The organism is Methanoregula sp. UBA64 (assembly GCF_002502735.1).
In the GTDB taxonomy this organism is placed as follows: domain Archaea; phylum Halobacteriota; class Methanomicrobia; order Methanomicrobiales; family Methanospirillaceae; genus Methanoregula.
Genome location: NZ_DAQC01000006.1, coordinates 111199 through 222676 on the forward strand (window position 1 = coordinate 111199; position 111478 = coordinate 222676).

The 111478-nt window shown below is 55.6% G+C and carries 122 protein-coding genes, 2 tRNA genes and 1 pseudogene (2 of these 125 running past the window's edge); 43 read left to right on the forward strand and 82 right to left on the reverse strand.

The window, feature by feature from the left end; genetic code table 11:
* From BP758_RS08945 to cobN, 15 genes are all read right to left on the reverse strand, one after another.
* A protein-coding gene (locus tag BP758_RS08945; RefSeq protein WP_292370532.1) for a cobyrinate a,c-diamide synthase crosses the window boundary here: on the reverse strand, positions 1 to 883 show its 5' portion. It extends 473 nt beyond the left edge of the window; only the first 883 of its 1356 coding nucleotides appear in the window; it begins with the start codon at positions 881 to 883; its stop codon lies off the left edge, out of view.
* A 49-nt stretch (positions 884 to 932) separates the two neighbouring features.
* Positions 933 to 1688, reverse strand: a complete 756-nt coding sequence (locus BP758_RS08950) for a sugar phosphate isomerase/epimerase family protein (RefSeq protein WP_292370533.1) — start codon at positions 1686 to 1688, stop codon at positions 933 to 935.
* A complete protein-coding gene (locus BP758_RS08955) occupies positions 1685 to 2935 on the reverse strand; it encodes an ABC transporter ATP-binding protein (RefSeq protein WP_292370534.1) in 1251 nt (416 codons plus the stop codon). The genes BP758_RS08950 and BP758_RS08955 overlap by 4 nt, the downstream gene beginning before the upstream one ends.
* On the reverse strand, positions 2932 to 3879 hold the full coding sequence (locus BP758_RS08960; RefSeq protein ID WP_292370535.1) for a FecCD family ABC transporter permease: 948 nt from the start codon (positions 3877 to 3879) through the stop codon (positions 2932 to 2934). The genes BP758_RS08955 and BP758_RS08960 overlap by 4 nt, the downstream gene beginning before the upstream one ends.
* 140 nt (positions 3880 to 4019) lie before the next feature.
* The gene (locus tag BP758_RS08965; RefSeq protein WP_292370536.1) at positions 4020 to 4691 is read right to left on the reverse strand and encodes a MarC family protein; all 672 of its coding nucleotides are present in this window, start codon (positions 4689 to 4691) and stop codon (positions 4020 to 4022) included.
* A 164-nt stretch (positions 4692 to 4855) separates the two neighbouring features.
* Positions 4856 to 5884: a cobalamin-binding protein gene (locus BP758_RS08970; protein WP_292370537.1), complete on the reverse strand. Its 1029-nt coding sequence runs from the start codon at positions 5882 to 5884 to the stop codon at positions 4856 to 4858.
* Between the two features lie 205 nt (positions 5885 to 6089).
* Positions 6090 to 6455, reverse strand: coding sequence for a hypothetical protein (locus BP758_RS08975; RefSeq protein WP_292370538.1), 366 nt, complete (start codon positions 6453 to 6455; stop codon positions 6090 to 6092).
* Positions 6456 to 6694: 239 nt separating this feature from the next.
* Entirely contained in the window at positions 6695 to 7189 is a 495-nt protein-coding gene (locus BP758_RS08980; RefSeq protein WP_292370539.1) for a type IV pilin N-terminal domain-containing protein, read from the reverse strand.
* Entirely contained in the window at positions 7186 to 7899 is a 714-nt protein-coding gene (locus BP758_RS08985; RefSeq protein WP_292370540.1) for a type IV pilin N-terminal domain-containing protein, read from the reverse strand. The genes BP758_RS08980 and BP758_RS08985 overlap by 4 nt, the downstream gene beginning before the upstream one ends.
* A 549-nt stretch (positions 7900 to 8448) precedes the next feature.
* On the reverse strand, positions 8449 to 8808 hold the full coding sequence (locus tag BP758_RS08990) for a hypothetical protein (protein ID WP_292370541.1): 360 nt from the start codon (positions 8806 to 8808) through the stop codon (positions 8449 to 8451).
* A gap of 61 nt (positions 8809 to 8869) precedes the next feature.
* Positions 8870 to 9259: a hypothetical protein gene (locus BP758_RS08995; RefSeq protein ID WP_292370542.1), complete on the reverse strand. Its 390-nt coding sequence runs from the start codon at positions 9257 to 9259 to the stop codon at positions 8870 to 8872.
* 503 nt (positions 9260 to 9762) lie between these two features.
* A complete protein-coding gene (locus tag BP758_RS09000; RefSeq protein WP_292370543.1) occupies positions 9763 to 10872 on the reverse strand; it encodes an ABC transporter substrate-binding protein in 1110 nt (369 codons plus the stop codon).
* Complete coding sequence (locus BP758_RS09005) at positions 10869 to 11594, reverse strand: ABC transporter permease (RefSeq protein ID WP_292370544.1); 726 nt, start codon at positions 11592 to 11594, stop codon at positions 10869 to 10871. The genes BP758_RS09000 and BP758_RS09005 overlap by 4 nt, the downstream gene beginning before the upstream one ends.
* Positions 11591 to 12550 carry an ATP-binding cassette domain-containing protein gene (locus BP758_RS09010; RefSeq protein WP_292370545.1) on the reverse strand — a complete coding sequence of 320 codons (960 nt, stop codon included), beginning with the start codon at positions 12548 to 12550 and terminating at the stop codon, positions 11591 to 11593. Before BP758_RS09010 ends, BP758_RS09005 begins: the two co-directional genes overlap by 4 nt.
* 14 nt (positions 12551 to 12564) lie before the next feature.
* Positions 12565 to 16389: a cobaltochelatase subunit CobN gene (gene cobN / locus BP758_RS09015; protein WP_292370546.1), complete on the reverse strand. Its 3825-nt coding sequence runs from the start codon at positions 16387 to 16389 to the stop codon at positions 12565 to 12567.
* A gap of 198 nt (positions 16390 to 16587) precedes the next feature.
* Here cobN and BP758_RS09020 point away from each other — a divergent pair, with 198 nt between their 5' ends.
* From BP758_RS09020 to BP758_RS09040, 5 genes are all read left to right on the forward strand, one after another.
* Complete coding sequence (locus tag BP758_RS09020; protein ID WP_292370547.1) at positions 16588 to 18537, forward strand: putative cobaltochelatase; 1950 nt, start codon at positions 16588 to 16590, stop codon at positions 18535 to 18537.
* A 42-nt stretch (positions 18538 to 18579) separates the two neighbouring features.
* Positions 18580 to 19752, forward strand: a complete 1173-nt coding sequence (locus BP758_RS09025; protein WP_292370548.1) for a FecCD family ABC transporter permease — start codon at positions 18580 to 18582, stop codon at positions 19750 to 19752.
* A gap of 12 nt (positions 19753 to 19764) precedes the next feature.
* Entirely contained in the window at positions 19765 to 20541 is a 777-nt protein-coding gene (locus tag BP758_RS09030) for an ABC transporter ATP-binding protein (protein ID WP_292370549.1), read from the forward strand.
* A 259-nt stretch (positions 20542 to 20800) separates the two neighbouring features.
* Entirely contained in the window at positions 20801 to 21469 is a 669-nt protein-coding gene (locus BP758_RS09035; RefSeq protein ID WP_292370550.1) for a type IV pilin N-terminal domain-containing protein, read from the forward strand.
* Between the two features lie 2 nt (positions 21470 to 21471).
* Entirely contained in the window at positions 21472 to 22014 is a 543-nt protein-coding gene (locus BP758_RS09040) for a type IV pilin N-terminal domain-containing protein (RefSeq protein WP_292370702.1), read from the forward strand.
* A 34-nt stretch (positions 22015 to 22048) separates the two neighbouring features.
* Here the strand turns inward: BP758_RS09040 and BP758_RS09045 are convergent, their stop codons facing one another.
* Positions 22049 to 22435, reverse strand: coding sequence for a winged helix-turn-helix transcriptional regulator (locus BP758_RS09045; protein ID WP_292370551.1), 387 nt, complete (start codon positions 22433 to 22435; stop codon positions 22049 to 22051).
* A 98-nt stretch (positions 22436 to 22533) separates the two neighbouring features.
* On the opposite strand from BP758_RS09045, the gene BP758_RS09050 reads away from it, so the two are divergent.
* The 3 genes from BP758_RS09050 to BP758_RS09060 all read left to right on the forward strand — a co-directional run bounded on the left by BP758_RS09050 (position 22534) and on the right by BP758_RS09060 (position 26519).
* Positions 22534 to 23442 carry a cation diffusion facilitator family transporter gene (locus BP758_RS09050; protein ID WP_292370552.1) on the forward strand — a complete coding sequence of 303 codons (909 nt, stop codon included), beginning with the start codon at positions 22534 to 22536 and terminating at the stop codon, positions 23440 to 23442.
* A 232-nt stretch (positions 23443 to 23674) separates the two neighbouring features.
* Positions 23675 to 25723 carry a response regulator gene (locus tag BP758_RS09055; protein WP_292370553.1) on the forward strand — a complete coding sequence of 683 codons (2049 nt, stop codon included), beginning with the start codon at positions 23675 to 23677 and terminating at the stop codon, positions 25721 to 25723.
* A 454-nt stretch (positions 25724 to 26177) separates the two neighbouring features.
* Complete coding sequence (locus BP758_RS09060; RefSeq protein ID WP_292370554.1) at positions 26178 to 26519, forward strand: hypothetical protein; 342 nt, start codon at positions 26178 to 26180, stop codon at positions 26517 to 26519.
* 90 nt (positions 26520 to 26609) lie between these two features.
* On the opposite strand, the gene BP758_RS09065 is transcribed toward BP758_RS09060, so the two are convergent.
* From BP758_RS09065 to trpE, 8 genes are all read right to left on the reverse strand, one after another.
* Positions 26610 to 27134 (reverse strand): DUF333 domain-containing protein, encoded by a 525-nt coding sequence (locus BP758_RS09065; RefSeq protein WP_292370555.1) that lies wholly within the window; start codon positions 27132 to 27134, stop codon positions 26610 to 26612.
* Positions 27135 to 27200: 66 nt separating this feature from the next.
* On the reverse strand, positions 27201 to 27998 hold the full coding sequence (gene trpA, locus BP758_RS09070) for a tryptophan synthase subunit alpha (RefSeq protein WP_292370556.1): 798 nt from the start codon (positions 27996 to 27998) through the stop codon (positions 27201 to 27203).
* Positions 27995 to 29167, reverse strand: a complete 1173-nt coding sequence (gene trpB / locus BP758_RS09075; RefSeq protein WP_292370557.1) for a tryptophan synthase subunit beta — start codon at positions 29165 to 29167, stop codon at positions 27995 to 27997. Before trpB ends, trpA begins: the two co-directional genes overlap by 4 nt.
* Positions 29164 to 29742 carry a phosphoribosylanthranilate isomerase gene (locus tag BP758_RS09080; protein ID WP_292370558.1) on the reverse strand — a complete coding sequence of 193 codons (579 nt, stop codon included), beginning with the start codon at positions 29740 to 29742 and terminating at the stop codon, positions 29164 to 29166. Before BP758_RS09080 ends, trpB begins: the two co-directional genes overlap by 4 nt.
* The gene (locus BP758_RS09085; protein WP_292370559.1) at positions 29733 to 30488 is read right to left on the reverse strand and encodes an indole-3-glycerol phosphate synthase TrpC; all 756 of its coding nucleotides are present in this window, start codon (positions 30486 to 30488) and stop codon (positions 29733 to 29735) included. Before BP758_RS09085 ends, BP758_RS09080 begins: the two co-directional genes overlap by 10 nt.
* A complete protein-coding gene (trpD, locus tag BP758_RS09090) occupies positions 30485 to 31507 on the reverse strand; it encodes an anthranilate phosphoribosyltransferase (RefSeq protein ID WP_292370560.1) in 1023 nt (340 codons plus the stop codon). The genes BP758_RS09085 and trpD overlap by 4 nt, the downstream gene beginning before the upstream one ends.
* Complete coding sequence (locus BP758_RS09095; protein WP_292370561.1) at positions 31504 to 32097, reverse strand: anthranilate synthase component II; 594 nt, start codon at positions 32095 to 32097, stop codon at positions 31504 to 31506. Before BP758_RS09095 ends, trpD begins: the two co-directional genes overlap by 4 nt.
* Positions 32094 to 33644 (reverse strand): anthranilate synthase component I, encoded by a 1551-nt coding sequence (gene trpE, locus BP758_RS09100; protein ID WP_292370562.1) that lies wholly within the window; start codon positions 33642 to 33644, stop codon positions 32094 to 32096. Before trpE ends, BP758_RS09095 begins: the two co-directional genes overlap by 4 nt.
* A gap of 302 nt (positions 33645 to 33946) precedes the next feature.
* Between trpE and BP758_RS09105 the strand changes: the two genes are divergently transcribed.
* Positions 33947 to 34537 carry a hypothetical protein gene (locus BP758_RS09105; protein WP_292370563.1) on the forward strand — a complete coding sequence of 197 codons (591 nt, stop codon included), beginning with the start codon at positions 33947 to 33949 and terminating at the stop codon, positions 34535 to 34537.
* Here the strand turns inward: BP758_RS09105 and BP758_RS09110 are convergent, their stop codons facing one another.
* From BP758_RS09110 to BP758_RS09120, 3 genes are all read right to left on the reverse strand, one after another.
* Positions 34538 to 34771 (reverse strand): hypothetical protein, encoded by a 234-nt coding sequence (locus BP758_RS09110; RefSeq protein WP_292370564.1) that lies wholly within the window; start codon positions 34769 to 34771, stop codon positions 34538 to 34540. It abuts the gene before it with no gap.
* A gap of 89 nt (positions 34772 to 34860) precedes the next feature.
* Positions 34861 to 35028: a CxxC-x17-CxxC domain-containing protein gene (locus tag BP758_RS09115; protein ID WP_198324438.1), complete on the reverse strand. Its 168-nt coding sequence runs from the start codon at positions 35026 to 35028 to the stop codon at positions 34861 to 34863.
* A 106-nt stretch (positions 35029 to 35134) separates the two neighbouring features.
* Positions 35135 to 36259 (reverse strand): TIGR04084 family radical SAM/SPASM domain-containing protein, encoded by a 1125-nt coding sequence (locus BP758_RS09120; protein ID WP_292370565.1) that lies wholly within the window; start codon positions 36257 to 36259, stop codon positions 35135 to 35137.
* Between the two features lie 103 nt (positions 36260 to 36362).
* Between BP758_RS09120 and ftsA the strand changes: the two genes are divergently transcribed.
* From ftsA to BP758_RS09135, 3 genes are all read left to right on the forward strand, one after another.
* On the forward strand, positions 36363 to 37736 hold the full coding sequence (gene ftsA / locus BP758_RS09125; protein ID WP_292370566.1) for a coenzyme F390 synthetase: 1374 nt from the start codon (positions 36363 to 36365) through the stop codon (positions 37734 to 37736).
* 6 nt (positions 37737 to 37742) lie between these two features.
* The gene (locus BP758_RS09130) at positions 37743 to 38381 is read left to right on the forward strand and encodes a hypothetical protein (RefSeq protein WP_292370567.1); all 639 of its coding nucleotides are present in this window, start codon (positions 37743 to 37745) and stop codon (positions 38379 to 38381) included.
* Between the two features lie 314 nt (positions 38382 to 38695).
* Complete coding sequence (locus tag BP758_RS09135) at positions 38696 to 38911, forward strand: hypothetical protein (RefSeq protein WP_292370568.1); 216 nt, start codon at positions 38696 to 38698, stop codon at positions 38909 to 38911.
* Positions 38912 to 39278: 367 nt separating this feature from the next.
* On the opposite strand, the gene BP758_RS09140 is transcribed toward BP758_RS09135, so the two are convergent.
* From BP758_RS09140 to htpX, 3 genes are all read right to left on the reverse strand, one after another.
* Positions 39279 to 39352, reverse strand: a tRNA-Val gene (locus BP758_RS09140).
* 3 nt (positions 39353 to 39355) lie between these two features.
* Positions 39356 to 39426: transfer RNA gene (locus BP758_RS09145), tRNA-Gly, on the reverse strand.
* Positions 39427 to 39538: 112 nt separating this feature from the next.
* Entirely contained in the window at positions 39539 to 40429 is an 891-nt protein-coding gene (gene htpX, locus BP758_RS09150; RefSeq protein WP_292370569.1) for a zinc metalloprotease HtpX, read from the reverse strand.
* Positions 40430 to 40615: 186 nt separating this feature from the next.
* Here htpX and BP758_RS09155 point away from each other — a divergent pair, with 186 nt between their 5' ends.
* Positions 40616 to 41266, forward strand: a complete 651-nt coding sequence (locus BP758_RS09155; protein ID WP_292370570.1) for a putative phosphothreonine lyase domain-containg protein — start codon at positions 40616 to 40618, stop codon at positions 41264 to 41266.
* Between the two features lie 49 nt (positions 41267 to 41315).
* On the opposite strand, the gene BP758_RS09160 is transcribed toward BP758_RS09155, so the two are convergent.
* From BP758_RS09160 to BP758_RS09265, 22 genes are all read right to left on the reverse strand, one after another.
* Complete coding sequence (locus BP758_RS09160; protein ID WP_292370571.1) at positions 41316 to 41462, reverse strand: 50S ribosomal protein L40e; 147 nt, start codon at positions 41460 to 41462, stop codon at positions 41316 to 41318.
* 70 nt (positions 41463 to 41532) lie between these two features.
* On the reverse strand, positions 41533 to 42093 hold the full coding sequence (gene rdgB, locus BP758_RS09165; protein WP_292370572.1) for an RdgB/HAM1 family non-canonical purine NTP pyrophosphatase: 561 nt from the start codon (positions 42091 to 42093) through the stop codon (positions 41533 to 41535).
* Complete coding sequence (locus BP758_RS09170) at positions 42090 to 43673, reverse strand: bifunctional N(6)-L-threonylcarbamoyladenine synthase/serine/threonine protein kinase (RefSeq protein WP_292370573.1); 1584 nt, start codon at positions 43671 to 43673, stop codon at positions 42090 to 42092. Before BP758_RS09170 ends, rdgB begins: the two co-directional genes overlap by 4 nt.
* Positions 43674 to 43682: 9 nt before the next feature.
* Positions 43683 to 43865 (reverse strand): 30S ribosomal protein S27ae, encoded by a 183-nt coding sequence (locus BP758_RS09175; RefSeq protein WP_292370574.1) that lies wholly within the window; start codon positions 43863 to 43865, stop codon positions 43683 to 43685.
* Between the two features lie 2 nt (positions 43866 to 43867).
* Entirely contained in the window at positions 43868 to 44167 is a 300-nt protein-coding gene (locus BP758_RS09180; RefSeq protein WP_292370575.1) for a 30S ribosomal protein S24e, read from the reverse strand.
* Positions 44168 to 44276: 109 nt separating this feature from the next.
* Complete coding sequence (locus BP758_RS09185) at positions 44277 to 44765, reverse strand: GTP-dependent dephospho-CoA kinase family protein (protein WP_292370576.1); 489 nt, start codon at positions 44763 to 44765, stop codon at positions 44277 to 44279.
* Between the two features lie 4 nt (positions 44766 to 44769).
* Positions 44770 to 44976 (reverse strand): transcription elongation factor subunit Spt4, encoded by a 207-nt coding sequence (spt4, locus tag BP758_RS09190; RefSeq protein WP_292370577.1) that lies wholly within the window; start codon positions 44974 to 44976, stop codon positions 44770 to 44772.
* Positions 44960 to 45598 (reverse strand): DNA-directed RNA polymerase, encoded by a 639-nt coding sequence (locus BP758_RS09195; RefSeq protein ID WP_292370578.1) that lies wholly within the window; start codon positions 45596 to 45598, stop codon positions 44960 to 44962. Before BP758_RS09195 ends, spt4 begins: the two co-directional genes overlap by 17 nt.
* 10 nt (positions 45599 to 45608) lie before the next feature.
* Positions 45609 to 45983 carry a PIN domain-containing protein gene (locus BP758_RS09200; protein WP_292370579.1) on the reverse strand — a complete coding sequence of 125 codons (375 nt, stop codon included), beginning with the start codon at positions 45981 to 45983 and terminating at the stop codon, positions 45609 to 45611.
* 2 nt (positions 45984 to 45985) lie between these two features.
* Positions 45986 to 47221: a translation initiation factor IF-2 subunit gamma gene (locus BP758_RS09205; protein ID WP_292370580.1), complete on the reverse strand. Its 1236-nt coding sequence runs from the start codon at positions 47219 to 47221 to the stop codon at positions 45986 to 45988.
* 149 nt (positions 47222 to 47370) lie between these two features.
* Positions 47371 to 47664, reverse strand: a complete 294-nt coding sequence (locus BP758_RS09210) for a DUF2098 domain-containing protein (RefSeq protein ID WP_292370581.1) — start codon at positions 47662 to 47664, stop codon at positions 47371 to 47373.
* A 100-nt stretch (positions 47665 to 47764) separates the two neighbouring features.
* A complete protein-coding gene (locus BP758_RS09215; protein WP_394339200.1) occupies positions 47765 to 50251 on the reverse strand; it encodes an oligosaccharyl transferase, archaeosortase A system-associated in 2487 nt (828 codons plus the stop codon).
* 143 nt (positions 50252 to 50394) lie between these two features.
* A complete protein-coding gene (locus BP758_RS09220) occupies positions 50395 to 51546 on the reverse strand; it encodes a glycosyltransferase (RefSeq protein ID WP_292370583.1) in 1152 nt (383 codons plus the stop codon).
* A gap of 353 nt (positions 51547 to 51899) precedes the next feature.
* Entirely contained in the window at positions 51900 to 53642 is a 1743-nt protein-coding gene (gene glmS, locus BP758_RS09225; RefSeq protein WP_292370584.1) for a glutamine--fructose-6-phosphate transaminase (isomerizing), read from the reverse strand.
* Position 53643: 1 nt separating this feature from the next.
* A complete protein-coding gene (gene glmU, locus BP758_RS09230; protein WP_292370585.1) occupies positions 53644 to 54798 on the reverse strand; it encodes a bifunctional sugar-1-phosphate nucleotidylyltransferase/acetyltransferase in 1155 nt (384 codons plus the stop codon).
* A gap of 9 nt (positions 54799 to 54807) precedes the next feature.
* A complete protein-coding gene (glmU, locus tag BP758_RS09235) occupies positions 54808 to 56007 on the reverse strand; it encodes a bifunctional sugar-1-phosphate nucleotidylyltransferase/acetyltransferase (RefSeq protein ID WP_292370586.1) in 1200 nt (399 codons plus the stop codon).
* 24 nt (positions 56008 to 56031) lie between these two features.
* Positions 56032 to 57282: a phosphopentomutase/phosphoglucosamine mutase gene (locus tag BP758_RS09240; protein ID WP_292370587.1), complete on the reverse strand. Its 1251-nt coding sequence runs from the start codon at positions 57280 to 57282 to the stop codon at positions 56032 to 56034.
* Positions 57283 to 57325: 43 nt separating this feature from the next.
* The gene (locus BP758_RS09245) at positions 57326 to 57964 is read right to left on the reverse strand and encodes a hypothetical protein (protein ID WP_292370588.1); all 639 of its coding nucleotides are present in this window, start codon (positions 57962 to 57964) and stop codon (positions 57326 to 57328) included.
* A gap of 13 nt (positions 57965 to 57977) precedes the next feature.
* Positions 57978 to 58580: a cyclase family protein gene (locus tag BP758_RS09250; protein WP_292370589.1), complete on the reverse strand. Its 603-nt coding sequence runs from the start codon at positions 58578 to 58580 to the stop codon at positions 57978 to 57980.
* A 2-nt stretch (positions 58581 to 58582) separates the two neighbouring features.
* Positions 58583 to 59239 carry a protein-L-isoaspartate(D-aspartate) O-methyltransferase gene (locus BP758_RS09255; RefSeq protein WP_292370590.1) on the reverse strand — a complete coding sequence of 219 codons (657 nt, stop codon included), beginning with the start codon at positions 59237 to 59239 and terminating at the stop codon, positions 58583 to 58585.
* A gap of 10 nt (positions 59240 to 59249) precedes the next feature.
* A complete protein-coding gene (locus BP758_RS09260; protein WP_292370591.1) occupies positions 59250 to 60365 on the reverse strand; it encodes a SufD family Fe-S cluster assembly protein in 1116 nt (371 codons plus the stop codon).
* A complete protein-coding gene (locus BP758_RS09265) occupies positions 60350 to 61081 on the reverse strand; it encodes an ABC transporter ATP-binding protein (RefSeq protein WP_292370592.1) in 732 nt (243 codons plus the stop codon). The genes BP758_RS09260 and BP758_RS09265 overlap by 16 nt, the downstream gene beginning before the upstream one ends.
* Positions 61082 to 61572: 491 nt before the next feature.
* On the opposite strand from BP758_RS09265, the gene BP758_RS09270 reads away from it, so the two are divergent.
* Complete coding sequence (locus tag BP758_RS09270; RefSeq protein ID WP_292370593.1) at positions 61573 to 62499, forward strand: DNA-methyltransferase; 927 nt, start codon at positions 61573 to 61575, stop codon at positions 62497 to 62499.
* An 11-nt stretch (positions 62500 to 62510) separates the two neighbouring features.
* Here BP758_RS09270 and BP758_RS09275 read toward each other — a convergent pair whose 3' ends face one another.
* The 3 genes from BP758_RS09275 to BP758_RS09285 are packed head-to-tail and all read right to left on the reverse strand — an operon-like array spanning position 62511 to position 65070.
* Positions 62511 to 63617: a hypothetical protein gene (locus tag BP758_RS09275; RefSeq protein ID WP_292370594.1), complete on the reverse strand. Its 1107-nt coding sequence runs from the start codon at positions 63615 to 63617 to the stop codon at positions 62511 to 62513.
* A 12-nt stretch (positions 63618 to 63629) separates the two neighbouring features.
* On the reverse strand, positions 63630 to 64406 hold the full coding sequence (locus tag BP758_RS09280) for a TIGR01458 family HAD-type hydrolase (protein ID WP_292370595.1): 777 nt from the start codon (positions 64404 to 64406) through the stop codon (positions 63630 to 63632).
* A 7-nt stretch (positions 64407 to 64413) separates the two neighbouring features.
* Positions 64414 to 65070 (reverse strand): type 1 glutamine amidotransferase, encoded by a 657-nt coding sequence (locus BP758_RS09285; RefSeq protein ID WP_292370596.1) that lies wholly within the window; start codon positions 65068 to 65070, stop codon positions 64414 to 64416.
* Positions 65071 to 65179: 109 nt separating this feature from the next.
* Between BP758_RS09285 and BP758_RS09290 the strand changes: the two genes are divergently transcribed.
* Together BP758_RS09290 and BP758_RS09295 are read left to right on the forward strand one after the other, a co-directional pair.
* Positions 65180 to 66256, forward strand: coding sequence for a ribonuclease H-like domain-containing protein (locus tag BP758_RS09290; RefSeq protein WP_292370597.1), 1077 nt, complete (start codon positions 65180 to 65182; stop codon positions 66254 to 66256).
* A complete protein-coding gene (locus BP758_RS09295) occupies positions 66243 to 68564 on the forward strand; it encodes a DEAD/DEAH box helicase (protein ID WP_292370598.1) in 2322 nt (773 codons plus the stop codon). The genes BP758_RS09290 and BP758_RS09295 overlap by 14 nt, the downstream gene beginning before the upstream one ends.
* Before the next feature lie 8 nt (positions 68565 to 68572).
* Here the strand turns inward: BP758_RS09295 and BP758_RS09300 are convergent, their stop codons facing one another.
* The gene (locus BP758_RS09300; protein WP_292370599.1) at positions 68573 to 68806 is read right to left on the reverse strand and encodes a helix-turn-helix transcriptional regulator; all 234 of its coding nucleotides are present in this window, start codon (positions 68804 to 68806) and stop codon (positions 68573 to 68575) included.
* A gap of 36 nt (positions 68807 to 68842) precedes the next feature.
* Positions 68843 to 69229: a hypothetical protein gene (locus BP758_RS09305; RefSeq protein ID WP_292370600.1), complete on the reverse strand. Its 387-nt coding sequence runs from the start codon at positions 69227 to 69229 to the stop codon at positions 68843 to 68845.
* 129 nt (positions 69230 to 69358) lie between these two features.
* Between BP758_RS09305 and BP758_RS09310 the strand changes: the two genes are divergently transcribed.
* Both BP758_RS09310 and BP758_RS09315 read left to right on the forward strand, forming a co-directional pair.
* Positions 69359 to 70324 (forward strand): phosphoribulokinase, encoded by a 966-nt coding sequence (locus BP758_RS09310; protein WP_292370601.1) that lies wholly within the window; start codon positions 69359 to 69361, stop codon positions 70322 to 70324.
* Between the two features lie 94 nt (positions 70325 to 70418).
* Positions 70419 to 71858 (forward strand): sensor histidine kinase, encoded by a 1440-nt coding sequence (locus BP758_RS09315; RefSeq protein ID WP_292370602.1) that lies wholly within the window; start codon positions 70419 to 70421, stop codon positions 71856 to 71858.
* Between the two features lie 7 nt (positions 71859 to 71865).
* On the opposite strand, the gene sepS is transcribed toward BP758_RS09315, so the two are convergent.
* From sepS to BP758_RS09360, 9 genes are read right to left on the reverse strand one after another with little or no spacing between them, the layout of a single operon-like run.
* On the reverse strand, positions 71866 to 73449 hold the full coding sequence (gene sepS / locus BP758_RS09320) for an O-phosphoserine--tRNA ligase (protein ID WP_292370603.1): 1584 nt from the start codon (positions 73447 to 73449) through the stop codon (positions 71866 to 71868).
* Positions 73446 to 74357 carry a 4-demethylwyosine synthase TYW1 gene (gene twy1 / locus BP758_RS09325; protein ID WP_292370703.1) on the reverse strand — a complete coding sequence of 304 codons (912 nt, stop codon included), beginning with the start codon at positions 74355 to 74357 and terminating at the stop codon, positions 73446 to 73448. Before twy1 ends, sepS begins: the two co-directional genes overlap by 4 nt.
* Positions 74338 to 76017: an arginine--tRNA ligase gene (gene argS, locus BP758_RS09330; RefSeq protein ID WP_292370604.1), complete on the reverse strand. Its 1680-nt coding sequence runs from the start codon at positions 76015 to 76017 to the stop codon at positions 74338 to 74340. The genes twy1 and argS overlap by 20 nt, the downstream gene beginning before the upstream one ends.
* Positions 76018 to 77292, reverse strand: a complete 1275-nt coding sequence (prf1, locus tag BP758_RS09335) for a peptide chain release factor aRF-1 (RefSeq protein ID WP_292370605.1) — start codon at positions 77290 to 77292, stop codon at positions 76018 to 76020.
* Between the two features lie 39 nt (positions 77293 to 77331).
* Entirely contained in the window at positions 77332 to 78237 is a 906-nt protein-coding gene (locus tag BP758_RS09340; RefSeq protein WP_292370606.1) for an alpha/beta hydrolase, read from the reverse strand.
* Positions 78234 to 78734 (reverse strand): NUDIX hydrolase, encoded by a 501-nt coding sequence (locus BP758_RS09345; protein ID WP_292370607.1) that lies wholly within the window; start codon positions 78732 to 78734, stop codon positions 78234 to 78236. The genes BP758_RS09340 and BP758_RS09345 overlap by 4 nt, the downstream gene beginning before the upstream one ends.
* A 1-nt stretch (position 78735) precedes the next feature.
* A complete protein-coding gene (gene queC, locus BP758_RS09350; RefSeq protein WP_292370704.1) occupies positions 78736 to 79404 on the reverse strand; it encodes a 7-cyano-7-deazaguanine synthase QueC in 669 nt (222 codons plus the stop codon).
* Positions 79404 to 80012, reverse strand: a complete 609-nt coding sequence (locus BP758_RS09355; protein WP_292370608.1) for a 7-carboxy-7-deazaguanine synthase QueE — start codon at positions 80010 to 80012, stop codon at positions 79404 to 79406. The genes queC and BP758_RS09355 overlap by 1 nt, the downstream gene beginning before the upstream one ends.
* A complete protein-coding gene (locus tag BP758_RS09360) occupies positions 80013 to 80414 on the reverse strand; it encodes a 6-carboxytetrahydropterin synthase (protein WP_292370609.1) in 402 nt (133 codons plus the stop codon).
* 169 nt (positions 80415 to 80583) lie between these two features.
* On the opposite strand from BP758_RS09360, the gene BP758_RS09365 reads away from it, so the two are divergent.
* From BP758_RS09365 to BP758_RS09390, 6 genes are all read left to right on the forward strand, one after another.
* Positions 80584 to 81012 (forward strand): 30S ribosomal protein S12, encoded by a 429-nt coding sequence (locus BP758_RS09365; protein ID WP_292370610.1) that lies wholly within the window; start codon positions 80584 to 80586, stop codon positions 81010 to 81012.
* A 5-nt stretch (positions 81013 to 81017) separates the two neighbouring features.
* On the forward strand, positions 81018 to 81632 hold the full coding sequence (locus BP758_RS09370) for a 30S ribosomal protein S7 (protein WP_292370705.1): 615 nt from the start codon (positions 81018 to 81020) through the stop codon (positions 81630 to 81632).
* Between the two features lie 24 nt (positions 81633 to 81656).
* The gene (locus tag BP758_RS09375; RefSeq protein ID WP_292370611.1) at positions 81657 to 83849 is read left to right on the forward strand and encodes an elongation factor EF-2; all 2193 of its coding nucleotides are present in this window, start codon (positions 81657 to 81659) and stop codon (positions 83847 to 83849) included.
* Positions 83850 to 83999: 150 nt separating this feature from the next.
* Complete coding sequence (locus tag BP758_RS09380) at positions 84000 to 84815, forward strand: ion transporter (protein ID WP_292370612.1); 816 nt, start codon at positions 84000 to 84002, stop codon at positions 84813 to 84815.
* 93 nt (positions 84816 to 84908) lie between these two features.
* Positions 84909 to 86273 carry a M20/M25/M40 family metallo-hydrolase gene (locus BP758_RS09385; RefSeq protein ID WP_292370613.1) on the forward strand — a complete coding sequence of 455 codons (1365 nt, stop codon included), beginning with the start codon at positions 84909 to 84911 and terminating at the stop codon, positions 86271 to 86273.
* A 272-nt stretch (positions 86274 to 86545) separates the two neighbouring features.
* A complete protein-coding gene (locus BP758_RS09390) occupies positions 86546 to 86911 on the forward strand; it encodes a hypothetical protein (RefSeq protein WP_292370614.1) in 366 nt (121 codons plus the stop codon).
* A 130-nt stretch (positions 86912 to 87041) separates the two neighbouring features.
* Here the strand turns inward: BP758_RS09390 and BP758_RS09395 are convergent, their stop codons facing one another.
* The 3 genes from BP758_RS09395 to BP758_RS09405 all read right to left on the reverse strand — a co-directional run bounded on the left by BP758_RS09395 (position 87042) and on the right by BP758_RS09405 (position 88824).
* On the reverse strand, positions 87042 to 87440 hold the full coding sequence (locus tag BP758_RS09395) for a pyridoxamine 5'-phosphate oxidase family protein (protein WP_292370615.1): 399 nt from the start codon (positions 87438 to 87440) through the stop codon (positions 87042 to 87044).
* 182 nt (positions 87441 to 87622) lie between these two features.
* Complete coding sequence (locus BP758_RS09400) at positions 87623 to 88063, reverse strand: hypothetical protein (protein WP_292370616.1); 441 nt, start codon at positions 88061 to 88063, stop codon at positions 87623 to 87625.
* Between the two features lie 206 nt (positions 88064 to 88269).
* Positions 88270 to 88824 carry a TATA-box-binding protein gene (locus BP758_RS09405; RefSeq protein ID WP_292370617.1) on the reverse strand — a complete coding sequence of 185 codons (555 nt, stop codon included), beginning with the start codon at positions 88822 to 88824 and terminating at the stop codon, positions 88270 to 88272.
* A 194-nt stretch (positions 88825 to 89018) separates the two neighbouring features.
* Here BP758_RS09405 and BP758_RS09410 point away from each other — a divergent pair, with 194 nt between their 5' ends.
* From BP758_RS09410 to BP758_RS09435, 6 genes are all read left to right on the forward strand, one after another.
* The gene (locus tag BP758_RS09410; protein WP_292370618.1) at positions 89019 to 89210 is read left to right on the forward strand and encodes a 30S ribosomal protein S17e; all 192 of its coding nucleotides are present in this window, start codon (positions 89019 to 89021) and stop codon (positions 89208 to 89210) included.
* Positions 89211 to 89497: 287 nt separating this feature from the next.
* Positions 89498 to 89734: a hypothetical protein gene (locus BP758_RS09415; protein ID WP_292370619.1), complete on the forward strand. Its 237-nt coding sequence runs from the start codon at positions 89498 to 89500 to the stop codon at positions 89732 to 89734.
* Between the two features lie 221 nt (positions 89735 to 89955).
* Positions 89956 to 91008: a Fic family protein gene (locus tag BP758_RS09420; RefSeq protein WP_292370620.1), complete on the forward strand. Its 1053-nt coding sequence runs from the start codon at positions 89956 to 89958 to the stop codon at positions 91006 to 91008.
* Between the two features lie 82 nt (positions 91009 to 91090).
* Positions 91091 to 91636 (forward strand): cysteine hydrolase family protein, encoded by a 546-nt coding sequence (locus BP758_RS09425; protein WP_292370621.1) that lies wholly within the window; start codon positions 91091 to 91093, stop codon positions 91634 to 91636.
* 131 nt (positions 91637 to 91767) lie between these two features.
* Positions 91768 to 92082, forward strand: a complete 315-nt coding sequence (locus BP758_RS09430) for a DUF4258 domain-containing protein (RefSeq protein ID WP_292370622.1) — start codon at positions 91768 to 91770, stop codon at positions 92080 to 92082.
* Entirely contained in the window at positions 92079 to 92321 is a 243-nt protein-coding gene (locus tag BP758_RS09435) for a type II toxin-antitoxin system MqsA family antitoxin (protein ID WP_292370623.1), read from the forward strand. Before BP758_RS09430 ends, BP758_RS09435 begins: the two co-directional genes overlap by 4 nt.
* A gap of 48 nt (positions 92322 to 92369) precedes the next feature.
* Here BP758_RS09435 and BP758_RS12350 read toward each other — a convergent pair.
* A pseudogene (locus BP758_RS12350) lies at positions 92370 to 92465 on the reverse strand (cell filamentation protein Fic); the annotation flags it as partial.
* A gap of 201 nt (positions 92466 to 92666) precedes the next feature.
* Here BP758_RS12350 and BP758_RS09440 point away from each other — a divergent pair.
* Entirely contained in the window at positions 92667 to 92798 is a 132-nt protein-coding gene (locus BP758_RS09440; protein WP_292370624.1) for a hypothetical protein, read from the forward strand.
* Here BP758_RS09440 and BP758_RS09445 read toward each other — a convergent pair.
* On the reverse strand, positions 92793 to 93158 hold the full coding sequence (locus tag BP758_RS09445; RefSeq protein ID WP_292370625.1) for a type II toxin-antitoxin system death-on-curing family toxin: 366 nt from the start codon (positions 93156 to 93158) through the stop codon (positions 92793 to 92795). The two genes, BP758_RS09440 and BP758_RS09445, sit on opposite strands and share 6 nt — an antisense overlap.
* Before the next feature lie 182 nt (positions 93159 to 93340).
* Between BP758_RS09445 and BP758_RS09450 the strand changes: the two genes are divergently transcribed.
* The 3 genes from BP758_RS09450 to BP758_RS09460 all read left to right on the forward strand — a co-directional run bounded on the left by BP758_RS09450 (position 93341) and on the right by BP758_RS09460 (position 94209).
* Positions 93341 to 93532 (forward strand): hypothetical protein, encoded by a 192-nt coding sequence (locus BP758_RS09450; RefSeq protein ID WP_292370626.1) that lies wholly within the window; start codon positions 93341 to 93343, stop codon positions 93530 to 93532.
* Between the two features lie 141 nt (positions 93533 to 93673).
* Positions 93674 to 93832, forward strand: a complete 159-nt coding sequence (locus BP758_RS09455; protein WP_292370627.1) for a hypothetical protein — start codon at positions 93674 to 93676, stop codon at positions 93830 to 93832.
* A 2-nt stretch (positions 93833 to 93834) separates the two neighbouring features.
* Positions 93835 to 94209 carry a PIN domain-containing protein gene (locus BP758_RS09460; protein WP_292370628.1) on the forward strand — a complete coding sequence of 125 codons (375 nt, stop codon included), beginning with the start codon at positions 93835 to 93837 and terminating at the stop codon, positions 94207 to 94209.
* 285 nt (positions 94210 to 94494) lie between these two features.
* Here BP758_RS09460 and BP758_RS09465 read toward each other — a convergent pair whose 3' ends face one another.
* Complete coding sequence (locus tag BP758_RS09465) at positions 94495 to 94761, reverse strand: MarR family transcriptional regulator (RefSeq protein ID WP_292370629.1); 267 nt, start codon at positions 94759 to 94761, stop codon at positions 94495 to 94497.
* Positions 94762 to 94852: 91 nt separating this feature from the next.
* Between BP758_RS09465 and BP758_RS09470 the strand changes: the two genes are divergently transcribed.
* The 7 genes from BP758_RS09470 to BP758_RS09500 all read left to right on the forward strand — a co-directional run bounded on the left by BP758_RS09470 (position 94853) and on the right by BP758_RS09500 (position 103849).
* Positions 94853 to 95884: a tRNA-guanine transglycosylase gene (locus tag BP758_RS09470; protein WP_292370630.1), complete on the forward strand. Its 1032-nt coding sequence runs from the start codon at positions 94853 to 94855 to the stop codon at positions 95882 to 95884.
* Entirely contained in the window at positions 95881 to 96723 is an 843-nt protein-coding gene (locus tag BP758_RS09475; RefSeq protein WP_292370631.1) for a hypothetical protein, read from the forward strand. The genes BP758_RS09470 and BP758_RS09475 overlap by 4 nt, the downstream gene beginning before the upstream one ends.
* Positions 96716 to 97897, forward strand: coding sequence for a BREX system ATP-binding domain-containing protein (locus BP758_RS09480; protein ID WP_292370632.1), 1182 nt, complete (start codon positions 96716 to 96718; stop codon positions 97895 to 97897). The genes BP758_RS09475 and BP758_RS09480 overlap by 8 nt, the downstream gene beginning before the upstream one ends.
* A 129-nt stretch (positions 97898 to 98026) precedes the next feature.
* Positions 98027 to 100303 carry a DEAD/DEAH box helicase gene (locus BP758_RS09485; protein WP_292370633.1) on the forward strand — a complete coding sequence of 759 codons (2277 nt, stop codon included), beginning with the start codon at positions 98027 to 98029 and terminating at the stop codon, positions 100301 to 100303.
* Between the two features lie 10 nt (positions 100304 to 100313).
* Entirely contained in the window at positions 100314 to 101276 is a 963-nt protein-coding gene (locus BP758_RS09490) for a PD-(D/E)XK nuclease family protein (RefSeq protein WP_292370634.1), read from the forward strand.
* Between the two features lie 57 nt (positions 101277 to 101333).
* Positions 101334 to 103052: a tRNA-guanine transglycosylase DpdA gene (dpdA, locus tag BP758_RS09495; protein ID WP_292370635.1), complete on the forward strand. Its 1719-nt coding sequence runs from the start codon at positions 101334 to 101336 to the stop codon at positions 103050 to 103052.
* Between the two features lie 47 nt (positions 103053 to 103099).
* Positions 103100 to 103849: a hypothetical protein gene (locus tag BP758_RS09500; protein WP_292370636.1), complete on the forward strand. Its 750-nt coding sequence runs from the start codon at positions 103100 to 103102 to the stop codon at positions 103847 to 103849.
* A gap of 6 nt (positions 103850 to 103855) precedes the next feature.
* Here the strand turns inward: BP758_RS09500 and BP758_RS09505 are convergent, their stop codons facing one another.
* The 5 genes from BP758_RS09505 to BP758_RS09525 form a co-directional block, all read right to left on the reverse strand.
* The gene (locus BP758_RS09505) at positions 103856 to 103981 is read right to left on the reverse strand and encodes a hypothetical protein (protein ID WP_292370637.1); all 126 of its coding nucleotides are present in this window, start codon (positions 103979 to 103981) and stop codon (positions 103856 to 103858) included.
* Positions 103982 to 104072: 91 nt separating this feature from the next.
* Positions 104073 to 104330: a winged helix-turn-helix domain-containing protein gene (locus tag BP758_RS09510; protein ID WP_292370638.1), complete on the reverse strand. Its 258-nt coding sequence runs from the start codon at positions 104328 to 104330 to the stop codon at positions 104073 to 104075.
* Between the two features lie 299 nt (positions 104331 to 104629).
* Complete coding sequence (locus BP758_RS09515; protein ID WP_292370639.1) at positions 104630 to 105127, reverse strand: hypothetical protein; 498 nt, start codon at positions 105125 to 105127, stop codon at positions 104630 to 104632.
* On the reverse strand, positions 105099 to 106163 hold the full coding sequence (locus BP758_RS09520) for a helix-turn-helix domain-containing protein (protein WP_292370640.1): 1065 nt from the start codon (positions 106161 to 106163) through the stop codon (positions 105099 to 105101). Before BP758_RS09520 ends, BP758_RS09515 begins: the two co-directional genes overlap by 29 nt.
* 136 nt (positions 106164 to 106299) lie before the next feature.
* Positions 106300 to 106458, reverse strand: coding sequence for a hypothetical protein (locus BP758_RS09525; RefSeq protein WP_292370641.1), 159 nt, complete (start codon positions 106456 to 106458; stop codon positions 106300 to 106302).
* A gap of 422 nt (positions 106459 to 106880) precedes the next feature.
* Between BP758_RS09525 and BP758_RS12355 the strand changes: the two genes are divergently transcribed.
* Complete coding sequence (locus BP758_RS12355) at positions 106881 to 107279, forward strand: DUF1016 N-terminal domain-containing protein (protein ID WP_394339201.1); 399 nt, start codon at positions 106881 to 106883, stop codon at positions 107277 to 107279.
* 46 nt (positions 107280 to 107325) lie between these two features.
* Here the strand turns inward: BP758_RS12355 and BP758_RS09530 are convergent, their stop codons facing one another.
* From BP758_RS09530 to BP758_RS09545, 4 genes are all read right to left on the reverse strand, one after another.
* Positions 107326 to 107997: a hypothetical protein gene (locus BP758_RS09530; protein ID WP_292370642.1), complete on the reverse strand. Its 672-nt coding sequence runs from the start codon at positions 107995 to 107997 to the stop codon at positions 107326 to 107328.
* A 50-nt stretch (positions 107998 to 108047) separates the two neighbouring features.
* The gene (locus tag BP758_RS09535; RefSeq protein WP_292370643.1) at positions 108048 to 109034 is read right to left on the reverse strand and encodes a hypothetical protein; all 987 of its coding nucleotides are present in this window, start codon (positions 109032 to 109034) and stop codon (positions 108048 to 108050) included.
* 319 nt (positions 109035 to 109353) lie between these two features.
* A complete protein-coding gene (locus BP758_RS09540) occupies positions 109354 to 109497 on the reverse strand; it encodes a hypothetical protein (RefSeq protein ID WP_292370644.1) in 144 nt (47 codons plus the stop codon).
* A 43-nt stretch (positions 109498 to 109540) separates the two neighbouring features.
* The gene (locus BP758_RS09545) at positions 109541 to 109699 is read right to left on the reverse strand and encodes a hypothetical protein (RefSeq protein WP_292370645.1); all 159 of its coding nucleotides are present in this window, start codon (positions 109697 to 109699) and stop codon (positions 109541 to 109543) included.
* A gap of 356 nt (positions 109700 to 110055) precedes the next feature.
* Between BP758_RS09545 and BP758_RS09550 the strand changes: the two genes are divergently transcribed.
* Positions 110056 to 110703, forward strand: coding sequence for a DUF3800 domain-containing protein (locus BP758_RS09550; protein WP_292370646.1), 648 nt, complete (start codon positions 110056 to 110058; stop codon positions 110701 to 110703).
* A 180-nt stretch (positions 110704 to 110883) separates the two neighbouring features.
* Here BP758_RS09550 and BP758_RS09555 read toward each other — a convergent pair whose 3' ends face one another.
* Positions 110884 to 111478, reverse strand: the 3' portion of a protein-coding gene (locus BP758_RS09555; RefSeq protein WP_292370647.1) for a winged helix-turn-helix transcriptional regulator. The gene runs 197 nt beyond the window's last position; 595 of the gene's 792 nt are visible here — the last part of the coding sequence; its start codon lies beyond the right edge, outside the window; its stop codon occupies positions 110884 to 110886.

Here is a 111478-nt window from a genome sequence, read left to right on the forward strand (position 1 = left end):
CCGGGTATCCTCCACCGAGATAGATCGCATCGGCTTCCGGAATTTCTCCGGCAACCGGGGAAAATTGCCGGATCTCTGCGCCGGCCCGGGCGAGCCGGTCGATGTTGTCCTGGTAATAAAAGCAGAACGCTGCGTCGCGGGCAACGGCGATTACGGGCCGGTCCTTTTTTGGCCGGGCGTCCGGTGCGGCCGTTTTTGGCAGGTCAGGCGCCGGTGCGGCCCGGGCGATCTCAAGGATCCGGTCGAGGTCGCAGGTCTCCTCAATCACCTTCCCGTACTTTGTGAGCGCCGGGGACTCGTCTGCCATGAGCAGGCCCAGGTGCCGGCTCTTTACTTCAGCATCCGGCTGTCGGGGCACCCAGCCGAGCGCCGGGACATACTCCTCTTCTGCGATCATCTGCCGGTGCCGGTCGCTGCCGCCCCGGTTGTAGATGACGCCGGCGATCTTTATCCCGGGGTCGAAGTCCCGGAAACCCTTGATGGTCGCGTGGATGCTGCGCGAGACGGCCTTTACGTCCACGACCAGGATCACCGGGGCGCCGAGCACCCGGGCCACGTGGGCGGCGCTCGCGGTATCGGAACCTTCGCGCCCGTCAAAGAGGCCCATCGCCCCTTCGATCACCGCGATGCCGGCGCCGGCCGAGGCTTCGGCAAATGTCCGTTTTATCCCGGCCTCGCCCATCATGCAGATGTCGAGGTTCCGCGACGGCCGGCCGCAGATGAGCGTGTGGTGCGAGGGGTCGATGAAGTCCGGGCCGGTTTTAAAAGGCTGGACGGTAATGCCCCGGGCCACGAGCGCTGCCATCAGGCCGGTGGCGATCGTGGTCTTGCCGCAGCCGCTGTGGGTGCCGGCGACAAGGACCCGGGGGATTACGGTCTGCATGATCATTTTTTGCCTCGTTCGTGAGTAAAATCTGTTGGATCGTGTTCCTCTAGGTCCGGCGCTTTAGGTTCTGCTCAAGCCCGGTAAGGAATGCAACGCTCTGCTCGTATGCCGCAATATTGGAAACCTCGATCACCCGCGACGCGGTTTCTGGGAGGAGCGGGAGGATGCCTGCAAAGTCGATCGTCCCGGTCCCGCAGGCCGCGTGGTCGTCGTTTGTTCCCCGGTTATCGTGGAAGTGGATATGGCAGGGCCGGCTCGTTTCTGCGAACGCGTCAAGGGCATTGTTGAGCCGGGCGTGGCCGACATCGAGCACGAAGCCGAGGTCGCGGGACGCGAGATCGGGCACGAGGTCCGGCTGCCGGAAATGGAGGCACTCCCACGAACCCATGTTCTCGATCCCGATCCGCACGTCATGCTCCTGCTGGACAATGCAGAGATCGTCGAGCGACCGGACCAGCGATTCCCGTGAGACCGCCCGCATGTTCTCCCACGGGAAGTACCCCGGGTGCACCACGAGCACGGTGGCGTGGATGCTGTCGCAGATCCCGCAGAGATCGTCGATCACCGCAAGGCTTGCCGCCCGGATCCGCTCGTTCGTGCTTGCGAGATTGATGTCCGAAAGGGGAGCGTGCACGGTGTAGTGTGCGGAGACCGACTGGCAGTCCTCGTGGTACCGAAAGAGGTCGTGGAGCCCTTCGGATACGATCTCGATTCGGTCGGTCTTCTCGCGGACAAACGGGAGGGCTTCTTGTAAGGGCAGGTCCATACAGCAGAACGTGGAACAGCCGTACTGTGCGGTCATCTGGATATCTCTCCTTTTGCGGTACAGCGGGAAATAAGATCGGATCCGGTAACGGTGGAGAGCCGGCCGGAGGCTGCCATGCGGTCGAGGTACGCCGTTGCTGCACCCCCGGTAAAGTCCGGCACTGCGGCCGTTTTGTTCTCCGCGACAAAGAGGACCGGGGTGGTTGTCTCTTCTGCAAGGACGCGGAGGTTGTCGAGGTTCCCCTGCCCGACCGGCGCTGCGGTAAGAACAACGAGATCTGCTGCGCCGATCTGGTGTGCCAGCGCAGCGTGCGAGGGGCCGGTGATGGGCGCAAACGGCGGCTCCGTGATGCAGGCGATCCCGAGCTCGGTTGCCGCTGCGTAATCGGAATCGTTCATGGCAAGGACGCCGGTCGTGACCCGGCAGCCGGCCCGGTGCAGGGCCCGGAGGATCGAAGCGCCGGTTCCGCCACCGGAGATCACGTGCACCCGGCGGCCGGTGGGCGCCTTCCCGGGCTCCTGCAGGAGCAGGACGACAAGGGGCTTTCCCGTCCCGGGGTGGATGGTTACCGCGGCCGTGATCCCGAACACATCTGCGAGGAGTGCCGGCGTGATCACCTCGGCCGGCGTGCCGGCCGTTACGATCTTCCCGTCCTTTAAGACAATGATCTCGTCGCAGAAGTACGCGGCGAGGTTGAGGTCGTGGAAGACGCCGATGACTGCGATCCCGGATGAGAGTTTTTTGATGGTCGAAAGGATCTCGACCTGGTGGCTGATGTCGAGGTGCGAGGTCGCCTCGTCAAGGAGGAGGTGGCGGGGTTCCTGCGCGAGCGCCCGGGCAATGATCGCCCGCTGGAGTTCGCCGCCGCTGATCGCGTTGATGGGCCGGGCCGCGAGATGAGTGATGCCGGTGAGTTTCATTGCCCGGTCGCAGGCAGCAAGATCCGCCTCACTCTCGCGGGAAAACCGGCCGAGCCGGGGGTACCGACCCATCAGGACAACGTCCCGGACCGTAAAGTCAAAGCCGGCCGTTGTCTCCTGCGGGACGACCGCAACGGACTGCGCAAGCTCGCGGCTCGTGAGGGCGTCGAGCGGCCGGCCGTCGAGCTTTACGATCCCGGCTGCGGGAGCGATGACCCGGCTGACGGCCTTTAAGAGTGTGGTTTTACCCGAGCCGTTCGGGCCGATGATCCCGGCAAACGTGCCGGTCTTTGCTTCGAAGGTTATCGCGTCGAGCACTTTTCGTGCCCCGTAGTTTACGTCAAGGCCGGCAAGTTCGATCACGCGGCATACCTCCGTTTTAAAAGCCAGATGAAGAACGGTGCGCCCAAAAATGCCGTCACGATCCCGACCGGCATCTCGTTACCGATTGTCCGGGCCACGGTGTCGGAGAGCGCAAGCAGGATCCCGCCGGCAAGCATCGCGGCCGGCAGCAGGACCCGGTGGTCCGGGCCGACCACGAGCCGGACCACATGCGGGGTAATAAGGCCCACAAACCCGATGCAGCCGGCGATTGCCACCGCGATACCGGTGACAAGCGAGCTGATCCCGAGAAGGACGAGCTTGAGCTTCTCGGTGTTGACGCCCAGATGGATCGCGTCCTCCTCGCCCATGGAAAAGATGTTGAGCTCGCGGGAGAAGAAGAGGAGCGCGAGCGCGGCCGGCACGATCACGAGACCGAGCTCCACATCGCTCCATGAAATATTCCAGAACCCGCCCAGCAGCCAGAAGAGGATCTGATGGAGGTTCTGGCCCGAGGAGTACATGACCGCGGAGAGGACGGCGGCAAAGAACATCGAGACCGCGATCCCGGTAAGGAGCAGCTGCTCGACCTGCACCCGGCCCTTGTTCTGCGCTATGCCGTACACGAGAAACGATGCGCCGAGGCAGCCGATAAACGCAAAGAGGCCGTGGAGCGCCCCGCCGAGGCAGACGATGGCGAGGGCCGCCCCGAGCGCCCCGCCCGATGAGGTGCCAAGGAGGTACGGGTCGGCCATGGAATTCCGGAACAGGCCCTGCATCACGACACCGGCCGCGGCAAGCCCGGCCCCGACAAGCATCGCGGCGATCACCCGGGGCAAGCGGACATCGAAGAGGATGAGCGACGCGGTGTCGCTGCCGTTCATGCCAAAGAAGGGCGTTCCCGCCGGGCCAAACCCGGTGCAGAGTACAACGGTTGCAACCGCGGCAACGACTAATACGCCGGTGACCGCGTACCCTTTCTGCATAGGGTATATTTTAGTTGAATTAAGTAAAATATTCTTGTATCCTTTTGGGCAGCATCATGCTCTGTCGTCGGCAGGTGCCGGACCGGGCTGGGGGTTGTCCGGGTACCTGTGCCGGTTCCACCGTTCTCTTTGCGGTCCGCTCAGAAGCTGTGCGCCTGCAAAAACGCTGCCGCCATCTGCCCGGCGCCATCGGCAAACATCTGGACCGATAAGCCGAGGAGAACGATACCAAAAACCCTGACCACGATCTCCAGCCCCTGCCGCCCGAGGACCCTGGCAATGATATCAGACGCAAGGTTGCAGAGGATGATAAGGATGCAGACAATGGCAACGACCGCAATCGCAGCGGCAAAGTGTCCCCCGGTGAGCGCCTCGTTGCCGTAGATGGTCGCGACCGTGATCGTTCCGCCGCCGATGTAGATCGGAAAGATCAGGGGCACGAGGATGGTCGGGATATAGGCCTCGGCCGCTTTCCAGGGCGTGAGCCCTTTTGCGGATGAGGTGGTGGCGTGGACCTGTTCTGTCCGCGTCCCGCTGACCATGGAGAGTGCGATGACGAGAAGCAGGATGGCGCCGGCAATCTCGAATGCCGGGACCGAGATCCCAAAAAACGAGAGGGCCGCGGATCCGAAAAACATGCAGAGCACGATAATGCCGAAGATCACCGGCCCGAGCAGGATGGCAAATGCCTGGCGGGTGCGGGGCGACTCGATATCGGCGGTATACATGAGATAAAACGGGATATTTCCCAGGGGGTTGGTGATGGCAAAGAGCGCTGCAAAAAACGCAACAAAAAACGATGCCTGGTCCATAGTGTCCCATGCATGGGAGATTACAAGTAGTTTACGGTACCGGTCCGGCCGTGACCCGGTGCCGCGATAAAATTACCCGCACCGGAGAATACCCGGGACTGATAAAAAATCGTTGTGGAAAATGGCGGATGGAGGTATATGCCAAAAAAAGCCGGCGCCCCGGGTTATTTTTCCCGCAGTGCGAACAGGGCGAGCGCTGACAGGCAGGCACCAGCGGCCGCAAGGGATCCAAAGCCCGGCGCCGCAGGTTTCGGCGTGCCGGGAGCGGTCGTTTTATCCGATTCCCGGACATCGGCTGCAATGATCTCGAGGGCGTCAACGACCCGCGGCCCGGCCCGGTCCACCGTGTCGGAATCGATCACGTATACCCGGTGGTTTTTGATGGCAGAGATCCCGGCAAACCGGGTCTCGTTCCCGAAATACTGCGCCACAGAGTCCTCGCTGCCGCCCATGCCGGTGCCCGAGTTTACGATCAGGATATCGGGGTTTGCCGCGATGAACTCCTCGGTGCCGATCGTAGCGTACCCGGTTTTACCGGCAAATGCATTCGTGCCGCCGGCCATGCTGATGAGCTCGTCCTGGAACGTCCCGCTGCCGCTCGCGTAGATGGGATCGTTCCAGATGATGTGGGCGACTTTCGGGTGCGCACCGAGGGCCGAGGCGTTTGCTTCGGTTGCCCGGATCCGTGCAGTAAGCGAAGCGACCCGAGCGGAGGCATTGTCCCCGGCGCCGGCAGCTTCACCGACAAGCGTGATGTCCTGTAAGATCCCGGAGACATTTTTCGGGTTTGTTACCATCACGGTCATGTTGAGTTTTCGCAGGTGATCGACCAGCTCCGCACCGTTTCCTTCGGAGGCTACCACAAGGTCCGGGTGCTGTGCGGCAACTTTTTCAACGCTCACCGTGCTGAACCCGCCGATCTTTGGTTTTGTCAAAGCTTCGGGGGGATAGTTGCAGTAATCGGTGACCCCGACAACCTTGTCGCCAAGACCGAGCGCGAAAAGGATCTCGGTGTTCGTGGGCGCGAGCGAGACGATCCGTTCCGGGGTCCCGGTGATCGTGACCGTGGTGCCGTAATCGTCGGTGACGGTCCGGGCCGGTGCGGTAGTATTGGCCGGCGGTGCCGCAAGCGCCGGGGCTGCGGCAAGGCAGAGGACTGCGGCGAAAATGAGGATGAGATAGATCTGTTTCATGGGTATCTTTGTCCGTTCTGATGGGAGATTAAGGATCTTTTTTTACCGGGTGCCGCCCGGCCCGGCGCGAGGCTACCGCTGCCTTTTTGTCCGCCGGTCCGGGCCGGTCTGGTTCCCCGGGAAAGACCGGCTCTTCAAGGCAGTCGCCGGTGCTAATCCCGGTTTTTTAAAAAACGGGAACGGCCGGCACGGCCCTGGTCCCGGTTCAGGCTGCATGGTTTGCAACGGCCCGCTCGTGATCGATGGCATACCGGGCAAAGCTGTCCGGGTCGGCAAACGGCCCGGTGTTCAGGGAAGTAACGGTTCCCGGATCCGAGCGGTACATCTGTGCGGTGTTCCCGGCCCCGGGAGCGTACGAGTACCGCACTTCCAGGGCATTCTCGTGGCCGTGCAGGCCCGGGGCCCGTCCATGGTTGTACGCAACGGCCACCGCCCACGCGTTCTCCTGCATGTCGAGGTACACGGTCCCGACCAGCATCTGGCTGTCCTGCCGGACCATCACTTCGTTCTCGAACTTCTCTATTGCCTGCCGGGTCGGCCCGGCCGGCGTGCATCCGAAAAATTTTGGCATGGTTTGTGAATTCTCCCCTTTTTTTATCCGTCTTTTATGGAACATGCAGTCTCCTGCAGATCCGGGCAGATCGTTTTTGCAAATAACTGGCAGTCCAGCTGGAGCCGGAGGTTGGGTTTGAATTTTCTCTTCCGCGTACGGGGTTCTTTTCCCTGAGGGCGTACGGATAATTTTGGCATTGTTGTTGCACTTCCCTCATTTACGGTAAAAAACAGGGACATGAGGTTCATGTCCGGGATTTACAGGACCACCGTCCCGGTTGCAATCGTGCCTCCGCTGACTTTGTCAATGACACTCCAGGTAATCTTGGAATCGGCATACATTGCAAAGCTGCCATACGTGACACCGGTCCCGTAACCTGCCGCTTTTCCAACGATCTTGAAACTATCGCCGGGTTTTATCATCGTTGAACTTGTACTGCCGACCTTCTGGAACGCAATGCAATTGGTTCCGACATCTGTCGTTGTCAGTGTTGTTTTTGTATCCTGCGACTGGAACATCACTTTAATTTCGTTGAGATCAAGAACATCTCCGCCATTGTTGGCAAAGACCGTCTCGTTTCCTGAAGGGGGCAGAGTTGCCGTTGCGGCAATACTTGTCTGGGGCGTCTTGTGCGTGTTTCCTGCCAGTCCTCCTGCAAATGCAGAGACCACTGCAGCGATGATGATAGTCACCACGAGCATGAGCATGACACCGACAACCGGAGATACTGCCGAATCCTTGCGCATGATCATTCTACAACCACCTTCTGATCAGCGATCATCTTTCCGCTCGGGGTATGGAGAATCTTTACTTCAACAACGGAACCGGGCCCGAACCCACCGACTTTCTCCTGTTCTGTCACATCGAATCCAAGAAGATAGTTCATACCCGGATTGGTATGGGGAGATGAGGGCCCCGTGTTATCATTGTAATTTCCGCAGTATTGCGCCGGTGTTGTCAGGGTATCCCCGGGTTGTAGTACGGCAGACGAATTTCCGAACCATCCTTTGAACCCGTGATCGGTGTTCTGAACGGCCCATCCAAAACGGTTGATATCGCTCAGATACAAAACTCCGGCATACTGGCTGGAGGTATAACTGTTCCAACCGTCATTCCCCGTTACGGCAACTTCACCACTCAAATTTCCGGTAAATGTTGTCCCACTGGAATTCGTAAAGGAGGTTGTGATTTTAAGATCCTTTGTAGGGAGGGCATCTCCGCTGATTTCGGTTATGGTCATAGTCGGGATGTAATATCCGCTTCCATATCCTGGCATTGCACCCTGATTTTCAAGTGAATGGATGTTTATATCCAGCACCGCAGCGGGTGTCTTTTGCTGTGTTCCTCCCAGTCCTCCCGCGAATGCGGAGACGACTGCGGCAATGATGATCGTGACAACGAGCATCAGCATCACGCCGACCACCGGCGAGACTGCACGCTCGTCTGATTCTGTAAACTGCATCTGAAATTCCACCTCTGCGCCGTTGCCCGCATGACTGCCCCCGGCCGCGTGGAAGATTTGCTCTGACACCGGAGACGGGATCCGTACGGGTAACGCTAAACAATTGTACTTGTGTTAATGCTATTTTAATTGATCATTGTTGGGACAAAGCGGATCGTTCCAGTTTTAAAAACCGCTCGCTTCCCGGGAACCCCTGTCCGCAAAATGGCTCCTGCCGGCGTGAATTTTTACCCGTATCGTGCCGTTTGCACGGCTGCCGGTCCGTTCTGTACGACCCGGTTTTTGCCCTGTGCGAGAGGGAAGGGCACCCATTACGACCGCCGCCCAAACAGGCCCAAATACGCTTGGTCCAAAACGGTCAGTATACGGCGTGATCTGTATGAGAGATCCAAAAAACTGACTTGGTTTTTTGCGAAACTAGCTTGTTTTCCTAGAAAAACACGGTAAACGGAGCCCGAAACGGGGAGATTTGGGAGGTACTCCCCTCATGTTCTGCAATATGCGGTAGTACCGCCGGGAAAAGACCTTACGGTGACGGGTATCCGGGTGTCAGGTACTTCCCGGCACATTCCCGTTCCGGTCGAGCTCGACAAGACCGGCATTTGCGATGCGGAAAAACCGGAATGTCCCGTACTGCCCGCAGACCCAGAGCTCGCGGGCCCGGCCGGCGGCATCCGGGACGAGCCGGAGCCGGCCAACGGGTTCAGCGAACTGATCCGCTATCTCCGGCGCCGGGCAGTGAAGGCGACGGCATGGCCGGACCCGGACAAGCACGGTCTGTACCGGTTCGCAGATCACAAAGTCGCAGATACTTGCCCGCCCGGGCGTGCAGCAGGCAACCAGCCCGCGGGCCCGGGCAAGGGGAAGGGCAGTATCGATGGATTTCTGCGGGACCGGGCCCCGGGTCATGATCCCCCCTCTGCGGTTTTCGGTGCACGGCCCGGCCGTCCAGTCCCGCAGCAGAAGGGATTCATCCCTTTTTCTCCGATCGGGTTGCGGGAGGATGGTCTACCAGAATACGCCGGCGGTTTTCCAGCCGGTCCACGCGGTACTGGAGATCGTTAATAAGCGTGAGCAAGGCATCGGCCAGCTCTTCCTGCCGCTCCTGTATTTCCTGCGCAAGCGCCCGGTACGCCGCGGCATCCCTCTCCTCTGCATGTTTTAAAGCTTCGGCTGTCCGGCTCGTTCTTTGTCCGGGCAAACCTGTGCCCTGGACTTTCGGGATATCGTGGAGTGCCGTTATTCGGTCTGCAAGCCGGATCTCCGGTTCATACGGGATATGCTGTTTTCCCCATTCCAGCTCTTCGTTTTCCTGTCCGGGCCCGGCTGCACCGTCCTTGTTCGTTGGTAAAATTTCCATACGATCACCTCGTTTCATACGGGTTTTTCAGAATGCCGCGGCTAAAAGAAGTGAACGGGCAGAACCGGAGAGGGGATTCCCTCGTAAACAGCCGCAATACCAATCCCCCGGATCGTTTCGCGCCTGTTGTTTTCCTGAGAACCGAAAAAAACAGTCCAGTCCCTTATGACCCATAGCGCCTCTTTGTTCCCGGCATTCCGGCGGGAGATCGCGTTATTTTTTTGCGGCTCCCCACTTTGTCCGGATTTACGGTACGTAATTTTGTCTCCAGGGCCCTGTTGACGTACCAGTATGGGGCGTTTATAGAGGATGTGCTTTGATTATGAAATGATTTTTCGGGAAAACAGGGGCTGGAAAAAAGAGTGTTCAGGAATCCGGGTTATTTTCGGGATTTTTTCAAAGGAACAAAAATGTTCCCTGTACTATGTCGGGGTCATTTTGACGGTTGGACCCGGTCACGGAAAATGGTAAAAAAACGGGGGTCTCTTCTCAACAGATCCCCTTTACGGGTACACCGTCACCGATGTATTCGTCCCGCTCACGTACGCTGCCGCGTACTCGTCCTTCATCGCTTTCGGATGCATATCGCGGAACTCGTCCGGGTGGAGGAGCTGGGCCGTGTACACGAGGCCGATGTAGGCCCGCGGCCCGAACTCGATATCGTTTGCAAACGCGTACACCCGGTTGTTCCGGACCGCCGGGATCGTATTCCAGCCGGGCCGGCTCTTTAAGGATGCCACGACCTCGGAGAGCGCCCGGGTATCCGATGACGAGACGACCTTGAACACGTACTGCGGCTGCGCTGAGACCACCCACTCGGGGCTCACCTTCATGGTCGATGTCATTGCATCCCCGGCAATGTTGCGGCCCCCGGCTGATACCAGCATCTCATCGGACCCGGAGCCATTTGCCGCTGCCGTGTAATCCGTATAGGACTCAAAGTACACTCCCGGAAAATCCTGTTTCGGAAGGGTCTTTACCCGGGCATCCACCTCTGCTACCGAATCCTCGACCATGCGTGCATAGACTTCAGCAGCATTTTCCCGGCCGGTGAGTTTTCCGATTGCCCGGGCGTCTGCCGGGAGTGTATCGAGCTTGTAGCAGTCCAGCGAGATGACCGTGATGTTTGCAGCCAGAAGCTGGTCGAGGTTCTTTGGCTGGTAACTCGAATACGCGATCACCACATCCGGGTGGAGCGCGAGGATCTGTTCCACGTTTGGCGTCTGCCAGTTGCCGATGCTCGTGGCGTTCGGGATCTTGTCCATGATGTACGGGACCGAGAGCGTCGAGTCGGTTACGCCCACAATTTTATCGCCGGCGCCGAGTGCAATCACCATTTCAGCGGCATTGGCGTTTGCTACAATCAGCCGCTCCGGCCGGCAGGGAAGCGTCACGGGCGTCCCGTCCGTCTGGGTGATCGTGACCTGCGTACAGCCGGCCTGTGGGGAGGTTGTGTTTGCTGCTGCGGGCATTGCGGGAACAACCGCTGCCGCCACGGCTTTTTCCTGCGGCCCTGATCCGCTCGTCAGTACAACTGCCCCTGCTGCAACACAGCAGAGAAGAATAATTCCTGCAATAATGATCCGCTTGTCCATGAAGTCACCTTTTTTCACACCGACACCCGCCGGAACATCTGCATACAGATCGCGATCACAATCCCGGCGAGCACCGCAAGGATCCCGATCTGGAGGACCGGGACCGCGCCGGTCTCCGTGGCCCGGACCGCATCGATTGCATAACTCAGGGGATTAACGTGTGCAATCGTCCGCAGCCAGGCCGGCATCACATCGTAGGGCATCAGAGCGCTCGATGTGAAAAAGATCGGCATGGCAATCATCGTATTGAACGCCGCGTACGAATCATGGTCGCCGAGGTAGAGCGCAATCGTGGTGGCAAATGCCGACATTAAGAACCCGAAGAGGAGGAGGATCAGGTAGATCATCCCGTACTGGGCCGGCGGGAGGATGGTCGCGCCGATGAGAACCGCGATCACGAGAATAATTGTTGCCTGGATGGCCCCCCGTATCGTGATGAAAAAGATCTTCCCGAAAAGGATGCTCTCCCGGGGTGTGGGCAGGGCAAGGAACTTGTTCAAAAATCCGAGGATCTTGTCAAACATCAACAGCGTCCCGCCGTTGAGCGAGGACGAGAGCATGGTCATCACGAGAATGCCCGGGACAATGAAGTCCAGGTAGTTTCCCGTAAACGTGACCGGCAGGGCAAGGCCGACAAAGATCAGCCACGCCGCCGGCATGACCAGCATGGACACGACCGAGACCGGGCTCCGCAGCCACTTGATCATATCCCGCGAAATGTATTCCTGTATGCCGTTCATTTCCGCCTCCGTAACATTGTCCTGAACTGCTGGAAATCAAATGCCCCGGAATCTTCGGTTGTCCCCACCGCGTGGAGGAAGACATCGTCGAGTGTCGGTTCCCGCATGGAGAGCGAGGTCACCGTGACGCCCGCTCCTTCGAGCGCCCGGGCAATCAGGGGCATTGCCTCCCGGCCGTTCTCTGCGGTAAACGTGATCTCGCTCTCCTGCTGGCCCACGCACCGGACCCCGTCGATCGTGACCGGGCCGGGGAGCGTCCCGGTAACCTGTACCGTGATCACGTCCTTTTCGAGCTCTGCCTTGAGGGCCGCAGGAGTACCGAGCGCAGCGATCTTTCCGTGGCTGATGATCCCGACCCGGTCGCAGAACTGGTCGGCCTCGTCCATGTAATGCGTGGTCACAAAGATCGTCATGCCGTTCTTCCTGAGCTGCCGGATGTGCTCCCAGATCTTTTTCCGTGCCGCGACATCGAGCCCGATCGTGGGTTCGTCTAAAAAGAGCACCTCCGGTTCGTGGACGAGCGCCTGTGCAAGTTCGAGCCGGCGCCGCATCCCTCCCGAGTATGTCCGGATCAGGTCGTCGGCCCGATCCGACAGTTCCATGATCGCGAGCACCTCGTCGGTCTTATCCTTCGGGTCTGCGACCCCGTAGAGCCGGGCAAAGAGGAGGACATTCTCCCGCCCGGTCAGCTTGATGTCCACCGCCATGTCCTGCGGCACGTAGCTGAGCCGTTTCCGGACCGCCTCGCCTTCACGCATAACATCGTGCCCGCATATCGCGGCACTCCCTTGTGTCGGCCGGAGCAGGGTCGTGAGCATCATGACGGTCGTAGTTTTCCCGGAACCGTTCGGGCCGAGAAGCGCGAAGATCTCGTTGTCTACTTCAAGCGAGAGGTGGTCAACCGCACAGAGGCTGTCGTAGTATTTGGTAAGGTCGTGTGTCTCGATTGCGATCATGTGTATCCCCCAGGTTAATGCGGGCCGGGCTCCCGCCGGTGCCGTGCACGGACGTTTGCAAGGATCCCTTCCATGGAATCTCCCCACGAGGCAATATCATCTTTTGTTATGACATCGACACCGCCGCCCTGGAAATCCCCGTCTCCGGTCCGGTCTTCCATCCATGATTCGATCTCAAGGTAATGGTTTTTGAGTTCGTCGAGGATCTCTTCATCTGCGTCCCAGAGCCCCCGTTGTTCGGCCTCAAGGAGCCGGCGGGCAATCTCTTCGAGAGCGTACGGGTTGTTCTCTTCAAAGAACTGCCGCATCTCGTCGTTGTTGACAAAGGTCTCCGCAATGTCGTCAAAGATCCAGTCGTCCACCTCGCGGGTCGCAGCTTCCCAGCCGTACACCCGGGTGATCCGTTTCATCATGTCCGCCGCGCCCTTGTAGCCGTGCTCCTTCATCCCGTCGATCCATTTCGGGTTGAGGAGTTTTGTCCGGACAACGCGCCGGATCTCATCGGCAAGGTCCCGGACCTCGACATGATCCGGCTCGCGGGTGTCGCCATAGTACGGCTTTACCTCGTTTCCCGAGTGCTGCCGGGCGGCGGCGGTCATCCCGCCGAGCGTCCCGAAATAGCAGCAGCAGCCTAAAAGATCGTACTCGTCTGACTGGACCTTGTTGAACGTGACGGCGACCGTGGAGAGGTTGTTTGCAAGCTGGGCATGGGCGGCGGCACCTTGTGTGTCTTTCCCGTATGCGTAGCCGTTCCACGCCACAAAGACCTCCGCGAGATCGGCCTCGGTCTTCCAGGCGCTCGCAAGCACTGCGAGGTTCACGCCGTTCCCGTAGGTGCCGGCTTTTGAGGAGAAGATGCGGTACGTTGCCTCGCGGAAACTCACTCCGTCGGTCTCCATTGCCGTGAGCGCATGTTTGCGCACATAGTTCTGCCCCGGGTCTTCGTTAAGCGCAGTAACGGCCCGGACCGCTTCGTCCACGAGCTCGTAACAGTTCGGGAAGTTGTCGCGGAGGATCCCGGACGATCGGACGGTCACATCGATCCGGGGCCGGCCGAGCTTTTCGAGCGGCGTGATGGCAAATGATTTCACCTGGCCGTTTGCAAGCCAGACCGGTTCGACCCCAAGGAGCCGGAGGATCTCGGCATACATCTCCCCATCCGAGGACATAATGTCCCCGGCCATCCAGTAGAATGCGACATTCTCCGGGAGTTTTCCCTCTTCGCGGCGGTACTTGTCGAGCAGGGCATCCGCGAGCCGGCCGCCCACGCGCCATGCAGCCCGGGTCGGGGCCTGGTACGGGTCGAGCGAGTAAAAGTTCCGGCCGGTCGGGAGCACCTCATCGTGGCCTCTTGTGACAAGGCCCGAGGGGCCCGGCCGGATATACTTTCCGTCAAAGCCAAAAAGGAGGGATTCGATCTCCCTTGATTCGTCCAGCCTCCGCGAGATATCGAGGATCCGTTCGCGGAGCCGGTCGAACGTTTCTGCCTGCCCGGGCTGCACGGCCCGGGAGAAAATTTTGTCCGCCGAAAGTGTTGAACCGTTTACGACAGCACGGACAAACTGCCCGGCCATGCGGTCAGCTGTTTCCAGAATGTCTGCGTACGACATGCCCGTTGCATCATCGAACCGGTCCTTATGTTCGAGGAGTTCGGACATGTCCTGCCCGAGTACCCGGGCGATTTCCCGGCGGAGCGATCCCTCCCCGGTGTCGAACCGGAGGATCGATGAGACAAAGTCCACCCGTTTTTCCCCGGACGGGACCTCGCCGAAGATATGCATCCCGATCGCGATCCGGGTGCTCTTAATCTTTATAAGAGCCTCGTGAGCCCGGCCGACCATCTCCTCAAGCGGCGTGTCGTGCGAGAACGGCAGTTCCTTTTCGAGCCGGGCCGCGTGAACTGCATCCAGGATCAGGTGCTGGAGGGCATGGGCCCGGGCCGGGTCGTTCTTTGCTGTGCCGTACTGCCCGAGCAGGCGTTCGAGTTCTTCGAGTTCGCCATAGAGCCCGCTCTCTGCATGCACGGCCTGCATATAATCGCAGAGGACCGCGTACCCTCTTCGTTTCGCAATGGTTCCCTCGGGAGGGTTGTCCGCATTGTACACGTACAGGAACGGGGTTGCGCCTGCTGCAATATCCGGGAAACATTCCTCCGAGAGGCCAACTCCTTTGCCGGGCAGAAATTCCAGGTTCCCGTGCGTCCCTACCTGCACGACCACGTCGGCGCCAAAGATATCTTCGATCCAGTGGTAGGTGGCGAGGTACTGGTGCGTAGGCGGACAGTCCGGGTCGTGGAGCATCTTGCAGACCGAGCCGTCGCACCGGGCGCCGAAGCACCCGCGCTTGGGCTGGACATGCACGGTAGCGTTTCCGAGCGAAATGCCCGTGACGAGGATCTTCCCGCCATATACCATCCCCGCCCCCGGGGGCCGGCCCCACGTTGCACAGACTTTTTTTCGGGCGCGCTCGGGAATCCTCGCAAACCATGCCTCGTACGTGGCGGTGTCCATCTGTAGAAGGGCCCCGCCCTTTGCCACGATATCCTCGACCGTCGTCCACCGGAACTCCGAGACCGCCTTCTTTTCGAGGATCCTTTCGATGAGGTCTTTACCCGAGGCCGGGGTTTCGACACGGTAACCGGCCTCTTTCATGCGCGAGAGAATTCGGGCAACGCTTTCGAGCGAATCGAGGTGGGTGGCGGCCCCGATATTGGCGTCGGCGTTCGCGCAGGGGTTGTTGTTGAGGATGAACGCAACCTTCCGGTCCGCAACCGGTTTTTGTGCAAGGGCGATCCATTTTTTCACCCGCGCCGCGACTTTCCTGCACCGCTCTTCGAGCGGCACGCGGTTCTTCTCGCCATCGGCACTGCTCGCCCCGGCCCCGATGTACACCGGTTCGATGACACCCTCGAACTCGGGCATTGCGACAGCCCAGCCGACATCGAGCGTGAGCCCGGCGGATTCGCGCCACTGTTCGAGCGACTTGTACGCGGAGATAACCGGGGAGAAAACCGGTATCCCCAGGAGTGAGAGAAGAGCTGTCCCCTTCTCTGCCGCGGTCTTCCCGTAATGGCCTTCATCTGACGATGTGCCGAGAAGAAACGGCACGAGCTTTACGATCGCATCGACCTCCGGTGCGCCCGTGGGGGCAAAATATTCCTGCACAACCTGCGCCATTCCTTTTGCGCCGATCGTCTCGTCCCGGATCGAGTACGTGAAGACCGGGATTACGTTCATTCCGGTGGCTTCAAGCGCCCGGATCAGGGCATCCTCGATGGCACAGTTGGATGATGCCCACGAAACCCGGGAGAAGAGGATGCCCGCCCACGGCCCGCTGCATGTACGCGGCGAGTACCAGGCCCGGTACTCTGCAACAGAGGAAAATGCCCGTGGTGCGTCCGGGTGGTACAGCCCGTCCCACGGGACAGCGACCGGTGGTGGTACCTCCCCCTCCTTTCCAAGCACGGTCTTTTCGATATAAAAGATGAGGTTCCTGAAATTCTCGTCGCCGTTGTTCGTGAGGTAGGTCTGGCAGGTTGCAACGACCGGCACCGGGACGGTGGAAAGGTTCCACGTAAGCGGATCGGTGCCAAGACAGACGACAGGCACGCTCTTTTTGATCGTTTCTATCTCCTTGTCGAGGTGTTCCCAGAACATGTCGGAGGTATGATACAACAGCACGACATCGGCGTCCCGCATTGCGGACAGGGCTTCATCGATCTTTTCCGGGTATTCTTCGAGCACCCGGCACGGGAATAACGACAAGGTACAGCCGGTCGCCGCCGCTGCACGCTTGAGTACCGGGGCATAGGATCCCCACATGACCGCAGTCATTCTCATAAAGTTAAACAAACCTCCCCGGGTCTTCTGTTAGCACCGGCGGCTTTGCCGGTGCGGCTCTGTTTTTTAGTATTATAATTTTTACAAAGTTTGTTACAGATTAGTATCATTGTTACAAAATGAAATATTTAATACACTATGAAATGAAATTTTGGTGAAAAGATCATCATATTTCAGATATTTTTATCCGGGGGAATCATGCAGCACTTCGAAGAGATCTACCCGTTCCCGGCGATTGTCGGCCAGGAGCAGATGAAAAAGGCACTCCTGTTAAACGCGATCAACCCGAAGATCGGCGGCGTCCTTATCAAGGGCGAGAAGGGGACGGCAAAGTCCACCGCAGCCCGGGCGCTCGCCCGCCTGCTCCCGGACCGTCAGGTGGTACAGGGCTGCATCTTCGGCTGCGACCCGGCGGACGAGAAAACCATGTGCCCGGACTGCCGGGAAAAGTTCCCCGGGGTAACCGCAGTACTGGCGCCGATGCGGGTGGTCGAGCTTCCCATCAGCGCCACCGAGGACAAGGTGGTGGGCAGCCTCGATATCGGGCATGCACTCAAAACCGGTGAAAAAAAGTTCGAGCCCGGTATCCTTGCGCAGGCCAACCGGAACATCCTGTACGTGGACGAAGTCAATCTCTTAAACGATCACATCGTGGATGTCCTCTTGGATGCAGCTGCAATGGGCACCAATGTTATCGAGCGCGAGGGAGTTTCCTACGCACACCCGTCGGCATTTATCCTGATCGGCACCATGAACCCCGAGGAGGGGGAGCTCCGGCCCCAGCTGCTGGACCGGTTCGGGCTCTGCGTGGAGATCGAAGGGATCCACGATGCAGATACCCGGGTAGAGGTGATAAAGCGGCGCCGGAAGTACGAGGACGATCCTTTGGCATTCCATTCAGAGTACCAGGAGGCCGAACAGGCACTGCGGGAGCGTATTTCCCGTGCACAGGAACTCCTGCCGGAAGTCCGGATCTCCGATGAGATGCTCCACACGATCGCACAGATCTGTATCGATATGGCGGTTGACGGGCACCGGGCCGATATCACGATGGCAAAGACCGCGGCGACAATTGCGGCATATAATGACCGGGCCGATGTCACCGAAGACGATGTCCGCGAGGCAGCGGCCCTTGTCCTTTCCCACCGGATGCGCCGCCGTCCCTTCTCGGAGCAGCAGATGGACAAAGAGAAGGTGGAAGAGTCCATAAAAAAATCGCAGAACCAGCATAAGGAACCTCAAACGGGGCACGAACGCCCGCCCAGCCCTCCGCCACAGGAGAACCGGAACCCGGACGGGTCGGCCACCACGCAGTTTGCCGAGGGTGCCCCGTTCTCTCTCGACCGCAAATCCCTTGCGCTCCCGCGAAGAATGGACGAATTACGCCGCGAGGGCAACGGCCGGAGGAGCACAACCGAGTCCCGGGACGGGAAGTATGTGGGGAGCCGGATCCCGGCAGCGCCCGGCCCCGACATCGCATTCGATGCAACGATCCGGGCCGCCGCACCGCACCAGCGGGAGCGCACGGGGGAACTTGCAATCCGGATCGAGGCATCCGACCTGCGCGAAAAAGTCCGGGAGAGGAAGATGGGAAACACCACGCTCTTTGTGGTCGATGCAAGCGGGAGCATGGGCGCACAGCAGCGCATGACCGCGGTCAAGGGGGCGATCCTCTCGCTGTTGATCGACGCCTACCAGAAGCGCGACCGAGTCGGGCTCGTGGTCTTCCGCGGCAATCATGCCGAGGAGCTCCTGCCGCCGACATCGAGCGTGGAACTTGCCCGGAAGTACATGCAAGCGCTCCCTGTCGGGGGAAAGACGCCGCTTGCCTCCGGCCTCATGAAGGGATTTGAGGTACTGGAGCGCGAACGCATGACCCATCCCCATGTTATCCCCCGGATGGTCGTGATCTCGGACGGGAAGGCAAATGTAAGTATGGGCTCCGGCTCGCCGCTCGACGATGCAAAGGAGGCCGCATCCCGGATACGCGGGGCAGAGATCCCGTCTGTCGTAATCGACTCCGAGCAGGGATTCCTCTCGTTTGGTCTTGCCCATGCGCTCTCGGACGAACTCGGGGCAAAGTATCTCCGGCTTGAAGACCTCCGTTCGGACCAGATTGCAGGGGCAGTAAAGGGTATCGGGATGTAAGCCCGGTGCACCTGCCTGCACGTGTTACGAGGGGAAAATTCCGTGCCCGACCCGTCCTGCCATCCCGGGAATCCGCAGCCATCAGTCAGTTCCTTGTACAAAGAGGGGAGCCGGCGCCGGATTGTCCTTGTTGCGGCCCTGCTGGTGCTCGTCATCGCGGTTGCGATCCTCTCGGCCGGGATAGGTACGGTCTCCATCTCACCGGAGGATACGGTTCTTGCGGTTGCCCATGCGTGCGCAGTCTCGATCCAGAATTTCCTGCACGCGTATCTCCCGGCGGTCGGAAGCTGGTACGATGCGATCCCGTTTACCGTGCCCTCACCGTCCAACCCGCAGGCCGAACTGATCGTGGTGGGCTTCCGGCTGCCCCGGATTCTTCTGGCGATCCTTACCGGGATCAGCCTCGCGGTTGCCGGGGCCGTGATGCAGGGGCTCCTCCGGAACCCCCTCGTGAGCCCGTTCACGCTCGGGCTCTCCTCCGCTGCATCGTTCGGGGCCGCGGTTGCCATCGTGATCGGTCCGGCAGTTCTCGGGGGGCTTCTTCTTGTCGGGAGCAATTCGTTTGTCATCATTATGGCGTTTGTCTTTGGCTGGCTCTCGATGCTTCTCGTGTACGCGATCTCCCGGGCCCGGGGCATCAACCAGGCGACGCTCGTCCTCTCGGGTGTGGTCATCGGCTACATCTTCTCGGCCGGCATCACGGCGCTCCAGTACATTTCGAGCAACGAGAAGCTCCGCGACCTCATGGTCTGGCTGATGGGCGGGATGTGGGGGGCGAGCTGGGGGGCGGTTCTGCTCCTCATCCCGCTCACGCTCATCCCGTTTTTCCTTCTCGAACGGATGTCCTGGGACTTAAACGCACTCTCGGCCGGGGACGATGTGGCAAAAAACCTCGGCATCAACGTGAACCGGCTCCGGCTCTCGGGGCTTATGATCTCGACCTTTGCTGCCTCGTGCTGCCTTGCCTTTACCGGGGTTATCGGGTTTATCGGACTCATGGCCCCGCACATCTGCCGTATGCTTATCGGGAACGACCACCGCTACCTCATCCCCTGCGCCGGTCTCCTGGGGGCAGCGATCCTTCTTGTTTCGGATACGGCGGCCCGGACGATTTTAAGCCCGGTCGAGATCCCGGTCGGCGTGATCATGTACGTGCTGGGAGGAATTTTCTTCCTCTTTTTGATCATGCGGGCCCGGGGACGGGGGCTGTACTAAGGGGTGAACTGCATGGAACTGGTGCTGGAGAATGTGAGCAAAACATACGGGTCGCAGGCAGCGCTGGACGCGGTCTCGTTTGCCGTGCACCCGGGGGAGATCGTGGCGCTTGTCGGCCCGAACGGTTCGGGCAAGTCCACGCTCATTAAGGCGATCGCCACGATCCACCCGGTGACCGGTGGGACAATTACGATCGATGGCCGTGATGTCCGGTCTATCGAGCCCATTGAGCTTGCCATGCTGCTCGGGTACGTGCCGCAGGGATTTTCGTACACGCTCTATTCCACGGTTTTTGAAACGGTTCTCATGGGCCGGCGCCGGTACATCCGGTGGTCGGTCCCGGACGAGGAACTCGCCCGGGTCCAGCGGTCGCTCGATGCGCTTGAGATGGGACAGCATGCCGCCAAATTCATGGACGAGCTCTCAGGCGGCGAGCGGCAGAAAGTCTTCATTGCCCGGGCGCTCGCGCAGGAACCGAAGATTTACCTCTTTGATGAGCCCACGAGCGCCCTTGATATCCGGTACCAGATCGAAGTGATGGAGACGATGCGCCGGATCACCCGCGAGCAGCAGACCTCCATGATCGTTGCCGTCCACGATCTCAACCTCGCGTACCGGTACGCGGATACGGTTGTCGTGCTCAACCGCGGGAAGATGGAAGCACACGGGAAGCCCTGCGAGGTCCTGACGCCGGACTGCATCCGATCCGTGTACGGCGTGGATTCGTTTGCGGTGGAGAATGAGTTCGGGAAATTTATCGTGCCGTTTAGGGCGCGGTCTCCCGGGTAAGGATGGTCGCAGGTACCCGGTATCCGGGGAACCTGGTATGCAAGCGTCACGCAGAAATATCAAAAAACGTACTTTTTATATTCTAAAGTGCTACAAATTTTAACCGATGTAATATCAAAGGCTATTGATTGTTGCGGTCTTCATACACTGCCCACATGGGGGAGGGTGCCGCGATCATTGGATTTCTCATGAACATCGGGCAGAGGTGAAATGTTTGTATCCAGAGAGAAGTTTTCGGTTAAAGCGCGGCGAGGAGGCTGTGTCACCGGTAGTTGGCGTGATGCTGATGCTGGTGGTCACGATCATTATTGCCGCAGTGGTGAGCGCGTTTGCCGGGGGACTGTCCAAGAGTACTGACAAGGGTCCGTCTGCAACATTCGAAGTCCACATTGCAAATGATGGAACCTGGGGAGGGAGTTATTTTGATATCTCTACAAAAGCCGTAAGCGATGCCATCTCGACAAAAGATCTTAAGATCATGACATCCTGGAAAGCAGTAAACGGGACAAGAGGTGGCGCCACGGTCACCGGCCCGAATCTTACCGGGGGAAATACCCACTATGGAAGTTATACCTACAACTCCCCCCTTGGGTTTGGCCCCGGTGTGAACCAGAGCGCATTTACCGGTTCGTATTACCCTGATCAGATGTTCGGGAATTATTCCCTGATGGCCGGAACACGGATGCATAATTCCGCGGCCGGCTTTAGCACGTCCACTGGTGGATATGGTGTCTCGGTAAGCTCGCGGTACCAGTACACAGCAGGTTCTTATCATCTTGAATCGGGAAATGATGGCGTGGATGCGATGGAATCCCTCCTTGGTATGAACTGGTATGTCCTGCGACCGGGAGATACCGTTACCGTCCAGGTTGTCCATATCCCCAGCGGCAGGCTGTTGTACGACGACAAGGTTACGGTGGAGGGGTGATAATGAAAAAAAATAGCTCAGAAGCCGTGTCCCCGGTAGTTGGTGTAATGTTGATGCTCGTTGTTACAATTATTATTGCAGCACTTGTGGCTGCATTGTCCGGGGGACTCAGTTCATCAAAGGACAAAGCACCTACCATGACAATCAAGGCGGTCTATAGCCAGAGCGATGGGATGACCATTGAACATACGGGTGGCGACACTCTCCCGACAATCACGACAATAGTCCAGATCCGTCCCTCAAAAACATTTGGAAACGCGGAGCATATGATCTGGGTGGTTAACAAAACTATGATCACAGATTCTACAGGAAATACATCAACAGCATGGACTCGCCCTGAAGGATATTCGGGAACCAAATCTTTTGCGGCAGGTGATATCGCATACATTCTGCCGCCGTATCAGAATGCAAATTTCCTCCAGCCCGGATCGAGTAAGACCTATTTCTTTAACAGTACCGATAATCTGGGCAAGACATTCTGGCTTGAGCTCGCGGACGAAAACGGCCGGATCTTTGCCAAAACGGAGGTGAAGATCCAGCCGTAGTCTAAAAAGCACTTATTTTTTTATCCCGTGGATTTTAGGATTTTCCCAATCCCCCCTTCCTCTTCCGTATCGGACACCCCGGCAAATCCTGTGCCCCCCGTTCCGACACCCAGACAAGGAGCGGGATCAGGTGTTCCCGCAGTTCGGTCCCGTCTTTGGTGAGCAGGTACCGGGTCGTGGGCGGCGAGGTCGGCAGGATCTTCTTTTCCACAAGACCGATCCGTTCGAGATTCTTGAGCGTGTCCGAGAGGGTCTTCGGGCTGATTGCCCCGAGTTCGTTTTTTAATTCATTGAATCCTTTCGAACCCTCGTTCCCGAGAATGGCGATGATCAAAAGCGCCCACTTCTTTGCCACCACATCGAGCAGCCCGAAGAGCGGGCACAGACAGATCTCTTCATCCGGCGCTGGCGGTTTCTTCACGGATACTACCTCTTCCTGCTGAAACTTTTCTGGTTATTACCTATAAAAAAAATACTACCTGTACAGAAAATACCGGATACGCTTCCGGCAGGATCCCCATGGACACCCACGACCACTCCCGCGATCATGCAGATGATCACGCACACAAAAAACCGCTGAAACTTGCGATCGCACTTACGGCCACCATTTTCGTGGCTGAAATGATCGGCGGACTCATCTCCGGCTCGCTCTCGCTTCTTGGCGATGCCGCCCATATGCTCCAGGACACGGTTGCGCTCTTCCTCTCGCTTGGCGCCATGATCGTTGCCGAACGGCTCCCGACTCCCACAAAAACCTTCGGCTACCACCGGGTCGAGATCGCGGCCGCGGTCATAAACGGCCTGCTCCTCATTGGCGTGAGCGGCATCATCATTTACGAAGCAATCGACCGGTTCGCGCACCCGCAGGCAATCAACAGCAGCGTCATGCTCGCTGTCGCAACAGTCGGGCTTCTTGCCAACCTCGCCTCCGCGTACTTCCTGCACGGGAGCCATGACCTCAATGTAAAGAGTGCGTTCCTGCACGTACTTGGCGACACGCTCTCATCGGTTGCCGTGATCGTTGCCGGCATCTGGATCATGCTCACCGGCCAGACCGTTGTCGACCCGGTGCTCGGGATCGTTATCGCGATCGTGATCCTCGTCTCGTCATTCTCGATTCTCCGCGACGCATTCCGGATCCTTCTCCAGTTCGCGCCAAAGGATGTGGCGGTCGCCGATGTGATCGCGGCAATGGAATCCGTGCCCGGCGTCTCCGGGGTACATAACGTCCATCTCTGGACGCTCTGCTCGAACATCAACGTGCTCGATGCCCACGTGTACTGCTGCGAGAGCAACCCGGAGGTCCAGGAAACGATCAAGGCAGAGATCCGGCACCGGCTCGAAGCGTTCCGGATCGGGCACTCGACGCTCGAGTTCGAATGCCGGGAGTGCAGCGATGCCCGGGTCTTCCGGGAGCTTAAGGACTAACATACTCCCGCATTTTTTTAAGAGGATGCAGTGCCGGAAGGTATGGCAGAAAAACCCGTCCGGACGCTTTTTTTAGAAATCCCCATAAAAAACAGCAGTGCTGTTTCTCAACCCTCTTGGGAATAATCCATTGAATTGCGTTAACCTTATCGTGGATAAAATAACAATACTTTTAAAATTCGTAATAATATAAATTTCATTAGTACATCATGACGCAGCATGTGGAGATGGAATGATCAGGACGCTTGTTGTCGATGATGAACCCGCTCTTCTGGAACTCAGCAAAACCTTTCTTGAAAAATCCGGTGAAATCTCTGTCGATCTTGCGGATTCTGCCCTTTCTGCCCTGGACCGCATGAAGTCGGCATCCTATGATGTGATTGTCTCCGATTATGAGATGCCGGGAATGGATGGTATTCTTTTTTTGAAAAAGCTCCGTGAGTCCGGCAGGAAAACCCCTTTTATCCTCTTTACCGGAAAAGGCCGGGAAGAGATTGTGATCGAGGCACTCAACAGCGGGGCCACGTTTTACCTCCAGAAAGGCATGGATACGAAAACCCAGTATGCGGAGCTCATCTCAAAGATACGGATCGCCGACCTGCAGTTCAGGGCAGAGAAGTCTGTTCAGGATTCCCGCCAGCAGATGGAGACAATTCTCAGTTTTTTACCGGATCCCACCCTTGCTATCGATAATTCCGGGAATCTCATCCTCTGGAACCATGCCGCCCGGGAGCTTACCGGTATTGCGGCAGCGGATATGCTGGGAAAAGGGGGATATATCTATGCAGTTCCATTTTACGGGAAACCCCGGCCCCTGCTGGTGGACCTGATCCTGCATCCGGACGAACAATCTCTCACCAGGTATACGGTTCTGGAGAATTCCGCGACCTGCCTTATGGCGGAATGCGGTGTGGATCTGCCGGATGGCAGACACCGTGTTTTCTGGGGGAAGGCGACACCCTTGTACAATCCGGACGGGGAGATATCCGGTGCAATCGAGATCTTCCACGATATCACGGAACAGAAGAGGATCATTGACGAGCATAAATTGGCCCGTGAATCCCTGGCCCGTAAAAATGAGGAGATTCTTTCGCATAACAAAAAACTTGCTGCCACGGAAGAAGTACTCTCCCGGACCCTGGATGAGCTCCGGCAAAGTCACCGGCTAATTCAGGAGAGCGAGCAGAAATACCGGATCCTCGTCGATACCTTACCGGACGCGCTTCTCATCCATGATGGAGAGAAGATTGTCTACGGTAATCCCGCAGCATGTGCCATGTTTGGGGTGGACCAGCACTCCCTTGTCCGGATTCCCCTTGCAAGTCTCCTGGGAAACGGCGCCGGGAAAACTATTGCCGCATTGTCCGGGGCGGCAGCCGGAGGAGCGAGCCCGGCCCTGCCTCTTGAATTTTCCGTAAAAAAACCGGGTGGAGAGACCGTTTGGCTGGAGACAACGGTATCCTCCCTCGGCAATGACCGACAGGCACGCGTACAGCTCTTTTTCCATGATATCACCAAGAGGAAACTCTCTGAAGATCATGCTGCCAGTAAGCACAATGAAGCGGAGCGGTATGCCCATGCACTGGACCGGGCCAACAAGAACCTCAACCTCCTGTACTCCATTACCCGGCACGATATCCTCAACCAGCTCACGGTTCTCACCGGTTTTATGGAACTCTCTGAAGCAGGAATTACCGATCCCGTGCTGAAGGAGTATTTTAAAAAACAGAAATGTGCAGCCCAGGCAATCTACCGGAGCATTCTTTTTACCCGTGATTACCAGGCACTGGGTATCCATGAACCGGTATGGCAGAACCTCCAGGATCTTATCTGTTGTGTAACCGCACAGGCCACCGCCCCGGGCATCCGGTTTACCATTGCCGCTGAAGGTCTGGAGGTATATGCAGACCCGCTCTTTGAGAAGACCTTCTACAATCTTATCGATAATTCCCTGCGTCATGGCCATCAGGTCAGTGCGATCACGATCTCCGCCCGAAAGGACGATTCCGGGGTAACCCTTGTCTATGAAGATAATGGTGCAGGAGTCCCCCGGGACGAGAAGGCCCGGATATTCGAACGCGGGTACGGGAAAAATACCGGGCTCGGTCTGTACCTTGTACAGGAAATCCTGGCCCTTACTGATATCTCAATTAAGGAGACCGGCGAGCCGGGGCATGGTGCGCGATTCGAGATGCAGATCCCGGAGCGATCGTACCGGCTCACGACCGTACCGGCCCGGAAAAGCTCTGCCGGTGAATCCTCGCCACTGTTGCCGCCATGAGGGCCGCTCTTTGTCAGCCGTTGTCCGGTCGTTTCCCGGTTTTTTACCGGGATCAAAATGCATACCTTGTGAGCCGTCCCCGGGAAGGTTTCCCGTGGAGGGATTCCGGGATAACCGGAAGTGGATCTTTTTTTAAGATGCCGGGCGCTGTACTCCCTTTGCACTCTGCCGGAACAGGCTGACGGAACGACAGAACGTCCGTCTTTTTGGAGGGCTCCTCTGCCGCAAGTCTGTCAAAAAATGAAAATTTTACTTACCTTTTGCTACAAAAATGAAAATATTTATCACACCGGGGAACCCATGTGATCTCCGGGGATGACCCGGTCCTCATGCGGGATTCTCCTCACACTTCGACAAAAAAAGCAGATATTGCACGTCCGTTCCTGAATGCTGCCCGCCCGGGATAAGTTGGGGAACCGTCCCGGGTATGGCAAAAAAAGGAGGGAAAAACGGTATGAAACAGACTTTGTATGACGGCAGCCGCAAAACGACCGTGAACACCCGGTACGACACATGCCTGTACCGGGCGCCGCGTTTTGCAGACCCGGCCCGGGGGTCAAAAGAGGTTGGAAAAGACCTGTACATGCACACGCAGACCGGGGAGGATAAACGAATTGTCTATTACCTCCATCTCCGGTCGAACAACCGCTCGATCCGTGACAAGATCCTGCCGGTCTCGTCTCCGGTTGCGGACCGGTTCTTACAGGTCCGCGGCCTTACCTGCGATCTCTTCCCGAAAAACGATGCCGCGGCCCGGCTCTATGCCTGGGGCTACGGGATTGCAGAAGAGTTCTGATACCGACGGAACCCATAATCCGTTTTTTCGCACCCGCCTTCCGGAATAATCCCGGAGCGGCGCATCGTACTGAAGAAAAAAAAGAGGAATTTATGCGGTCACGTTCGCGGCCTTGCAGCCTTCGCCGCGGAAGAGCGCCCACTCCTCGCAGGTGGTGCCGTTCGTGAACGTGCACATGCCGTACTGGCCGGCCGCGCTGTCCTTGATATCAACCTTGCCGCCGATATTCACGCAGTTGACGGAGGCAGGGTTTGCAATCCCGGTCTGGTTGGACGCGGGTGCTGCCGGTGTCTGGTTTACTGACGGGCCGGCCTGGCATCCCTCGCCGCGGAAGAGCGCCCATTCCTCGCAGGTGGTGCCGTTCTTAAAGGAGCACATGCCGTACTGGCTGCCGTCAGCACTGGTCTTGATCTCGGTGGTCCCGCCGATGTTGCCGCAGTTGACCGATGCCGGGTTTGCCATGCCGGCCTGACCTGCCAATGTGGTAGCCGGGGCGGCTGGTGTAGCTGTCGTTGTTGGTACAGTTGTGGGTGCCTGCTGGGTACAGCCGGCAATAACCAGGCCGGCCCCGAGGCAGATGCACAGAACAAGAATCACAGAAAGTTTCGAAACCATAATTATGACCGGATAGGTTTTATCCGGCCATAATTAAAATAAGATCGGAGTAGTGTGGGGTTTTAATCAGATCCCGGTTGCCGTTTTCATTTCTGCCACGTACGCCCGGAGCTCGTTTTCCATTGCGGCCGGGTCGCGAAGATTCTTCTCCACGATGCTGACAATCGCGCTTCCCACGATCACGCCGTCCGCCCCGGCATCCCGGCAGGTTTTTGCGTGACCGGGCGTCGAGATTCCAAAGCCAATCGCAAGCGGGAGCTTCGTGTGCGGGCGGACCCGGCGGAGCAGCGCGAGCGCCTCGGGCGCAACCTCCTTTCGCGCCCCGGTGACCCCGAGCACCGCAACAAGGTACAGGTACCCGCGGGCGTGGCGAACGATACTGTCCATGCGTTCCGGCGAAGTTGTCTGCGTGACAAGAAAGATCGGATCGATCCCGTACTTCTGTGCGACCGCGACGACCTCTCCGGATTCCTCGACCGGCATATCTGCGACCAGGATCCCGTCGACCCCGGCCTCGTGTGCCTCGCGGTAGAAGGTGTCGATTCCCCGGCGGTAGATCGTGTTGTAGTACGTGAGGAAGACGATCGGGACCTGTGAGTACGCCCGGACCTCCCGGACGATTTCAAAGATCGTGTCGGGCGTGGTGCCGGCCGCGAGCGCCCGGTCGTCCGCCCGCTGGATGGTCGGGCCGTCCGCCACCGGGTCCGAGAACGGCACGCCGAATTCGAGAATGTCCGTCCCGCCATCGACGAGCGCCTTTGCGATCCGGACCGAGGTCTCTTTGTCCGGGTCGCCGGCAACCGTAAACCCGATGAACGCTGTTTTGCCTTTTTTCTCAAACACCGATTCAATGCGTCCCATCATGCCGCCTCCGTGACCGGTGCGATCCCGGCAACATCCTTGTCGCCCCGTCCCGAGAGGTTGATGATGACAATCTCCCCTTTGTCGAACCGGTCCCGGTTTTTGAGCACGTACGCAACCGCGTGCGAGGATTCGAGCGCCGGGATGATCCCTTCCGTTCGCGAGAGGTACCGGAATGCTGTGAGCACGTCCGGATCTTTTACCGCGTGGTACGCTACCCGGTGCGAATCCCTGAGCATCGCATGTTCGGGGCCGACACCCGGGTAATCGAGCCCGGCCGCAACGCTGTGCGTGGGGAGCACCTGGCCGTTTTCATCCTGCAACAGGTACGAGAGCGTGCCGTGCAGCACGCCCGGGTCCCCGGCGCAGAGCGTTGCCGAATGATCCGGGGTATCGAGGCCCTTTCCCGCTGCCTCGACACCGATCAGCTCCACATCATCGGCAAGGAACGGGTGGAAGATCCCGATCGCGTTCGAGCCGCCGCCCACGCAGGCAACAACCGCGTCCGGTATCTTTCCTTCTTTCCTCATGATCTGTTCGCGGGCCTCGCGCCCGATCACGGACTGGAAATCTCGGACAATTGTCGGGAACGGGTGCGGGCCGACCACCGATCCGATCAGGTAGTGCGTGTCGTTCACGTTTGCGACCCAGTCGCGGAGCGCCTCGTTTGTGGCGTCCTTGAGGGTCTTTGTCCCGCAGGTCACCGGGTGGACGGTTGCGCCCATCAGTTCCATGCGGAAGACATTGAGGGCCTGGCGTTTCGTGTCCACCTCGCCCATGAAGACCTCGACCTCAAAGCCGAGCGCCGCCCCGGCGATCGCGGTCGCGACCCCGTGCTGGCCGGCGCCGGTCTCGGCGATCAGCCGTTTCTTTCCCATCCGTTTTGCAAGAAGCGCCTGCCCGAGCGTGTTGTTGAGCTTGTGCGAGCCGCCGTGCACGAGATCCTCGCGCTTCAGGTATACTTTGAAGCCGAGGTCACGCGACATATTCTCGCAGAACGTGAGCGGCGTGGGCCGGCCCGCGTATTCCGACTGGTACGCTGCAAGCTCGTCGGTGAATTTTTTGTCGTGCGTTGCCTCGTTGTACGCTCCTTCGAGTTCGATCAATGCGTTCATCAGGGTTTCCGGGACATACTGCCCGCCGTACTTCCCGAATCGTCCTGTTCCTGTCATAATGCCTCCCGTGCGGCACGAATAAACGCCGCGATTTTTGTATGGTCTTTTATTCCCGGTTCCGTCTCTACGCCGCTTGCCACATCGACGGCCCAGGGCCGGATCTCCCGGATCGCCGCCCCGACATTTTCGGGTGTGAGCCCGCCGGCAAGGATCACCGGCACCGTTGCGGTTTTCATCACGGTTTTTGCAAAGTCCCGGTCGAATGTTTTTCCCGCTCCCATGCTCTCGTCCACGATCACCGCATCGCAGTCAGCGGGCACGGCATCCCCGCGCCCGATCACGCGGAGCACCCGCACGCCCGGGTTTTTTCCAAAAACAAACGGGTGCGAGATCTGGATAGCGTCCGGCCCGAGCGCGAGAATCTTTTCGAGATCGGATTCGGATTCCGTGTGCGTGACAACGACCCGGGTAACAAACGGCCCGAGCGCGTGAAAAATTTCCCGGGCTTTCGCATCCGGGACCGAGCGCCGCGAAGTAGGCGAGTACATCACGACACCTATCGCATCGGCCCCGGCCTTTTCCGCGAAGAGTGCATCCTCAACTCTCGTTATCCCGCAGATCTTTACGCGCACAAAAATTCCTCCAGTTTTTTGTCCGGCCGTTTGTCGGCCATGATCGACGATCCGATCAAAAAGGCATCGCAGTAGGGCCGGAGTTCCCGGACATCGTCCGCGGACCGCATCCCGCTCTCGGAGACAACGAGCCGGCCGTTTTTCCGCACGATCTCCGAGAGTTTCCGGGTGGTGGAGCGGTCAATGGTCATGGTGGAAAGATCGCGGTTGTTGATCCCCACGAGCTGCGCCTTTGTGTCGAGCGCGAGCGCGATCTCGTCCGCGTTGTGCGTTTCCACGAGCGGTTCGAGGCCGGCAGCGTACACTGCGTCAACGAATTCCGGCAACCGGTTTTTGAGGACTGCCGCGATGAGGAGCACGGCATCTGCCCCGAGTGCCCGGGTCTCTCTTACCTGCCGCAGGTCCACGACAAAATCCTTCCGGAGCACCGGGACTTGGGCTGCGCCTTTCACTTTTGCAATATCCGCGCCCGATCCGCCAAAGAAGTACGGCTCGGTAAGAACGGAGATCCCGACGCAGCCGCCGTCCGCAAGAACGCCAGCCATCATTCCCATGTCCACGTTCCGGCGGATAATCCCGCCGGAGGGCGATGCGCACTTGATCTCGGCAATCACCGGGTTCTTCTGCGGCGCCGATCTGATGGCGGCTTCGAGGCTTGCGTGCCGGAACCCTTCCGGCTCCGGGAAGGTTGCGGGCAGGTTCTCCACGCGCTTTTTTGTCCGGCTGACAATCTCGTCAAGGATCATGCTGCACCCCGGGTTGCCGCAACAAGCGCATCGAGTTTTCCCGCCGCCCTTCCCGAATCAACCGAGTCGGCCGCGAGCCGGATCCCTTCTGCAAGTGTTTTGGCCCGGCCGCCCACGTAGATCGCAGCGCCGGCGTTCATGAGCACGATGTCGCGTGCGGCTCCTTTTTTCCCGGCAAGGATCGCACGGACAATGCGTGCGTTCTCCGCCGGGTCGCCGCCACGAAGATCGGCCGGCGCGGCCCGGAGAAATCCGAACTGCTCCGGCGTGACCGTGTAATTCGTGATCCGGTCCCTGTCGAGCTCTGTCACGCTCGTCTCGCCCGTGACCGTGATCTCGTCGAGCCCCGAGCCATAGACCACCATTGCCCGGGATATCCCGAGCAGGCGCAGGACTTCTGCCACCGGCACCGTGAGGTTTTTGTCATAGACCCCGAGCACCTGCGCTCCCGCAGATGCCGGGTTTGCCAGCGGCCCGAGAATATTAAAGACCGTCCGGCACCCGAGCTCCCCGCGTGCGGCCATCACATATTTTGTTGCCGGGTGGTGGTCTGGCGCAAAGAGAAAGACGATCCCCGCCTCGCCGACAATGTCTGCCAGCCTGTCCGCGGGCACGGCGCCGATGGTAACGCCGAGCGCTGCAAGGACATCGGCCGACCCGCACCGGCTGCTCACGCCCCGGTTGCCGTGCTTGACGACAGGGACCCCGGCCCCGGCCGCGACAAACGCTGCGGCCGTGCTGATGTTAAACGTCTGCACCCCGTCTCCCCCGGTCCCGCAGGTGTCCACGAGCGTCCCGGCAACGTGCGGTGTTACCCGGACCGCGTGCGCCCGCATCACCCGGGCAAACGCGGCGATCTCGTCCGTCGTCTCGCCCTTCATCCGGAGCCCGGCAAGGAACGCACCGATCTGTGCCTGCGTTGCCTGCCCGGTCATGATCTCATCCATCACCGTTTCCGCCTCAGCGGGAGACAGGTCGCGCCCCGCGATCACGGCGGCAATCGCCTCTTTCATGCTCATGCCCCCACCGCCCGCGGGCCAAAGAGGAAATTTTTCATGAGCGCATCGCCATCGTGCGAAAGAATACTCTCCGGGTGGAACTGGACGCCCTCGATCGGGTACTGCGTGTGCCGGACGCCCATCACAAAACCGTCGTCGATGCTCTCGGCCGTGACCACGAGTTCGGGGGGAAGGGTTGCCCTGTCCGCCACGAGCGAGTGGTACCGGGTCGCGGTAAACGGCGAGGGAAGTCCGGTAAAGATCCCGGTCCCGTTGTGCCGGATCTCCGAGGTCTTCCCGTGCATCAGGTGGCCGGACCGGATTACCGTTCCGCCAAACGCGGTACAGATGGCCTGGTGGCCGAGGCAGACGCCCAGGGTCGGGATCGTTTTGCTCATGGTTGCGAGAACGTCCATGCAGACCCCAGAGTCCTCCGGAGTCCCGGGCCCGGGCGAGAGAATGATCCGGTCGCAGGAAATGTTCCGGAGTTTGTCGAGCGGCGTGTCGCAGGGAAAGACCACGGGTTTTCCCCCGAGTTTTCCCACCTGCTGGTACAGGTTGAACGTGAAGCTGTCGTAGCAGTCCACGATGAGCACGGTCGGGGAACTCATTCTGCAACCCCAGCCCGTTCGATCGCCCGCATCATGGCCGCGGCCTTTGTCTCGGTCTCGGTCCACTCGCTCTCGGGCACCGAGTCCGCAACGATCCCGGCGCCGGTCTGGATGTACGCCCGGCCGTTTCTCACGTTCATGGTCCGGATTGCAATTGCAAATTCGAGATTTTTGTCAAAGCCGATGTAGCCGACCGCCCCGGCGTACAGGCCGCGGGCGTCCGGCTCGGTTTCGCGAATGATCTGCATGGCCCGGATCTTCGGGGCGCCCGAGACCGTGCCGGCCGGGAAACAGGACCTGAGCGCATCGTAGCAGTCAAGGTGGTCCATGAGCGTGCCCTGCACGGTCGAGACCATGTGCTGGACATGCGAGAACTTCTCGATACCCATGAATTCGGAGACCTCGACCGAGCCGAATTTGCAGACTCTTCCGACATCGTTTCGGGCAAGATCGACGAGCATCGTGTGCTCGGCCCGCTCTTTTTTGTCAAGCAGCATCTCCTGCGCCAACCGTTTGTCCTCGCTCTTGTCCCGGCCCCGGGGCCGGGTCCCGGCAATCGGGACGGTCGTGACCCGCCGCTTCTCTACCCGGACCAGCATCTCGGGGCTTGCGCCGACAACCTGCTCGTCCCCGAAATCAAGGTAATACATGTACGGGCTCGGGTTGATCCCGCGAAGCGTCTCGTACACCGGGAACGGATCGGGCCCGACCGCGCACTCCATTCTCCGCGAGAGTACGGCCTGGAAGATATCCCCGGCAACGATGTGCTCCTTGATCGTTTCGACCGCGTGCATGAACGCTTCGCGGCCGGTGTTGTCCGTGACTGCCGGAACTTTTTCGGGATGTTCGGGATTGTAGATGCCGGTCCGTGCCGGATTCTCCGGGCCCGCTTCTTCAATCGCCGCGATCCGGCCGGCAAGTTCTGCAATGTGTGCAGCGCTGCGCCGGTATTCTTCTGCCGGATCGGAATCGTAGGTCAGAAACGGGCTTGCGAAGATGAAAAGTCTGCGCTCCAGGTGGTCGAAGACAATGCAGTCTTTGGTGAGCATGAACCGGGCATCGGGCGTCTCCTGCGGCGTGCCGTTCCGGGAGTCAGGGACTTTCGTGAAGAGCTTATGCACGATATCGTACGAGAAGTACCCCACCATCCCGCCAAAGAACCGGGGCGCCCGGAGGTTGATGTAATGGAACCGCGAGAGGATCGAGCGGACCTTGTCGACCGGGTTATTTCCTTCCGGCTCCTGTGCGATAGCAACGAACGCATCGCTGCCGGTGACGGTAACTTCGCGGCCGGCCGTGATTACGCACGCGGGGTCGAGCCCCACGTACGAGTAGCGCGCTATCTTCTCGCTGCCTTCCATGGATTCGAGCAAAAACCCGGGCCCTGCCCGGGTCTTCCGGAAAATGTCGAGCGGCGAACAGCGGGGCAGCGGCAGCTCGGCGCAGAGCGGGATCACGAGCGGCTTTGGCTGGTCGCTTACCGCGGTCAGGAATTCATCGTATCCGAGATTCAGTTCCGTTTGAGGGAAAATGGTATCAGACTCCATCCCAATGTCATCACCTTCGTTCGAGGTACGCGTAAGAATCCCCGGGCAGGAACCGGGTGTATGAAGGTTCCCTGCCCGGGAGGGTACGGGGCATATTGCCCATACCAACGCTTAGATCTGGTTTTTATTGTACATATTTATACATTGCTGGTACAAAAAAGAAAACAATGTACAAAAACGTGCAGTTTTAGAACAGCGCGCAGCGGACAGGGTACACATTGCGCCGGGATTTCCGGGCATTCTCCATGAGGACTTTATACCCTGCAGACAAAATACTAGGAAGTACTCTTGTGTGAGCAACCATGTGGCCGAACAAGCAGCACTCTCTCGGGTGGGTTTTTGTCTCGCGGATGATCGGGATCCTCTGTTTCCTGATCGTAGTAGTCCTCGCAAATATCCTGACGTATTATGTCAAAAGTCCGCTCTACCACTCGGGCGTGGCATTCCTTGACCTGAACTTCTGGCTGCTGCTCTTAATCGCGATCATCATCTTTGTCGCGGATATCTTCGGGGCGTTCCCCTTCCCCCTGAACCTGCCGGCGCCGGTCATCAGGGCAATCGCGAGCGTTTTTATCATCGCGTTCGTGCTCCGGATCTTCGAATGGGTAGACACGACCACCGGTAACAACATCTACCATTACTTCTGGCTGCTCTCGTTTGTGATCGTGCCGATCGTGTTCATCATCGTGCTCCTTGCCGGCTATTACGAGATTATCTGCGATCTCTGGGCAAAGGCAAAGCTCCGCGAGAAGTCCGAGGTTGTCGTACTCGGTGACGAGGCCCCTGTACAGGAACCGCCCGTCCCCAAGAGCTGGGAAGATGTCGGCGCGGAGTTCCGGATGATGATGTACGAGCTCATCCACCGGTTCCGCGAAGAGCTCCGGCACCGGTAATTACCAGTCCGGGTTCTCCGCCCGGAACTTCTTCTCTTTTTCTATGAGTTCTTCTGCGGACAGGTGCGCCGGCATGCAGATGCAGCGGTGCTCGGAAAAGACGCCGCCTTTGAATGTGCCCTGGGGTTCGCCTTCGCGGCAGGCCCCGAACGTTTCCGTATCGCAGTCATGGAAGACCTGGGGAAGACCGGCTTTTTTTGCCGCATCGAGCGCTTCGTGCCATGTGGATGCCATGGGCATCTGTTATGGCGGTACGGTAATAATGCCCGCGGATGGGGACACGGAAACGATCGTAAAAAAAGAAATTTTTAAAGTTTATCTACTCAGAAGCGGGGCTTCCGGTGTTTGGGCAGGCAGTCCCTGCAATAAACCGGCCTGCCCTCGGTCGGCTTGAACGGGACTTCGCACTCTTTGCCACAGTCAGAACAGACTGTCTTTGTCATTTCTCTGGGACCGAAATTTCTCGGGCCGCCAAATCCTTTTCTTTCCATTGGTATTACTCATGCAGTTTAGATCTGCACACATTTATCATACCGTTGAGTATAAATACATCTGCATCATCCCCTGCGATTCTGCCGCCCTTTTGTCCGGGGTGGTTTACGGGATGATCTCGCAGCCGTTGAACTTCTCGTGGGCAAAGTCTTCGACAGAGATCCTGCCGTCCCGGATAAGTTCCCTGACCCGGGGCAGCGCGGCAAAAAGGGCATCGTGCAGGTTTTCGACCGTGCCGCATACGATCCTGCGCCCCTCAGGCTTCCACGGTTTTACAATGCTTGAGTACAGGCACCGGCCGCCGCAGAACGTGCGGATGGCGCAGGCTTCGCACTCGCCGCCCACCGGGATCTTTGGAAGAGTCGTGGGATTTGCGTCCCGGATATGGCCCACGTAATACTGTTTCATGCCGATCATGATCGGGCAGGGGGCGATGTGGCCGTCGGTCATGATCGCATAGTTCGTGTGCCCGGCCCCGCACCGCAGGAGGCTTTCGCGCCCGAGCAGGAGGTCTTCCATGGGATCGATGAACGGGTACCAGCGCTGGACCCGGCCGGTTTTTTCCATGGTATCGACCCATGCGTCCACCAGCGCCCGGATCCCCGGGTTGTACCTTTTTTCTGCCCATTCTGCAAATGTACGGTGGGAAAAATCCCCGGTAAAGTTTGCGTCCATCTGCCAGTGGATGGAGGAAAAAGAATGGTACTGATTGTCCGCAAGGTACCGGACCGCATCGAAAATATCCGTGCGTTCGGTCACGGTCATCCGGGCAATGAGTTCTCCGGTGTACCCGTTTGCCCGGATCTTCTTGACGTTTGCCATGACGGTATCAAAAACGCCCGCGCCCCGGTTGCCATCGGTCAGCTCTTTTCTGCCGTCCAGCGAGACGAGGATCGTGGTAAACCGGTTGACCACATCGGCCGGGAGCCTGTCGAGCAGGATCGCGTTTGTCTGCATCATGAACCGGCGCGCCGGGGCTTCGCGCACCATCCTTTCCACGAGATCGCGGCGCATGAGCGGTTCGCCGCCATAGAACGTGATGGTCGGGTCCGGATCTTTTTTGAGGAACCCATAGAGAAGGTTCGGATCGTAGGAGAGATCCGGTTTGAGGTGCTCGTCGATCTCGACCGGAATATCGGAATCCGGATCTTCCTCATCCTCGAATGCCTTTGCCCGGCAGTACCGGCAGCAGAGGTTGCAGTCGTCCGTGAGGATGATGTGGAAGTACATGGGAAAAATTCCTGAATATTATGGGAAGGTCATGACGATTAAACCCGCAGGCCCCAAAAATTCCTGTCGCAATATATAACAGGCGCCGCGACAACGCATCTTCATGGCCGAAGGGAGTTATTTTTCCCCGGGGATCGAGACCATGGACCGGGGGAGCCTCGATGCCCTGATCGATGAACGCGTGCGGTACACGGTCTCGTATGCGGCAGAGCATTCCCCGTTTTACCGGCACTGGTTTAAGGAAAATTCCATTAACCCAAAAGAGATCCGGGTCCACGAGGATCTCCTTAGTCTTCCGATCGTTTCCGGGCATACGATCCGGGAGCACCAGCCCCCGGCAACGGAAGGCTTTCCCTTCCTGTCCGCAGACTGGCAGGATATCTTCTCCATCCAGGAGACGAGCGGGACAAGCGGCAACCCGAAGAGTTTCTTCCTGACCTGGGAGGACTGGAAACGCTATGCGGAAAAATATGCCCGGAGTTTTGTCTCGCAGGGATTCTCGGACAAAGACAAGGTGGTGGTCTGCGCTTCGTACGGGATGAATGTCGGGGCGAACACGATGACGATTGCCGCACAGAGGATCGGGATGGGGATCATCCCGCTCGGGAAATGTACGTTTGAAGCCCGGGTTCTCAAAAATTACCTGCCCACTTCGATTGTCGGGAGCGTCTATAAACTCCTCCGGCTTGCCCGAAGACTCTCTGCGGAAGGGATCCGGCCGGAGGAAACATCCATTGAAAAGCTCGTGGCCGGAGGCGAGAGTTTTTCTCCCGAGTCGCGATCGTACCTGGCACAACTCTGGGGATGCCCGGTGTACAATACGTACGGAAGTACCGAGGGGACGATGTGCGGGGAGTGCCGGGAGATCGACGGCCTTCATGTCCCGGAGGATCTCGTCCACCTTGATGTGTACGATCCGCAGATGCAGTCGTTTGTCAAAGACGGCGAATGCGGCCGGGCGGTCCTCACGACCCTGCTCCCGGTGGGCGGGAAGTCCGGGATGCTTCTCCTTAATTACGATACGGAGGATACGACCGTTGTCCTCTCGCGCGACCGGTGTGCCTGCGGCCGGACGCACATGCGGATCGTCAATCCCGAGCGCGAGGCAGAGACCGTCTGGGTCTCGGGCAGCCCGTTCAACCGGGTGGATATTGAATCCGCGGTCTTCCAGAGCGAAAGCATGGAGTATATATCCGGGGAGTACGAATCGTTTGTTACTTCCCCGGAGGGGATCTCCCCGGATCCGGGTGTGGCGACACTCACGGTCAGGTTCGAGTGTTTCGATCCGGATCGCTGCGACCGCCAGCTGGTGGAAGACCGGTTTACCGGGCGGTTCTTCCGGCACAAGCCCGGATTAAAAAAGCTGTATGAGGAGGGTTCTTTTGTGCTGGCATTTGAGTATGCAGCCCCGCGGGGTCTTTTGATCTTCGGGCAGAAAGGGCGCCCGAGAAGGCTGGTTGACCGGCGCAAACGGTGAGGTACCATGATATCCGGAAACGAATGGAACGAACGGGCTGTGACGGTCCTTGAACTGATCGCATTTGCCTTTGTCATTATTGCCGCGGTGTACCTGGTCATTGTTCTTGCAACCGCCCATCCCGCGGCAGGATCCGGGGGAGATCAGGGACTCATCCCGACCGCTGCCGGTGCAACCGGGAAAACCCTGCGGATCGTGGGAACGGTCACGGTCTTTGCCGCAATCAACAACAACCCGTCCGATGTTTCTGTACGGTACCCGGTTCCGGACAGCACCCGGATGGGGTCGCTGGAAAGCAATGTTGCGCTCCTTATCGGGGACGATGGCGGCGTGGATTTCGACAAGGTCAATCTTGTCTGGATCGCGAATGGGACTGCGGAAAGGATCCCGCGTACGGATACCCGGCCGCTGGTCTGTCCCGGCTGGACGATTGCCGGGAAATATAATGTGATCCCGATGAAGTCGGCAAACAGCAACAATATCCTCGAGCCCGGCGAGCAGTTCATGATCTTTGTCTGCCCGGCATCGCCGCTTCCCGCGTACCGGAGTTTTATGGTGAGGATCGAGGATTCGGGAGGGTACCAGTCGCCGTTTCTGGGCGGGACCGTGCCGGTGATGACCGGTCCGCTCGGCTCGCTGATGTAGTATTTCCCCGGTTTCCGGCCGCGAGGTGCGGCAGGGGTGGGACAGAAGTGCCGGGCAACCTGCGCAGCGGACGGGACAAACTGCCTAAACGGATCGGGGGAGTTTTATAAAAAAACACTGTATGGAGCTTTAAACGGAAAACGGGCAGAAATTTCCGGAGATTTAATCGGCCGCAATTTTGAGACCTGTTGCCCGAAATATCGACAAAAAACTGGTTAAATTATGAACTTCGACGTGCTTTCGACGGAAACCTTTTATATTATCAGGCGGTAACTTTCATTATCAAAACCCAATCGGGGTTTTGAGGTGTTTAAATGGGACAGAAAATTGGAAAGGAAAAAATCCAGCGTGAAAAGGGATTCCTGTACTTCATTGGCAAGGACGGGTACGTCTGGGCAGCCCCGATGAAGCACAACAAGACCGGCAAGAAGAAGAAAGTCGGTTCCGAGAAGATAGCCAAGGAAAAGGGCTACATGTACTACATTGGCAAGGACGGCTTCGTCGCCAAGGCCAAGATGAAGAACGCATAACCCTACACTTTCTTTATTTTTGTAAAGGACCGGATGTACGGGGTTTCCCCCCATCCTCTCCTTAAATAGTAACTTACCCGGACGGTAACGTATCCTGCGGGATGCAGATTTTCCCTCACCAGAATGGTAAGGATACTGTGCCTGCAGGCAGAGCCGGCGTGCCCGGGTACAGGAACTTAACTGCATGTGCAATGCATGTGCGATCTATTGTGGAATCAGGGAGGCATATGTATACCCCTTTGTTTCCACTGGAAATCCGAAAAACCGCGCTTGTTTTCCCGTAAGCAGCCAGAATTATGGGATTTGCGGTATGCGGATTACCCGTGCGGAAGCCCTGATTTATAAAAAAAAGCCTGATTATCCGCGATGGGCCCGCTGAGATTCGAACTCAGGACCTCCGCCGTGTGAAGGCGACGTCATAGCCAGCTAGACCACGAGCCCGAATGCATCGACCGGGAATCGAACCCGGGCTATAGGCTTGGAAGGCCTAAGTCATACCTCTAGACCATCGATGCACTGCGCTCTACAATTTAGGCGGGGAGGAATATTAATGCTTACTTCTCCGCTCCGGTATTCGCGTGTTTTCGCAGATAACGATCAAAAGAAAAACAAAAAAGTGTCGGGGAGTTAGTACCCGCGAAGCTCGGCCTCGATCTTTTCGAGCGCCGCGATCCGCTTTTCCGTGGGCGGGTGGGTGGAGAAGAGCTCCATGATCGTATTTCCGGAAAGGGCCGGGATGATAAAGAACGCATTTGCGCCCTCGACTTTGGCCTTTGCCTCGGGCGGGACCGCTTCCATACGGCCGCTGATCTTGTTTAAGGCCGAGATGAGCGCCCGCGGGTTTCTCGTGATAAGAGCGCTGCCCCGGTCTGCGGCAAACTCCCGGTACCGGGAGAGGGCGAGCATCAGGAGCGTGCTGAGCGCGTACACGATGATCGAAAGGATCCAGACAACAATCCATGCGCCCCCGTTCTCGCGGTCGTTCCCGCCAAAGAGTGCAGAGAAGAAGAAACTCTGCATGATCATCGACGCGATCATAGCGACAAAACTCGCAAGCGTCATGGTCAGGATATCCCGGTTCTTGACATGCGAGAGTTCGTGGGCGAGGACCGCATCGAGCTCGTCTTTTGAAAGAATGCGCAGGATGGAGTCCGTGCAGGCGACCACCGCGTGTTTCGGGCTCCGGCCCGTTGCAAATGCATTCGGGACCGGGCTCTGCATGATCGCAATCTTTGGCATCGGCAGATCCGCTTCGCGGCAGAGATTCTCTACGGAGCGGCGAAGCTCGGGATATTCGTCATCGGCAATGATCCGTGCGCCCGTGCTCCAGAGCACCAGTTTGTCCGAGAAAAAAAACTGGACAAGGCCCATGACCACAGCGAGCCCCACAATCAGAAAGATGCTGATGGAGGGGAAGAGCAGTACCAGTACCGTCATGAACACGAGGTAAAGCACGAAGAGCAGGAAGCCCGTCAGCAATACCCGGGCCGTCAGGCCCCAGTCTCGTTTCCATTCCATAAGTGGTACATTTTCGTTTTTTAAGACTCTTAAACCATTCGAATATCATAGTGCTCCATGGATATCTGGAGAACCGGTGCCCCCGTCGCACATTTTCCCGCAGGCGTACTGCGGGACTGCGAAAAGGGATCTGCAGGATATAAAAATCAGAAACTATTTTTCACCAGAAAACCGGATGGGTACACTATGGAAGAAGTCGATTCCGAAGCTCTGGCCGATGTGGCCTATGGCATCTTCGAGCATCTCCTCACCCGGACCCTCCAGGAAAAGGGAAAATATCTCTATGCTCTTGTTGAAGGAGGACTTGACTTCACTGCGGACTTAAACGAAACGTTCCAGAAGTTCGGCAACGAGTATCCCCAGCTGGCAGAAGCACTCAACGGCCGTTTTGAATCCGTGGAAAAGATCTATGCCCTGCTCTGTGCCGGGGAGGGTGTCGTCCCGTCCCGGACCACGCAGATGTACTGGATTGTCCAGGACGCGCCGGGCAGCGCACCCGAAGCAATCGAAGACGAGCACGCGGGAAAGTGGCTGATCTTCCAGGAGCCGGACGCTGCGGACGATGCATGGAAAAAGGTCCGGGATGCGACCGTTTCCCTCAGCCTTGGGATCTCTGCGAAGGTTAGTACCGCAAAACCCAACCCCGACTCGCGGGACAACCGCAGGGTCATTTACGTGTACACCAAAGACTGGGCTGACGAAGCCGATGTGATGCGGGTGCGGGAGCACTTAAAGTCCCTCGGGTTTGTCGACCGGATCGGCTACAAGCGCAACCTCGAAACCTTTGCCGGGGAATATGCGCAGAAAGGGAAACGCGTTACGTATTACTCGGCATAAGTTTGGGATAAATCCCTAAAAAAATATTAAAAAAAAAAGAAAAGAAACGTTACGCTTTTCGTTCCTTGTTCTTCGGCCGCAGGTTCTTGTACCCGCACTTGCGGCAGCTGGTCGCACGGATTGCATTGCGTGCATTGCAGTGCATGCATATTTTCACGTTGAGGAGCCGGGATTCGGCTTCGGGGAACTTTGCCATGGTATGTATTCACTCCTGTCTGCCCTTATAACAATGTTCTTCGATCTTTTAACCGTTTGTATCCCATTCGTTACTGCAGGTGACGATCTGCATACCAGTCCCTGAATGCGGCAAGGGCCCGGGCGCGGTGCGAGATGGCGCTTTTTTCTTCGAGCGGGATCTCGGCAAGCGTCCGCCCGGCAACCTCAAAGATCGGGTCATACCCGAACCCGGCCGTGCCCCGGGGTGCGGTCGTGATCGTGCCGCGGATGGTGCCGGAAAAATCGTATATTCCGGTGCTGTCGGCATACGCAATCGCGGTCGTGAACCCGGCGCTGCGGTCCGCGATGCCGTCCATGAGCCGGAGGATTCCCTGGTTTCCTATCGCATTGAGCACGTACGCTGCGTACGGCCCGGGGAACCCGTGGAGTGCATCGATGGAAAACGCCGTGTCGTCAACAATGAGCGGCTCGTTTAAGACGCCGAAAGCATAGCGGGCCTTTTCACGCGCGATCACGGCAACGTCATCGGACCGGAGTTCGGGGATTTCGAGCGCCACGTGCCGGACGGTTGCCGTACCGGCAAAAAAGGCGGCAACCTCTTTTGCCTTGTGGGCGTTGCTGGTGACTATGGTAAATGCGAGGGTGGTCACAGGTATCTCCCCCGGAGTTCGATCTCTTCTTCGCGTTTGAGTACCTCGGCGGCACCGGTAAATGTCTCTGCGTACCCCCGGGCAAATGCGGTTTTGAGTTCGCCGGCCTCTTCCGGGTTGGTGCTCGAAAGGGTCTGGAACATGACATGGATGTCCACCCCGCGCTGTTCGATCTCGGTGGTGACCTGCGCGAGGCCGAAATCGATTAAGACGCACCTGTCGTCGGTTGTTCGCAGGATCATGTTGCTCGAAGTGAGGTCGCCGTGCATGATCCCTGCCGCATGAAGCCTGCCGGCCGCGCGGCCGGCCTCTTCGCAGTGCGCTGCACCAAGGGATTCGGTAAGAAGCGTTCCTGCGATCTGCTCCATGACAATCGTGTCGTGCGTGATGTCGCGGATCACCGGTGTCGGGACGCCGGCTTTGCGGGCCATATGGATGAGCCGGGCTTCGGCCCGGGTCCGCTCGGCGATCAGTCTTTTATCGAGTGCCGGGGCCCGGTACTGCTTGGACTGCCGCTGTTTTACTGCATTCCCGTCCTTAAACGTGACAACGGCCTCGGCCCCGCGCCTCTGGAGAGCACTTGCCTGTTGTGCCGTTTCTGGAGCGCGGTGCTCGTCATGTTTCCATGTCACTTTAACTTCATCGGAGCGGAAACTGGGGTTGACCCGGGACTCTTCGAGTGAAAGTGCCTGCCCGCTCTCAAGCATCAGTTTTCCCGTGTACGCGATCATCGCGCCGTTATCGCCGAGATATTTTCGCTCGGGGACAAAAAATTTCGCGCCCCGTTCTTCGCACATGACCGCAAGCATCTCCTGGAGCCGCGCATTCGCGCCAACTCCCCCTACCAGGAGCACCTCGTCTTTTCCGGTCAGCGAGAGTGCCCGTTCGGTTACTTCAACGCACATGGCAAACGCAGTCTCCTGGAGACTGCAGCAGACATTCGGAAGCTGCATCTTTGCATCCTTTGCAGCGGAAACAAGGCCCGAGAACGCGAGGTCCATGCCCTTGACCGTGTACGGGAGTTCGAAATATGTCCCGGTCTTTGCCTGCGCCTCGATCAGCGGCCCGCCCGGGTGGGGAAGGTCCTTTGCCCGGGCAAACTTGTCAAGGGCATTGCCTACACCGATATCGAGCGTCTCTCCAAAGATGCGGTACCTGCCGTTGAGGTACCCGATGACCTGCGTATTTGCCCCGCTCGCATAGAGCACGATCGGGTCTTTGCATCCGGTAGCCCAGCACCCGATCTCAACGTGGGCCACGCAGTGATTGACACCGGCAAGCGGGACATCGAGCGCGAGCGCGAGCGACCGGGCCGCAGTTGCAACCGTCCGGAGGCAGGGGCCAAGGCCGGGCCCCTGCGAGAAGGCAATGCCGGTGATCTTCTCCGGCTCGGTAAGGACCTCTCCGATTACTTCTTTTATGACAGAAGCATGGTGCTGTGCCGCTTCCCGCGGGTGGATCCCGCCATGTGCGGGCGAGTACGGGCGCGAACAGAGTGCCAGAAGATCGGTATCAAAAAGAGCGGCGCTGAGGTTCCATGCTGTCCCCTCAATGCCAAGAATCTGCCCAAAAGCAGGCATCGGATGATCTTATTTCTTGAATTCGGTGTATCCGCACTTTCCGCAGGTGACGCGATCCTTGTGGTCGGCCATCATGACGCCGGGTCCGCAGCGGGGGCAGTACTTCTTTGCCGTGCTGACCTTGTCCCCTTCAATCTTGAAAAATGCGCTGCGCGACGGACCTTTTGCTGCTGCCTTCTTTGCCGCTGCCATAATTACGCAGCTCCTTCCTCTTTGGGCTTGGGCATGCCGCGTGCAGAGAGGTACGGGCGCTCGGTTTTCTTCTTTGCATCTTCCGTATCGTATACACGGGCCTGGCCGGTGACGACCATCTTGCCAAAGTTGCTCTTGAGGCTGTCAAGAACCACCAGGGGCTCTTTTACATTGGCCAGTGCGCACAGCTTGCCGATAATCTGCGTGCGGGATGGTGTGGCACCGTCATATGTGAGAGTAAACTGAATCTCTCGCCGTGATAAAAGTTCATTTCTTTTATCGCTCTCGATCTTAAAGTCCATCGGATATCCTGTAATTATAGGAAACCGTGTTATTTAAAACATGACCCTGAAGGAATGATGTCGTGTTATCCCGAGAAAAAGTAAAAAAAATCCGGCAGATTCACCCGGGTTAATCGACCCGGGTGAACTGCGCAAGCAGACTGATGGCGGCAGTTTTGGCTGCGGCATCGATCGTGCGGAGCACGACCCCTTCGCGGGGCTGGCCGTAGAGAAGGACCGAGGAGTCCGGCGCGGCGATGACAAGCGGGATTACGGCAAGATCTTCCTCGCCATCAACAAGGATGGTGGCCGGGGGATGGGCGAGGGCATCGTACAGTGCCTGGATCAGTTCGTCCGTGATCGTGCCGGGCGGGTTTTTCACCCGGATGCAGGTACCTTTCACTTCCGGCAACCGGTCGCAGGGCGAGCGCATGGTCTGCCCGTCGATTACGGCAATGGCCGGGACGATCCCGTTTTTCTGGAGGTTGTGGGTGACGACATCCCCGACGGCGTATATGGTACGGCCCGCAAGGCTGGGGAGGGCAGCTTCGATCTCCGGGTAGAGTGTCCCGAAGGGATCTTTGAAGAGCCGGCGGGATTCGTCCGGGAGTACAAACATTCTTTTAGCGGACCTTCAGCGCATAGCGCCCGGGCAGCTTGATGTTCATCCTCTTTGCAACATCGGAGTTTTCCGGGTCGATGATGACAAGGTACCCTGACCAGTCATCGGTCAGGTTTGCCGTACCGCAGATCACGCAGTTCTCGCCCTCGACAACCCGGTGGCAGTCGCGGCAGACTTTTCCCTGCTTCTTCTTATTCGCTGGCGGCATGGTCTTTCCTCTTGCTCTTGGGCTTCTCGGCCTTTTCCTTCGGGGCCGCGGCACCGCCCGCTGCTTTCTCTTTTTCCTTTTCGATCTCTTCTTCAAGCCAGAGCGTTGTGCCAAGGCCGGCCTGCCGCATGGTGAGCCCGATCTTGCTGTCGCGCGGCTCGCGCTCGTTTAACGAGAGCGTCACGACGCGCACGCGCACGGTATCCCCGACCCCGATAAATCTCTTGGAGTCCTGGCAGATGAGCCGGGCGTTCTTCTCGTCGAAGTTGATGTACTCGTCGGAGATCTGGCTCACGTGGAGCATCGCATCGATCGGCCCGAGGCTGACAAACGCCCCGAAACTCGTGGTTTCGACCACGAGCCCTTCAATGACTTCCTGCAGGGCGAGGCGGAGCACGAGCCCTTCGAACTTTACATCGTAATAGACGCCGCCGTCCCCGGGAACGATCTCGCCTTCGCCAACATCCTCGACCTTGGTCACCGCGATAAAGATCCCGAGCTCCTTGTCGATGCTCCCTTCGAGCTGTTCCTGCAGAACCTCAAGGATGACCTTTTCGAGTTTTTCTCCCAGCCTGTTGGGGGGAACCCTGACTTTGTCTTCCAGCATCATCTTGTAATACATATATCCCACCTTATCTCCGCAATATCTCCAGTTTTTTCTGTTTTCTCATGGATATAACCCCGATCCCCTGTCCGAGCAGTGTGTCCCGCACCCGGCGGTCGTTGGTAACGACAAGACCGCGCTCTTTTGCAGCCCAGATAACAATCTGATCGTCCACGGGAAGGGACGGGTCGCCGCTCTCTTCGACCGTGCACCGGCCTGCAAGGGCAAGGCCGAGCCGGGCCGCAGCCCCGTCGGGGGATTTGGCCCGGGAGAGTCCTTCCAGTTCGCGCACGACACCTGAGAGGACGATCGGCTCAAAGCTGCCCAGCAGTTCGCGGATCTCTTCGATGAGATCGATCTTAAACTGCGCCGGCATCATGAGCGCGTTTGCGTCCAGCAGCACTTTTACTCGGCCAGGACACCCATCCCGATTAAGCGCCAGCGTGCTCCCACCTGTCTGCTGATGGCGATCCGTGCGCCTTTTTCCGCACAGACCGGCCGTTTCAGCTGCACTTCGACTGCCTCTTTCTTGGTGCTTGTAACAACGCCCACGGTCACTGCGGTACCTACTGAAAGCATGAGCGGTTCGTTGAACTTTAAGGGTTCGATCACCAGCTCGCTGGTCGCTCCCACGACCCGTTCCATAAGCGTGACCTGGCACCGGATCTTGTCCCATACCGGGGGGAGTTTACCGGTGTGACCGACCACCTGGCCGGCCAGCGCATCGCTTTTAGTGAGTGCCGGGTCAAGTTTTGTCCCGACTCCCAGAAGGCCGCCCGGGGTAGCCTCGTCCACAACTTTTGAACCGGCATTAATCGATGTGACTTCCGTGATAATTGGCATCCATTTGATCCGGTTTTCGACCTGCATCTGCCGGCCGGGCCGGATTTCGATGGAATCGCCGGCGCGGAGGATGCCCCGGATAAGAGACCCTCCGACAACGCCGCCGCTGACATCTTTCCAGTTACAGCCGGGCTTGTTGATATCAAATGATCGTGCAACAAGCATCATCGGATCTGCGCTTGGATCGCGGACCGGCTCCGGGATGGTCTGGTCCAGCGCCTGCACGAGCGCCCCGATATTGATCCCTTTCTGGGCAGATACCGGGATGATCGGTGCATTCTCGGCAACGGATCCTTTCACAAATGCCTTGATCTGCTGGTAATTTTCCAGAGCCTCTTTCTGGGAGACGACATCGATCTTGTTCTGGACGATCACGATCTTTTTTATACCGACCAGACCCAGCGCCATCAGGTGCTCCTTGGTCTGCGGCTGCGGGCATTTCTCTGTCGTTGATATGACAAGCATCGCCCCGTCCATCAGAGCCGAACCGGAGAGCATCGTTGCCATCAGGGTCTCGTGTCCCGGTGCGTCGACAAACGAGATAGACCGGAATGGTTTCCCCTCTCCCCCGCATATCGGGCAGACCGGTTTTGTGGAGTATGCATCGGGGCCTTTGCAGTGCCCGCATTGGTAAAATGTCGCATCTGCATAACCGAGGCGGATGGAGATCCCTCTGCGGACCTCCTCGCTGTGCCGGTCGGTCCAGGTACCTGTGAGCGCATTCACGAGCGTGGTCTTTCCATGGTCGACATGGCCCACAACCCCGATATTTACGCTGGGGATTGTCACATCATGCAAATGAAATCGAACCTCCTTATCCTATCTCTCCCAAGCATACTTATACATAACCCGGGATCCGGGCCTCTTTTGGATGACAAATCCCTATAAAAATAAAGAGCCCCGGGTCACGGCAGGAAATGCTCCGGGCAAAATACCGGAAACGGTGTCTATCCCCCGCCTTCACAGCTCTGGTCAATGTTTTTGAGCGATTCCTGGAGTTCAAGGCCCGCGGCATAATCGCGTTCCCGGCGGATGATCTCTTTTGCATCCTCATGGATCGCGGGCTTTTCACGGTGTGCCTCTTCTGCCGGGATCAGCAGGTCGATCCGGTACAGAAGATGAGTACTGTCGAGTTCGGCAAAACGGTTCCCGCTCACCTGTTCGATCCGCACCACAGAACCGGTTGTTCCGGTGCGGGGGTACCTGACCCGCATACCAAGGGAGATCTCATCTGCTGCCATACAAAGAACATGAGGTTATTGCGGTATAGATAGATTATGGCCGGAACTACCGGGCGGATAACGGATCGGCAATTGTTAAAAAACGAGTGATAAGAAAATATTAGTTGATGGTGAGTCCCTGCATCACTGCGGACTCAGGTACATCGAATGTGGCACCGGTTCCCACGATCCGGTATTTCCCGGTCGCTTTCACATCATAGGGATTGCCGGTTGTGGAATAGGGAACGACAAATTCACCGTTGGTGCTCTGCTGGCGGTACGTGAAGTTCCTGCCGGTATTTGAGACCAGCGGGACTTCGATGATTCCCGATCCTTTGATGTGTGCGCCTTTGACGTATTCAAAGATCTTGACATACTTCAGGTCGTTCTTGTTGGATGTGAATACGTTGGTTGGCGATTCATAGACAAGGCGGTAATGCTGCAGGGCCGGGACATCTGTCACCGGCAGGATAAGGGAAGAACTGAGTACCGCCGCATGGTACCCGGCCGGGGCATTTTTATTATACTGCGCAGCTTTTGCCGCCGCCGCTGTGACGTTCATGGCTTCTGCATTGGTGAGGACCGGGTAAGAGACATGCGAGACACTCTCGTCGGCATATTCCACGTAGTAGGCGGCACTTGCCGCGGTCATCGAACCGTCGAAGTTGTGGAGCCGGGAGATCATTGTGTTGTAGTAGAGATCGGTGTTGAGGAGGGCCGACTGGTACCCGGTGCCGGTCTGGTCGGGTACAAGGACCGTCATCTGGTACGGGGCTGCGGCTGCCGTAGAGTTATACCAGGTGGCCATAGCCCAGAACTTACCGCTGTCCATCTCAACATCGGTGATTATGTATCTCGTTCCGTCGTGGTCGAGGATTGCATCTGCCGTCGATTCGTTGGTTGCCATGAAGTACGCTGCAGAACCGTCAGGACCGACAACTCCTGCCTGGAAGGGGTTTGCGTTGGGGATCCTCTTTGCTATGTACGTGATCATATGGCCGTAATCCCACCACGACATAACCCCGTAGGATGAGTTCGGGTAGGTGAAGGACTTCTTATCGTAAACGGTGAGATAACCTACACCTGTCTGTGGGGTGTTGTTCTCCATCCAGACCAGGGAGTCCCTCCAGTCCGAATTCATCATCAGGGCGCCGCTGGATGCATTGGTATAACTGTACGTGACCGAAGTATACACAAAGAGACATCCGATACCGGCAAGAACCGCGATCAGTGCAACTACAATATATTGTGTCGATGTGACCGCAGGGCTTTTCTTTGGTGACTTTTTCTGCTTTTTCCCTTTCTTCTCATCAGCCACATCCTCGGATGCAGCAGCCGGTGCAGTACCCCTTGCAAGGCTTAAAAGATCTTTCCATCCGAGTTCGAGGACAAATCCGATACAGAGTGCAGACAGGAGGGCAATGTTGATGGCAAGGTAATATTCATACCGGACATGCTGGCAGGTGGAATACAGAACAACCGCGGACCATACCAGTACAAAGGTATCGTGGGGCCGGTTTTCCTTAAAGAAGATCCGGTACAACAGCACCAAAAATCCTCCGATCATGAGGATAAGCCCGTAGTTAAAGGCTGCCCAGGCATTCGCCGTTGTCCAGCCCCGTGCTTCCTGAACCGTATCTGTTACCGGTGCCTGGCCGAAGAACTGGAAGGCTGCACCGGTAAGCATATCAAAGATCTGCGGGCTGATGACGTACAGTATCGCAGCTCCGATTCCCGCAAGGGCAAGGAGGGCAAGAGGATAATAGATGTGCGCCTTTCCCCTGAGGTACCGGGCCAGCAGGTAAAGGGCGGCTGTTCCTGCGATGATTGCAAGATATGCATAGACATGTGCTATGGAATACGTTGCAAGTGAGAGGCCGGATGCTTTAAATCCAAAGATTACAAGTCCGATGATTGCTACGCTGAAAATTACTGCATTTGAAACAAGCAGGTACTCGCTTGGGGTGTCACGCCAGGAATTGATTACAAACTGGATGACGGTGAATACCACCACGATGAGGGCGAACACGATCATCGTGGGCATTAAAAAAAGCCCGAGAAGATAGGCTATTCCGGCAAGAACGGACAGCAGTGCCGTCTTTTTCCAGGATGCGAAGTCTTTCAGATCGATCTTCGCATCTTTCTCTGAGATCAGGAGGTAGATGTAGGCCAGGCAGAACAGGGTCGAAAAGAGGACTTCCCCGATATGGTGATCGAAATACCCATACAGGGACCGGTAAAAAAATTGTCCGGATACGATGGCAGTAAATCCCGATGCAAGAAGGCCGGTCTTCCAGTCCCCGCAGAATTTGCCGACATAATACATCAGGACTACGGTTATGGCCGCCATGATTGGCGGAACAAAGAGGCAGGCCCCGATGATCTCGGGGCGGGTCACTGCACCGGCAATAAGGCAGGCAAAACCGGAGATATAGATAAAGAGCGGACCCCAGTAAATGTCAGTCCCATTTGGGTACTGCGTCATCGGGTCAAACCATGCATACGTGAAGTGGTTGGCAAGGAGGGACTCGACCTGCCTCAGGTTATAGAGCGGATCGTCGCTTCCCACCAGGAGGAGAATATCGGTGTGCCCACCGGACAAAATCATGGGCAACAGTCGGATCCACAGGCAGAAAACGACAAAAACCGCCACAATCCCGGCGATAAAAAGATTACGACGATTCAGAAAATCCAGATGTACCATAAATCGAACCTATCCTTCACGTATTAGCTCAGTGTTTGTAGCATTAATTATTTGGATAGAGAGATCTCTTTTAAATTTTTAAGGATCGATTCCATTTGGCGGGCCTTTTCCTTCCAGCTATACTGACTGACATCAATCTTGAGAACAACGGGTTTATCCATCAAATATTTTATATGCGTAATAAACTCTTCCTGAGTCCGATAGACAAATAGGTTTTTTCCCGCAATCCGTTCGACATCGGGTATGGGGCGCATTATAATTGGTTTCCCACAAGCCGAGTATTCAAAAAATTTGTTTGGCAGGGCAATATCTTCCCACTGTGGTGGCGAAAGGGGGATAGTACAGACATCCATGCAGGAAATATAGTCGGGAAGTTCTGTATATGGTCTGGTCCCGGTGAAGATTATCTGATTGAGTACTCCTAATTGTTGTGCAAGTTCACGTAGTTTCGTAGCATAATCAGTGAATAGTGAATCACCGACAATAAGAAGGCGCGTATTTTTTCTGTAATGCAGCAGGTCGGGGAGCGCCCGGATCATCTCATCGATTGCATACCACCTTTCAACACTTCCTGAGAATCCTATCACGAAGTCATCGGCACCAATTCCCAGCCGGTGCCGCATCTGCAGGCCGTTTTTGGGAACAAAAATGTCTGTATTAACACCGTTTGTAATGAGATCTGCAGAAAATCCCAGTTTTTTTAGTTTATCCACAAGCGAAGGAGATACTGTGGTAATTCTATCACTTGAGACAAGGTTGTGCCGGGTAATCTCCCAGACACCTCTCCTAACGGTATTGGCAAGAAATTTGTTTTTGAAATAAGCTGCAGCCGAGTCCGGGAACCAGTCTTTGAGATCGAAAAGGACCGGTATCCCATTTTTCTTTGCCGCTGAAATGACGGCAGATCCCGCAAGAATATGGGCGGCAACAATAACATCGATTCGGTTTTCACGGAGGATCTTGTTGAAGATATAATAATGATAAGGAGCGTTAATGGTGTAATGCAGGAATGGATTTTTTATAGGGAATTGTGTCGCCTCTTCAATAATAAGCCGGGTTTCACGTGTTGCACCCCGGCTGACATGGAAATGGGCGACATGGACTTCATGGCGGGTGGCGAGTTCTTCGAAAATGTAATGGTGCCGCGAAGGAATTGGGTGATGAATGTAATCCTGAGTGGAGACAAGTAGGATTCTCATAGAAATCTCACTAGTTCTGGCAATGGATTGGCGGGTTAAATGTTCCTTATATTTTTCTCGTGCGAACCATTATCAAGATCGAGGGGAGTTCCCGTATATGAGCCGGACAGTCGATGGCAAGCATATGAGCCGGCACATCTTATAATCCAATCGCTCCTGCTGCGACCAACGCACCGATTCTAATCTCAACAACGGGATGTCACCTCTCATTTGATAAGGGTTCCTTACCTGAACACCGCATCGTCTCCCTTTTTGTTTCAATAACCGTAGTAGTTGCCATGTTTACTCATAAGAGTACCCCTCGTGTCACCGGTTTAAAACCCGAATGTTTTTTCTGTTTTAGCCCCCTTCACTCACTCCACCGTCACGCTCTTTGCAAGGTTTCTTGGCTTATCAATATCCCTTCCCAGAGCAACTGCGGTCCGGTATGCCAGAAGCTGGAGAACCACAAGACTGGTGAGTACTTCGGTAAAGTATGGCGTCTTTGGCAGGGGGATAAAGAGATCTGCAATCTCCGGCAGATCAGGATCCCCGGCTCTGCCGAGAGCAATCACGGGGGATCCCCGTGCCTTGATCTCCTTGATATTGGAGACCATCACATCGTAGGTCTCACCGGACAGGCAGATGGCGATAACCGGTGTTTCCTCTGAAAGGAGGGCAAAAGGCCCGTGTTTTAACTCTCCCGCTGCAAAACCCTCTGCGTGGATGTATGAGATCTCCTTCATCTTGAGGGCTCCTTCCAGTGCAACCGGGTAGAACGGGCCGCGCCCGATATAAAACATACTCTTTGCATCTTTACACAGATCAACGGCCGCGGACAGGTCCATTAACAGGACTTCCTCGATCGCCTGGTGTGCATGCAGGAGGGTCTCCGTGTATTTCCCCTCCGACCGGGCATCGACAATCCGCATGAGAACCGCAAGCTGGGCAACAAACGATTTGGTGGCAGCAACGCTGATCTCCGGCCCGGCCCGCATAAAGAGCGTTGCTTCGGCAACCCTGCTGATGGAACTTCCCAGCACATTGGTAATGGCAAGGGTCCGGCAGTTATGTGCCCGTGCCTGCCTGATCGCGATAAGCGTATCCGCGGTTTCCCCTGACTGGGAAATTCCGATGACCAGGCCCCCGTACGGCGGGGGAAAATACCGGAATTCAGAGGCAGCATCGACACGCACAGGAATGCCGCAGGTCTCTTCGAGCAGGTACTTGAATATCAGCCCGGCATGGTACGAGGAGCCACAGGCCACGACGCTGATGGAATCAGCCTGGCAGGCAAACCGGGGGATCCGGTTTTTGTCGTCTGCCAGGACCGTGGCAAAAAAGGCCTGCGGCTGTTCGTAGATCTCTTTTACCATATAATGGGGAAATCCGCCTTTCCTTACCTCATCGGGCGACCAGTCGATCAGCTCCACGGCACGGGTGACCGGCTGTCCGGCGTTTGTGATCGCTATGCCGGTTCTTTTCAGGCAGGCAAGATCGCCGTCTTCAAGGAAAACGGCCCGTTCGGTATATTCGAGAACCGGTGTCATATCCGATGCAGCAAAGTATTCCCCGTCGCCAATACCGAGCACCAGGGGACTCCCGGACCGGGCTGCAACAAGCAGGTCCGTACGTTTTGCAATAACGAGCAAAGCGTACGACCCCTTAAGCTGAGGCAGGGTTTCCTGTACCGCAGCCGCAAGATCGTGAGATTGTGCGTAATGTTCTTCGATGAGGTGAACCACGACTTCCGTATCCGTTTCCGAGCGGAAGGAGTGGCCCCGTGCAATGAGTCCCTTTTTTAATTCCCCGAAGTTCTCGATGATCCCGTTATGGACAATGGCTATCTCATCCCTGCAGTCCGTGTGGGGGTGGGCATTTTGATCGTTCGGGACGCCATGGGTTGCCCACCGGGTATGCCCGATGCCAAGGGTGCCGTGCAGTTGGATTATTTTTGCGTATTCCGAGATCCGTCCCTGGTGTTTTTCCACCTCGAGACAATCTCCTGTTGTCGCAATGCCAAACGAATCGTATCCCCGGTATTCGAGTTTTTTTAAGCCATCAAGGATCAGGGGACCTGCCTGCCGTCTCCCGATATACCCGACAATGCCACACACGTTATATCACCAGGGTGCTATCAGGAATAATACGGGAGATTACGTTTTGGTCGCTGTCCGAAACGACATTGTTCCCGAGGATGCTGTTGCTGATCCGGGAGAACGGGCCGCAGCGGACATGGTCGCCAATGATCGCCCCGAACCCGGTATGGACCGGAACCCCTTCGATTTCCAGCAGGCCCTCCGCTCGTCCTGTCGAAGTATGATCTCCAAGCGTGCAGCGCTCCCCTATAACGGCATCCACGATCCGGGAGTGCGAGGCAATGCATGTATCGTCCATGATTACCGAATTCCCGAGAAGGCTTAACGGCTCCACGGTGACCCGGGATCCGAGGCTGGTGTTCGGGAGGATACAGCAGTTCGGCCCGATCGTGCAGTCGTCACCGATGATCACCGGCCCGGTAATCACCGTATTGGGGCCGATGGTCGAGCCCTTCCCGATCTGGACCGGCCCGGTGATTGTGGCCTGACGGCTTGCGACGCCTTCACGGGCTGAAGGCAGGTGCCGGAGGAGCCGCTGGTTTAATGTGAGCAGGTCCCAGGGGTAGATAGCATCCTGCCAGTCATCGGCGGGGACTGCACGGATAAAAGTGCCTGCATCGATCATACCGGCAATGACATCGGTCATGTCGTTGCAGTGATTCTTTTGGAACACCTCTCTGGTGAGGGAATAGATGCCGGTGCTGACCTGGAAACTGGCGGCATGTTCCGGTTTTTCCACAATGCTTTCTGCTCTGCCGTCACTCACGGTTACAACGCCGAAATTCGACGGGTGGGGATGCTCTTTGACAAGAATAGCATTTTTGATATCCTTGATCCGTGCTATGGACTGCGCATCGATATAATTATCCCCGGGCAGGAGAAGGAAATCCCCGTGGATATTATCTTTTGCCTGTGCGAGTGCATGGGCTGTTCCGAGCTGTTTTTCCTGCACGACCACGGTGACCGGGATGTCGAGCTGGTTTAAGTAACGGGTCACCTGTTCCTTGCGATATCCGACAACGACTATGATCTCCCGGATGCCGTTTTTCATGAGTGCATCGATCGTGTACGCGATGATCGGGCGGTTGGCTACCGGTATCATCGCCTTGGGGCGGCTCCACGTGAGCGGCCGGACCCTTTTTCCCTCTCCTGCTGCAAGGATAACTGCCTGCATTGTTTTCACCTACCTGATTGTCGCATTCTCTCCGAATTTACCGTGAATATACGAACCGGGTGCAAAATGGGCCCCGCTGCCGATCACCGAACCCACGTTGACCGAGCAGTTGATCCCAAACCGCACGTTGTCCCCGACAACCGCCCCGAACTTCGTATGCCGGGTATCGTGACCCGCCACCCTGACCGGGGCATGGTCGTGCCGGAGGTTGGCTACCTTGGTCCCGGCGCCGAAGTTACAGCCGCTCCCGATGACAGAATCGCCGATATAATTAAAGTGGGGGATTTTTGTCCCTGGCATAATAATGGAATTTTTCAGTTCCGTACAGTGCCCGATGTGACAGTTATCGCCTATACTTGTGGCACCCCGGATGTAAGCATGGGGACCGATCTTACAGTTGTTCCCGATGATGCAGGGGCCCTCGATATACGTCCCCGATTTGATCACCGATCCTTTCCCGACAATGACCTTTCCGGAGGTGTACACACCCTCTTCTATGGTGCCGTCATTCTGTGCACCTGCCGGTTCCAGCAGCAGGGCATTTGCATCCAGCAGGTCCCACGGGTACCCGAGATCCCTCCACGACGGGAGCGGGACTGCCCGGAGCCGGTGTTCCTCTATGAGGGCCGTAAGCGCATCGGTGAGTTCGAGTTCCCCGCGTGATGAGAGCCCTACCTTTTCCAGCAGGTCGAAGATCTCCGGGCCAAAAAGATAGGCGCCGGCGTTAATGATGTTTGATTTCGGGTGCGCCGACTTCTCTTCAAGAGAGGTGACCGTATCTCCCTCCAAGAGCACGACCCCGAAGTCCCCGGGGTGATCGGTCGTGCTCGTACCCATAACCGGCGCCGGTGTCCGAATAATGCGGGAAATATCGGCACTCGAAAGGATCATGTCGCCGTTCATGGCAAGGAACGGTCCGGATACGAAATCCCGGGCCGAGAGCAGTGCATCGGCCGTTCCCGCCTGCTGCCGTTGTCGGCAATACCGGATCCTTACTCCCCAGCGCGAACCGTCGCCAAAATAACTGCGGACTTCCCGTTCGCCATATCCGACCACAAAGACAAACCCGGTTATGCCGGCGTCCTTTGCCGCGAGCACAAGGTGCTCCATCATCGGGCGGTTTGCCACCGGGAGCATCACTTTCGGGCGCTGTGCAGTGAGCGGACGCATCCGTTTCCCTTCACCGGCAGCCAGCACAACGCATTCCATACGTACCAAATCCTTCTCTCAAAGTTAAGGTGTTTTCCCCTGCATAAGGCAGGTTTTTGCCGCCCGCATCATCTCTTTTGCTGCATCGGGCGTTGTGCCCTCCGCCGTGATCCGGATCTTGGGCTCGGTCCCGCTCGCCCGGATGAGATACCACCCGTTCTCTTTTGCAACACGGATGCCATCGGTAGGTATAGCAGCGCCAAGGCCGGTAACTTTCTCCCGTGCCTTCTCATCGCGGAACGATTCGCGGAGAATCGTGTACGAAGGCATGGCATCCAGGCGTTCCGCTACATCGCATCCCGATGCGATCTCGCAGAAGAGCGCTGCGGCAAAGGGGCCATCCGGGCAGTAGGAGATCTGCGGGAAGATCCAGGCACCGCTCGGCTCCCCGCCGAAGTCCCCCCAGGACCGCAGCTCCTCCGAGACATAGGCATCGCCTACCGGCGTACGGCGGACTTCGGCAGTCTCCTCAACAAGCATCGAGGCATCGCTTGTCGTGACCACCCGTTTTGCATTGAGATGTTCGGCAAAGAGCATCAGGAGGTGATCGCCGTCGATATACCGTCCGCGGTTGTCGAACGCCATCATGCGGTCGGCATCGCCATCGTGCACAACCGCACACGCAGCCCCGGTCTTTGTTACCATCTCCCCCACGTACCCGAGATATTCTTTGAGCGGTTCCGAAGGCCGGCCGAAATATCCCATGGGATTGCTGGTAAGGCACATGGTCCTTGCGCCGGCCTCTTCCAGCATCGGGGGAGTCTGGACCGAACCGGCGCCGTTTCCGCAGTCGATAATAACAAAAAGGCCGGGATCTATGGAGACTTCGTCGAGGATCGCTTTTCGGTGGGGCGTGAGCACGTCAACAGAAGTTTCCGTTCCCTGCCTGCGCCAATCCGCCCAGTGCAGCTCCTTAAGCCGGGCCTCGACTTCCCGCTGCTGATCCTGCAGAAACGAGGAACCGTCCGGGTTGAACAGCTTGATCCCGTTGTACTCTTCGGGATTGTGGGAGGCGGTGATCATACACCCCGCCGTTGCCGTGCGGGCACTGTACGCGATTGCGGGGGTCGGGGCGATCCCGGCAAAGCGTGCCTGCCCGCCGGTCTCAAGGATGCCGGCAATTATTGCCCGGGCCAGGAGCGGGCTTGTTGTCCGGGTATCGGTTCCTACGATACAATCTGGAAAATGTTCGCCGAGCACGGCACCGACTGCCAGTGCCGTTTCCACCAGTGTCCGGTCAAACCTCTGTCGGATACCGGACGAGCCAAAAAGCATGTATGAGGGTGGGCGGTTTATATAAAAAGAGTTTTAGCCCCGGTTACCGCGACGGATCCGGCATGCACTCCGGTGCCTGTTTCCCGTACGGGCACCAGTGCTCTTTGTCCTGGAGCCGGCTGACCCCGGCGGTGGACGGCCCCAAAAAAAGGATGCGTTTTTTCCCGGCCCAGGTCTCAAGAAGCGTCCCGGTCTCCGGTGCAATCAATCCTTCATGGTTGATGAGGATCGTATCGGCTTCGTCCACCGTTCCGGTCACTGCCGGTCCCAGCATGTGTTCGATCGATGGCATTTTCCCGGCACAGTAGACCCGGTGGCCGGTTAACTCCCCTTCGAGTTCTGCCATGCAGGGAGCATGCGAGGCTTTCGGGCAGGAATGTAAAACGCGGGAGAGGCAGAAAAAACCGGTGGCTACATTGATAATAGCGCAGGCAGCGCCTCTGACATTCGGTGTTTCGAGAGGAACGCCGAACATGAACGAGATCTTGGTAAGCGCACGGATGGGCTCGTCTGTTGCAAACTCGGCGGTGCGCCCGCCGAACGTGGCGACCATGCAGGCGCCCCGTTCGTACTCGCAGAGCGTCCGGTCAGGATCGACATCGAGCCTGACCCCCATATCGTCGCAGCCGCATTGTGCAAGGTGCTCTTCCAGCCGGTTTACCGAATCGGTGATAATGTCCATTTTCCTGTCTCCGTTATTTCTGTGTCAGTACAACCCGTGCCGGTGCGCCGTCAAGGCCAGAAAGCCGAAGCGGGAGTGCAATCATTTCATATTCTCCTTCCCTGACTCCGGAAAGGTCGAGGAGTTCGATTACCAGGCAGCCGGCGCCAAGCAGCGTGCGGTGGACTGAGCCGTCGCAGACTGACGCCTCGATCGAGAACGAGTCAATCCCCACACATAGGACACCATTCTTCGTCAAAAGTTCCGCTGCATCGTTGGTGAGATGGGGGTAGTCTTCCCGGAACTGCGTCTCGCGGGAAAAGGCGGTCTTCAAGAGGATCCTGTTAGTTCCCCCAAGCCTGTCATCGAGCGCCGCTGCTGTAATATTGTTGCCGGCGCCGGTCACGTCGATTACCCGGCAGGGGCCGATCAGGTGATCGAGCGGGACGGTATCGATCGTGTCCCCCCGTTTCAGGTAATGGACCGGGGCATCGATGTGGGTGCCCGAATGGCTGCTCATGTGTATCTCGCTTACCAGGTACAGCCCTGCGTCCCGCTGGGAAAACTGCGAAGGTGCGTCCCCGGGATATGCCGGAGTAGTACTGGAAAGGGGTCGTGTGATATCGATAATTTTCATGGTTAGTTCTCCTCCCAGCCGTATTCCCCGATAAGCGGCACGAACCGGACGCCGCCGTGCCGCGCCTCGATAAATCGGCTGCCGTGCCGTTCGAGCACGACCAGGTCCTGAAGGGAGCGTCCGCCGACCGGGGCTACCAGCCGCCCGCCCTCACCGAGCTGGGCTGTAAGCGGTGCGGGAATTTGCGGGGTTGCCGCGGTTACGAGGATCCCGTTGTACGGTGCCCCTGCGGGATAACCGCGCGTCCCGTCCCCGATAATAATCTGTACGTTTTTTGCAACGATAGCAGCAAGGTTTGCCCGTGCGAGCGCTGCAACCCTCTCGATCCGTTCTATCGTGATCACGGTTTTTGCGAGCACCGAGAGGATCGCCGCCTGGTATCCGCTCCCGGCCCCGAGCTCAAGAACCGTGTCGGTATCTTTTATCCGGAGCAGCCCGGTCATGAGCGCAACAATGTAGGGCTGCGATATGGTCTGCCCGTTTCCTATCGGCAGAGGGTCGTCGGCGTATGCGTCCCGGTCGTACGGCGCCGGGACAAAAAGGTGGCGGGGGATCTCCCGCATTGCGGCAAGGACCCGTGTATCGGTAATGCCCCGGCCTGCGATCTGCTGCTCCACCATCCGGATCCGTTCTTCTGATCGGGGATACGCAGGGGGCATGGCCGTTTAATCAGAATCCTGCCTTCTCTGCCACGTCGATGGTGGCATCGATCTGCTTCTGGAGCGCTTCCGGAAGCCCGGTAATCGTGACATCGAGGAATCCCCGGATAATCGTAGCAGTCGCCTCGTCCTCGGAGAGCCCCCGGGACATCAGGTACTCGATCTCATCCTGCGCCAGTTTGCCCACCGCTGCTTCGTGCGAGAGCTCGGTGCCTACCACCTGGCCCTCGATCTCCGGGATCGCGTAGATTATCCCGTCTTTGAGGATCAGGCCCTTGCATTCGAGATGCCCTTTGGTCCCGGCAGTCTTTCCCTGGATATGGCCCCGGGACATGATCGTCCCGCCCTTGGTGATGGCCCGGGTCAACAGCTCCGCACTTGCACCTTTTCCTTCGAGGATCGCCCGGGACCCGACATCGATGAACGAGGTCGGGGACGCAATGGCAATCGTCGAGAACCGGGCAACCGAATTATCGCCTTTTAACGTCGCGGTCGGGTACATCTGGACTTTCTTTACCGGCTGCATGCAGACATAGTTCGAGAGGAAGACCCCGTTCTCCTCGACAATGGAGGCACTCCGCGGGAAAACTTCCACATTCTCGTTCCAGGTGTGGATCATGGTAAAGCTGACTTTCGCGTCCTTTTTGATGTAGAACTCGGAGACGCCGTAGTGCTTTGCACCGTTTCCTACATGCCCGCCGCTTGCACAGCCCGAGATCATGTGGAGTTCGGCCCCCTCTTCGGCGATGATAATATTATGGACATGCTGGATGGTCTCGCGGCCGAGGTACAGGCAGGCCTGGATCGGGAGGATATTCTTTGTCCCCTTGTGGGCGATGATCACGTATCCCTTCGGGTCGGGCTGCTCGGCAACGTATTTCGTGATCTCGTCTTTGTCTTTTGCAACAGCTTTCCAGACGTAATCTTTGAGCCATGCGTGTTTTTCCAGGGCTTTTTTGTACGACAGGACCTCAATGCCTTCCTCGCGGCATTCGGATTCTACGACGTCCTGGTCCATCTGGAGGTAACTGCCGCAGCGGTTCTCCAGGTTGAGATCGAAACCCGACTGGACGATCCGTTCCTGATCGTCTTTTGTGATCCCCGGTGTATTCAGTTGCGGCGACATTCCCGACACTCCGTGTATCCGCGTTCCTTGATATCTTTTAAGATCTCCCGGGGGTTCCCGTGGCAGCTGATCCTGCCGTCGCACATGACATGACCCTTGTCTGCGTCAAGGTAATCGAGGATGAATCCCGTATGGGTGATCACAAGACCGCTTTTTTCCCGCTTCATGATCCGCTTGTCTTTTTCAAGCAGGGTTCCGATGGCCTTACCGATCAGAGAGATGTTTTCGAGGTCTACCCCGCTCTCGGGTTCATCGAGCATCACAAAGTCCGGGTTCTGGATCATGAGCTGGAGCACTTCGCTCCTCTTGATCTCCCCGCCGGAAAAACCCTTGTTGATGTCCCGTTCCAAAAACCCGCTCATGTGCACCGAGTCTGCAAGGCCGGGGATGTCAACGGCCTTGTTGTGCGAGATGGCGGTGAGCAGCTTGCCGAGCTTGAGGCCGGAGATGGTGGGCGGGCGCTGGAAGAGCATCCCGATCCCCTGCCGTGCCCGTTCGTCGGCGTGCATTGCAGTCACGTCTTTTCCATTGAACGTGATCGTCCCTTTTGTGATCTTATAGCCGGAGAATCCCATCAGCGTCATAAGAAGCGTGGTCTTCCCGGAACCGTTGGGGCCCATGAGCACGTGGGTCTCCCCGGAGCCGATGGAGAGGTTGATGCCATGCAGCACCTCCTTCTCCCCGACATTCACATGCAGATCCCTGATATCCAGCATACGTGTAACCGGATGAGTGTTTGGCGATGGCTGCATTAAACGCTTTTTACTGTGCTAAGGGGAAAGGTCCCACCGCCCGGACATGCGGCCGCCCCGGCCGATCCTGAAAATGATCGGTCCGACCATCTTTTCTGTTGAATTGAAGGAAGGGGGGGTGGGGGGTACCTCAAATCCGCGTGGATCAACGGTCGCCCCGACCAATGTCCGAGATCGGTCGGTCCGGCCTCTGATCGGGTACGGTCGGGGCGACCGCCCCGTCTCGTCTGAAACTCCAGTGGAAACGCACGTTACGGTACTGGAACAAAAGAGGTCACCCTGACCGATCACTGAGATCGATCGCCCCGACCAATTTTTCTGATGAATGCAAAGGAGGGGGAGGGGGGTGACCGTTTTTTTTGGTGGGCGGGGCGGGCGTCCCTGCCAGGGGCATAGTCCGGCAATGTCAGGGATTTTGTCCGGACAGATCGGGATGCCCGCTTCCGGTCCCGCGAATGTGTTCTTTATCTGTCACAACGTTCCAGTACCCGGTAAGCAGCGTGGTCTTTTTGCGGCAGGAAAAAGTAAAGGACAAGGCAGGAAAGGCCCGGGTCCGGAAGGGTTCGAAAGATGCAAAAGAGCCCGTGCATTCCCGCAAAACCGCGGAGATCGAACCATTCCTCGACCGGATCGTCTGCGGCGATGCGGCCGGTATCCTTGCCACCCTCCCGTCCGAAAGTGTCGATCTTGTCATCACCTCCCCGCCGTACAACTTCGGCCACTCTTATGCCCACGACCCCCATGATGATACCCACGAGTGGAACGAGTACTTTGCCACCCTCAACCGGGTCTGGACCGAATGCGAACGGGTGCTCGTGCCCGGCGGGAGGATTGCGGTGAACGTCCAGCCGCTCTTCTCCGATTACGTGCCCACCCACCACATCATCTCCCGCCAGCTTGCCGCGCTCGGCCTGCTCTGGAAAGCGGAATTCCTGTGGGAGAAGAACAACTACAATGCCAAGTACACCGCGTGGGGGAGCTGGAAGTCGCCGTCCATGCCCTACATCAAGTACACCTGGGAGTTCATCGAGGTCTTCGACAAGGGCACGCACAAGAAGACCGGCCGGCGCGAGGACATCGACATTACCGCGGACGAGTTCAAGGAATGGGTGATCGGCCGCTGGAAGATAACCCCCGAGCACCGGATGAAGGAGTTCTCCCACCCGGCAATGTTTCCCGAGGAGCTCCCCCGCCGGCTCATGAAACTATTTTCGTACAAAAACGATATCGTGCTCGACCCTTTCAACGGGACCGGGACAACGACCCTTGTTGCAGCAAAGAACGGGCGCCGGTTCATCGGGATCGATATCTCGGAGCAGTACTGCGATACGGCCCGGGAACGCCTCGGGTCAGCAGCACCCGGGCGCCGGTCTCCCGGTTAGGGCCGGAGCGTTCAGGAGGGCATGTTTGCCATCGCCCACGCGTACGTGCCCTTTCGGTCATAGGCATGGGAGACGATGTAGTTGTGGACCTGTGCGTATGCATCGTACGTTGAGACAAGCCCCCGGTATGTGGCAAGCTCCGAATTGTACGCAGCAACGAGAGCATTGTGGGCGGAGACCTGCGCATTATAGGCACCGGCATTTCCGCTGTTCCGCAGGGACTGCATCTGCGCCTCCATCTTTTTGATCCGGTCCTGTTGCGCGGCAAGGTCTGTTGAGAGCGAGGAGATCTTCGGCTCCAATGCCTTTGCCTTCCCTGCTGCCGAGACGGACAGATCGTTTAACGCCGCGGTCTCGGTGCCGCTCTCGTACAGCGTTGTGCCGTCCCCGACCGGGATGATGAGCGGTTCTGACGTGAGGACAACGCCTCCCGCGAGTTCTTGGGGGGCAACGCCCACGTACGAGAGGTTGGTGGTTTCAAGGTATGCGTACCCGGTATCCTTGTAGGGCGATGCGGTGGACCCGACCCCGAGCGCCATGTGGGACTCCGGTGAGAACGAGAAAAGCGAGACACGATAGCCTTCCCGCGAGAGAAGCCCGGCAAGGAGCAGGCTCTTGTCATCGCAGTCCCCGGCACCATCAACAACCGTCTCGACCGGGTACTTTGCCGGGTTGTCGGGCGTTGTCTCGTAGGTCAGCGACTGGACATAGGCTGCCATGAGTTCGAGATACTCGTCGCTCGTGAGGTTCCGGTTGTTCTTAATCGTATTGAATTGCGAGAGCAGGCTTTCGTACATTGCGTCCTGCGCGGTATCGTTGACCATGGCGAGGTAACTGTCCGTGACCCAGGTACTCTCCGAGACATTCCCGTAGATGGAGACCGATTTGTCAGTGGCCTTTGCCCCTGCATATACCCCGGCATCTACCGGTACCGAGATGGTAATTTTGCTGTTCTCAAAAAGAAACGAGTGGGTCGCCGTTATTGGGGTCGCAGTGCCGGCCTGCGGGACGATATGGGGAACCACGACCGACTGCCTTGTGTAGATGTACCCGGCAGCGAGTGCGACCGCAAGGAGTACGACGATAATTGCTGCAAGGGATTTGATGGCGCGGTGCATGGTTTTGCTCGTCTACACAAGAGTCAGGATATCACTGATGGAATCCAAAACATGATCGGGCCTGACGGGAGAATCTTTGAGCGCTGCGGGACTGAACTTGCCGGTCCGGACGAGCGTCCCGCGTATGCCGGTCCCTTGTGCCCCGCCAATATCCGTGGCAATATCGTCGCCGATCATCACGACCTTGTCTTTTGGGACACCGAGGTCCGCAAGAGCAAGACCGAAGAACTCCTTTGAGGGTTTCCCGAAAACGGTGGCGGTTGTGCCTGCGGCCATCTCAAGGGCCGCGACCACCGGCCCGGCCGAGAGCGAGAGGCCGTCCCTGTCCATCCAGTACCGGTCGCGTTCGAGTGCAAGGAGTTCCGCTCCTTCCATCAGGCAGCGGAAGGCATGGTTGAGGTTTGCATAGGTAACCTTGTCCCCTGCATCGCCGACAACCACGTAATCGGTCTGCACCGATCCGTTATCGGTGCAGGCGCCGGCAAAGTCCCGGTCAACGTCACCGGTCACGAGCAGGAAGGCCCGGTCCTTTTTTGCATCTTTCATGTACCGGACCGCGGCAAGGGGCGGGGTAAAGATCGAGGATTCCGGGATCGAAAACCCCATGGTTTCCAGCCGGGCCGCAATCGTTCTCCGGCATTTCCGTGTGGAGTTCGAGAGGCAGCGGAACGGGTACCCGTGATCCGTAAGAAACCCGATCGTTTCTCTGGCCCCGAGGATCGGGGTGTCCCCGGTGTAAAGCACGCCGTCGAGGTCGATCAAAAAACCGCTGATGGTACCCTCTGTCATACTGCCCTTACCACGTCCACCCGGCGAGGAACACGTGCACGATCGCGTTGCACAAAAACCGGTTCTCGTCCAGTTTTTCTTCGGAGTCTTTCAGGATTGCCGTTCTCTCGTCAGCGCCGAGATCCTTTGCCCAGAAAGCGATGATTTCCTTTGTTACCTCCGGGTGGAACTGGACGCCGAGCGCGTTATTGATCATGAACGCCTGGTTCTTTACCGCTTTCCCGGTTGCAAGGAGGCGGGCCCCTTCGGGGAGATCGAAGGTCTCCTTATGCCAGTGGAACACATCGAATTCTCCCGGGAAGAACCGCTGCCCGGGGGCGTGGCACCCGGTGATCGTCCGCCAGCCCAGTTCCTTCTCTCCCGCATACACGGTTTTCCCGCATGCCGCAGCGATCATCTGGGCCCCGAGGCAGATCCCGAGCACGGTGGAACCGCGGGCCACGGCTTTTTTTACAAGCTGCTTTTCCCCGGCAAGGAACGGGAATTCCCGCTCGTCGTTCACGCTCATCTGGCCGCCCAGGATGATGAGTTTTTCCGGCGGTTCAGTGGGGATCGGGTCCCCTTCGTACAGCCTGATGACGGAAAACGAGGCGCTTTCCGCGTTTAAGGTCTCTTCAACGGTGCCAGCGGGTTCGTGTTCGCCGTGCTGGAGGATCGTGATCATTATAAAAGTGGTGTGCAGGGCAGGATGATGAGGCTTCTTGTCACTTTCACTCCCCGCGGCGGGTCTTTAAGCAGGGGTTTTCTTGATCCGGTATATACAGATGGGCGCCATGCAGGCTGAAAGCAGGATCGGGACGCTCTGGCAGCAGCGGATGGCTGCGCTGCGGGAATACAGCGTGGTCCGCGACGGGAATGTCTTTGGCGCGGGACTTGCCGGCTCCTGCCTGTACTCTTCAGAGTACGACCGGGCCCGCTCCCTTCTTGCAAAACTCCTGTCCGAGTACGACGGTGCCTCGTTTGAGAGCCTCTTTCCCGGAAACCCGATCGAGACGGAGAACGGGACCTGTCTCTCGCTTGAAAACCGCGAGGCATTTTCCGTTCCGCGGCTCGATACGGGCCGGCTCGATGCAGAGATGCTTGCCGATCTCACGCTTGTAAAGGGAATCGGGGAGCGCTCGGCAGCCCGGCTCAGGGCCCGGGGCTGCAGGACCATTGCAGACCTTGCGAACCATCCGCGGTTCCGGCATGAGGCCCGGGAGGTGCTCGACCGGCTCTCCTGCCCGGACCCCTGCGGGATCATGGACCTTGCCGGCAGCCGGCACGCAAAGTCCCACCCGTTCGTGCTCGGCGCTGCCGGCGCGTTTGCAAAAGAGGATTTCGTCTTTCTGGACATCGAGACGCTCGGCCTTTTTTCCCGGCCCATCATCCTTTTCGGGGTCGGGACAGTTGAAGGCGAAAATTTTGTCGTCCGCCAGTACCTGCTCCGCGATATCGACGAGGAGGCTGCGGCCCTCACCGCACTCTCGGATCATTTTACCGGAGAGAGAAAAGCCTTGGTCACCTTTAACGGGAAGGCATTCGACCTCCCGTACGTGCAGGACCGGCTCGCGTACTACGGCATCCCCCCGGTTGCCCGGGTCCCGCACTTCGATGTCCTGCATTTTGCCCGGCGCCGCTGGAAGGGAGAGTATCCCTCCTGCCGGCTCGGCGAACTCGAATCGGCGGTCTTTGGTGTGAGAAGGGACGACGATGTCCCGGGCCAGATGGTCCCCGAGTTCTACGAGACCTATCTCAAAACAAAAAACTGCGGCCCGCTCGTCCCTATTGTCGGCCACAACCGGCAAGACGTGGTCTCTACCGCCCGCCTCTTCTTTTACCTTTTGGGGGAGACCTGTGGCCGTTGCTGACGTGGTGCACCTTATAGGCACCAATCCCGTGTACCGCAGCCGGGTGGCCTGCCACAATATCGCGGAACCGGAGCCGGCCGCGTACGGGACGCTCGACCGGCCTCTTCCCGACGCGCTTGCCGCATACCTGGCCCATGCCGGCATCCGGCTCTACACCCACCAGTGCGAGGCAGTAAACCTCCTTCGTGAAGAAAAGAACGTGATCATCACCACCCCCACCGCGAGCGGAAAGACTCTTGCGTTCAACCTCCCCGTATTCGAGCGGATGGCCGCAGACCCGGATGCCCGGGCGCTCTACCTCTACCCCACCAAGGCGCTTGCAAACGACCAGCTTGTAACGCTCCTTGCCATGGAAAAGTTCACCGGCATTTCCGTAAAACCCGCGATCTACGATGGCGATACGCCTCAGTCGAAGCGCTCCGCCATCCGGGAGCATGCCCGGATCGTGATCTCGAACCCTTACGAACTCCACCAGGTCCTCTCGTGGCACGGGAAATGGAGCCCGTTCTTTGCAAACCTTGAGTATGTCGTACTCGACGAGGCCCACAAGTACCGGGGGATCTTCGGATCGCAGATCGCGCTCCTCGTGCGCCGGCTCCGCCGGGTTGCCCGGTACTATGGCGCAGACCCGCAGTTTGTCCTTTCGAGCGCAACGCTCGCAAACCCGGAAGAGTTCGCCGCAAAACTCACCGGCCTCCCCTTTGTGCAGGTGGGCAGTGACGGTTCTCCGCGGGGAAAGCGGCACTTTGTCCTCTACAACCCGTTCTATGACGGGGTCGGAGAGCGATCCGCCCACCAGGAGTCAAAGGACCTTTTTGTCTCCTGCGTGAAAGGCGACCTCCAGGCGCTCTGCTTTGCCGGCTCACGAAAGATCGCCGAGCTTGTCTCCCTCTGGGCAAAAGAGGACCTCCGGCGCAGCTCTGCCCGGCTCGCAGAGAGCGTGCTTGCCTACCGGGCGGGCTACCTTCCCGAGGAGCGCCGGCTGATCGAGAGCCGGCTTAAAAACCGGGAGATCCGCGGTGTTGTCTCGACCAATGCGCTCGAGCTCGGGATCGATATCGGGTCGCTCGATGCGGTGGTAATCGACGGCTACCCGGGCACGATGATGTCGGTCCGGCAGCAGGCCGGCCGGGCGGGAAGGAAGGCCGGCGAGTCGCTCGCCGTGCTTGTTGCGCAGGCAAACCCACTCGACCAGTACTTTATGCACCATCCGGACGAGTTCTTCGCCCGGCCCCACGAGCACGCGATCATCGATACGGGCAATCCCTACATAGTCTCGGGCCACATCCTGTGCGCTGCGGCAGAACTGCCCCTTCACGAAGAAAAGGACCGGGAATTTTTCGGCGGAGAGCTCTCCCCGGTACTTGCAGATCTCGCAGAGAGCCGTCTCCTCTCCCGCACGCCCCGGGGATTTGTGTACGCCGGCCGGGGCCGGGCTGCAGAGGCGGTTACGCTCGACGGGATGGCCGCGGAGAGCTTCCGGATCCTCTGCGAGGGCCGGGTGCTCGAGACGATGGACCGGGCGCAGGTGTACCGTGAAGCGCACAAGGGAGCGATCATGCTCCACCAGGGCGTCACGTACGTGGTAAACGAGATGGACCTTGCGACCCACACGGTCCGGGTGAGCGAGACCGATGTGGATTACTACACGCAGCCCCTGAAAGATACGGATCTTTCGATCCTCGAAACCCTCCGGACCTGCGACATCAATGGCGTTACCTGCGCGTTCGGCGATGTTGAAGTGACCGAGCGCTACACCGCGTACAAGATCAAGAAGGGCGATACGGTCCTCGGGGTCGAACCGCTCGACCTCCCGCCGATCACGTTCCGGACAAAGGCATTCTGGCTGGTGGTCCCGGAAACGATTGCAGCACCGGTCTTTTCCGCCGGCCTCGATCTTGCCGGCGGGCTGCACGGCGCCGAGCACGCGCTCATCGCGCTCATGCCCCTCTTTGTCCTCTGCGACCGCTGGGATATCGGCGGGCTCTCAAGTCCTGCGTTTGGCGAGAACGGCGAGCCCGTGATCTTTGTCTACGACGGGTACGAGGGCGGCATCGGCCTTGCAGAGAAGGCATACACGCTGCTACCGGAACTTTTCACCCGCACGCACGGGATGGTGCGCGATTGTACCTGCAAAAAGGGCTGCCCGTCCTGCATCTACTCCCCCAAGTGCGGGAACGATAATGTCCCGCTCGACAAGGAAGCAACGGTGATGATCCTTGCCGGGCTTGCAGCGGCCAGCGCCGGAAACGCTGCGGTTCCTGAAACGGCCGGGAGCCTCCCGGGCGCCGGCCCGGTGGCGCAGTAAAAAAAGGGTTAGTCTACGAGCACGACCCGGCTTTCCGGCCCGGGCTCATCGTCATCGAAAATAAAAAGGTCGTCGATGGTCGTGTGCAGCGCCTTTGCCACATCGTGCGCGAGCTTGAGCGACGGGTTGTACTTTCCCTGTTCGAGAAAGACGATCGTCTCGCGCCTTACGCCCACCACTTTTGCGAGCCCTTCCTGGGTAAGGGAGTACCGGGCCCGGTATTCCTTAATTTTTGTCTGCATGAGTGTCCATCAGCCTGTCCCGGATATTTTTCCGCCTTAACCGACATCCCCTTTGCGGAAGAGCCATGCCTGGTACACTACCGCGGACAATGCAAGGACAAGAACGGATGCCGCAAGTGCGTTTTGGGTGCCGAGCCGGAGCCAGCCGGCGTAATCGAGCCAGAAGAGCGCGGTCATGAAAAAAAGGCCGGTCAGCCACGCGTACGTGATGCCATATGCCCCGATCTTCTTTGAGCGCTCGTCCGACTCGGGCTCGTCGCCGTACTTCCGGTGGCGGATGATCCCCGTTACGAGAAACGCGAGACCGGCACAGGCAAGGACCGTCCCGACAATCGTGTCGCTGCCGCTCATCAGGGCAAAGGCCAGCCCGTAGATTACCATCACGATCCCAATAATAATTCGGTACATATTTCTTGGTTTCATGCGAATTACCTCACATATTGTTATTTTATTCTAACATTTGTGAGGTAATAAAGTTATCTTTTTCTAACATTTGTTGCGGGGCGCCGGTTCCTGCACCCTTATGTGGGATGGCGTATCAGGTACGGGTACATGCCCCGAACGCCCCCCTTCCAGGAGATCATCGCCCGCTCGCCGCTTGTCTTTATCATCGGCGTTGCCGGGGACAGCGGATCCGGGAAGACCACGTTCACAAACGCGATCCGCCAGATCTTCGGGCCCGATCTTGTCGCCACGATCACGCTCGACGACTACCACAAATATGACCGGGAGGAGCGGAAAAAACGCGATATCACCCCGCTCCACCCGGATGCCAACAACCTTGCGGGGCTCGAAGCCGATGTGGCCCGGCTCAAAGAGGGGTACGCAATCCAGAAGCCGGTGTACAACCACACGACCGGCACCTTCGACCCGCCCGTACCGTTCGTATCGAAAAAGATCATCATCCTCGAAGGGCTCCACACGCTCTTTACCCCCCGGCTCAGGGAACTTACCGACTTCTCCGTCTTTGTCGACCCGGACCCGGAGATCAAGTACGCATGGAAGCAGAAACGCGACACAAAAAACCGCGGGTACACCCCGGCCGAAGTAACTGAAGAGATCCGGCGGCGCGAAAAGGATTTTTTTGAGTTCATCGGGCCGCAGCGCTGCCTTGCCGATGCCGTGATCCGGATCAGCCCGTCCCGATACGGGAAGGAGAAAGGCGCATCGGAAAACATCTACCGGATCTCCCTCATGCAGCACCGGATGGACGGGGCAATCGCCGGGGCCGCCGACCTCACGATTGACCTCAACTCGCTCCTCCTCTTCCACGACCGGGACTTCTCCATCGAGTTCTCGACCGAGAATGTTGCCTGTGCACGGATGCGGGCGCTCACCTTTGACGGCGAGATGAACTACGAGACGGTACGAAAACTCGAACGGAGCATCGAGCAGCAGACCGGGGTCCACCCGATCACGCTCTTTGAGAACCGCACCACGGTTACCGCGACCGATCTGGTCCAGCTCGTTCTCTCGTGGCGGATCATCCACCGGAGGATCTTTTTGCAGGGTCCGTGAGCCAGAAGAGCCGTTTTTTTAATAAAAAAGTCCGCAATTCCTGCCCGTCCCGACAAGTATGTGAGGGAAGAACGCCTAGTTTCCTGACACATTCATGATCTCTGTTCTGTACGTGGACGCCGATGCCGGTCTCCGCGCGGAAGTCCGGGAATTTTTAAGCCGGGACTCCGATATCCGGGTCACCGCACGTGCGTCCGCGTACGATGCGCTGGATCTCCTCCGGGAGCAGCGGTTCGACGTCATTGTCTCCGAGTCGAGTCTTGCGGTCACTACGGGCGTCACGTTCCTTGAAGTCCTGCGCCGGGTACGCAGGGATACGACGCCGTTTATCTTTTTTGCAAAAAAATCCACCCACGAAGATACCATCAACGCCCTCAACACCGGGGCGACGTTTTACCTGCTCAAAGGAAGCGATCCCCGGCAGCGGTTTTTGATCCTCCGGCATTATATCTGTCAGGCCGCCGAGCAGCACCGGATCAAGGAGGCGCTCGTGCAGAGCGAGAAACGCTACCGCAACGTTGTCGGGGACCAGTCGGAGTTCATTATCCGGTTTACCCGCGACGGGACGCTGGTGTTTGCAAACGATGCCTATTGCCGGTATTTCTCTCTGGCTCATGACGCGCTCCCCCCTGGCAGGGTAACACTCCCGCCGTTTGGGAAAGGCGACTCCTTCCTTACCTCCCTTGGCGCCTTAACAAAGGACAAACCCATGGACTCTAGCGAGTTCGTCTGGGAACTTCCCGACGGGAGGGAAGCCTGGCAGCTCTGGAACACCCGTGCGATCTTCGATGAAGAGACCGGGGAGGTCGGGTTCCAGTCGGTGGGACGCGATATCACCGGCCAGAAGATGGCAGAGCAGGCCCTGCGGGGAGCGCTCAAAAATCTCGGGATCATGAACTCCATTACCCGGCACGACATCATCAACCAGCTGACCGGGATCTACGGGTACCTGCAGTACTCCCTTGAGCTCAGCACGAATCCCGCCGTCAAATCCGCCCTTTCAAAAGCGATATCCGCTGCCGAAACGATCCAGACCCAGATCCTCTTTACCCGGGACTACCAGGAGATCGGGTGTGCGGAACCCCGGTGGCAGAACCTCGACGCGGTTGTTGCAAAAGCCGCCGCGGGCCTCGATCACCAGGGGGTCCGGATCGACTGTGCCGTAAACGATCTCTGGGTCTCTGCCGACCCGCTCATTGAAAAAGTCTTTTTCAATCTCCTGGAAAATTCCCTCCGCCACGGGCAGAAGATCTCGTCCGTGAGGATTTCCTCAGAAGAGACCGGGGACGGTCTTGTGATCGTGTACGAGGACGACGGCGTGGGGATCCCGGCGGGGGTTAAGGAGAAGATCTTCCGGCGCGAGTACTTCCACAACACCGGCCTTGGCCTGTACCTGAGCCGGGAGATCCTCGCAAACAGCCGGATGCAGATCCGCGAGACGGGAACCGAAGGGCGCGGCGCCCGGTTCGAGATCCTTGTCCCAAAGGGCATCTACGGGCGCCGGGTCCCCGATGCGCCCGCACAGCTGGCCTGAAAAAAAATTATTCCCCGATAACCGATTTTACCGAGACAAAGACCGGTCCCCTGACATCGATCTTTTTCTTGTTGTCCGTGATTGCCCGGACCGCGTAGTCATCGATTTTTAAATTGATGTCACTGGGGTGTTTTGCCATCTTGACCTGCACGAGCGTGCCCTTTTTGCACCGGGCGGCCTGCTCGATCTCGGCAGCGGCAAACGCCGAGGCTGCGGCAAGGTAGGTGATCCCGGTGTGGACGCCGTTTTCCCGCACGTCCTTCCACTTCTCCGCATCGGGCACGCCGAGGATGTTCCCGTCGTGGGCAAAGATCTCGTTTGCGCAGGCCGGCCCGAGAAGTTTTGCATTTGCCTCGGTCTCTTCGACCGTGACGGTTACCTGCGCTCCAAGGAGCGATCCTTTGTATGCCTCAAAGGAGCAGGGCCCCTGAGCCGCTGCGTTTGCTGCACCGGCTGCGGCAATTGCCTGTGCGATTACCTTGCCTTCGATGGTTACCGGCTCGGCTTTGAGGTGCACGGCCCGTGCGAGTTCGCGGTCGCTTACCTGCCGGGGGAAGAACTGCGGATAGGAGAGCTGGCGGATATCGGTTGCATTGTACGCGATCATCGCGAGCCGTTCGACACCAAGGCCGAGGTTCATGACCGGGATCCCGACGCCGTACTCGCCGAGCGCCGATGGCGAGTACATGCCGAATGTCGCGACCTCCACCCAGCCGTGGACCGGGTGCTTTGCGTATACTTCGGTCTGCGAGTCGGGCATATAGTACTTGGAGCGCTTCTCGTCGGGCTGGAAACGGAAGTCCTCGTACCCGAACGCGGAGAGGAGCGCCTCGCTGATAGCTTTCCCGTCTTCGAGCGTTACATCGTCGCCCGCAACAACGCAGGATGCCGAGTGGTAGGCCATGAGCCGGGTCGGCCCCTCGGCCTGCTCGCGCCGGAAGCAGCGGTCCACCGAGAAGAGCTTGATGGGCAGCGGCGTCTTTTCCCAGATCGAGCCGAGCGTCATGAACCAGCCGCTTGTCATGTGGCTCCGCAGCGTGTTCCGCGAGGACTCCGGGGCGAGCGATTTGAATTCGGGGAAGACCGAGTCAAGGATGTGGACCACGTTCCCGTCGTCTGTATCGAGCACCTTTGCGAGCTCGTGGGTCAGCTCGTCGCCATCGATCTCGGACTTCTTGTACGCGTGGAGCGTCTCCCGGAGTTTCTCCTCGGTCGGGGCCGGCATGGGCTTTTTGAGGATCGCGTTGATGGCATCGAGCTGTGCCCGGGCGATCCCGACATTCGGGCGCGGAAGGCCGCCGACATAGAAGACCCGGTCGAGAACGGCCATGGCTTCGGGCCCGAACTGCCTATAGATCTCGTTTTCTTCAACGATCACCGGGTTCTCGATCTCGTCAAAGCCCATCGAGAGGTAGATCTCGCGCAGCCGGTTGATCGTCTCGAAGATCGGGTGCGCATGTGCCCGGGTGTACCGGAGCCGGGGGTATTTTTTGTCCTCTCCCGGCGGGGTGACGACCGAGGGCCCCTCGTGCCAGGTCCCTTCGAAGTTTTGGTGGGATTTTTCTTTCCATTCCTGCGGATTGAATTTCATGTTTCCTCGCGCTCCATGCAGATGACCCTGCTTAGGGGATTTTCATCCCGGATTGTATAATCGCACGATGCGGCAATTTTTTCCGCAAATGCCCGCACCTGCGCATGCTCCGGCATGTTCGTCCGTTGCAACCGGTTTCTACTGTATCCCAGATACATGTATCCTTTCACCTCGACAAAGGTTGCCCCCGAATCCTGGAGGATCCGGGCATAGCCGGCGGGGTCGGTGTCGTTATGGCCCGCGACGAGCGTGATCCTTACCGCCGAACGCTTTGTTTTGAGCCCCGCAAGGCTTTCATGGATCCGCTCCCAGAACGCTCCCGGGTCCCCGAGCGGCCGGCAGATCCTCGTATATGTCTCAATGTCGGGAGCATCGAGCGAGACGTACTGCTGGAACGGCCGGCATTTTGCAAGCACGTCCGGGTTCGTGCCGTTACTCACGACAAAGGTGGTGTAGCCGTTTGTATTGAAGAGGTCGACAAGCTCCGGGAGCCGCGAGTACAGCGTGGGCTCGCCCGAGAGGGAGATCGCCACGTGTTTTGGGGCGAGCGCCTCTTTCCACTTTTCTTCGGTTACGGTATTGTCGAGCACCGCGTTGTAGCCGGCAAGCGCCTGCTTCTGGAGCCGGTGCACGCCCGCAAGGATCGTTTCCGGCGGGCACTCCCCGACCTCAACGGCTTCGTGCTCGAACGAGCGCCAGCAGAAGAGGCAGCGCTGGTTACATTTGAGCGTCGGCGTCATCTGGACGCAGCGGTGGCTGTCGATCCCGTAGAACTGGTGCTTGTAGCACATTTCCCCGCCGGCAAGCGCCCGCTTGCACCAGAGACAGGGCTTGAGCGCTGCCGAAGACTGTGGCGAAAAAAAGAGGTAACCCTGCCTGGTTAAGGCATCACATGGTCCGGATGGCATCGATCCCGAGCGTTTCGAGCGCTTCATGAAGCGTATTCTGCACGGCCTTTACCAGGGTGAGCCGGCGGTCGCGGACCTTTCCTTCGCTCTTGAGGACCGGCTCGTAGTGGTAGAAGGTGTTGAAGGTGTCCGCGAGCTCGTGGGCATAGGTGGCGAGCAGGTGCGGGCGGAGCTCGGCAACCACTTTCCCGATCACGGACGGGAACTTTGCGATCTTCTTTGCAAGGATGATCTCCTGCTCGGTCTCAAGATCGTAGCAGGGCTCAAACTCCCCGGCTTTCTCTAAGATACTGCACGCACGGGCATGGGCGTACTGGATGTAGGGCCCGCTCTGGCGTTCGAAGTCGAGCGCCTGCTTCCAGTCAAAGACCGTGCTCTTCTCGGGCGAGATCTTTACGATATCGTAACGGATCCCGGCCCGGGCAACGGATGCCGCGATGCTCCTGCGGGCCGCCTCGTCGAGCTCGGGCCTCCGGGCCGTGACCTCGTCAAAGGCGCGCTTCGTGACCTCGTCGATCAGGTCGTCGGCCGAGACGAACTTGCCCGCCCGCGTGCTCATCGAACCCTCGGGGAGCGAGACGAACTCGAAGTGGACGATCTCCGGGGGTTTTATCCCGAGGAGTTTCAACGTGCACTGGAGCTGGGCCCCGATCAGCTTGTGGTCGGCGCCGAGCACATCGATCGCCCGGTCGAAGTTCGTACTCTTCCAGGTGTGGAACGCCAGATCGCGGGCCGCGTATACCGAGGTGCCGTCGCTCCTCCGCATCACGTACTTGTTCTCGAACCCGAATTCGGTAAGGTCGAGCGCGAGGAGCGTGCCCTCGTGGGTTGCCTGCGGGAGCTTTTCTATCTTCCCGATCACGCGCTTTGTGTCGCCATTCCTTACAAAGTCGCTCTCCCAGACAAACCGGTCGTGCTTCACGTTGAGGTTTTTCATCGTGACCGCAAAGCCGTCGAGGCAGCGGGAGACCTCGTTACGGAATTTCTTTACCGTTACCGGGTCGCCGCTCTCCACGAGCTCCATGAGCCCGTCGACCTCTTTTGTGATCCGTTCCTTGTCTTTTTCTATCTCCCGGTTTGCCGCAATATAGACCCGGGCAATGTGGGCGTCCTCTTTCTCGCCCGGCAGCTGGTCGTGTTCCAGGTGGTCAAAGCCCCAGGTTACGATCGCGATCTGCCGGCCCATGTCGTTGACATAGTACTGGACTTCGAGCCGGTAGCCGGCTTTCCGGAACGCCCGGGCAAGCGAGTCGCCGATAATAGAGTTCCGGATGTGTCCCACGTGCAGGGGACCGTTCGGGTTTGCGCTCGTGTGTTCGAGCACGATCCGGGGCGCATCCTTTGGCGGGAGGGAACCGTAGCCGGGCTGCACGGCGGCTTTTATTGCCGCGCTCACGTAGGCTTTCCCGAAGACAAAGTTCACGTACGGGCCCGTTGCCTCGATCGTAACGCCAAGGTCCGCGAGTTCGGAATTCTTTTTGAGCTCTTCGGCAAGCTCCTGCGCGATCTTTGCCGGCGCCTGTTTCTTTGTCTTTGCAAGAGCGAATGCAGCGGTTGTCGCGAGATCGGCGTGATCGCCGCCATCGGTGAGCGGGATCTCGGGAAGGCCCGTGCATTCAGAAAGTGCTTTTTTTATTGCTGCTGGTGTATCAAAAATCATCTAGTATCCCGTCCTGTACCGCAGGATGGCGGCAATCCCGCCAAATGCCGAGAAGAGGATCGAGCCCTCCTCGAAATCGTCCGAAATGAGTTCCACTTTTGCGCTCGAAGCATCGGCGAGCTTTGCCAGTTCGTCGATGATATCGATCTCCTCGTCGAGAATGAGCGGCGCCGTGCATTTCGGGCAGTTGCCGAGATCGATGTCCCGGACGGTCTTTCCCACCGGCATGCTCACGGTCCGCTCCTCGGCATGGTCGCAGCTCTGGCATTTTATCTTGAGCCGCGATTTCCGCAGGTTTGCGGACAACAGGAGGGTGTCGACCGCGCCGAGTTCGAGGTTTTTCCTTATACTCTCTTCCCCGTACGCGGCAAGGCCGTTGTTGTCCTTTACGAGTTCTTTTAGGAACTTCTCCATGAGGGTCTTTTCCTTAATGACCGTCATGCCGGAGAGGGCGTCCTTTGCCGCGTCCACGAGCTCGGGAAGGCCGTCTTCGTTTGTGTACGCAACGTCAAAGAGGCCGATTACCCGCTTCTGGACCTCGTGGTGGAGGAAACTGCCCGCCTCGAACTCTTCCTTTGTCGGGCTCGGGCCGCCGATCAAAAGGCCCTTGAACCGGTTAAAGTAGTCTTTCTCTGCAAGGAAGATCGCGCTCGACCGCTCGCCGACTTTGGTGTAGAACTCGTTGATGGCGATCTCACGCAGCCGGCCGAACCGGGCCGCCGACTGGCCGCCTTTCCTCATCTTGCCCGGGACTGTTGAGGTCGATCCGCCGATCGGCTCGATCCGGTTGCCGCGCAAAAAGCCCCAGTAGGCCTCGCGCCGGTCCAGAACGAGAAGTCCGTATACGTACTTCTCTTCGAGCATCTGTTTTAAGGGTTCGAGCTCGAAGCTCGAACTGCACCGGTACATGTAGGTGTTGAGGGGCTCGGGCGGCTCGATGATCGTACACTGGAGGTCGGTCCGGTCGCCATAGAGTTTTACCGTGCCGCAGAAGACCGCCATGCCTTTTTCCGGCGGGCGCTTGTAGTACTTGAGCCGGGAGAGGATCGAGGAGATTGCGCTCTGGACGTTCGTTCTCGTCTGCTTGCTCTTGATGTTCGCGCACTGGCCAAACTCGTCCTTTAACTGGCCGGTCACATCGAAGATCTGCTTGTCGGGCGGGATGTAGAGCGTGATGAGCTCCGTGCCGTCCCCTTCCTGCGCCTGTAGTTTTTCGAGCGTCTTTTTGAACTCGTAGCGCTTGCGCGCCTCGTCCATCTCCACGGGTTCTGTCATGAGCGGGAATCAGCCTCTCCTTCTAAAGCCTGTACTTATTCATGCTTGCGTACCATAAATTTGCGCAAGGTGGGCTATGATTTTGTTGTCCACGTCACTGTCGATCCCGTGGCCCCCGTTAAATTCGGTAAACGTCTTTGGCTCGCCTGCCGTGGCATAGAGCGCCTCTCCTAAGGCATACGGGATGACGGGGTCGGTAGCGTTATGGTACATCCAGACCGGGCGCGGGGAAATTTTCGGAAGATACGTGCCCGGTTCGAGCGATTCGGCAAACCGGAGCACGTCACCGCTCCCGCCCTGCGCGAGAACCGCGTCCTTTAGTCCCCAGTCGGCTGTCGAGATCCCGATATAGCCGGCAAAGTTCTTGTCGGTCCCTGCCGCGACTGCGGCGTACCTGCCGCCGTTGCTGCCCCCGACCGCGTACACCGGCACGCCGAACTTTGCGGCAAGCAGGGCCCGGGCAGACGAGATGTCGCAGATGGTCTCATAGAACTCCGGCCAGTCGTTCTGGTTATTTGCCTTGAATTTCGCATAGTCTTCCTGCGGGGAGAACGCGTACCCTTCCGTCTCGCCGCCCCGGCCCCGGGTGTCCACAAACATGAACGCATAGCCGGCCTGGGCGTACGCAAGCATCCGGTCTGCGTGGCCCGCTACCCTCTCTCCCGCGCCCGGGATGTACACGAGTACGGCCTTTGGTTTTTCCGGGTAGGAGAGATAGGTCACGACATTGCCGGTCGGCGTGGAGAGGACATAGCGCGAGACCGTGTACGTGCTGTTCGTCACGAGCACCGTCTCGTTTGCGGTTGCCTGCGGGCAGGTGACCGAGAGCACGCCGCTCTTGTCAACGGAGTACGAGGGCGACGGTGTACTGCCTGTGCAGCCGGCAAAGAGTGCAAGCACAACGAGCAGCGCGAGCCCGGCGGCCGCGAAGTATCCCCGCATCATTTCTCCCCTTGGCAGCGGTGGAGCAGGCAGATCGTCTTTGCATCGCAGATGGTACCGTCCCGGACCATTGCATCCGTCTCGTCCCGTGGTACGCTTTTCACTTCGATCACTTCGTCTGCATCTTTTTCGAATTCCTGCGAGGGGGTGAGCCCCCGGGCCTCAAAGAGCCAGATCTTCTCGTCCGTAAACCCGGGCGTGGTATAGATGAAGCCCCTGGGGACGAGGGTTCCTGCCGCCATCCCGGCCTCCTCGATGAGCTCGCGCCGGGCGGTTTCTATCGGTTCCTCGCCGTCCTCCATGGTTCCGGCCGGCGCTTCGTAAATGTACTGCCCGACCGCGTACCGGTACTGGCGCAGGAGCAGGTAGCCGGTCTCTGTCACCGGCAGGATCGCGACCGCGCCTCTGGGGTGGACGATCACCGCGTCCTTTTCGACACCATTTGGAAGCGTGAGCTTTTTCGTCTCGATCCAGAGTTTTCTCCCGCGGAAGATCTCCATATCAGTCACCCTCGTACGGGATCGGGTCGCGTCTCCCGAGCGCGGCAAATGCTTCGCGCCGGAAATGGCACGAGCCGCAGGTGCCGCAGGCCCGGTCTTCGTTTTTGTAGCAGGACCACGTGTGCTCGTACGGAACCCCGAGTTCCGTGCCGATTTTGAGGATATCCGTCTTGGTCATCCGGATAAACGGCGTTTCAAGCCCGATATGCGTGGTCTCTTTTGTCCCGAGCGCGATCGCGCGCCGGAACGCATCGATGAACTCCGGCCGGCAGTCCGGGTAACCCGAGTAGTCGAGCGCCTGGACTCCGATGAAGATCGCGTCTGCGCCTTTTGCCTCCGCATAGCTGGTTGCAATGGCAAGGAGGTTTGCGTTCCGGAAGGGCACGTAGGTGTTCGGGACACCGGCCCGCGCCGGGTCGAACCGGTCGACTTCCATCTCCCGGTCGGTCAGGCTGCTTGCCCGGAACTGCTCAAAGTACCGGAGATCGATCTCGGTAAAATCGCGCGCACCCAGAAGCGATGCGATCTTTTGCGCGCAGGCCCGCTCCTTATTTTCCGTGCGCTGGCCGTAGTTTGCGTGGAGCGCGCAGATATCGCAGCCTTCGTTTTTTGCATAATATGCAAGGGTGGACGAGTCCATCCCGCCGGAGAGAAGGCAGGCCGCCTTCATCATTTCACTCCCAGGACCTTGTGGAGCTGGACCTGGAACCGGACCGGGAGGTTGTTTTTGAGAATATAGCGGACGAGCGGTTCCGTGTCCGCACCAAAGACGGGGGAGAAGAAGACCGGCCCGGCGATCGGGTGGCTGTCGATCACCTCATGGGCAAACCGGCAGTCAGCGAGATCAGCCACCACGAACTTCACGGAATCTTCGGGCCGGATTTTTGCAAGGAGCGAAAGGTCGCTCCTCTCTCCCGAGGACGGGCACTTGACGTCCATGCAGACCGAGGCGTACGGCTGGACGGGAGTAAAATCGATGGTGCCGTTGGTCTCGATATCGATCGCGATCCCGCGCTTTTGTAACGATAAAAGGAGCGGGAGGAGCGCTTCGGTCTGGAGGAGCGGCTCGCCGCCCGTGATGCAGACATAGCGCGGGTTCTGGCGCCAGCATTGTTCGAGGACAACATCCTCGCTTACCTCTGTACCGCCGGTTAACGCTTCCCGGGTATCGCACCAGCGGCAGGAAAGGTTGCAGCCAGAGAGCCGGACAAAGAGGCAGGGTGCGCCCTGCCGCACGCCCTCTCCCTGGAGGCTTGAAAAGATCTCGGCAAGTTTCATTTATGAAATCTCGGCACAGGAGGTCGGCGATTCCCACACCCGGATCTTCTTTACGCTCGCGCGGAGCCCCAGTTCGCGGCAGGCGGCCGTCAGGTCGTCCCGGATAATGGTGGCAATGAGCTCGCTTGTCGGGTCGCCCGGGGTTGTGATCACCGGGTGGAACTCTGCGATCCGGGGCACCATCGGGTCGTCTTTATTCAGGATAATCTGGTGGTCGTACTTCTCTACGACCTTTTTTATCACGGAATAATCAATCACGATCTGTGTTTCCGGGCCCGGCTCGCCTTCCATCCAGACCTCGATCTTCCAGCGGTGGCCGTGGAGGTTCGCGCACTTGCCGTGGTAATGGAGGAGCCGGTGGCTGGTGTCGATCTGCACCTCTTTATAGATACCGACTGTCATTACTGCACTCATTGGCCGGGCGGGGATATAATATTATGAGCAGAGAGGGCTAATAGTAAAAGACAGGCAGGTGGGATGCCACAATTTATAAATCGGTTCCCCGCGCTAGTATATATCTCAGCGTGGGGTTTCGATATCCACGAGAACAAACTTAAAATGAGGCTCTTTAATGGGACAGGGTAAATTTGCAGCCAGAAAACTGGTTCGGGACTCTCAGAAATTCCGGTGGAGCGACAAGAATTACGCCCGCCGCGAACTCAACCTCGATGAGAAGTCGGATCCGCTGGAAGGCGCTCCGCAGGCGAGGGGTATAGTACTTGAGAAAGTCGGTGTCGAGGCCAAGCAGCCCAACTCCGCAATCCGGAAGTGCGTGCGCGTCCAGCTCATCAAGAACGGACGGCAGGTCACTGCCTTTGCGGTGGGCGACGGCGCCATTAACTTCATCGACGAACACGATGAAGTCGAGATCGAAGGCATCGGCGGCCGTCTGGGCCGGTCCATGGGAGATATCCCCGGGGTCCGGTACGTGGTCACGAGCGTTAACAACGTCTGCCTCCACGAGATGGTGATTGGCAGGAAGGAGAAACCGCGCAGGTGATCATGATGGCAGAAGCAGAAGTAAAGACAGAAGCCCCGGAAGCAACAATCCACCAGTCAAAGGCCTTGCTCTTTAACAAGTGGGACGTAGCCGAAGTCAAAGTCACTGACCCGAGCCTGGTGCGGTACGTCAATCTCACCCCCCAGATCATCCCCCACTCCTGCGGAAAGTTCTCGCGCCAGGAGTTCAATAAGGCAAATATGATGATTGTCGAGCGGTTGATCAACCGCCTGATGCAGACCGAGAATAACACCGGCAAGAAGCAGCTGGCAATAGGGATTGTGCGGGATGCATTCGAGATCATCAACAAGAAGACCAAGAGAAACCCGGTCGAGGTTCTTGTCGAGGCCATCGGGAACACCGGCCCCCGCGAAGAGACCGTTCGTCTCAAATACGGTGGGATCAATGTCCCGAAGTCGGTCGATACCGCGCCCCTGCGCCGTGTCGACTCTGCAGTCGGGTTCATTGCCGAGGCAGTCTGGAAGTCCTCGCGCAAGAACAAGAAACCCGCAAGCGCGATTCTCGCCGACGAACTGATCGCCGCCGCGAAAGGCGACGCGAAGTGTTACTCGGTCGGGAAAAAGGAAGAAAAAGAGCGGATTGCAAAGTCCGCCCGGTAAACATCTTTTTTCGAGGTTATTTTCATGTCACGCGGCAAAAAAACGGTAGAGCGCGTAGTCGAGCTCATGAAAGACCCCAAGCACATCAGGAACATTGGTATCGTGGCCCACATCGACCACGGCAAGACCACGCTTTCCGATAACCTGCTTGCGGGCGCCGGTATTATCTCAGAAGAACTCGCGGGCAAACAGCTCTTCATGGATTCGGATGCAGAAGAGCAGGCCCGCGGTATCACGATCGATGCGTCGAACGTCTCGATGGTGCACGAAGTCGAAGGCCAGGATTATCTCATCAACATGATCGATACGCCGGGCCACGTTGACTTCGGTGGCGACGTTACGCGTGCAATGCGTGCGGTCGACGGCGCCGTTGTGCTCGTCGATGCAGTCGAAGGCACGATGCCCCAGACCGAGACCGTGCTCCGGCAGGCATTAAAGGAGCAGGTCCGCCCGGTCCTCTTCATCAACAAGGTTGACCGGCTGGTTAACGAGATCAAGGTCGACGAGACCGAGATGCAGATCCGGCTCGGGAAAGTGATCGACAAGGTCAACAAGCTCATCAAGGGCATGAACGAGGAAGCCTACAACAACGGCTGGAAACTCGATGCCTCGAAAGGAACGGTTGCCTTCGGGTCCGCGCTCTACAACTGGGCTATCTCTGTCCCGTACATGAAAAAGAGTGGCGTCTCCTTTAAGGACGTTTTCGAGAAGTGCCGGGCCGGCGACATGAAGTTCCTCGCAAAGAACAGCCCGCTCTACGAAGTCGTGCTCGACATGGTCGTCCACCACCTGCCAAACCCGCTCGAGGCCCAGCCCCGGCGTGTGAACGTTATCTGGCACGGAGACCACTCGACAAAGGAAGGGAAGGCAATGCTCGCCTGCGACCCGAACGGTCCGGCAACGATGATGGTTACCGATATCTCGTTTGACCCCCACGCGGGCGAAGTTGCAACGGGCCGTCTCTTCTCCGGGACGCTCCGGCGCGGCGACAGCCTCTACGTCATGGGTTCCGCCAAAAAGGAGAACCGTCTCCAGCAGGTTGGTATCTTCATGGGCCCGAAGCGTGTCGAGGTCGAGGAGATTGTCGCAGGAAACATCGCGGCAGTCACCGGCCTTAAGGACGCCATTGTCGGTTCGACCGTCACCTCCCTCATGGAGATGTCGCCGTTTGAGTCGCTCAAGCACTACTCCGAACCGGTCATGACCGTTGCCGTCGAGGCAAAGAACATGAAGGACCTGCCCAAGTTAGTCGAAGTGCTCCGGCAGGTTGCAAAGGAAGACCCGACGCTCGTTATCGCTATCAACGAAGAGACCGGTGAGCACCTGATCGCCGGTATGGGCGAGCTGCACCTTGAGATCATCACCGGCCGTATCAAGCGCGACAAGGGTGTCGAGATCGTCACCTCCGAACCGATTGTCGTGTACCGTGAGACCGTTACCGGCAAGGTGGAGAATGTTGAAGGAAAATCCCCGAACCGCCACAACCGGTTCTACTTCACGCTCGAACCGCTGCCGGATGAGATCGTTACCATGATCAAGGCCGGCGATGTCTCGATGAACCAGCAGGCCATCGAACGCCGTGACGTGCTCTTAAAGGCAGGCATGGACAAGGACGAGGCGAAAAACGTCAAGCATATCAAGGGCACGAACATGCTCATCGATATGACCAAGGGTGTCCAGTACCTCAACGAAACAATGGAACTCATCATCGAAGGTATCAACGAAGCCCTTGCCGGCGGCCCGCTCGCTGACGAGCCCGTCCAGAACCTCAAAATGACCCTGACCGATGTCAAGCTCCACGAAGATGCAATCCACCGTGGCCCGGCACAGGTCATCCCCGCCGTCCGTGGCGCAATCAAGGGTGGTATGCTCATTGCCGGCGACTCGCTCTTGGAGCCGGTCCAGAAGATCCAGATCTCGGTCCCGATGGACCAGATGGGCGCCGCAACCTCCCAGATCCAGGGACGGCGCGGCCAGGTCTTCGACATGCAGAGCGAGGGCGACACGATCACAGTGGTCGGGAAAGCCCCGGTCGCCGAGCTCTTCGGGTTTGCCGGCGATATCCGGTCCGCAACTGAAGGCCGTGCCATGTGGAACACCGAGTTCTCGGGCTTTGAACTTGTCCCCAACAACATGGTAAAAGACGTAGTCGTTGCAATCCGCAAGAGGAAAGGCCTCAAAGAGCAGATGCCGACCCCGAGCGATTACCTCGGATAATCCCTTTCATCCTTTTTCCCTGTTCCCGTTCTTTTTTTAGCATGTTTTCCCGTCAGACGGGACCGTCTCTTTTGCGGCCGGTTTTGCCGGGTGCCCCGCATCGTTTCCTATCCTTTTTTGTGATCCGGTGGCGCACGTACCGGGGAGAATATGCCGGAAGCCTCAACGCATGCGCTGCCTGTCGGGAAGCTTGACTTCAGGGACTTAAAAGATCCCGGCTACGAGATCTTCATCATCGGGGTCTCGATCCTTTCGGTCATAAACCTCGGGCTGGTGTACATCCCGGGCCTGGACCCGGATGCGGTCAATGTAATCCTTGTCATCAACTTCTTTCTGACCGTCATCTTCATCGCCGATTTTATCTTCCGCCTGTTTTCGGCGGATTCAAAGAAGCATTACTTCTTTGCTGACTGGGGATGGGCCGACCTCCTCGCGAGCATCCCCTCCCTGCGTATCCTGAGGATCTTCCGGATCCTCAAGGCCTACCGGCTCATGAGCAAGTACGGGGCACAGAACATCTGGAACCAGCTCAAGAAACACCGGGCCGAGAGCATGCTCTATATCGTGCTCTTCTGCGTGATGCTCGTTATCGAGAGCGGCTCTGTACTCGTGCTCATGGCCGAGCGCTCGGCCCCGAACGCGAATATCCTCACGGCTTCGGATGCAATGTGGTGGGTGTACGTCACGATCACGACCGTGGGCTACGGCGACCGGTACCCGGTAACCAATGCCGGCCGGATCGTGGGCGTGCTCGTGATGACAACCGGCGTCGGGCTCTTTGGCACCCTTGCCGGGTATATCGCCAACAAGCTGCTCGCGCCGCCAGAGGACACCGAGCCTTCGGGCGATCCTCCGGCAGAACCGGCCCCGGGCCCCGGCCGCGATGCCGAGATCCTGGCCCGGCTCGACCGGATCGAAGAGGAGATCAAAAGCCGGCCGCGTCCCCCGGGGCCGGGCGGGCCGTAATACCCCTCTGTTTTTTTGGTCTCGGGCAGTTTTTCCATATGCATAAGTGGACGGCCGGGCAACCTAGAGTATACTAATACAGGAGCGGGGGCAGTGGCAGGCGCGAATGACGATCTGACCGGCGGGATGGCGGCACGGGCGCAGGCCCTCATGCCGGAGGTTACCCGGGACCTTGCCGATCTTGTCCGCTGCGCCTCGGTCTCGCTTCCCGGCCACCCGGAGGCTCCCGTCCGTGCGGCTGCGGAGAGGACGCTTGCACTTTTGAAAAAATACGGCCTCTCCTCCGCCCGGTTCATGGAGATCCCGGGCGGGTACCCGGCGGTATACGCGGAGATCCCCGCCCCGCCCGGCGCCCCGACCGTGCTGCTCTATGCCCATTACGATGTCCAGCCGGCAAAGCCGGAGGACGGCTGGGCAACCGATCCGTTCGTGCCGGTGGAAAAGGACAGCCGGCTCTTTGGCCGCGGGACTGCGGACGACAAGTCGGGGATCCTGATTATCGCTGCGGCACTATCCCTCTTCTCCGGCCATCCCCCGGTGGGCGTAAAGGTGGTGATCGAAGGCGAGGAGGAGACCGAGAGCCACCTCGACGCGTACGTGGCAGCGCACCCGGGCATCTTTTCCTGCGATGCATTCGTGATCCTCGACAACGGCAACCTTGCCGTCCGGCAGCCGGCGCTCACCACCACGCTGCGGGGAGTCGTCTCCTGCACGGTCGATGTCTCCACGCTCGACCACCCGGTCCACTCGGGGATGTTTGGCGGCGCAGCGCCGGATGCGCTCGTGGCGCTTATTGCGATCCTCTCTACCCTGCACGACCCGTCAGGCCGGGTGGCGGTCCGGGGCCTTGCGGTCTCTGCCCAGCCTGAATCGGAATACCCCGAGGCCCTGTACCGCGAAGGGGCCGGGATTCTCCCGGGCACAGCGCTGACCGGCACCGGGCCGCTTGGCGCCCGGCTCTGGTCGGAGCCGTCGGTCTCCGTGATCGGGATCGATGCGGCCTCCGTTGCCGGCTCGGCAAACATCCTCATCCCCCGGGCCCGGGCAAAGGTCAGCCTCCGGATCGCCCCCGACGCCGACCCGGCCCGCGAACTCTCCCTCCTCATGGCCCACCTGCGGTCCGCCGCACCCTGGGGCGCAAAGGTCGAGGTGACAGAGACCGGCCGGTCTGCCGGGTTTGTCTGCCCGGCCGGCCACCCGGCAACCGCTGCGGCAAAAGCAGCACTTGCGGCAGCGTTTCATTGCCCGGTGCGGGAGAAGGGAAGCGGCGGCTCGATCCCGCTCCTTGCGCTGCTGCACGCGGCAGCGCCAGAGGCCGGCTTTGTCCTCATCGGCGCAGAAGACACGGCCTGTTCCCGGATCCACGGGACAAACGAGAGCGTGGACCTTGGCGAGGTAGAACGCTGCATCACGGGCCTCGCACTCTTTTTCGAAGGCTTTTCCCGCCGGCCGCAGTGACCGTGTTACGGACCCGGCCCGGGTGTCCCCGGTGCCGGTCCGCGAGCGGCCGTTTTCCGGGAGCAGAGCCGTACGCTGCAAAGACAACGCCCGCTGCAACCGATGGGATGAGGGTCGGGTGTGCGGCAAAAAAAGGCGGTGCCCTGGGACTCATCCTGGTTTGTCGGGATCTGGAAAATCCGCCCGTCTTTTTTTCTATTTTCCCCAAATATATAACAAGGGCCATGAAACAGGGGGATCATCCCACAAGGGATAGGACAACAGTGAGAAACATGACCCACTCCATAACCAGAATGATGGGATGGGAGATCGGGAATGGACCGGCCCTTGCCCGCGGTATTGCGGTCTTCGCCTTCCTCCTTGTCGCCCTCCTGGCCTTTACGGCCCCGGCAATGGCAGTAGAAAACGGCGGAAATCTTTACGCCGGATCCACATCACCGGCACAGGGAACGACCGTTGTATATTCAACGCCGGCCACAACCGTGGGAGACGATGCAGGCAGCACCATCCTCTGTCTGGGTAGCAACAAAGGCTGGAACTGTGCACCCGGAAACCCGGTTGCGACCTCCAAAGTCACCGGCTCTCCGATGGAAAATTCAAAGACCCGCGTAGTAACTCCACAAACTACACCGGCATGAAACAGAACTGGCGGGGTCGCTCCGCCAGCCTCTGTTTTTCTTATTAAAAAAACCGGTTGCAGTATCGAAATGAAAAAAAAGTCCCGTGCGTTTTTTTCGGGAGCGAAAGGGTACCGGGTAAAAAAAGAGATTAGAGGATCTTCGAGCCCGCGCCCGGCCCGGGCTTAACCTGGAAGACGTCGGTGATCGCAAGGACGATCGCGGACTTTGCGACAAGGTTTGGCTTGAGCTCTTTTATCCAGGCCGCGTCCTCCCTGAAGATCTCGTCACCGGTATGGATGGTGGTGGTTCCCTTGATCTGGAAGCCGCCCTTCTCGCCCCACCAGGTGATCCCGGCGTGCGGGTTCTCTTTTAGGTTCGCGAGCGTCTTGTTGAAGAACTGGTCCGAGATGAGCATGGTCCCGTCATCGAGCAGCTTGAATGCGCCGATGGGTACAGCGTTTGGGACGCCCGCTTTTGAAGCGGTGGAAAGGTACACGAGCTTTGTTGCGGCAAGAGACTCTTTTATTTCAGCGGTAAGTTTTACCATGGAAATTGTTCCTCCAGAGGAAGTATTCCGAAACGTGAGAGATAAGGGTTTTGGAGGGGTGGGAGCCCGGGGCCGTCCCGGACTGCCACCTTTTTTGTTCCGCGAAAAATTTTTCCTGCCCGGCTCGTTGCCCGGGTATGATAAAAAAATCCCGGCACACCTGCCGGGCATGTTTTTTTAGGTCAGGTAAGCCGGCTCTGCCCGGGCCTGATTGGCAGTCCTTTCCTGCTGCTGCCGCCCGAGACGCCATAGCCGACCGGGGCAGAGAGGCAGCTTTTGTTCCCGCGCCGGACCTCCGGCTTCATGGTCCCGTCGGTCTGCATGATCATGACCATGACCGGCGCATCCGGTGCCGGGGGTACGGGTTCCACGGCGCGGGGCTGGCCTGCCGGAACAGCCGTACAGTCCCGTTCCTGCGGCGCGGTCACGTCAGGAGCAGCGCACTCAATGGACCCGTGTTCCAGGACCGGGTGTTCTGTATGTTCCCGGGACATTTCCCGGTAATCTCCCTTGAGGTCCAGAAGGTCCGCGGTGAATTTTTTCACCAGCATGCCAACCCCTCCGACACTCGTTTCCAGTGCTGCAAGGCGGTTCTCGCCGGCATCACTGCCAGATAGTTCCACAGGTGTGATGATGGTCTCCTTTTTTTAAAACAGGTTCAAATCGAAAAACACCCGGGAATATCCGGCGGCAACACGATCTGCCTGTATACCTACAGGTGCGGCCCGCCACATATAGTACGGGGTAGCCGGTTCTTCAGCAAATTTGTTTTTTTATTATTTCGCGCCCGAATACGGTGCAGAAAAAAGGGATTGCCTGGGTGGAAATTTTACATGATACTTTCGAGTTTCTGCGTGAGGATATCGAGTCCCTTCTGGATGTCTTCGAGATTTTTCCCCCCGGTAAGAATGAGTTTTCCCGAAGAGAAGATCAGGACAACGATCTTCGGGTCTTTTATCCGGAACACGAGGCCCGGGAACTGTTCGGGCTCGTACTCGGTGTTCTCCAGGTTGAGCGTGACAACGACCTTGTTGAGGTTGATGTACCGGGCAAGATCGTAGGAGCAGACCATGTTCGTGATAACGACCTGCGGCTCTTTGAGCGTTGGAAAACCCGCGCTGTTCATGGCGTTGACAATGACCTTGAGCCCTTCGGTGAGCCCTTCGGGAGAACGGATCCCGGTCATCACGATCTTGCCCGAAGAGAAGATCAGGGCTGCAATTTTCGGGTTCTTGATACGGTAGACCGCGCCGGGGAACCGTTTCTTGTTGAGTTCGCAGTTTTCCAGGTTCTCTGCCAGTGCGGCAAGATCGATGGACTCTGCGATGGCACCGGATGCAACGATGTTCTCGATTTTCAGGGATTCAAAACTTTTACCGGCCATCTTCTACTCTAATGACGTGCGTTACAGCATAAGGTTATGGACGGGCAGGGCCCTCCCGCCCGGTCCGGTGCGTGCGGGGGTACGGGCCCCGGCAGGCTTTATTAAATAATGCAGGCTGCTGCCCGGGGACGATACCCATACCCTTATCCCCTTCTGCCGCCTTTTAAGAGAACAACTACCCGGAGTGGGTTATCATGGGAATCAAACCGTCCTATATCAAGAATCTCGGTACAACGCTTCTTGCCAAGCAGCGGGAGTACTTTACGAAAAACTTCGATGAGAACAAGAAGCAGCTGTCCGTTTCGGCAAGCATCCCCAGTAAGCGCGTGAGAAACCGGATCGCCGGCTACATCACCCGCCGGATGAACGCGAAGAAGCGTACATAACCGCCCGTTTTCTCCCCTTCCCGGGTCTGGTGTGGCGGCTCCGGACCGGAAGGGATATGCCTTTTTTACCTTAATCCTGATTCCTGCCAGCCCTGCGCCTGTACGGACGTTTTCCCCGACGGGATTATTGTACCTACAGGAAGGACTCTATAGTCACGAGCCGTTGTATTCCCCGTGACTGGTATGAAATAACACAAAATTCAGGGTTTTTTTGACAATCTTGCCTTAAAATCTAAAAAAAATTCTCATATCCGGTTTCAAAAAATCATGAAAGGAGCTGAACAATTTTGACAACTACACCAACCCACGATACAAAAACAACCAATAATTCAATCCCGAAAACCTCTCCCGCAACCCCGGGGTCCGCCACGGGTGCGCACTCGTCCGCGGCGCCAAAAGTCTCATCACCGGCCGGAAAAGGCGTGAAATCGTTAGTCCATGAATCGCATAAGACCGGGTACAAAAAGGACCGCCCCATGGCAGTGGCCGGAGCAAAGGCCCCTCAGGAGCCGGCCCGGAAATAAGCCGGTTGTTCTTTAAAAAACCGGCCGTTTTCTTTAATTTTTTTAGGATAAAGATCGATGCGCAGGTTGATGCCCGGTGGTATGTACCGGGATCTGCCGTACCGTGCCAACACATTTTTTAGATCTTTTTTTCCCGCTGATGATGATTCCCGCGCTCCCACACAGCGACCGCAATAACCAAGAAGGACAAAAGGATATATCAGTGATATACAGGTATGCTCATGGAGAATTCCCGGAACTTTTCGCCGGTTTTTACGTACACCCACGCGATGGTGAGCCGGCTTGCAGCGATAGCAGCGGCCCGCGAAGTGATCCTCCATGCCCGCCTTGTCCCGAAATGGGAAGTCTCGATCCGCCGGGAGCAGCTGGTCCTTGCAGCCCATGCATCTACGGCAATCGAGGGAAACCCGCTCTCGCTTGCTGAGGTGAGCCGGCTCGCACAGGGCCGCGAGGTGATGGCGGCCCGGCGGGCAAAAGCTGAGGTGCTCAATTACCTTTTTGTGCTGGAGCACATCGACCGGTACCAGCAGGAGGGCGCGGTTACCCGGGAGCATCTTCTTTCTATTCACCGGGATATTACGCGGGAGACACTTGATTCCCCGGCAGCGGAAGGAGCGTTCCGCACGGTAAAAGTGGTGGTGGGAAACCGGATTACCCGCGAGGTCGTGTACTCTCCGCCACCGGTAAAAGAAGTTGTCCCGCAGGTGACTGCCCTTCTTGACTGGCTTAATTCAGAAGCGGCGCACGGGATGCACCCGGTGATTGCTGCCGGGATTGCGCATTACGAGCTGGTGCGGATCCACCCGTTTGTGGACGGGAACGGGAGGACTGCCCGGGCTCTTGCTACGCTTGTCCTTGCAATGCGGGAGTTTGATATTAAGCGGTTCTTTACGCTGGATGATTTCTACGACAGCGACCGACCTGCGTATTACCGTATCCTCAAAGAGGAGAACCTGGCGTACCCGGACTGCACGGTGTGGCTGGAATATTTCCTTTCCGGTGTGGAGGTCTCGCTCGGGCGCGTGAAGGAACGGGTATTGTTACTCTCGTCCGATGAGCACCGGAAGGTAAAAGGGGGCCAGGTGGCGCTGTCGGGGCGACAGATGAAGATTGTCGAGTTCATCCACGCGAACGGTTCGGTGAAAAGCGGGGACCTGATGCGCCGGTATGGCATTTCCCGGCAGGCTGCCGGCAAGGAACTTCGTGCGATGGTGGGACAGAACCTGATCCGTCCGGAGGGGAAAGGACGGGCGACCCGATATGTGATGGTGTGAATCTGGTTGTCGATTCAGTTGTCGATTTGGTTGTCGATTCCGTTTGGGGGACTGATCCGGTGATATTTTTCAGGGAGGATGTATGAAGCAGGCGTTACTTGTCATCGATGTGCAGAACGAGTATTTCACCGGGGCGCTGCCGGTAACGTACCCGGAGGGGAGCCTTGCAAATATTACCCGGGCCATGGACCATGCGCACGCGTCCGGGATCCCGGTGGCAGTGATCCGGCACACGAGCCCGGACCCGGGTGCGCCAGCGTTCCGGAAAGGTTCGCACGGCTGGGAGCTCCACGACGAGGTAAAGAAGCGGCACGCGGATATCGTGATCGACAAGGCCCTGCCCGGGAGTTTTACCGGCACGGACCTCGGGGCGTGGCTTGCAGAAAACGGCATCACGACCGTCACGATCTCGGGCTACATGACCCAGATGTGCTGCGACACGACCGCACGCCAGGCCGTGCACCTCGGCTATGCCGTCAACTTCCTCTCCGATGCCACGGGTACGCTCGCGGTCTCAAACGCTGCCGGGTCGGTCACGGCCGAGGAGCTGCACCGGGCGATCCTCGTGACGCAGCAAATGCGGTTTGCGAGAGTGATGGGGACGGAGGAGTGGGTGAAGGAGAAATAAAAATGGCTAAAACGATCCATAGTCCGGCCTGATCTGGTTCGTCTGCTGCCCCTTACCGGATTTTTCTCTGCATAAGAAAACCACAACGCAAATGTTCTGTTACCGGCAATGATGAATGGGGGCAAAAAAGCATGGAAAAAAAACCTGCGGCAAAAATGTTCCCGGAACATGTCCGGCTCATCTTCCGCATTCATGCACTCCGACAGATGTTTTTGCGGCAGATATCTGATGGTGAAGTTGTGGAATTGCTGAAGTGTGGTACCATAATAGAGGATTACCCGGACGATCAGCCCTATGCCAGCTGTCTTGTATCCGGCATGGTAAACCACCGGCCTCTCCATGCGGTTATGGCATACAATAATGTAGATCGTGAAGCAATTGTGATCACAGCATACGAACCGGACCCGGCGGTCTGGTCAGAAGATTATACCAGGAGGAAATCATGAAGTGCGCAATCTGCCGGCACGGGACAACCCGGGAAGGGACGACAACGGTGACGTTCGAGCGTGACGGGATGACGCTGGTGGTCAAGGAAGTCCCGGCCCGGATCTGCACCAACTGCGGCGAGGATTATGTTGACGAGAAGGTCGCCCATGAGATCATGGAGATGGCCGGGCGCATGGTAAAAAGCGGCGCACTGGTGGATGTCCGGCGGTATGTGCCCGGCCCTGCCGTGCCGTGCTAAAACTTTTTTTTTCCGAGATCTTTTTATTGCATACGGCCGGATGGCTGCCCACCGGTGGAACCGGGAGCCCCGGTGGGACCGGACGCGGTACCCGATGGCGGGGATCATGCCGGGATTATAGTACTTGATCGTCCGTTTTACCTTTTTGTGCCCCCCCGGTCTGAACTGTCAGGTATTTCCTGACGGTTGAAGCCGGATCGGGTTCTCTTTCTTCAGGGATATTTTTGATATGAAGGCTGACATTCCTGTCGGGTAAAGCGCCGCGACGAGGAGGTTTCCGATATTGTGATTTGGTGTAACCTTACCGTAATTATTTTAGCCTCACCGGTATACTGATATAATACCATGACCGCTGTGGTCAAAGATCCAAAAGAGTGCCGACAGGAAAAAGAGGTACTGACGCCCACCCGGAAAAAGAATCTGGATGAGACCAAGCATAAGTACCACAGGGCGCTTGAGCAGCTGAGCCGGTTATAATCCCGTCTTTTCTTTTAACCACGTTTCGACAGATTCCATTGTGTGTTTGTATTCTGCCACTTCCAGCATGAACGCGACGACTTCGTCATCCGTTGCGCTGATCAGGTATCCCTGATCCCGTACCAGGTTATCAGCGGCAACAAACGCAGTTCGTTTATTCCCGTCAACGAAGGGGTGCCCGGTTGCTATCCCGTGGAGGATGATCGCGGATTTTCTCAAGAGTTTTTTGCTTCGGTTTACCTGGTAGATTACGTAATCCAGCGTCCCGGTGTCGCGTATGCCGGGTGTTCCGCCAAAATCCCGCAGAATATCTGCATGGATCTCGATAATCTCCCGGGAAGTGATCTCGTTTTCCGACAAAATACTCTCCGTTACACAGAGTTGTGAACTGATCAATGATCAAATCATCGCTGGTAAGAAAATGTTTGATCGGGCTCATGTCCCGGGAGTTTCACCGGCACAAATCCCGGGGCGTGGCTTGCAGAGAACGGCATCACGACCGTCACGATCGCGGGCTATTTGACCCGGATGTCGCCAGCGATATGACCGCACGCCAGGCCGTGCACCGGGGCTATGCCTTCAACTTCCTCTCGGATGCCACGGGCACGCTCGCGGTCTCAAACGCTGCCCGAGTCGGTGACGGCCGAGGAACTGCACCGGGCGATCCTCGTGACGCAAGCCAGATGCGGTTTGCGAGAGTGATGGGGACGGAGGAGTGGGTGAAGGAGAAATGAAAGAGCCGGGGTAAAGAGGCCCGGTTTTTGCCGTTTTATTTTTTTCTCGCGGATCTTTTCCGGAGATACCCCCGGGAATCTCCACGGTGCAAAGAAACTTATTTCTTATGGAAAATCTACATACTCACCAGGTACCAGTTCATGACATCTGTCATCCATAGCTCCGCTGTCGTGCAGGTTTCTGCGGGATCAGCAAAGAAAACCCGGGCCAAAAGCAAGGCCTCCCCAAAAGGGATCTTCGGGCTGCTCCCAGACTGGAAGATCGATACCCAGGAATTCCGTGACGAAATGCGCGATTAACAATGGCCTCTTTTTTTGCAGATTCATACGCCATTATTGAAATCCTGAAAGGAAACGAACGTTACTTCCCCTATATGGCCGGGCACCTGGTAACAACAGAGTTCAACATCTGCGAAGTTGCATTTGCCGTATGCCGGGACTACCCGGAAAAAACCCGGCAGGTGATGGCCCGTGTTCGAAAGATGGTTGCCCTTGTGCCAACCACGGATGAAGATTATTGCGAGGGTGCGGCCATGAGAAGAAAAACAACTCGTACCGGCAAAAAGCTCTCCACGATCGATTGTGTCGGCTATGCTGTTTCCTGCCGGCAAAAAATCCCGTTCCTCACGGGGGATCGTGAATTTGAGGACATCGATAATGTTGAATTTGCCCGGTGACCCGGGCGATAAGCCCCTTTTGAAGCGTCCGTGCGTATCCGCACGCCAGGCTGTGCATCTCGGCTATTCAGTAAACTTCCTCTCGGATGCCACGGGCACGCTCGCGGTCTCAAACGCTGCCCGAGTCGGTGACGGCCGAGGAGCTGCACCGGGCGATCCTCGTCACGCAGCAGATGCGGTTTGGCCGGGTGACGGGGACGGAGGAGTGGGTGAAGGAAACCCGGTGAGGCGACGGGGCACGGACGCTCAAGACGCCGCGTGGGCTTATGGCCTGTCCAATGATCCTTACTCCCTCAATTTTTTCCCCATATCTTTCATAATATCTTCAAATTTCACTTTGTTTATTTTATAAAATTTTTTTCTTCCATCTGAAGGATCAGGACGTTTAGCTAAATATCCCGCCTTTCCGAGTTTTCCTAAAATTGCGCTAGTGTAATTTTTATCATGTTCAAGTAGTTTGATCGCATTTGGAAAAGTAAACTCCTCATATTGATATTCTGAAAATATCTTCGAGAGAGCTTCCAAGAGATATTTTTGAATAAATTCTGCCATGCTTTTCCAGAGCAGAGTTTATTTGATAGATACTTATAATTATAAGTAGTCTAATTATTAATTAGTCTAATTATTTGTTAGACTTTTTACCATGTTGCAAACGCAAAAATGTATTGAAACTCCCCATGGGACATTAGAAACCCCGGTATTTTTTCCGGTTTTTCATCTAAACACCCGTGGTTCTGGCTCGTGTCCTAAGTATTGGAATGAAATTCCCGAACTTAAGACAATGCTCGTCAATGCTCACGGAATTCAAAAATCCGAAAGATTCCATCGTATTCTTAAAAATGGGTTCCAAGAGCAATTCCATTTTCCAGGTATAGTATTTGCAGACAGTGGAGGTTTACAAAATCGTCTCAACAATCTCAAACTCGATCCGGTGGAGATATTACGCGTTCAAGAAGGGATTGGAGCCGATATAGCGGCCACTCTCGATATGCCCGTTCTTGCTAACGACAATATCTCTGCCACAACCCACGCAGAAAATGTGAAAGCTACTGTGCAGAATGCAATTACTGCTCTAAAATATCGAGAGCGGGAGGATATGTTGCTGTATGCAGTAATTCATGGAAATGATCTCAAAGTCATGACAAACATGATTGACTATCTAAAAAGGAAAGGGAATTTCGACGGCTACGCCGTTGGTGGTTTGATCTTCAAACGATCAAACTATCGTCAACTCATCGATCTCATTATTAATCTCAGAAAACGAGCCGGGGAAAAACCGTTACACGTATTTGGTCTTGGTGGGCCGTTAGTAATTTCTCTCTTAACCTATCTTGGCGTAGATTCCTTTGATTCCTCATCGTTTCTGTCTGCGGGATCGCAACGCGTGTATTTCACGCCAGATCATGGATCCCGACAATTTCGAGAAATGCCCCAGACTCCCTATCTACCCTGTATTTGTCCGGTTTGCAGTAAAAATACCTTTGAACAGATTCGATCCCAACGGCGTCTCATCGGTATGCACAATTTATGGATGATTGCTCATGAACTTCGCAAACTGAAGGTGCATATTCTCGATCAGGACTTAGAGGATTATCTTGACAATCGGTTTGCAAACCGTCCCCAGATTAAGATTGCGTACAAGTATGCAAAAGCAAAAACAGGAGGTTTCGTATGAGACAAACCATGCGTCCCGTAACCCTCAGTCGTGTTGCCGAAACTGCATATTTTGCTGAAAAGGTTTCCTCATTTTCCCGGCAAGAGCTGGCGGTCGTTCTGAAATCCTCTGAAGATCGTGGCAAAGAGATTGCCGAAGAAGTTGTGAATATGGGCCTGCTGAAAAAAGAGGACGATAGATATACGAGAACTACGAAATGTTCCCAATTTTTAGCCTTAATCCGGTCAAATAATTGGGCCGGTATCCATGAGATGATGATGGACTATTCGTTTTATCAAACGTTTTTTACTATTCTCAAGGACTCAAATCCATCAACTCCTGAAGAAATATTAACTATATTACAAACCTCGTCAATTCCCTTCAATCAAGCCTCTCGGGACGTTTTATGTGATTGGGGTGAACGTCTAGGATCCATTCAGCGGAATATTTTCAGTAATCAATATTTCACAACAAGCCCTCTAGTGTCCCCATTTATTCCAAAATTTCTTGAGGTCTATCAATCCTTAAACATCAAGACCGGACTTTCTCTTCGTCAGCGATATGTGGAGATCCCCAAAGTTCGTGAGCATGTATGTCAAAAATTGCGAATTTCTCGCGATACCTTTGATATGCATTTTATTCGGCTCTGCATGAAAAATATCGGGAAGATCGAACTTGCAGGGGCTCCAGTGACGACTCATGCCAAACGCTCCGCAAATAAAGTAAAAAATGTTCAGTTCGTCGAATTGCCTGACAAAATGACGATGAAATTATCCTCAAATCATTTTCTTAACGGCCTGAAAATTGGCCCGAAATCCTATTATTACGTTGCCTATCACGGTGGTGAACTTATTGACTGATTACACTCTGACTCTAAAAAAGAAGGATTATTCGAAGTATGGCCTTGAAGGAAACCCGTTCCCATTTTCGGGAGTTCCCGATGAACATCCAAGCGTGTATATCGGGCAGGATGATGTGCTTGAAAAAATAAATTCCGTGTTGTCATCGACGGTTCTTTCTGCTCAATCCAATCATATCATCGTAACTGGATCCTATGGCAATGGAAAAAGCCATACTCTGAAATTTATCAAAACGCATCTTCGCGATCAATTTTCTGAAAGATCTCAAACTCCGATTTGTGTGGGATATGTATCTCAACCCGGTGAAAATTTCATCGATATTTATACGAAATTCATGTATGATCTGGGGTATTCCTTTGTCAAACATCTCTCTCACAAATATCTCGGTCTCGTTGCATTTCAGATGTCAAAAGATGGTCTGATTGAAGAAAAAGTCCGGAAAGGTCAAGGATGGAAAGAGATCGAGAAAGGAGCTGTTCTCTTATCGGATATTGTACCAACGGCCATTCAGAAATTGAATGACGGGATTAAATATGTCGATTACACGAGAGCCTTCATTGCATTATCGTATGAAGAAAATTCCGTATATTCCTGGGAATGGTTGTGCGGAGAAGGGGTGGAATACAGCAAACGCCAGGAACTCAGCCTTGGAAAAAATATCAATGATACAAACTCGATACGGGCATTTAGTGCTCTGAAATATATCCTCAAAGAACTCGGTTATGCATCGCTCGTTCTTCTCATTGATGAGTTTGAGTATATCGAATCGCTCCCTCCGATGAAAAAACAAAAATTACTCAATTCCCTCCGTCATATTATCGATCTCAACGGCGAAGGGTTGTCACTTATCATTGCCTGTGCGCCGGAAGTTTGGCAAAATATTGTTGCCGAATACCATGCTTTCTCGGAACGAATTGGAAAAGAGGCAAATTTGAAACCTCTTGATCAGGAAAAGATCCGAATGCTTCTGATTTCTTACCTTAATAATAAACGAAGAAAACGAAATAACACATTTACTCCCTTTACTGAAGAATCAATTGAGTGTATTTTCATGCACTCTCAAGGGAATACTAGAAGAGTCATCTCATTATGTAGTCAAGCATTGGATTTTTCAGTAGAGTTTAATAAACAATATATTGATCAGGATGTTTTAGACTCAATAATCTCAAGTTAATTTTTCGAGCTATGTTTTTCCGATTTTAAATGGAGATTTAAATTCCACTATGCCATTAGGGGGGAATGATCTTTCCATAAGTTTATCTTTGTCATGTATGATATCAAGTACAATTATCGGATCGATAATATGAATTTTCAAGAATTCAGAGACATATTAGAGCCTCAATTGAGATACTCACTCATTCAAATTGATGCAACGGGAACTCAAACACTAACGGAACAGGGGGGTGTTATAACTCATGATTCTGGTCCTCTCCAAGTAATTGCAGGTCCGGGCTCCGGAAAAACTGAAACTTTAGTATTACGAACCCTGAAACTAATTTTTGTTGATAATGTTAATCCGAAAGCAATTATAATCACAACATTCACTGAAAAGGCTGCAAAGAACCTCCAAGATAGAATTCTCTATTTATCAAATTTTATTTTTTTAAGACACCCTCAACTACAAGAAACTATCAACATCTATAATCTTCGCATTGGGACCCTTCACAGTCTATGTGCAGATATTATGCAAGAATATCGATATCCAAACTATCAAAATTTTAGATTGATGGATGATCTTGAACAATTTTTATTTATTTTTAAGCATTCCGCATTGGTAAGAAATTTAGATAATCATTTTATGCCAGTTTTCAATCAGTTTGATTATCTGTTTGCTGGCTATGATCCCATTAGTGGATACACTGGTTGGACAAATCGACAATATTCCCCAAATAGATGGCAACGAACTAGAGCGGCAATATTACTTTTTAATAGAATAACCGAAGACCTAATTGATGTAACTAGATTGCAAAGCGAGGGTGGTGCGTGGGGCTTATTATACGAAGCCTATAACGATTATCGAAATCTCTTGTTGCAAAATAGTAGATGTGATTTTGCGGTTATCCAGAGTATATTTTTAGAATTCTTACGTTCCGATTACGGCCATCGTTTCATAAATGGTGATGAGTTAAATAGTCAAATTCATCCAGGTATTCGTTTTGTCATGGTCGATGAATATCAAGATACAAATCCTATCCAAGAAGGGATATATTTTGAACTAACTCGTCAGTCACACAATCTGTGTGTTGTTGGTGATGACGATCAGTCTCTTTACCGATTTAGGGGAGCAAGTGTGGAATGTATGATTACATTCGATCAAGTATGTCAGCAACAATGGCAAATCTCGAGTACCCCCAGATATCTCAGTATTAATTATCGCTCGCATGAAAAAATTGTAGATTATTGCGATGCATATATTCGCTCCTTTGGCGAAATGCGTGTCCCCGGTGCTCGTGTCGCCAACAAACCTCAATTACAGCATGGTAGTTCAATAACTGGAAATTATCCATCCGTTGCGTATATCGAAGGGAAAAATATCGCATCTCTTGCTCAAAATTTTGCACACGGTATTCGTTATTTATTGGACAATGATATTATTCAAAATGAAAATCAGTGTGTCTTATTAATGAAATCTGTAAAGGAGACCGCCCATAATGCAGCTCCTTTCTCTAATGCATTAAGGCAGGTCAACATTCGGCCATATAATCCTCGTTCACGAAAATTTTTGGAACATGAAGAAATTATGGTTGCCCTTGGGGCATTTATACAACTTGTTGATCCAAATTTAAGGGGAATAAATGGTGTATCCGGTGGAAGTCAGGTTAAATTAAATATTCGCAATATGGTCCTTCGATGGGTTAATGCATATACCAATATGCAAAATTCGGATAATTTGAAAACGTATGTTCAAAGATCAAGGCAAAATATCCTGGCATTTCCAGTAAATACATGGATAAATGTTTCCATGGGAGATATTTTTTATCGCATTATCTCTCGTGAACCGTTCACTCATTGGAAAGATGATGTTGAGAGAACATATAGACTTGGCAAATTATCTTCGTTATTTGAACAATATTCCTCTATCCCTTATATTGAAAATCCTGGGACAAACCGTGGTCAATTGCGAACAAGTAGAACTGTGGGTGCCGGAATAAGCTATACTTGGTTGAGTGATTTTTATAACACATTTATTGGCCGTTTGATATATACAGGGATGAACGATCCTGAAGATGAAGAGTTAATCTCTCCTCCTAATATGCTACCAATAATGACCGTCCATCAAGCAAAAGGCTTAGAATTTGATTTTGTATTTGTCTATGGATTAAATGAAGACGAAGATCCTACTAAAGAAGAAATTCGGTTGGAAGATGATTTTTTGCCATTTAGATTATCGAGACCAATTATTCGCAATACTGCTCAACAACGAAGTGCTCAGGATCTTATAAGGTTTTATTATGTTGCCTTCTCTCGCGCCAAGTGGACATTAATTCATTTAGTATTGGCCTCACATATTAAAAATCAAAGACGAGGTATAATTGGTTGTAATAAATCGGAGTTCAAACGATTAGTTCAGAAAATGTAGGGGTATTGTCATGTCATGGTCCGATTTTAACAATCTTAACATCTCCCAAAGGGAGTCTCCAATTGTTTTACCCTCGTATAGTGTAACATCAGATATCCTATCTTTCCAGGTTTGCCCTCGGCAATATGGTTTTTTCACATATAGGGGTTATAAGTCGGAACATAATGTTCAATTCTGGTTCGGTACAATTATTCATCAAGTCCTTGATAAGTTGCATTTACAATACAAAGGCCTTTTAAATCCCCTCTTGGTGAATCAATTACCTTCAAATGAGGACATCTCTCGGTATTTCACTCAAATTAATTCAAGTTTAAGAGCACGAGGGATTAGAGCATATAATAAAGAAAATGAAAATCGTGCTCTAGAAATATTGAAGAGATTCAATCAATATGAAGGATTACGACTTTATCCGAAAATAAAAGATACGGAGTGTGCGTTTCAAAGTCAACGTGGGACGTTCATTTTGAAGGGTGTTGTTGATATTCTTAAGGATATATCTGAAGAAATTATCCCAGAGGGTTATGAAGCAGTTGAAATATTAGATTATAAGGCTTCAAAGAATCCCTTATATCAAGAGAATACTCCCCAGAATCAACGGAAATTAAGAAATTACCAATTTCAATTATTGGTGTATGCACAATTATATCGTGAAAGGACAGGGTATTACCCTAAAAAGGGAATCCTGTATTTCTTAAATGATCTTATGGATGCTACTGAAACTCCTCATTCCCCCGAGCAAATATTGATGTTGCGCAATCAAGCGACATATGTTGTAGATTTTACAAATGAAGCTGAACTTGATCAAATACATCATGCGATGACTGAATTTGAAAGTGTTGTTCAACAAATTGAAAACTGCAAACAAGTTGACTGCTGGGACCCCCCCCAAAGTCATCCTGATCGTGATACCTGCGATACTTGTGACATGAGGTGGGATTGTCCTCATGGCCCACCAGATTTAAGATATCCATAATCCCACTTAATAAATGATATAAAAACAAATTTTATCCTTTAATACCAATGTTAACCAATGCGCTTCTTCATTCCCGAATGGGACGACCGGGTAGACCCCGGTTATAATTTTTTAACAGATACCCATTCGGCATTACATACTGCGAGTCCCATGGAAAATGATTCCTATATGTGGGATATCTTCGGTAGAGAGAATCTCCCGTTTGATGGAGTACTTGTCTCTATTGTAACCCTTCTACAAAATACGAAAAAATATCAATCTATTCGTGATAAAGGGATCCACAATTTCTTAGGACTATCTCATGATTTCCCAATTCTTGCAGACTGTGGCGCATTTTCGTATATTGATCAAGAAACACCCCCTTACAAAACGCCTGATGTCTTAAAACTATATTCTGATTTAGGCTTTAATTACGGTGTAAGTATTGATCACCTTGTTGTACCGATGTATGCTGACCAAAATCAACAGAGAATTGATGTCACTTATAAGAATGGTATTGAGGCTTATTCAGAATGGAAAAAGAAATACAAAGAAAATTTTCAATTGATTGCAGCGGTACAGGGTGCCGAAATAAGTGATTATATTTCAATGTTTGATAAGTTCTATCGGAAGGGAATTAGGCACTTTGCGTTTGGTGGTTTAGTACGCGCACAGACGCCTTTTATCATTCAATTGATCAACGCATTGATAGAAAACATCAAAAATACAAACAAAAAACCAGAGTTCTTCCATTTTTTTGGAGTATCTCGATATTTCCTATTTCCAAAATTTCAAGAACTTGAGGATATGAGCATCCCTACATCATTTGATTCTGCCTCTTATCTTCGAAAAGCCTGGCTCACTTCAGCACATACGGAATTTAACTATATTGATCAATCATTGACGGGTTATTCTGCAATTCGTATTCCCTCAAAACTTACAAAAGAAGAATTAAAGATCATCACACCAGAAGAATATGAAATCTTATCGCGTAACTGTCTCGATGTTTTAAGAAGATATGACCATCGTAATCTATCTCTTAAAGAAACAATGGTTGAATTGAAAAAATTTGTTGAACAAATTCATGAGGACCCTGTAATTTTACAATATTACGAACGAACTTTGAAGGCTCGTCCTTGGAAAAAATGCCCATGCCCAATATGTAAAGATATAGGGATTGATGTCGCGATATTCCGTGGGAACAATCGCAATCGTCGGCGAGGTTTTCATAATGTGTACACATTCGGGAAAATTTTGGAGGATATGTCAAAATGGGAAGAATGCAGAAAAAAAGAAATCGCAAAACTTCTCCCCTCCCTCGAACGATCTAATCTTGACTTTTTAAGGGATAAAAAAAACGTTTTAATTATAACTGGTTGTTCGAAAAACAAACTAAATTGCCTCGCCGCATCAAATGGTGGCGTGAAGGCAGAGGAGCTTTATCAAGGCACTCTCTTTAAAAAAGTCAGAGCTTATGCTGAAGCAATGCGGTTCGATTATCGTATTATTTCTGCAAAACATGGGTTAATCCCCCCCGATTTTAATCTTACAACCTATGATCAACGGTTGAATACTATTTGTGATGTGGAAAAAATTCGGCCCGAAGTTGAAATGAAACTTATGCAAGATCTCTTAAAATATGACCTAATTGTAGTAATTGCCGGGGAAAAATATCGATTGGTCGTTGGAAATTTAATTAATAACCGATTTAGATTTCTCAAAGCAAAAGGCATTGGTGAGATGATTAAAATAGTCTCAAACGCTACTCCGAAAAACAAAAAGATATCTGACTTTTAGATCGAAATCCTATTAATAATATTAAAATAAATTATCCCTCATCCATTATGAATGATAATGCTGGGGAGTGCCAAAATTTAAAAAACACAGTTGATGAATTAACCCGATACCGATTGAAATGTATTTTGACGGAATATAAAGCCTTACGAGATGAGATTATTAAATGTTCAGATCGACAGCTTTCTCTATTTTACTATTTAGTTTTAATATTAACTGCTTTTTATGGGATTATGGGAACGGCTTATGTTTCAGGTCATGACTTGTTTTTTTTGTTAATTCTCATTCCGTTTTATGCTTCTCCTTTTATTCTTCGATATTCTTGGGAACAATATAACACCGCAGTTATAGGGAAATATATCTCCGATGAAATTGAAGCTAGACGGATCCCTGACTTGCTTGGAGAAAGATCTTCTGCAAATAAAAAGCGATTTGACAAATATTGGATCGGTTGGCAGCACTACTGGGATGATGTAGGATGGCAACCAAATATAGTATTTAGTGTTTATAAGAAACACACCGCTGTATTAATATTATTGTTTATCTCCTTTAGCCCTGCAATGATCTATCCATTTTATTATCTTGGTTTAAACTATCATCAGTTGATTAGTCAAGGTATTGTGGGATATCTTATTATCGTAGGGGATATTGGTATTTTTGCGGCGCTTTGTATCCTTTTGTGGATTATTTATAGTTCAATCTTAAAATATGAAAAAATGTCCGCTAAACTAAAATCCCGGGAGAACGAGTCTCAGTTTTTTCCCAATGATTCTAATAATGAAAAACGCGGTATCCCTTAACAAATTTCAAAATATGTAGTTGTGCCTTTCGTATGTGTCTAAATCTCCACCACAGTCCCCGATGATATCTGCATGAATTTCAATTATTTCTTGGGCTATGTGCGTATTTTTAGATGATTTGAAAATCTTCATGAGTCACGGAACCGGATCAATGTTTAAATTTTGTTCCCCCACTGTGGCAAAAATTTCCGGATCGGCCGCACGGGACAATCAAATCCCCGTCTCATTCCTCTTTCCCCTCAATTATATTGACAACTTTCTTCCCAACATCAGTAATTCTGTAATAACGACCCATCCGCTCATCTGGTGTCAAACACTCCACGAGTCCTTTTTCAGTAAGTTCGATAATTGCCCTGCTGATTGTTGAGCGTTCGATATCCAATTGTTTGGCAAGATCTGTCGGAGAATTGGGTTTGGCGAGAGCTTGGAGTACTTTTTTCCTGACTCTCCCCCGGCCAACAAAACTTACCAGGTCATACATCTAGTCAGAATGGGGAAAAATGTGTGATGAATTTACGTAGTAAACACATATTAAATACGTAGCAAATTATTTCCCGCTGCGCGCCGAAATACTTCCCCGGTGTCTGGTGACAAGTTTCGTCACCCCGGATCAATACACCAAACCTTGGCGCTTATCCCCCGGCTGTAATACGTCGTAGTTGACAAAAGCGTCCGGGTTTTTCCGGGAAAATCTCACCAGCCACCGGACTTTTAGCATGCGCTCGGGCGTGGGGGCGGTAAGCCCATTTTCAAACGTTCTGTTAAAAAAAAATCCCGCCGTTATTTTCGCCAGTGGGCGATCCGCTCTTTGCACTCCTTTTTTGGCAGGTAACTGTTGTGGCCAATAACCTGCTCTAAGGCTATGGCTGCTTCAAGTTCAGTGATAAGTTCATCATGAATTAGATAGTCAAGGATCCACAAAATCCCGTGGACTTCGACCCTGGAAGACTGAGCAAACGTCCTGAGTGCATCATCGCCGGTAAGGAGAATTGTTTCCAGGTCACGAGCCAGCAGGAATGCGGAAATATCGTAAACGGAGAGATTTTTATGATCACGGCGGAGCTGGAGCAGTGCTTCAGTCTGCGGGCCGGATAAATCCCTTTTTTCAAGACCCGCCTTTTCGAACAGGGAAAATGGCGGATTAATGAGTTCCCTGTCTGCGATAAGATCGCTTGTTACAAAGATGATGGGGAGATGGAACACTTCGCGTACGATTCCCCCATGAGAGACATCGAAGAGGATACCAGCATCAATCACACACGGGAATGGGGAATCCATTGTGCTCCATCATCTCGCTCTGGCAGAATTGATCAAAATCCGTACCAAGGAGTTCTGCTGCCCGGGACCGGGTTATTTTTTTCTCGATGAGTGCCCGGAAGATCAAGCGCTTCATCCGGTTCGGGCTCTCCGGTTTGGGATGATCGCCCGGTTCATTCTCCCGCCATCCGTTTGTGGTAAAAACATCAAATAACAGGCTCCATTTTGCCTCGCTGATGATGTGAAGATCGCGGGCCCGGTAAATGAGTGCCTGCATACTGATACCCCACTTGTGTTTGAGAAGATGAAGCTCGAATATGTCCAGCATCTTCCTCTTTGCCCCGAGATCCGCGATGATCCCCGGCCCCGGTGCAATGAATGCCCCGGCAAAACGGTGTGCCACAGCTTCGGTATCAAGCTCTGGGGAAATCTCCAACATAATATGGCCCAGTTCGTGGGCAAGGCTGAACCGCTGCCGGTCCCCTACAACGCCTTTTTTGACAACGATAACCGGCGTCCGCTTATCGAGAGAGAACGTCAGAGCATCAAAGTTTTCCGTACCGTCAATCTCTCCCACCTTGATCCCGTTCTGCTCAAAAATATCAATGATATTTTCAATGGGGTCCGTACCGAGTTTCCAGAAAGACCTGATATTCTGTGCTGCTATTTCTGCGTCGTCAATCGTCTGGACCCGGCGCTTCTCCTTTGGTGGCCGCCTGAACTGTTGCCGGTCTCCCACGATCTCTTCGATTTCCAGATATCTCTCGATCAGTTCTCGGATCTGCTCGTGGATCTCATTTTCTTCCTTTTTTGGCAGGGCATCGTGGTTCCGGTACAAAGGCTTGGAAAGTTTTACTTCCGCGGTCCGGAAAAAATAATCCGGGCTGACGTCAAGCGCTTTGCTGAGGCTGATGAGAACTCCGGATCGGGGAGTGTCCTTCCCGTTCTCATATTTTGATATCGCCATTGCGCTGACACCGGCTTTTTCGGCCAGAGCCCTGAGACTGAGCCCTGCCCCGGTTCGCGCCATCTTTATCCTGTCCCCTAATTGTACCATTTCACCCTCCCTGAAAGTTTACAAAATCTCTATTTTTAGAAATTTTTGTAAACTTTTGATACGTAATAGTATCCCTTGTGGATAATAAAATTATGGATGCCAAAATTACAAATAAAAAAGGGGTTCATAAAAAGGATTATTCCTCCCGGCCCCGGTCGTCTTTACAACAGGCCCGTTCTTTCTCCATCAGGTACATCAGCCATGCCGAATATATCCCGGTCCCGACAACTGCGGCCGCCATAACGAACCAGATGATCCCGACCCCGCAGTCATCGCCCAAGAGAAAGATCAGCATACACCTGCGGAAAACCCCGAGATAAATCAGGATCAGGCAGGATATGCTGAGGATAAACGTGCCCCCGTAGGCGGCTGTCTCAAGGTCCCGCCAGGTGATGTTGCAGTCCTGGAAATGCTTTGACACGGTCACTGCCTCACGGGGTATTTTCAAGGGTTTTGTTCCCGCAGGCTTACCCGCGTATGTACGAATTTGCAACCGGCATGTATAATGATTCTAGCTTGTACCTCTACCGGTCGGATCGGCACACAATCGGGCGGGAAAGGTCAGAGGAGACGGCTTGCAGGATGCCGTTTCCGGTTTGATCCATTAAAAAAACAAGGGAGAGGAACGGGAAGGCTGGGGTGCAAAGATCATCGACAGGTTATCATCTGACCCGATGCATGAATTTCCTGAAATGAAGGGATTCTTTTGTCCGGAACCTGAAATACATGAGGAAATTTGCTGAAACCTGGCGTGACCCCCAATTCGTGCAGCAGGTTGCTGCACAAATACCATGGTTCCACCATTGTATAATTCTCGATAAGGTATCTGGTCTGCCAGAACAGGAATGGTATATCCGGGAAACGATCCGGAATATGCTGGTAAACGACGGTAACCGGAACCTCCGATGGTACGGACCCCTCTGCAACAAAACTAAGGTGGTACTCCGGGCTGGTTTCATGGGATCTCATAAACGTGGATTTGGCAATCGCAAAAAGGATCGAGATCATAGGGTTCCCAGGACAGGATGCTATCTGCTATTGATATCAAGGAATCATCTCCCCATGAGGAATAACGTCATTATGCGATCCTCTGTGCTTTGTAAATACAGACTTTAACCATGCCCATTGGGACAAATTTATCCAGACATTCCTGCTTTTGGGATTATTCGCTTATCCAGGTTTGTGCGTTAACAGATACCGGCCCGGATATATTGACGGGAATTGCTTCGTGAATGTCGATATGATAGTTCCTCCCGGTTTTTCCCGGGGAAATCCCTTCAGTGGATAGGAATTCCATATCGAAAGTAATGCTTTTTGCCTCGGGACTGTCTGGTCGAATGGTATCGGGAATGTACACTTTTGTTGTGTAATTTTTGACATTTCCGGAATTGGAGACCCTGCTTGTGTACAGGGCTACTGAATCGTTTATCACCGGCAAGAGCGTCGTATCCTCAAGCGTACTGAAATCCGCTTCACCGGATGATTTGTAAAATCTTGCCTGAAGATCCGAAAGGTCGCCGGTATTTGTTTGAAATCCGAGCATTTTTCCGTCTTTTGTCATGACCAGCACAGAAGTCCAGTTCCCGAATTTCTGGTATTGGAGGTCTTTATCAGAAAATACCTCTTTTCCATTACGAACCGGAAGGGGAACAATAATTACGTCTCCAATTAACCCCCTGTGATCATCGAGACCTTTTACTGAAATCGTGTATGCGTCAATACTCGTCGCGGAATTTGGTTGGATCCAGAAATGGAGGAATGCAACACTCATCACGACAAAAAGTAATATCCCGGCAATTGCCACAATGTAGGTAAGTCTGTTATTCTCCGCCATGGGTAATCCTCCGGTATTTTGATAAAAAATTGGGTGATGTTATCCGGTTATCACCGTTTTGCATAATCAACCAGACCCATATTATATTTGAATCCCTCTAAAATGCAGTTTTTTGTGTCCTGAACCAGCGTTGGATCATGCTGCCAGTCACTGTTTGTATCCATCGTGTTCGTGATGTAACTCCGGTACTGGAGAGTATACGAAGCTAAGTTGGAGGCGGCGGTACTAACATCGGTTATGTGGTAATAATAGTAATTCGATGTTATGACATCGGAATATTCTATGTCGTTATACCATTCGTCGTTCAGGTAACTTTCATAGGCTTGATGATTGGCCGCATAAACCAGTGCATAATGGTAGGGATTAGACAGGTCTGACATGAAGTGCAAAGAATACGACAAATTCGTATAACCTGCGGTTAAATCCCCTCGATTTTTGATATGATCGCGGGCAATATTTGCATAGTTCTCTGCTTGATCCGCAGCTCCGGTAATATAATAATGATTTGCACTGAGTGACCAACTATCCGGGACCAGCGAATTTCTTGCCATAAGATCGCAGTAATACTGCAGGACTCCCATTTTTTGGCCGGCAACCTTTGCGAGATCATTATGAACGCCATAAGTCTCGCCCGGTGTTCCCCCCCATTGTGGCGATACTACCTGAGTTCTCCCAAGTAAAACCGAAGTTGCTCTAATCATAACCTTTTGCTGCTCATCGCTTGAAAGGTTTGATTGATTAGACCAAATTTCGTTCAATGTTGTAATTAATTCGGTTTTTTCCTGTGGTGCCAGGTTACTTTGCTGAATCCCTGCAATAATCTGATAACGTGTCTCGTTAATATCGGACGGATTGTCAGTTACCAGGTTGGGTTCACCAATTTGAATTACCGAAGTGTTACTTTCTGCATTCACCATCGGTACCATCGCCATCGCTGCGAGCAGCAGTGCCAGCAGCATGACGCCAATTTTCAATGTTTTCATGTTTTCTACCTCTGCACTTTTTTGCTTCGCCCGGAGGTACGGGAAAATCTTCACAGGATCTGGAGGAAAAAGTCCCCTGCCTTCAGGCAGACACGGGTTCATTTTGTTTTGTAAGACTGGTGTGAACCCGGACCTTCTTTTTGGGACAACCCCCCGGCTGTCCACGTTTGTGCGGGTTCGCGATGACAGATATAAGGATTCTAATCCGTATGTCTACCGGTTTTTCGGAATCGGCAGAAGGTTGGGCGGAAAATGTTGGGGGCGGTTTGCAGGATGCCGTTTCCGGCTGGATCAATTCAAAAGACGGGAATAGCGAATAACGGTCAGGTTATCCGGGAATAACAAATCCGGAAATGTTTCATTGAAAACAGGCTTAATCGCCAGAATTCCAGATCGATTTTACTATCTTCACAAAATACCGGAGGGCAACTGATCCAAGGAATACATAGAAGACCAGGAGTCCTGCCAGTGCAGCGAGGATGAACACAGTCGTAAGGATCAGGGACATATCTTCCATGAAATTACCTGCCGATGGGAACTATCTGGCAAGAGAATACCCATTATTCCTCCCGGGCCCGGTCGTCTTTACTACAGGCCCGCTCCTTTTCCATGAGGTACAGCAGCCATGCCGAATATATCCCGGTTCCGACAACTGCGGCCGCCATAACGAACCAGATGATCCCGACCCCGCAGTCATCGCCCAAGAGAAAGATCAGCATACACCTGCGGAAAGCCCCGAGATAAATCAGGATCAGGCAGGATATGCTGAGGATAAACGTGCACCCGTAGGCGGCTATCTCAAGGTCCCGCCAGGTGATTTCCGGGGTTTTGGAAGGTATGGGCACGGTCACCACCTCATGGTTTTTTTTATGGGGATTCGTTCCCCGGTCTGTCCGTGCGTGTGCGATTCGTGATGGCAGATAAAACGGTTCTGACCTGTACCTCTACCGATCGGATCGGCAAACGATTAGGCCGGGAAATGTTGAGGCGACAGCTCGCGTCTTAAAAATCCCGCCGGGTTCCGGTGGCCCCCAGAACCTCACGCAAATATACTTCGTTCTCATATATTTCTCCCGTGAAGATCTACATCGACGAATCGGGAGACCTCGGGTTTACCGATCGTTCGTCGCCATACTTTGTCATCGCAGCTCTCATCGTCCACGACCCGCTCGCGATCCACCGCTGCTTTGCAAAAATCCGGAGAAACAAACTGAAGAAAAAATACAAGGAACTTCCAGAATTCAAATTCAACAATTCCAGCCCGGAGATCAAGAGACGCATCCTTGGCTGTATTGCATCTGCCAACGCGGACATTGCATATTGTGTGCTCAGAAAAGAACAGGTCTATCCCCACCTGAGGCTGAATCACCTGATTATCTATAACTACCTGACCGGGTCCCTCATCTCCCATATCGTCCAGCGGTACCATGATAGTGGCCCGGTTGATATCACCGTGGATAAATCTCTCAACGGGATCCAAAGGGAGGCCTTTGACCAGTATCTCATCTACAAAACGTTTGAAAAGAACCCGGCAGGCAATCCTGCAGAAATTCCTATCGGGATCGAACACGCTGATTCAAAGAATGAACCCTGTATTCAGGCTGCCGATTTCATAGCTGGCGCACTGCATTATTATTACCGTACTAATGACGATACGTTTTCCGGAATTATCGGCGAAAAAGTCACGCTGGCATTTGATTATTTCAACGGGCCGCAGAAATGAACAGTGAACCCTTCCCTACTTTGTCCCATCCACCTCAGGGTGGCATCATCCGTTTCGGGAAGGACTTACTCACTGGTCTATACATATGTCACTCAATATTAATAAATTTCCATAAACTACCGGTCTTCAACGGTATGAGGATCGGTTCTCCTTTCTGTTGCCTTGATTACATCTCCCGGTTCATCCCCGGCCGTCCGCGCTCCCGGGCGATTCCCCGGCACTCATCCCGGTATACTGCCTGAACACATTCAACCCGGCAGGACACAGGGTATAGCGGACAGCCCTTCCCTTTTTGCTGGTGGAGATGATCCCGTCCCCTGCCAGCCTTTTTGTGTGCCACGTGATCGACGGGCCGGCAATCCCCACGATCCCGGCGATGTCCTTGCGTGAAACCTCGGGGGAGGCGGCAAGGATCTCAAGGATCTTCCGTGTAGTCGGGTTCTGCAGGTGGAAAAAGACCCTCTTTTCAAGCGTATTGTACCGGCCGTTGTTCTCGAAATACCGTAACGACCTCCCGCTCCCAAAGGATACGATTCTCCTTTTTGCTTCTAAGATCAGCAGGTGGTACTTCAGGGTGCCTTCCTTAATCCCGGTCAGCCGTTCAAGGGTTACAAACCTCACGCCCGGGTTTGCCGCAATGGATGCAAAGATCTCCCGGCGGTTCTGGTTCCACAGGACCGCGTTCTTCTCGACCTTCCGGTATCCGAGGGCCAAAAGCAGCTTTAAAGAAAAGAAGAGCTCGACCGGGTAGACAAGCACCGGGCAAAACGACAGC

What these genes read in the sequence shown, in the direction of transcription:
- BP758_RS08950 (WP_292370533.1), bottom strand. Translation starts at nt 1,688, where the DNA reads ATGACCGCACAGTACGGCTGTTCCACGTTCTGCTGTATGGACCTGCCC.
- BP758_RS08960 (WP_292370535.1), bottom strand. Translation starts at nt 3,879, where the DNA reads ATGCAGAAAGGGTACGCGGTCACCGGCGTATTAGTCGTTGCCGCGGTT.
- BP758_RS08965 (WP_292370536.1), bottom strand. Translation starts at nt 4,691, where the DNA reads ATGGACCAGGCATCGTTTTTTGTTGCGTTTTTTGCAGCGCTCTTTGCC.
- BP758_RS08970 (WP_292370537.1), bottom strand. Translation starts at nt 5,884, where the DNA reads ATGAAACAGATCTATCTCATCCTCATTTTCGCCGCAGTCCTCTGCCTT.
- BP758_RS08975 (WP_292370538.1), bottom strand. Translation starts at nt 6,455, where the DNA reads ATGCCAAAATTTTTCGGATGCACGCCGGCCGGGCCGACCCGGCAGGCA.
- BP758_RS08980 (WP_292370539.1), bottom strand. Translation starts at nt 7,189, where the DNA reads ATGATCATGCGCAAGGATTCGGCAGTATCTCCGGTTGTCGGTGTCATG.
- BP758_RS08985 (WP_292370540.1), bottom strand. Translation starts at nt 7,899, where the DNA reads ATGCAGTTTACAGAATCAGACGAGCGTGCAGTCTCGCCGGTGGTCGGC.
- BP758_RS08990 (WP_292370541.1), bottom strand. Translation starts at nt 8,808, where the DNA reads ATGACCCGGGGCCCGGTCCCGCAGAAATCCATCGATACTGCCCTTCCC.
- BP758_RS08995 (WP_292370542.1), bottom strand. Translation starts at nt 9,259, where the DNA reads ATGGAAATTTTACCAACGAACAAGGACGGTGCAGCCGGGCCCGGACAG.
- BP758_RS09005 (WP_292370544.1), bottom strand. Translation starts at nt 11,594, where the DNA reads ATGAACGGCATACAGGAATACATTTCGCGGGATATGATCAAGTGGCTG.
- BP758_RS09010 (WP_292370545.1), bottom strand. Translation starts at nt 12,550, where the DNA reads ATGATCGCAATCGAGACACACGACCTTACCAAATACTACGACAGCCTC.
- cobN (WP_292370546.1), bottom strand. Translation starts at nt 16,389, where the DNA reads ATGAGAATGACTGCGGTCATGTGGGGATCCTATGCCCCGGTACTCAAG.
- BP758_RS09020 (WP_292370547.1), top strand. Translation starts at nt 16,588, where the DNA reads ATGCAGCACTTCGAAGAGATCTACCCGTTCCCGGCGATTGTCGGCCAG.
- BP758_RS09030 (WP_292370549.1), top strand. Translation starts at nt 19,765, where the DNA reads ATGGAACTGGTGCTGGAGAATGTGAGCAAAACATACGGGTCGCAGGCA.
- BP758_RS09040 (WP_292370702.1), top strand. Translation starts at nt 21,472, where the DNA reads ATGAAAAAAAATAGCTCAGAAGCCGTGTCCCCGGTAGTTGGTGTAATG.
- BP758_RS09050 (WP_292370552.1), top strand. Translation starts at nt 22,534, where the DNA reads ATGGACACCCACGACCACTCCCGCGATCATGCAGATGATCACGCACAC.
- BP758_RS09055 (WP_292370553.1), top strand. Translation starts at nt 23,675, where the DNA reads ATGATCAGGACGCTTGTTGTCGATGATGAACCCGCTCTTCTGGAACTC.
- BP758_RS09060 (WP_292370554.1), top strand. Translation starts at nt 26,178, where the DNA reads ATGAAACAGACTTTGTATGACGGCAGCCGCAAAACGACCGTGAACACC.
- BP758_RS09065 (WP_292370555.1), bottom strand. Translation starts at nt 27,134, where the DNA reads ATGGTTTCGAAACTTTCTGTGATTCTTGTTCTGTGCATCTGCCTCGGG.
- trpA (WP_292370556.1), bottom strand. Translation starts at nt 27,998, where the DNA reads ATGATGGGACGCATTGAATCGGTGTTTGAGAAAAAAGGCAAAACAGCG.
- trpB (WP_292370557.1), bottom strand. Translation starts at nt 29,167, where the DNA reads ATGACAGGAACAGGACGATTCGGGAAGTACGGCGGGCAGTATGTCCCG.
- BP758_RS09085 (WP_292370559.1), bottom strand. Translation starts at nt 30,488, where the DNA reads ATGATCCTTGACGAGATTGTCAGCCGGACAAAAAAGCGCGTGGAGAAC.
- trpD (WP_292370560.1), bottom strand. Translation starts at nt 31,507, where the DNA reads ATGAGCATGAAAGAGGCGATTGCCGCCGTGATCGCGGGGCGCGACCTG.
- BP758_RS09095 (WP_292370561.1), bottom strand. Translation starts at nt 32,097, where the DNA reads ATGAGTTCCCCGACCGTGCTCATCGTGGACTGCTACGACAGCTTCACG.
- trpE (WP_292370562.1), bottom strand. Translation starts at nt 33,644, where the DNA reads ATGGAGTCTGATACCATTTTCCCTCAAACGGAACTGAATCTCGGATAC.
- BP758_RS09105 (WP_292370563.1), top strand. Translation starts at nt 33,947, where the DNA reads ATGTGGCCGAACAAGCAGCACTCTCTCGGGTGGGTTTTTGTCTCGCGG.
- BP758_RS09110 (WP_292370564.1), bottom strand. Translation starts at nt 34,771, where the DNA reads ATGGCATCCACATGGCACGAAGCGCTCGATGCGGCAAAAAAAGCCGGT.
- BP758_RS09115 (WP_198324438.1), bottom strand. Translation starts at nt 35,028, where the DNA reads ATGGAAAGAAAAGGATTTGGCGGCCCGAGAAATTTCGGTCCCAGAGAA.
- BP758_RS09120 (WP_292370565.1), bottom strand. Translation starts at nt 36,259, where the DNA reads ATGTACTTCCACATCATCCTCACGGACGACTGCAACCTCTGCTGCCGG.
- ftsA (WP_292370566.1), top strand. Translation starts at nt 36,363, where the DNA reads ATGGCCGAAGGGAGTTATTTTTCCCCGGGGATCGAGACCATGGACCGG.
- BP758_RS09130 (WP_292370567.1), top strand. Translation starts at nt 37,743, where the DNA reads ATGATATCCGGAAACGAATGGAACGAACGGGCTGTGACGGTCCTTGAA.
- BP758_RS09135 (WP_292370568.1), top strand. Translation starts at nt 38,696, where the DNA reads ATGGGACAGAAAATTGGAAAGGAAAAAATCCAGCGTGAAAAGGGATTC.
- htpX (WP_292370569.1), bottom strand. Translation starts at nt 40,429, where the DNA reads ATGGAATGGAAACGAGACTGGGGCCTGACGGCCCGGGTATTGCTGACG.
- BP758_RS09155 (WP_292370570.1), top strand. Translation starts at nt 40,616, where the DNA reads ATGGAAGAAGTCGATTCCGAAGCTCTGGCCGATGTGGCCTATGGCATC.
- BP758_RS09160 (WP_292370571.1), bottom strand. Translation starts at nt 41,462, where the DNA reads ATGGCAAAGTTCCCCGAAGCCGAATCCCGGCTCCTCAACGTGAAAATA.
- BP758_RS09170 (WP_292370573.1), bottom strand. Translation starts at nt 43,673, where the DNA reads ATGCCTGCTTTTGGGCAGATTCTTGGCATTGAGGGGACAGCATGGAAC.
- BP758_RS09175 (WP_292370574.1), bottom strand. Translation starts at nt 43,865, where the DNA reads ATGGCAGCGGCAAAGAAGGCAGCAGCAAAAGGTCCGTCGCGCAGCGCA.
- BP758_RS09180 (WP_292370575.1), bottom strand. Translation starts at nt 44,167, where the DNA reads ATGGACTTTAAGATCGAGAGCGATAAAAGAAATGAACTTTTATCACGG.
- BP758_RS09185 (WP_292370576.1), bottom strand. Translation starts at nt 44,765, where the DNA reads ATGTTTGTACTCCCGGACGAATCCCGCCGGCTCTTCAAAGATCCCTTC.
- spt4 (WP_292370577.1), bottom strand. Translation starts at nt 44,976, where the DNA reads ATGCCGCCAGCGAATAAGAAGAAGCAGGGAAAAGTCTGCCGCGACTGC.
- BP758_RS09195 (WP_292370578.1), bottom strand. Translation starts at nt 45,598, where the DNA reads ATGTATTACAAGATGATGCTGGAAGACAAAGTCAGGGTTCCCCCCAAC.
- BP758_RS09210 (WP_292370581.1), bottom strand. Translation starts at nt 47,664, where the DNA reads ATGGCAGCAGATGAGATCTCCCTTGGTATGCGGGTCAGGTACCCCCGC.
- BP758_RS09215 (WP_394339200.1), bottom strand. Translation starts at nt 50,251, where the DNA reads ATGATTTTGTCCGGTGGGCACACCGATATTCTCCTCCTGGTGGGAAGC.
- BP758_RS09220 (WP_292370583.1), bottom strand. Translation starts at nt 51,546, where the DNA reads ATGAGAATCCTACTTGTCTCCACTCAGGATTACATTCATCACCCAATT.
- glmU (WP_292370585.1), bottom strand. Translation starts at nt 54,798, where the DNA reads ATGCAGGCAGTTATCCTTGCAGCAGGAGAGGGAAAAAGGGTCCGGCCG.
- glmU (WP_292370586.1), bottom strand. Translation starts at nt 56,007, where the DNA reads ATGGAATGCGTTGTGCTGGCTGCCGGTGAAGGGAAACGGATGCGTCCG.
- BP758_RS09240 (WP_292370587.1), bottom strand. Translation starts at nt 57,282, where the DNA reads ATGCTTTTTGGCTCGTCCGGTATCCGACAGAGGTTTGACCGGACACTG.
- BP758_RS09245 (WP_292370588.1), bottom strand. Translation starts at nt 57,964, where the DNA reads ATGGACATTATCACCGATTCGGTAAACCGGCTGGAAGAGCACCTTGCA.
- BP758_RS09250 (WP_292370589.1), bottom strand. Translation starts at nt 58,580, where the DNA reads ATGAAAATTATCGATATCACACGACCCCTTTCCAGTACTACTCCGGCA.
- BP758_RS09255 (WP_292370590.1), bottom strand. Translation starts at nt 59,239, where the DNA reads ATGCCCCCTGCGTATCCCCGATCAGAAGAACGGATCCGGATGGTGGAG.
- BP758_RS09260 (WP_292370591.1), bottom strand. Translation starts at nt 60,365, where the DNA reads ATGTCGCCGCAACTGAATACACCGGGGATCACAAAAGACGATCAGGAA.
- BP758_RS09265 (WP_292370592.1), bottom strand. Translation starts at nt 61,081, where the DNA reads ATGCTGGATATCAGGGATCTGCATGTGAATGTCGGGGAGAAGGAGGTG.
- BP758_RS09270 (WP_292370593.1), top strand. Translation starts at nt 61,573, where the DNA reads ATGTGTTCTTTATCTGTCACAACGTTCCAGTACCCGGTAAGCAGCGTG.
- BP758_RS09275 (WP_292370594.1), bottom strand. Translation starts at nt 63,617, where the DNA reads ATGCACCGCGCCATCAAATCCCTTGCAGCAATTATCGTCGTACTCCTT.
- BP758_RS09280 (WP_292370595.1), bottom strand. Translation starts at nt 64,406, where the DNA reads ATGACAGAGGGTACCATCAGCGGTTTTTTGATCGACCTCGACGGCGTG.
- BP758_RS09285 (WP_292370596.1), bottom strand. Translation starts at nt 65,070, where the DNA reads ATGATCACGATCCTCCAGCACGGCGAACACGAACCCGCTGGCACCGTT.
- BP758_RS09290 (WP_292370597.1), top strand. Translation starts at nt 65,180, where the DNA reads ATGCAGGCTGAAAGCAGGATCGGGACGCTCTGGCAGCAGCGGATGGCT.
- BP758_RS09300 (WP_292370599.1), bottom strand. Translation starts at nt 68,806, where the DNA reads ATGCAGACAAAAATTAAGGAATACCGGGCCCGGTACTCCCTTACCCAG.
- BP758_RS09305 (WP_292370600.1), bottom strand. Translation starts at nt 69,229, where the DNA reads ATGAAACCAAGAAATATGTACCGAATTATTATTGGGATCGTGATGGTA.
- BP758_RS09310 (WP_292370601.1), top strand. Translation starts at nt 69,359, where the DNA reads ATGCCCCGAACGCCCCCCTTCCAGGAGATCATCGCCCGCTCGCCGCTT.
- BP758_RS09315 (WP_292370602.1), top strand. Translation starts at nt 70,419, where the DNA reads ATGATCTCTGTTCTGTACGTGGACGCCGATGCCGGTCTCCGCGCGGAA.
- sepS (WP_292370603.1), bottom strand. Translation starts at nt 73,449, where the DNA reads ATGAAATTCAATCCGCAGGAATGGAAAGAAAAATCCCACCAAAACTTC.
- twy1 (WP_292370703.1), bottom strand. Translation starts at nt 74,357, where the DNA reads ATGCCATCCGGACCATGTGATGCCTTAACCAGGCAGGGTTACCTCTTT.
- argS (WP_292370604.1), bottom strand. Translation starts at nt 76,017, where the DNA reads ATGATTTTTGATACACCAGCAGCAATAAAAAAAGCACTTTCTGAATGC.
- prf1 (WP_292370605.1), bottom strand. Translation starts at nt 77,292, where the DNA reads ATGACAGAACCCGTGGAGATGGACGAGGCGCGCAAGCGCTACGAGTTC.
- BP758_RS09340 (WP_292370606.1), bottom strand. Translation starts at nt 78,237, where the DNA reads ATGATGCGGGGATACTTCGCGGCCGCCGGGCTCGCGCTGCTCGTTGTG.
- BP758_RS09345 (WP_292370607.1), bottom strand. Translation starts at nt 78,734, where the DNA reads ATGGAGATCTTCCGCGGGAGAAAACTCTGGATCGAGACGAAAAAGCTC.
- queC (WP_292370704.1), bottom strand. Translation starts at nt 79,404, where the DNA reads ATGAAGGCGGCCTGCCTTCTCTCCGGCGGGATGGACTCGTCCACCCTT.
- BP758_RS09355 (WP_292370608.1), bottom strand. Translation starts at nt 80,012, where the DNA reads ATGAAACTTGCCGAGATCTTTTCAAGCCTCCAGGGAGAGGGCGTGCGG.
- BP758_RS09360 (WP_292370609.1), bottom strand. Translation starts at nt 80,414, where the DNA reads ATGACAGTCGGTATCTATAAAGAGGTGCAGATCGACACCAGCCACCGG.
- BP758_RS09365 (WP_292370610.1), top strand. Translation starts at nt 80,584, where the DNA reads ATGGGACAGGGTAAATTTGCAGCCAGAAAACTGGTTCGGGACTCTCAG.
- BP758_RS09370 (WP_292370705.1), top strand. Translation starts at nt 81,018, where the DNA reads ATGGCAGAAGCAGAAGTAAAGACAGAAGCCCCGGAAGCAACAATCCAC.
- BP758_RS09375 (WP_292370611.1), top strand. Translation starts at nt 81,657, where the DNA reads ATGTCACGCGGCAAAAAAACGGTAGAGCGCGTAGTCGAGCTCATGAAA.
- BP758_RS09380 (WP_292370612.1), top strand. Translation starts at nt 84,000, where the DNA reads ATGCCGGAAGCCTCAACGCATGCGCTGCCTGTCGGGAAGCTTGACTTC.
- BP758_RS09390 (WP_292370614.1), top strand. Translation starts at nt 86,546, where the DNA reads ATGACCCACTCCATAACCAGAATGATGGGATGGGAGATCGGGAATGGA.
- BP758_RS09395 (WP_292370615.1), bottom strand. Translation starts at nt 87,440, where the DNA reads ATGGTAAAACTTACCGCTGAAATAAAAGAGTCTCTTGCCGCAACAAAG.
- BP758_RS09405 (WP_292370617.1), bottom strand. Translation starts at nt 88,824, where the DNA reads ATGGCCGGTAAAAGTTTTGAATCCCTGAAAATCGAGAACATCGTTGCA.
- BP758_RS09410 (WP_292370618.1), top strand. Translation starts at nt 89,019, where the DNA reads ATGGGAATCAAACCGTCCTATATCAAGAATCTCGGTACAACGCTTCTT.
- BP758_RS09420 (WP_292370620.1), top strand. Translation starts at nt 89,956, where the DNA reads ATGGAGAATTCCCGGAACTTTTCGCCGGTTTTTACGTACACCCACGCG.
- BP758_RS09425 (WP_292370621.1), top strand. Translation starts at nt 91,091, where the DNA reads ATGAAGCAGGCGTTACTTGTCATCGATGTGCAGAACGAGTATTTCACC.
- BP758_RS09430 (WP_292370622.1), top strand. Translation starts at nt 91,768, where the DNA reads ATGGAAAAAAAACCTGCGGCAAAAATGTTCCCGGAACATGTCCGGCTC.
- BP758_RS09435 (WP_292370623.1), top strand. Translation starts at nt 92,079, where the DNA reads ATGAAGTGCGCAATCTGCCGGCACGGGACAACCCGGGAAGGGACGACA.
- BP758_RS09440 (WP_292370624.1), top strand. Translation starts at nt 92,667, where the DNA reads ATGACCGCTGTGGTCAAAGATCCAAAAGAGTGCCGACAGGAAAAAGAG.
- BP758_RS09450 (WP_292370626.1), top strand. Translation starts at nt 93,341, where the DNA reads ATGACCGCACGCCAGGCCGTGCACCGGGGCTATGCCTTCAACTTCCTC.
- BP758_RS09455 (WP_292370627.1), top strand. Translation starts at nt 93,674, where the DNA reads ATGACATCTGTCATCCATAGCTCCGCTGTCGTGCAGGTTTCTGCGGGA.
- BP758_RS09460 (WP_292370628.1), top strand. Translation starts at nt 93,835, where the DNA reads ATGGCCTCTTTTTTTGCAGATTCATACGCCATTATTGAAATCCTGAAA.
- BP758_RS09465 (WP_292370629.1), bottom strand. Translation starts at nt 94,761, where the DNA reads ATGGCAGAATTTATTCAAAAATATCTCTTGGAAGCTCTCTCGAAGATA.
- BP758_RS09470 (WP_292370630.1), top strand. Translation starts at nt 94,853, where the DNA reads ATGTTGCAAACGCAAAAATGTATTGAAACTCCCCATGGGACATTAGAA.
- BP758_RS09475 (WP_292370631.1), top strand. Translation starts at nt 95,881, where the DNA reads ATGAGACAAACCATGCGTCCCGTAACCCTCAGTCGTGTTGCCGAAACT.
- BP758_RS09485 (WP_292370633.1), top strand. Translation starts at nt 98,027, where the DNA reads ATGAATTTTCAAGAATTCAGAGACATATTAGAGCCTCAATTGAGATAC.
- BP758_RS09490 (WP_292370634.1), top strand. Translation starts at nt 100,314, where the DNA reads ATGTCATGGTCCGATTTTAACAATCTTAACATCTCCCAAAGGGAGTCT.
- dpdA (WP_292370635.1), top strand. Translation starts at nt 101,334, where the DNA reads ATGCGCTTCTTCATTCCCGAATGGGACGACCGGGTAGACCCCGGTTAT.
- BP758_RS09500 (WP_292370636.1), top strand. Translation starts at nt 103,100, where the DNA reads ATGAATGATAATGCTGGGGAGTGCCAAAATTTAAAAAACACAGTTGAT.
- BP758_RS09505 (WP_292370637.1), bottom strand. Translation starts at nt 103,981, where the DNA reads ATGAAGATTTTCAAATCATCTAAAAATACGCACATAGCCCAAGAAATA.
- BP758_RS09510 (WP_292370638.1), bottom strand. Translation starts at nt 104,330, where the DNA reads ATGTATGACCTGGTAAGTTTTGTTGGCCGGGGGAGAGTCAGGAAAAAA.
- BP758_RS09515 (WP_292370639.1), bottom strand. Translation starts at nt 105,127, where the DNA reads ATGGATTCCCCATTCCCGTGTGTGATTGATGCTGGTATCCTCTTCGAT.
- BP758_RS09520 (WP_292370640.1), bottom strand. Translation starts at nt 106,163, where the DNA reads ATGGTACAATTAGGGGACAGGATAAAGATGGCGCGAACCGGGGCAGGG.
- BP758_RS09525 (WP_292370641.1), bottom strand. Translation starts at nt 106,458, where the DNA reads ATGCTGATCTTTCTCTTGGGCGATGACTGCGGGGTCGGGATCATCTGG.
- BP758_RS09530 (WP_292370642.1), bottom strand. Translation starts at nt 107,997, where the DNA reads ATGGCGGAGAATAACAGACTTACCTACATTGTGGCAATTGCCGGGATA.
- BP758_RS09540 (WP_292370644.1), bottom strand. Translation starts at nt 109,497, where the DNA reads ATGGAAGATATGTCCCTGATCCTTACGACTGTGTTCATCCTCGCTGCA.
- BP758_RS09545 (WP_292370645.1), bottom strand. Translation starts at nt 109,699, where the DNA reads ATGCTGATCTTTCTCTTGGGCGATGACTGCGGGGTCGGGATCATCTGG.